This window comes from Oceanobacillus alkalisoli (assembly GCF_022213125.1).
In the GTDB taxonomy this organism is placed as follows: Bacteria; Bacillota; Bacilli; order Bacillales; family Amphibacillaceae; genus Oceanobacillus; species Oceanobacillus alkalisoli.
Window position 1 is genome coordinate 115,343 of the sequence record NZ_JAKNRA010000004.1, and the last position, 115,343, is coordinate 230,685.

At 40.5% G+C, this 115,343-nt stretch carries 112 protein-coding genes and 1 other annotated feature (2 of these 113 running past the window's edge); of the genes, 11 read left to right on the forward strand and 101 right to left on the reverse strand.

The window, feature by feature from the left end; all coding sequences use genetic code 11:
• From L3V42_RS07855 to smc, 14 genes are all read right to left on the reverse strand, one after another.
• Window positions 1-573 carry the 5' end (the start) of a TP0910 N-terminal domain-containing protein gene (locus tag L3V42_RS07855; RefSeq protein ID WP_238471721.1) on the reverse strand. The gene continues 738 nt to the left of window position 1, outside the view, so the window shows 573 of its 1,311 coding nt (coding positions 1-573); its start codon is at window positions 571-573; its stop codon lies off the left edge, out of view.
• Window positions 574-587: 14 nt separating this feature from the next.
• A complete protein-coding gene (rnhB, locus tag L3V42_RS07860; protein WP_235761581.1) occupies window positions 588-1,358 on the reverse strand; it encodes a ribonuclease HII in 771 nt (256 codons plus the stop codon).
• Window positions 1,359-1,383: 25 nt separating this feature from the next.
• The gene (gene ylqF / locus L3V42_RS07865; protein ID WP_235761582.1) at window positions 1,384-2,247 is read right to left on the reverse strand and encodes a ribosome biogenesis GTPase YlqF; all 864 of its coding nucleotides are present in this window, start codon (window positions 2,245-2,247) and stop codon (window positions 1,384-1,386) included.
• A 9-nt stretch (window positions 2,248-2,256) separates the two neighbouring features.
• Window positions 2,257-2,817, reverse strand: a complete 561-nt coding sequence (gene lepB, locus L3V42_RS07870; protein WP_238471722.1) for a signal peptidase I — start codon at window positions 2,815-2,817, stop codon at window positions 2,257-2,259.
• Window positions 2,818-3,177: 360 nt separating this feature from the next.
• Complete coding sequence (gene rplS, locus L3V42_RS07875; protein ID WP_235761584.1) at window positions 3,178-3,522, reverse strand: 50S ribosomal protein L19; 345 nt, start codon at window positions 3,520-3,522, stop codon at window positions 3,178-3,180.
• A 560-nt stretch (window positions 3,523-4,082) separates the two neighbouring features.
• Window positions 4,083-4,826, reverse strand: a complete 744-nt coding sequence (gene trmD, locus L3V42_RS07880; protein ID WP_238471723.1) for a tRNA (guanosine(37)-N1)-methyltransferase TrmD — start codon at window positions 4,824-4,826, stop codon at window positions 4,083-4,085.
• A complete protein-coding gene (gene rimM / locus L3V42_RS07885) occupies window positions 4,826-5,341 on the reverse strand; it encodes a ribosome maturation factor RimM (protein WP_235761586.1) in 516 nt (171 codons plus the stop codon). Before rimM ends, trmD begins: the two co-directional genes overlap by 1 nt.
• A gap of 13 nt (window positions 5,342-5,354) precedes the next feature.
• Window positions 5,355-5,744 carry a YlqD family protein gene (locus L3V42_RS07890; RefSeq protein ID WP_235761587.1) on the reverse strand — a complete coding sequence of 130 codons (390 nt, stop codon included), beginning with the start codon at window positions 5,742-5,744 and terminating at the stop codon, window positions 5,355-5,357.
• Window positions 5,745-5,877: 133 nt separating this feature from the next.
• Complete coding sequence (locus L3V42_RS07895) at window positions 5,878-6,105, reverse strand: KH domain-containing protein (RefSeq protein ID WP_235761588.1); 228 nt, start codon at window positions 6,103-6,105, stop codon at window positions 5,878-5,880.
• 9 nt (window positions 6,106-6,114) lie between these two features.
• Window positions 6,115-6,390, reverse strand: coding sequence for a 30S ribosomal protein S16 (gene rpsP / locus L3V42_RS07900; protein WP_235761589.1), 276 nt, complete (start codon window positions 6,388-6,390; stop codon window positions 6,115-6,117).
• A 104-nt stretch (window positions 6,391-6,494) separates the two neighbouring features.
• Complete coding sequence (gene ffh / locus L3V42_RS07905; RefSeq protein WP_238471724.1) at window positions 6,495-7,841, reverse strand: signal recognition particle protein; 1,347 nt, start codon at window positions 7,839-7,841, stop codon at window positions 6,495-6,497.
• A gap of 13 nt (window positions 7,842-7,854) precedes the next feature.
• On the reverse strand, window positions 7,855-8,172 hold the full coding sequence (locus tag L3V42_RS07910; protein WP_235761591.1) for a putative DNA-binding protein: 318 nt from the start codon (window positions 8,170-8,172) through the stop codon (window positions 7,855-7,857).
• A gap of 285 nt (window positions 8,173-8,457) precedes the next feature.
• The gene (gene ftsY / locus L3V42_RS07915; protein ID WP_235761592.1) at window positions 8,458-9,474 is read right to left on the reverse strand and encodes a signal recognition particle-docking protein FtsY; all 1,017 of its coding nucleotides are present in this window, start codon (window positions 9,472-9,474) and stop codon (window positions 8,458-8,460) included.
• A 15-nt stretch (window positions 9,475-9,489) separates the two neighbouring features.
• Complete coding sequence (gene smc / locus L3V42_RS07920) at window positions 9,490-13,056, reverse strand: chromosome segregation protein SMC (RefSeq protein WP_235761593.1); 3,567 nt, start codon at window positions 13,054-13,056, stop codon at window positions 9,490-9,492.
• A gap of 227 nt (window positions 13,057-13,283) precedes the next feature.
• Here smc and L3V42_RS07925 point away from each other — a divergent pair, with 227 nt between their 5' ends.
• On the forward strand, window positions 13,284-13,508 hold the full coding sequence (locus L3V42_RS07925) for a DUF1128 domain-containing protein (RefSeq protein WP_235761594.1): 225 nt from the start codon (window positions 13,284-13,286) through the stop codon (window positions 13,506-13,508).
• A 31-nt stretch (window positions 13,509-13,539) separates the two neighbouring features.
• On the opposite strand, the gene rnc is transcribed toward L3V42_RS07925, so the two are convergent.
• From rnc to L3V42_RS07980, 11 genes are all read right to left on the reverse strand, one after another.
• Window positions 13,540-14,223, reverse strand: coding sequence for a ribonuclease III (gene rnc / locus L3V42_RS07930; RefSeq protein ID WP_238471725.1), 684 nt, complete (start codon window positions 14,221-14,223; stop codon window positions 13,540-13,542).
• A gap of 83 nt (window positions 14,224-14,306) precedes the next feature.
• A complete protein-coding gene (gene acpP / locus L3V42_RS07935; RefSeq protein ID WP_235761596.1) occupies window positions 14,307-14,540 on the reverse strand; it encodes an acyl carrier protein in 234 nt (77 codons plus the stop codon).
• Window positions 14,541-14,755: 215 nt separating this feature from the next.
• The gene (gene fabG, locus L3V42_RS07940) at window positions 14,756-15,496 is read right to left on the reverse strand and encodes a 3-oxoacyl-[acyl-carrier-protein] reductase (RefSeq protein WP_235761597.1); all 741 of its coding nucleotides are present in this window, start codon (window positions 15,494-15,496) and stop codon (window positions 14,756-14,758) included.
• Window positions 15,497-16,435, reverse strand: coding sequence for an ACP S-malonyltransferase (gene fabD, locus L3V42_RS07945; RefSeq protein WP_238471726.1), 939 nt, complete (start codon window positions 16,433-16,435; stop codon window positions 15,497-15,499).
• A 5-nt stretch (window positions 16,436-16,440) separates the two neighbouring features.
• A complete protein-coding gene (gene plsX, locus L3V42_RS07950; RefSeq protein WP_238471727.1) occupies window positions 16,441-17,436 on the reverse strand; it encodes a phosphate acyltransferase PlsX in 996 nt (331 codons plus the stop codon).
• 1 nt (window position 17,437) lies between these two features.
• Window positions 17,438-18,013, reverse strand: a complete 576-nt coding sequence (gene fapR, locus L3V42_RS07955) for a transcription factor FapR (protein WP_235761600.1) — start codon at window positions 18,011-18,013, stop codon at window positions 17,438-17,440.
• A 95-nt stretch (window positions 18,014-18,108) separates the two neighbouring features.
• Complete coding sequence (gene recG / locus L3V42_RS07960; protein ID WP_238471728.1) at window positions 18,109-20,142, reverse strand: ATP-dependent DNA helicase RecG; 2,034 nt, start codon at window positions 20,140-20,142, stop codon at window positions 18,109-18,111.
• Window positions 20,143-20,156: 14 nt separating this feature from the next.
• A complete protein-coding gene (sdaAA, locus tag L3V42_RS07965; RefSeq protein ID WP_235761602.1) occupies window positions 20,157-21,032 on the reverse strand; it encodes an L-serine ammonia-lyase, iron-sulfur-dependent, subunit alpha in 876 nt (291 codons plus the stop codon).
• A 19-nt stretch (window positions 21,033-21,051) separates the two neighbouring features.
• Window positions 21,052-21,714 (reverse strand): L-serine ammonia-lyase, iron-sulfur-dependent subunit beta, encoded by a 663-nt coding sequence (gene sdaAB / locus L3V42_RS07970; RefSeq protein WP_235761603.1) that lies wholly within the window; start codon window positions 21,712-21,714, stop codon window positions 21,052-21,054.
• Window positions 21,715-21,845: 131 nt separating this feature from the next.
• On the reverse strand, window positions 21,846-23,510 hold the full coding sequence (locus L3V42_RS07975; RefSeq protein WP_238471729.1) for a DAK2 domain-containing protein: 1,665 nt from the start codon (window positions 23,508-23,510) through the stop codon (window positions 21,846-21,848).
• 131 nt (window positions 23,511-23,641) lie between these two features.
• A complete protein-coding gene (locus L3V42_RS07980; RefSeq protein ID WP_235761605.1) occupies window positions 23,642-24,004 on the reverse strand; it encodes an Asp23/Gls24 family envelope stress response protein in 363 nt (120 codons plus the stop codon).
• Between the two features lie 290 nt (window positions 24,005-24,294).
• Between L3V42_RS07980 and rpmB the strand changes: the two genes are divergently transcribed.
• Window positions 24,295-24,483 (forward strand): 50S ribosomal protein L28, encoded by a 189-nt coding sequence (gene rpmB / locus L3V42_RS07985; RefSeq protein WP_156855498.1) that lies wholly within the window; start codon window positions 24,295-24,297, stop codon window positions 24,481-24,483.
• Between the two features lie 206 nt (window positions 24,484-24,689).
• Here the strand turns inward: rpmB and spoVM are convergent, their stop codons facing one another.
• The 15 genes from spoVM to L3V42_RS08060 all read right to left on the reverse strand — a co-directional run bounded on the left by spoVM (window position 24,690) and on the right by L3V42_RS08060 (window position 42,038).
• Complete coding sequence (gene spoVM / locus L3V42_RS07990; RefSeq protein WP_235761606.1) at window positions 24,690-24,800, reverse strand: stage V sporulation protein SpoVM; 111 nt, start codon at window positions 24,798-24,800, stop codon at window positions 24,690-24,692.
• A 12-nt stretch (window positions 24,801-24,812) separates the two neighbouring features.
• The gene (locus tag L3V42_RS07995; protein WP_238471730.1) at window positions 24,813-25,466 is read right to left on the reverse strand and encodes a thiamine diphosphokinase; all 654 of its coding nucleotides are present in this window, start codon (window positions 25,464-25,466) and stop codon (window positions 24,813-24,815) included.
• A gap of 3 nt (window positions 25,467-25,469) precedes the next feature.
• On the reverse strand, window positions 25,470-26,129 hold the full coding sequence (gene rpe, locus L3V42_RS08000) for a ribulose-phosphate 3-epimerase (RefSeq protein ID WP_235761608.1): 660 nt from the start codon (window positions 26,127-26,129) through the stop codon (window positions 25,470-25,472).
• Between the two features lies 1 nt (window position 26,130).
• Window positions 26,131-27,015, reverse strand: a complete 885-nt coding sequence (rsgA, locus tag L3V42_RS08005; RefSeq protein WP_235761609.1) for a ribosome small subunit-dependent GTPase A — start codon at window positions 27,013-27,015, stop codon at window positions 26,131-26,133.
• Window positions 27,016-29,073, reverse strand: a complete 2,058-nt coding sequence (gene pknB, locus L3V42_RS08010) for a Stk1 family PASTA domain-containing Ser/Thr kinase (RefSeq protein WP_235761610.1) — start codon at window positions 29,071-29,073, stop codon at window positions 27,016-27,018.
• Window positions 29,070-29,828 carry a Stp1/IreP family PP2C-type Ser/Thr phosphatase gene (locus tag L3V42_RS08015; RefSeq protein ID WP_235761611.1) on the reverse strand — a complete coding sequence of 253 codons (759 nt, stop codon included), beginning with the start codon at window positions 29,826-29,828 and terminating at the stop codon, window positions 29,070-29,072. The genes pknB and L3V42_RS08015 overlap by 4 nt, the downstream gene beginning before the upstream one ends.
• Before the next feature lie 186 nt (window positions 29,829-30,014).
• A complete protein-coding gene (gene rsmB, locus L3V42_RS08020; RefSeq protein WP_238471731.1) occupies window positions 30,015-31,364 on the reverse strand; it encodes a 16S rRNA (cytosine(967)-C(5))-methyltransferase RsmB in 1,350 nt (449 codons plus the stop codon).
• A 1-nt stretch (window position 31,365) separates the two neighbouring features.
• On the reverse strand, window positions 31,366-32,307 hold the full coding sequence (gene fmt, locus L3V42_RS08025; protein WP_235761613.1) for a methionyl-tRNA formyltransferase: 942 nt from the start codon (window positions 32,305-32,307) through the stop codon (window positions 31,366-31,368).
• Between the two features lie 42 nt (window positions 32,308-32,349).
• A complete protein-coding gene (gene priA, locus L3V42_RS08030; protein ID WP_238471732.1) occupies window positions 32,350-34,758 on the reverse strand; it encodes a primosomal protein N' in 2,409 nt (802 codons plus the stop codon).
• Window positions 34,758-35,963, reverse strand: a complete 1,206-nt coding sequence (gene coaBC, locus L3V42_RS08035; RefSeq protein WP_235761615.1) for a bifunctional phosphopantothenoylcysteine decarboxylase/phosphopantothenate--cysteine ligase CoaBC — start codon at window positions 35,961-35,963, stop codon at window positions 34,758-34,760. The genes priA and coaBC overlap by 1 nt, the downstream gene beginning before the upstream one ends.
• 265 nt (window positions 35,964-36,228) lie before the next feature.
• Window positions 36,229-36,429, reverse strand: coding sequence for a DNA-directed RNA polymerase subunit omega (rpoZ, locus tag L3V42_RS08040; RefSeq protein ID WP_235761616.1), 201 nt, complete (start codon window positions 36,427-36,429; stop codon window positions 36,229-36,231).
• Between the two features lies 1 nt (window position 36,430).
• Complete coding sequence (gene gmk, locus L3V42_RS08045; RefSeq protein WP_235761617.1) at window positions 36,431-37,045, reverse strand: guanylate kinase; 615 nt, start codon at window positions 37,043-37,045, stop codon at window positions 36,431-36,433.
• 211 nt (window positions 37,046-37,256) lie between these two features.
• Window positions 37,257-37,520, reverse strand: coding sequence for an extracellular matrix/biofilm regulator RemA (remA, locus tag L3V42_RS08050; RefSeq protein ID WP_156855510.1), 264 nt, complete (start codon window positions 37,518-37,520; stop codon window positions 37,257-37,259).
• Window positions 37,521-37,651: 131 nt separating this feature from the next.
• On the reverse strand, window positions 37,652-38,533 hold the full coding sequence (locus L3V42_RS08055; RefSeq protein WP_235761618.1) for a YicC/YloC family endoribonuclease: 882 nt from the start codon (window positions 38,531-38,533) through the stop codon (window positions 37,652-37,654).
• A gap of 847 nt (window positions 38,534-39,380) precedes the next feature.
• On the reverse strand, window positions 39,381-42,038 hold the full coding sequence (locus tag L3V42_RS08060; RefSeq protein ID WP_235761619.1) for a cation-translocating P-type ATPase: 2,658 nt from the start codon (window positions 42,036-42,038) through the stop codon (window positions 39,381-39,383).
• Window positions 42,039-42,132: 94 nt separating this feature from the next.
• Between L3V42_RS08060 and L3V42_RS08065 the strand changes: the two genes are divergently transcribed.
• Window positions 42,133-43,839, forward strand: coding sequence for an Rqc2 family fibronectin-binding protein (locus L3V42_RS08065; protein ID WP_238471733.1), 1,707 nt, complete (start codon window positions 42,133-42,135; stop codon window positions 43,837-43,839).
• Between the two features lie 464 nt (window positions 43,840-44,303).
• On the opposite strand, the gene L3V42_RS08070 is transcribed toward L3V42_RS08065, so the two are convergent.
• The 37 genes from L3V42_RS08070 to L3V42_RS08250 all read right to left on the reverse strand — a co-directional run bounded on the left by L3V42_RS08070 (window position 44,304) and on the right by L3V42_RS08250 (window position 83,883).
• Window positions 44,304-44,726: an organic hydroperoxide resistance protein gene (locus L3V42_RS08070; RefSeq protein WP_235761621.1), complete on the reverse strand. Its 423-nt coding sequence runs from the start codon at window positions 44,724-44,726 to the stop codon at window positions 44,304-44,306.
• A gap of 204 nt (window positions 44,727-44,930) precedes the next feature.
• Entirely contained in the window at window positions 44,931-45,797 is an 867-nt protein-coding gene (locus tag L3V42_RS08075; RefSeq protein ID WP_235761622.1) for a LysR family transcriptional regulator, read from the reverse strand.
• Between the two features lie 229 nt (window positions 45,798-46,026).
• Window positions 46,027-46,644, reverse strand: coding sequence for an orotate phosphoribosyltransferase (pyrE, locus tag L3V42_RS08080; RefSeq protein WP_235761623.1), 618 nt, complete (start codon window positions 46,642-46,644; stop codon window positions 46,027-46,029).
• A complete protein-coding gene (gene pyrF, locus L3V42_RS08085; RefSeq protein ID WP_238471734.1) occupies window positions 46,634-47,341 on the reverse strand; it encodes an orotidine-5'-phosphate decarboxylase in 708 nt (235 codons plus the stop codon). Before pyrF ends, pyrE begins: the two co-directional genes overlap by 11 nt.
• Complete coding sequence (locus L3V42_RS08090; RefSeq protein ID WP_238471735.1) at window positions 47,338-48,252, reverse strand: dihydroorotate dehydrogenase; 915 nt, start codon at window positions 48,250-48,252, stop codon at window positions 47,338-47,340. Before L3V42_RS08090 ends, pyrF begins: the two co-directional genes overlap by 4 nt.
• Window positions 48,249-49,001, reverse strand: a complete 753-nt coding sequence (locus tag L3V42_RS08095) for a dihydroorotate dehydrogenase electron transfer subunit (RefSeq protein ID WP_235761626.1) — start codon at window positions 48,999-49,001, stop codon at window positions 48,249-48,251. Before L3V42_RS08095 ends, L3V42_RS08090 begins: the two co-directional genes overlap by 4 nt.
• A gap of 28 nt (window positions 49,002-49,029) precedes the next feature.
• Entirely contained in the window at window positions 49,030-50,316 is a 1,287-nt protein-coding gene (gene pyrC, locus L3V42_RS08100) for a dihydroorotase (RefSeq protein ID WP_238471736.1), read from the reverse strand.
• Complete coding sequence (locus tag L3V42_RS08105; protein WP_238471737.1) at window positions 50,279-51,196, reverse strand: aspartate carbamoyltransferase catalytic subunit; 918 nt, start codon at window positions 51,194-51,196, stop codon at window positions 50,279-50,281. Before L3V42_RS08105 ends, pyrC begins: the two co-directional genes overlap by 38 nt.
• Before the next feature lie 152 nt (window positions 51,197-51,348).
• A complete protein-coding gene (gene pyrR / locus L3V42_RS08110) occupies window positions 51,349-51,891 on the reverse strand; it encodes a bifunctional pyr operon transcriptional regulator/uracil phosphoribosyltransferase PyrR (RefSeq protein ID WP_235761629.1) in 543 nt (180 codons plus the stop codon).
• Window positions 51,892-52,056: 165 nt separating this feature from the next.
• The gene (locus L3V42_RS08115) at window positions 52,057-52,968 is read right to left on the reverse strand and encodes an RluA family pseudouridine synthase (protein ID WP_235761630.1); all 912 of its coding nucleotides are present in this window, start codon (window positions 52,966-52,968) and stop codon (window positions 52,057-52,059) included.
• Window positions 52,965-53,444: a signal peptidase II gene (gene lspA, locus L3V42_RS08120; RefSeq protein ID WP_235761631.1), complete on the reverse strand. Its 480-nt coding sequence runs from the start codon at window positions 53,442-53,444 to the stop codon at window positions 52,965-52,967. Before lspA ends, L3V42_RS08115 begins: the two co-directional genes overlap by 4 nt.
• A 536-nt stretch (window positions 53,445-53,980) precedes the next feature.
• Entirely contained in the window at window positions 53,981-56,731 is a 2,751-nt protein-coding gene (ileS, locus tag L3V42_RS08125; RefSeq protein WP_238471738.1) for an isoleucine--tRNA ligase, read from the reverse strand.
• A gap of 656 nt (window positions 56,732-57,387) precedes the next feature.
• Window positions 57,388-57,610 (reverse strand) — a binding site (T-box leader).
• Window positions 57,611-57,666: 56 nt separating this feature from the next.
• On the reverse strand, window positions 57,667-58,170 hold the full coding sequence (locus tag L3V42_RS08130; RefSeq protein ID WP_235761633.1) for a DivIVA domain-containing protein: 504 nt from the start codon (window positions 58,168-58,170) through the stop codon (window positions 57,667-57,669).
• A 103-nt stretch (window positions 58,171-58,273) separates the two neighbouring features.
• Complete coding sequence (locus tag L3V42_RS08135; RefSeq protein WP_235761634.1) at window positions 58,274-59,050, reverse strand: YlmH family RNA-binding protein; 777 nt, start codon at window positions 59,048-59,050, stop codon at window positions 58,274-58,276.
• A gap of 27 nt (window positions 59,051-59,077) precedes the next feature.
• A complete protein-coding gene (locus tag L3V42_RS08140) occupies window positions 59,078-59,341 on the reverse strand; it encodes a YggT family protein (RefSeq protein ID WP_235761635.1) in 264 nt (87 codons plus the stop codon).
• 18 nt (window positions 59,342-59,359) lie between these two features.
• On the reverse strand, window positions 59,360-59,776 hold the full coding sequence (locus L3V42_RS08145) for a cell division protein SepF (protein ID WP_235761636.1): 417 nt from the start codon (window positions 59,774-59,776) through the stop codon (window positions 59,360-59,362).
• A 28-nt stretch (window positions 59,777-59,804) separates the two neighbouring features.
• Window positions 59,805-60,476, reverse strand: coding sequence for a YggS family pyridoxal phosphate-dependent enzyme (locus tag L3V42_RS08150; protein WP_238471739.1), 672 nt, complete (start codon window positions 60,474-60,476; stop codon window positions 59,805-59,807).
• Between the two features lie 25 nt (window positions 60,477-60,501).
• Window positions 60,502-61,308 (reverse strand): peptidoglycan editing factor PgeF, encoded by an 807-nt coding sequence (gene pgeF / locus L3V42_RS08155; RefSeq protein ID WP_235761638.1) that lies wholly within the window; start codon window positions 61,306-61,308, stop codon window positions 60,502-60,504.
• Between the two features lie 78 nt (window positions 61,309-61,386).
• Complete coding sequence (locus tag L3V42_RS08160) at window positions 61,387-61,647, reverse strand: YlmC/YmxH family sporulation protein (protein ID WP_235761639.1); 261 nt, start codon at window positions 61,645-61,647, stop codon at window positions 61,387-61,389.
• Window positions 61,648-61,736: 89 nt separating this feature from the next.
• Window positions 61,737-62,519 carry an RNA polymerase sporulation sigma factor SigG gene (gene sigG / locus L3V42_RS08165; protein ID WP_235761640.1) on the reverse strand — a complete coding sequence of 261 codons (783 nt, stop codon included), beginning with the start codon at window positions 62,517-62,519 and terminating at the stop codon, window positions 61,737-61,739.
• A 124-nt stretch (window positions 62,520-62,643) separates the two neighbouring features.
• Window positions 62,644-63,363, reverse strand: a complete 720-nt coding sequence (gene sigE / locus L3V42_RS08170; RefSeq protein ID WP_235761641.1) for an RNA polymerase sporulation sigma factor SigE — start codon at window positions 63,361-63,363, stop codon at window positions 62,644-62,646.
• Window positions 63,364-63,375: 12 nt separating this feature from the next.
• Window positions 63,376-64,296 (reverse strand): sigma-E processing peptidase SpoIIGA, encoded by a 921-nt coding sequence (gene spoIIGA, locus L3V42_RS08175; protein WP_238471740.1) that lies wholly within the window; start codon window positions 64,294-64,296, stop codon window positions 63,376-63,378.
• Window positions 64,297-64,532: 236 nt separating this feature from the next.
• Window positions 64,533-65,672: a cell division protein FtsZ gene (gene ftsZ / locus L3V42_RS08180; RefSeq protein WP_235761643.1), complete on the reverse strand. Its 1,140-nt coding sequence runs from the start codon at window positions 65,670-65,672 to the stop codon at window positions 64,533-64,535.
• 65 nt (window positions 65,673-65,737) lie between these two features.
• Complete coding sequence (gene ftsA / locus L3V42_RS08185) at window positions 65,738-67,021, reverse strand: cell division protein FtsA (protein ID WP_235761644.1); 1,284 nt, start codon at window positions 67,019-67,021, stop codon at window positions 65,738-65,740.
• 217 nt (window positions 67,022-67,238) lie between these two features.
• Window positions 67,239-68,066: a cell division protein FtsQ/DivIB gene (locus tag L3V42_RS08190; RefSeq protein WP_238471741.1), complete on the reverse strand. Its 828-nt coding sequence runs from the start codon at window positions 68,064-68,066 to the stop codon at window positions 67,239-67,241.
• 578 nt (window positions 68,067-68,644) lie between these two features.
• Window positions 68,645-69,757, reverse strand: a complete 1,113-nt coding sequence (spoVE, locus tag L3V42_RS08195; protein ID WP_235761646.1) for a stage V sporulation protein E — start codon at window positions 69,755-69,757, stop codon at window positions 68,645-68,647.
• A gap of 72 nt (window positions 69,758-69,829) precedes the next feature.
• Window positions 69,830-71,179, reverse strand: a complete 1,350-nt coding sequence (murD, locus tag L3V42_RS08200) for a UDP-N-acetylmuramoyl-L-alanine--D-glutamate ligase (protein WP_238471742.1) — start codon at window positions 71,177-71,179, stop codon at window positions 69,830-69,832.
• Window positions 71,176-72,159: a phospho-N-acetylmuramoyl-pentapeptide-transferase gene (gene mraY, locus L3V42_RS08205; protein WP_238471743.1), complete on the reverse strand. Its 984-nt coding sequence runs from the start codon at window positions 72,157-72,159 to the stop codon at window positions 71,176-71,178. Before mraY ends, murD begins: the two co-directional genes overlap by 4 nt.
• A 17-nt stretch (window positions 72,160-72,176) precedes the next feature.
• A complete protein-coding gene (locus L3V42_RS08210) occupies window positions 72,177-73,562 on the reverse strand; it encodes a UDP-N-acetylmuramoyl-tripeptide--D-alanyl-D-alanine ligase (RefSeq protein ID WP_238471744.1) in 1,386 nt (461 codons plus the stop codon).
• Window positions 73,563-73,564: 2 nt separating this feature from the next.
• Window positions 73,565-75,037, reverse strand: coding sequence for a UDP-N-acetylmuramoyl-L-alanyl-D-glutamate--2,6-diaminopimelate ligase (locus L3V42_RS08215; RefSeq protein ID WP_235761650.1), 1,473 nt, complete (start codon window positions 75,035-75,037; stop codon window positions 73,565-73,567).
• A 62-nt stretch (window positions 75,038-75,099) separates the two neighbouring features.
• The gene (locus tag L3V42_RS08220; protein WP_238471745.1) at window positions 75,100-77,022 is read right to left on the reverse strand and encodes a stage V sporulation protein D; all 1,923 of its coding nucleotides are present in this window, start codon (window positions 77,020-77,022) and stop codon (window positions 75,100-75,102) included.
• An 81-nt stretch (window positions 77,023-77,103) separates the two neighbouring features.
• Window positions 77,104-79,377, reverse strand: a complete 2,274-nt coding sequence (locus tag L3V42_RS08225) for a penicillin-binding protein (RefSeq protein WP_235761652.1) — start codon at window positions 79,375-79,377, stop codon at window positions 77,104-77,106.
• A gap of 11 nt (window positions 79,378-79,388) precedes the next feature.
• Window positions 79,389-79,766, reverse strand: coding sequence for a cell division protein FtsL (gene ftsL / locus L3V42_RS08230; RefSeq protein WP_235761653.1), 378 nt, complete (start codon window positions 79,764-79,766; stop codon window positions 79,389-79,391).
• On the reverse strand, window positions 79,766-80,743 hold the full coding sequence (gene rsmH / locus L3V42_RS08235; protein WP_238471746.1) for a 16S rRNA (cytosine(1402)-N(4))-methyltransferase RsmH: 978 nt from the start codon (window positions 80,741-80,743) through the stop codon (window positions 79,766-79,768). Before rsmH ends, ftsL begins: the two co-directional genes overlap by 1 nt.
• Before the next feature lie 286 nt (window positions 80,744-81,029).
• Entirely contained in the window at window positions 81,030-81,461 is a 432-nt protein-coding gene (mraZ, locus tag L3V42_RS08240; protein ID WP_235761655.1) for a division/cell wall cluster transcriptional repressor MraZ, read from the reverse strand.
• Window positions 81,462-81,668: 207 nt separating this feature from the next.
• Window positions 81,669-83,285 carry a bacillithiol biosynthesis cysteine-adding enzyme BshC gene (gene bshC / locus L3V42_RS08245; RefSeq protein ID WP_238471747.1) on the reverse strand — a complete coding sequence of 539 codons (1,617 nt, stop codon included), beginning with the start codon at window positions 83,283-83,285 and terminating at the stop codon, window positions 81,669-81,671.
• Window positions 83,286-83,502: 217 nt separating this feature from the next.
• A complete protein-coding gene (locus L3V42_RS08250) occupies window positions 83,503-83,883 on the reverse strand; it encodes a DUF3397 domain-containing protein (RefSeq protein WP_238471748.1) in 381 nt (126 codons plus the stop codon).
• A gap of 823 nt (window positions 83,884-84,706) precedes the next feature.
• Here L3V42_RS08250 and L3V42_RS08255 point away from each other — a divergent pair.
• Entirely contained in the window at window positions 84,707-85,204 is a 498-nt protein-coding gene (locus L3V42_RS08255; RefSeq protein ID WP_235761658.1) for an N-acetyltransferase, read from the forward strand.
• Window positions 85,205-85,247: 43 nt separating this feature from the next.
• Here L3V42_RS08255 and L3V42_RS08260 read toward each other — a convergent pair whose 3' ends face one another.
• From L3V42_RS08260 to L3V42_RS08275, 4 genes are all read right to left on the reverse strand, one after another.
• The gene (locus tag L3V42_RS08260) at window positions 85,248-85,736 is read right to left on the reverse strand and encodes an RsfA family transcriptional regulator (RefSeq protein WP_238471749.1); all 489 of its coding nucleotides are present in this window, start codon (window positions 85,734-85,736) and stop codon (window positions 85,248-85,250) included.
• A 67-nt stretch (window positions 85,737-85,803) separates the two neighbouring features.
• Window positions 85,804-86,562, reverse strand: coding sequence for an enoyl-CoA hydratase/isomerase family protein (locus tag L3V42_RS08265; protein WP_235761660.1), 759 nt, complete (start codon window positions 86,560-86,562; stop codon window positions 85,804-85,806).
• A 261-nt stretch (window positions 86,563-86,823) separates the two neighbouring features.
• Window positions 86,824-86,997 carry a 50S ribosomal protein L32 gene (rpmF, locus tag L3V42_RS08270; RefSeq protein WP_188855635.1) on the reverse strand — a complete coding sequence of 58 codons (174 nt, stop codon included), beginning with the start codon at window positions 86,995-86,997 and terminating at the stop codon, window positions 86,824-86,826.
• A 30-nt stretch (window positions 86,998-87,027) separates the two neighbouring features.
• Window positions 87,028-87,573, reverse strand: a complete 546-nt coding sequence (locus L3V42_RS08275; protein WP_238471750.1) for a YceD family protein — start codon at window positions 87,571-87,573, stop codon at window positions 87,028-87,030.
• 166 nt (window positions 87,574-87,739) lie between these two features.
• Here L3V42_RS08275 and L3V42_RS08280 point away from each other — a divergent pair, with 166 nt between their 5' ends.
• Entirely contained in the window at window positions 87,740-88,960 is a 1,221-nt protein-coding gene (locus tag L3V42_RS08280) for a nucleotidyltransferase (protein ID WP_235761662.1), read from the forward strand.
• A 51-nt stretch (window positions 88,961-89,011) separates the two neighbouring features.
• On the opposite strand, the gene L3V42_RS08285 is transcribed toward L3V42_RS08280, so the two are convergent.
• On the reverse strand, window positions 89,012-90,034 hold the full coding sequence (locus L3V42_RS08285) for a SepM family pheromone-processing serine protease (protein WP_235761663.1): 1,023 nt from the start codon (window positions 90,032-90,034) through the stop codon (window positions 89,012-89,014).
• Between the two features lie 180 nt (window positions 90,035-90,214).
• Here L3V42_RS08285 and spoVV point away from each other — a divergent pair, with 180 nt between their 5' ends.
• On the forward strand, window positions 90,215-91,429 hold the full coding sequence (spoVV, locus tag L3V42_RS08290) for a dipicolinic acid transporter SpoVV (protein WP_238471751.1): 1,215 nt from the start codon (window positions 90,215-90,217) through the stop codon (window positions 91,427-91,429).
• A gap of 43 nt (window positions 91,430-91,472) precedes the next feature.
• On the opposite strand, the gene coaD is transcribed toward spoVV, so the two are convergent.
• The 7 genes from coaD to L3V42_RS08325 form a co-directional block, all read right to left on the reverse strand.
• A complete protein-coding gene (gene coaD, locus L3V42_RS08295; protein WP_238471752.1) occupies window positions 91,473-91,958 on the reverse strand; it encodes a pantetheine-phosphate adenylyltransferase in 486 nt (161 codons plus the stop codon).
• A 14-nt stretch (window positions 91,959-91,972) separates the two neighbouring features.
• On the reverse strand, window positions 91,973-92,527 hold the full coding sequence (gene rsmD, locus L3V42_RS08300; RefSeq protein WP_238471753.1) for a 16S rRNA (guanine(966)-N(2))-methyltransferase RsmD: 555 nt from the start codon (window positions 92,525-92,527) through the stop codon (window positions 91,973-91,975).
• Between the two features lie 901 nt (window positions 92,528-93,428).
• On the reverse strand, window positions 93,429-93,704 hold the full coding sequence (locus tag L3V42_RS08305; protein ID WP_235761667.1) for a YlbG family protein: 276 nt from the start codon (window positions 93,702-93,704) through the stop codon (window positions 93,429-93,431).
• A 196-nt stretch (window positions 93,705-93,900) separates the two neighbouring features.
• Window positions 93,901-94,344, reverse strand: coding sequence for a YlbF/YmcA family competence regulator (locus L3V42_RS08310; protein ID WP_235761668.1), 444 nt, complete (start codon window positions 94,342-94,344; stop codon window positions 93,901-93,903).
• Between the two features lie 57 nt (window positions 94,345-94,401).
• The gene (locus tag L3V42_RS08315) at window positions 94,402-94,638 is read right to left on the reverse strand and encodes a YlbE-like family protein (RefSeq protein ID WP_235761669.1); all 237 of its coding nucleotides are present in this window, start codon (window positions 94,636-94,638) and stop codon (window positions 94,402-94,404) included.
• Window positions 94,639-94,648: 10 nt separating this feature from the next.
• Complete coding sequence (gene ylbD, locus L3V42_RS08320) at window positions 94,649-95,059, reverse strand: spore coat protein YlbD (protein WP_235761670.1); 411 nt, start codon at window positions 95,057-95,059, stop codon at window positions 94,649-94,651.
• A gap of 690 nt (window positions 95,060-95,749) precedes the next feature.
• A complete protein-coding gene (locus L3V42_RS08325; RefSeq protein ID WP_235761671.1) occupies window positions 95,750-96,811 on the reverse strand; it encodes a CAP domain-containing protein in 1,062 nt (353 codons plus the stop codon).
• A 177-nt stretch (window positions 96,812-96,988) separates the two neighbouring features.
• Here L3V42_RS08325 and L3V42_RS08330 point away from each other — a divergent pair, with 177 nt between their 5' ends.
• On the forward strand, window positions 96,989-97,366 hold the full coding sequence (locus tag L3V42_RS08330; protein WP_235761672.1) for a YugN family protein: 378 nt from the start codon (window positions 96,989-96,991) through the stop codon (window positions 97,364-97,366).
• Between the two features lie 176 nt (window positions 97,367-97,542).
• Here the strand turns inward: L3V42_RS08330 and ctaG are convergent, their stop codons facing one another.
• The 6 genes from ctaG to cyoE all read right to left on the reverse strand — a co-directional run bounded on the left by ctaG (window position 97,543) and on the right by cyoE (window position 103,492).
• On the reverse strand, window positions 97,543-98,439 hold the full coding sequence (gene ctaG / locus L3V42_RS08335; protein WP_235761673.1) for a cytochrome c oxidase assembly factor CtaG: 897 nt from the start codon (window positions 98,437-98,439) through the stop codon (window positions 97,543-97,545).
• A gap of 119 nt (window positions 98,440-98,558) precedes the next feature.
• Complete coding sequence (locus L3V42_RS08340; protein ID WP_235761674.1) at window positions 98,559-98,882, reverse strand: cytochrome C oxidase subunit IV family protein; 324 nt, start codon at window positions 98,880-98,882, stop codon at window positions 98,559-98,561.
• Between the two features lies 1 nt (window position 98,883).
• Window positions 98,884-99,528, reverse strand: a complete 645-nt coding sequence (locus L3V42_RS08345) for a cytochrome c oxidase subunit 3 (protein ID WP_235761675.1) — start codon at window positions 99,526-99,528, stop codon at window positions 98,884-98,886.
• A gap of 1 nt (window position 99,529) precedes the next feature.
• On the reverse strand, window positions 99,530-101,326 hold the full coding sequence (gene ctaD, locus L3V42_RS08350; RefSeq protein ID WP_235761704.1) for a cytochrome c oxidase subunit I: 1,797 nt from the start codon (window positions 101,324-101,326) through the stop codon (window positions 99,530-99,532).
• Between the two features lie 100 nt (window positions 101,327-101,426).
• On the reverse strand, window positions 101,427-102,482 hold the full coding sequence (coxB, locus tag L3V42_RS08355; protein ID WP_238471754.1) for a cytochrome c oxidase subunit II: 1,056 nt from the start codon (window positions 102,480-102,482) through the stop codon (window positions 101,427-101,429).
• 65 nt (window positions 102,483-102,547) lie between these two features.
• Window positions 102,548-103,492, reverse strand: coding sequence for a heme o synthase (gene cyoE, locus L3V42_RS08360; protein WP_439651879.1), 945 nt, complete (start codon window positions 103,490-103,492; stop codon window positions 102,548-102,550).
• 460 nt (window positions 103,493-103,952) lie between these two features.
• On the opposite strand from cyoE, the gene L3V42_RS08365 reads away from it, so the two are divergent.
• Entirely contained in the window at window positions 103,953-104,903 is a 951-nt protein-coding gene (locus L3V42_RS08365) for a COX15/CtaA family protein (RefSeq protein WP_235761706.1), read from the forward strand.
• 372 nt (window positions 104,904-105,275) lie between these two features.
• Here the strand turns inward: L3V42_RS08365 and pyc are convergent, their stop codons facing one another.
• The 3 genes from pyc to L3V42_RS08380 form a co-directional block, all read right to left on the reverse strand.
• On the reverse strand, window positions 105,276-108,716 hold the full coding sequence (gene pyc / locus L3V42_RS08370) for a pyruvate carboxylase (protein ID WP_235761677.1): 3,441 nt from the start codon (window positions 108,714-108,716) through the stop codon (window positions 105,276-105,278).
• A complete protein-coding gene (gene ftsW, locus L3V42_RS08375) occupies window positions 108,694-109,887 on the reverse strand; it encodes a putative lipid II flippase FtsW (protein WP_235761678.1) in 1,194 nt (397 codons plus the stop codon). Before ftsW ends, pyc begins: the two co-directional genes overlap by 23 nt.
• 414 nt (window positions 109,888-110,301) lie before the next feature.
• Entirely contained in the window at window positions 110,302-110,586 is a 285-nt protein-coding gene (locus L3V42_RS08380; protein ID WP_235761679.1) for an Fpa/YlaN family protein, read from the reverse strand.
• 219 nt (window positions 110,587-110,805) lie between these two features.
• Here L3V42_RS08380 and L3V42_RS08385 point away from each other — a divergent pair, with 219 nt between their 5' ends.
• A complete protein-coding gene (locus L3V42_RS08385; RefSeq protein WP_238471755.1) occupies window positions 110,806-111,288 on the forward strand; it encodes a hypothetical protein in 483 nt (160 codons plus the stop codon).
• A gap of 435 nt (window positions 111,289-111,723) precedes the next feature.
• Window positions 111,724-112,317, forward strand: coding sequence for a YhcN/YlaJ family sporulation lipoprotein (locus L3V42_RS08390; RefSeq protein WP_235761681.1), 594 nt, complete (start codon window positions 111,724-111,726; stop codon window positions 112,315-112,317).
• 98 nt (window positions 112,318-112,415) lie between these two features.
• Here L3V42_RS08390 and L3V42_RS08395 read toward each other — a convergent pair whose 3' ends face one another.
• On the reverse strand, window positions 112,416-112,706 hold the full coding sequence (locus L3V42_RS08395; protein ID WP_235761682.1) for a YbyB family protein: 291 nt from the start codon (window positions 112,704-112,706) through the stop codon (window positions 112,416-112,418).
• A 145-nt stretch (window positions 112,707-112,851) separates the two neighbouring features.
• On the opposite strand from L3V42_RS08395, the gene L3V42_RS08400 reads away from it, so the two are divergent.
• Window positions 112,852-113,055: a YlaI family protein gene (locus tag L3V42_RS08400; protein WP_235761683.1), complete on the forward strand. Its 204-nt coding sequence runs from the start codon at window positions 112,852-112,854 to the stop codon at window positions 113,053-113,055.
• Between the two features lie 20 nt (window positions 113,056-113,075).
• Here the strand turns inward: L3V42_RS08400 and L3V42_RS08405 are convergent, their stop codons facing one another.
• Window positions 113,076-113,384: a YlaH-like family protein gene (locus tag L3V42_RS08405; RefSeq protein WP_238471756.1), complete on the reverse strand. Its 309-nt coding sequence runs from the start codon at window positions 113,382-113,384 to the stop codon at window positions 113,076-113,078.
• A gap of 149 nt (window positions 113,385-113,533) precedes the next feature.
• A protein-coding gene (thrS, locus tag L3V42_RS08410) for a threonine--tRNA ligase (RefSeq protein ID WP_235761685.1) crosses the window boundary here: on the reverse strand, window positions 113,534-115,343 show its 3' portion. Its footprint extends 134 nt past the window's final position; the window shows 1,810 of its 1,944 coding nt (coding positions 135-1,944); its start codon lies beyond the right edge, outside the window; the stop codon is at window positions 113,534-113,536.

Sequence of the window (115,343 nt, forward strand, 5' to 3'; positions counted from 1 at the left end):
AGATTGTAGTTGTGTTGAGTTTATGAGTTGTTGTATTACAGATGTCAATTGCTCTGACAGCGTAGTAGTCCTGACGGTAATCAAGGATTGTAGAACCATCTCGGTCATTGGCAATTTCTTCGCGAGCATTTCCACTAATGTACCTGCTGCTAAGCGTTTATTTTGTTCACCCTTTAAGAGCTGTAAAGCTTGCTTTAGTTCATTTTTATCAAAAGGAACCGAATAACGCGTGAGGAGCTGCAGCAATTGCAAATTATGCTTACTGGACTTCACACCCAGCTGCCTTAAAAGCTTCGACAAATCTACATTTTCATCTTTTTTCAGCTTTTCGCCGAGCACGCGCAGCTGAAGCGAATTAGCGGTGGAAGCAACCTGGAAATGGTAGCTTCCACCAAGTTCTAAACCTACTTGCAAGCTTGCGATAAAACGGTTTCCCCCAAGTTTTATTTCCGCCTTGTTTTCTGGGTAGAGCTTCACGACTTCCCCTTGAACAATCTGACCGGGACGAAGAGATTGCTGTCCAGTGCGGTTAAGCTTTAACGAATTTGTATTCAATAGTTGCGATAAATGCAATGGAAGACCTCCTTTTAACCGATATATTGGCGAATTGGTGCAAAGGATTTCCGGTGATAGGGAGATATGCCGTGCGACTGTAAACCTTCTAAGTGTTTTTTCGTCCCGTAACCCATATTTGAACTAAAGTCATACATCGGAAACTCTTGATGTATTTCTTTCATTAGGCGATCGCGTGTTACTTTAGCAAGAATACTTGCAGCTGCGATTGAAACGCTTCTTGCATCCCCTTTAACGATTGCCTCACTTGAAATTCCAAGCCGAGGCAGCGCGACAGCATCAATTAATACATGGTCTGGTTGCTGTTCTAAGCCTCGCACTGCTTCATACATAGCGAGCTTTGTCGCTTCCAGAATATTCACCTGATCGATTTTTTCGTTGGAGATAACTGCAATCTGGTAGCTAATCGCCTGTTCCTTAATAACCGTAAAAAAATAATCACGATCTTTTTCTGTAAGTTGTTTTGAGTCGTTTAAACCAAGAAGCATAAAATCTTGGGGTAAAATGACAGAAGCCGCAACGACCGGGCCGGCAAGCGGGCCTCTACCCGCTTCATCGACCCCTGCAATCAGTTTTCGGCCGCTTTTTCTCGCTTCATTTTCAAAATTGCACATTTCTTTGAAGGCAATTAATTGCTGCGCTTCCTTTTCTTGCATTCTTTCGTATTTACGAATGAGCGCTTGAACCCCTTTTCTATCATCTCGTTTCAATTGCTCGAAAATTCCCTCTGTAATTTCTTCATTTTCAAATAACTGTTTTATAACAGCAATTGATTTCTCTCTCATACGTACACCTTATTTCTCTCTATAATTATTCTGCTCCAAGTAAGTCAGCTGGTGCTTCCAAGGAAATTTTCCCTAACCTGCCACTACGGAGGTCCCGTAACACTATTTCAGATACCTTATCAAAGTCCACTTCTCCCCCACTTTCCAATGCGCCGCGTTTTTTACCGATTCGTTCAAATACTTCAAGCATATCATCAAGATCTGCTTCTATCTCATAACGGTCAAATAACAAATCAGGATATTTTCTTTGTAAAAATTCAATAACAAATACCGTAATATCCTGTAAGGAGATGACCTGATCTTTAATCGTACCGATCGAAGCAAGCCTATAGCCGACGATCTGGTCTTCAAATTTCGGCCATAAAATCCCAGGTGTATCCAATAGCTCAAAATCCTTCTTAATCTTTATCCAGAGCTGTTGTTTCGTAATACCAGGCCTATCACCTGTTTTAGCTGCTTTCCGGCTCGCAAGGCGGTTAATCAGCGTGGATTTTCCGACATTCGGAATACCTAATATCATGGCTCGATGCGGCCTTGGTTTCATACCTTTTGCCACAAGTTGGTCTATTTTCTTTTTTCCAAGCTGTTTTGCTAGTTGAACGACTTGTTTTATATCGTCTCTATTATTCGCATCTACTGCGACTGCTGGAATATTTCTCTCTTTATAATAAGTAAGCCATGCTGCTGTCATTTTAGGATCTGCAAGGTCCCGTTTCATAAGCACAATCATTTTATCCTTATTCTGCACAATCTGATGCAACATTGGATTTTCCGATGATAAAGGGGCTCTTGCATCAAGCAGCTCAATTACAAAGTCAACAAGCTTGAGATTTTGTTCCACTTCTCGTCTCGCCTTTGCCATATGGCCCGGAAACCATTGTACTTGCATTATTTTTCCCTACTCTCCTACAAAATGAATTCGTTCAAATGGCCAGTAAATCAAACTGGCTTTTCCTACAATTTGATCCGTTGAAATTAGTCCAATCATGCGACTGTCGGTGGAATTTCCACGATTATCTCCAAGCACTAAAACATGCCCTTCTGGTATGACATCATAGTTACCCGGTATTTCTTCCAAAGCGAAATCATTGCGGACAGAGTCGATGGTGTTCGCATCATTTTCATTCACCGGTAAAAAGTCCTGTTCGACAGGCTCCCCGTTAATATACAGTACATCATCATTCACTGCTACATGCTCTCCCGGAAGTCCTATCACTCTTTTAATAAAATCTTTCTGTGAGGATGCGTGAAATACAACGATATCAAACCGTTCCGGGTCATTGAAATAATAACTGAATTTATTTACGATCATCTGATCCCGGTCATGTAATGTTGGCAGCATCGATGGTCCATCTACAATTATCGGAGCGAATAAAAACATCCGCACAATAAAAGCGAGCCCAAGAGCAACCAATAAAGCTTTTGTCCATTCTATCCATTCATTCTTCTTCTTTGCCATCTGTTCTCCTCCGACACTCACATTTCCTTATCCTTCATAAGTTTTAACAATAAGTATGTTCATTATAACATTGAACGAGTAAGTAAAACATCAAAAAAGGAGCCTGAACATCTGCTCAAGCTCCTTTCTTTCATTTGATTCATAGGAAACTAAAAATAAAAATCCTGTGGATAATCTTAACTAATGGCGTTAGCCACGTCCAGCTCCAGCGCCCAGCAACTAGCAAACTTCACACTCCTCCAATCGATAAGTCAACATCGGCTCTCTACGTTCGCCGTGTTTCCTTTATCTCCCTTCTGGAGTGCTCCAGTTTGTACGTTGCTAACCGGGCGCTTTCGCCTTTGTTCATTATGTCTGTAATTAGCGGCGTTCTTTAATACGTGCTGCTTTACCACGTAGATTACGTAGATAGTATAGCTTAGCACGACGTACACTACCTTTACGGGTTACTTCAATCTTGTCAACGCGTGGTGAATGTACTGGGAATGTACGCTCAACACCTACACCGTAAGAAATTTTTCTTACTGTGAATGTTTCGCTGATACCACCGTTTTGACGTTTGATAACGACACCTTCGAAAATCTGGATACGCTCACGTGTACCTTCAACAACTTTAACGTGAACTTTCACGGTATCTCCCGCACGGAATTCCGGGCGATCTGTACGAAGCTGATCTTTTGTAATTTCTGCAATTAATTCTTGCATTTGCTTCACTCCTTCCAAACCAATGTTCATCATTCTCTAAAGGAACAGCGGAACATCGTTTATACGTGCATAAACACAACAACTAATATAGCACAAATTCGTATAGTATTCAACACATTTCTAAAAACATTTGGATTCACCTGTGAATTTGTTCTATTGGAGGTCCGCAGTCCCGATACCCCTCGCTTTCGTGGGCGGCTGGTGAGCCTCCTCGGGCTGAGCACGAAGTAGTCTCACCTAGGCCTGTCCTCCCACAGGGCTCTCGAGGTATCGGGCTGCCCCCGCCGGAGATATTTTAGTCAGAATTTCTGATCATAATAGATGGGAAAAAACAAATAATATGATATTCAATGGAATGAATTTCATAATTACCAAAGTCGGCTATTCCATCACCATATGTAGTTGGGAACGAACCAACTCAACTACATATGGTGATGGTGAAGCATTAAATACGTATTATGAAATTCATTAAATGAGCTAAAAATTTCTCTCGGAATAGCCCCTATACACCGATGGCTCCTCCGGGATGTGTAGCCTGCTCTGGGTAGTAAGCTGTCTTGTTACTCTTTTGCTTTATTTTGGTTGAGTTCGTCTAGTATCTGCTTTTCTTCTTCTGTGAAGGGGTAGTTCTCCAAGAGATCCGGGCGCCGTTCGAGAGTGCGGTTCAGGGATTCGGTTTTACGCCATTTTGCAATTTTTGCATGATCTCCAGATAGTAAAACATCTGGCACCGGCATATTCCGAAACATTGCTGGTCTTGTGTAATGCGGGTGCTCCAGTAAGCCGGTTGAGAATGAATCTTCTGCTGCAGAGGATTCGTTTCCAAGCACATCAGGCAAAAGACGAACGACACTATCAACAATAACCATTGCTCCAAGTTCACCGCCAGTCAACACATAATCCCCGATTGAGATTTCATCTGTCGCTAGTCCTGTGCGAATCCTTTCATCATAGCCTTCATAATGACCACAAATAAAGACGAGATGCTCCTCTTCCGCTAGTTCTTCTGCCTTCTGTTGCGTATAACGCTCACCCTGAGGGCAGAGCAGCACAATTCGGGGATCCGTAGCTTTGTCTTCTAAACATGCATTTACGGCATCAAATACTGGTTGAGGAGTAAGTACCATGCCAGCTCCTCCGCCATAAGGATAGTCATCCACTTTTCGATGTTTGTTCATTGTATAGTCTCTAAAATTAACAAGATTATATGTGAATTTATTTTTTTCCTGGGCTTTTTTCAATATCGATGATTGAAAAACTCCTTCCATCATCTCAGGGAATAACGTCAAAATATCAATATGCATTAATCAAGCAGTCCTTCCATCGGTTCAATCATAATTCGCTTTTCTTCGACATCTACTCTTTTCACAACAGATTCGATATAAGGAATGTAGGCATCTTTTTTACCTGCTCGCTGTAGTACCCAGACATCATTTGCGCCTGGTGCGAGAATTTCTTTAATCGTACCAAGTTCTTCATCAGCAGCAGTATAGACCTTACACCCAATAATTTCATGGTAATAATATTCATTTTCCTCAAGTTCTGCCTGCTGTTCTTCATGGATTTGTAAGTAAAGTCCTTTATATTTTTCCACATCATTTATATTATCCATACCTTCAAACGTAAGCAGATCAAATCCTTTATGTATCCGGTGATGGGCAATAATGAGTGGTATCGCCGTTTCCTCATTCTCCTTTATATAAACTGTCTCTCCAGCTTGGAATCTCTCTGCAAAATCGGTAATTCTTTTTATTTTTACTTCGCCGCGAACACCATGCGTATTGATGATTCTACCGATATTAAACATTTTTTCTGTCATCTCTTCCACCTGCCTACTCTTCTATACGTACAACAATATTATCTTGAATAACAATTGCTTGCTTCTTCATCAAATCTTCCCAATTTGTTCCAATACTTACTTCAACAAGAGATTCAACTTCCCCTTCAACAATTTCACTACCCATATTTAAAACTTCAAGCTGCTCTTCTTTAAATTCAATAAGTTCAATTTTTTCTTTTCTTTTTTCCACTTCATGATGAAACTTCCGCTCAATTTCTTGCTTGTGAACTCCTTTTTTATTAAGCATCTTTCGTTTTTCAAAAAGTAACTGTTGACACTCTTGTTCAAGTCGCATTTTTTGATCAAATAACTGGGCCTTTAATTTCTCTTTACTCTTTTCTGTAATGATTTGTCTCACTTCAACTCTTTTAATAATTTTCACTGTTCTCCCTCACTTTCAGGCTTTTTACCATATAGATTATGGATATTTTTTAAAAAAAGAGGGTTATTCCTGATAAATTATACAGCTAAAATGTGCAAAAGGGAAAGAAGAACCAGTGGCTCCTTTCCCTTTTTTACATGATATCCAAATAAATCCGCTTATTCTCATCCGTTTTTGCTGCGTAAACAACGGTTCGAATCGCTTTTGCAATACGTCCATTCTTGCCAATCACTTTGCCAACATCATCTTCATGAACTTTAAGATGATAAACGATCTTCGTTTCCTCTTCCCTTTCTGTTACGCTGATATCCTCTGGATAATCAACGAGAGAAGTGACAATAGTTTCGATTAGGGCTTTCATGGTATCACACTACTTTGCTTGATTTTTTTGCTCGTGGAATTTTTGCATGATGCCTTCTGTTGAAAACAGATTGCGGACTGTATCACTTGGTTTAGCACCGTTACCTAACCATTTAAGTGCCTTTTCTTCATCAATTTTAACTTCAACCGGGTTTACTACCGGGTTATATGTTCCGATTTGTTCGATTTGACGTCCATCACGTGGTGAACGAGAATCTGCTACAACAATACGGTAAAATGGATTTCTTTTTGAACCCATACGTTTCAAACGAATTTTAACAGCCATTACTTGCACCTCCAATAATAGTTATTCACAATTTTAAATTCTAACAGAAAATATATAGTCTGTAAAGGGTTTTTACATGACAAACTATAATATTTTTTATTTCATTACATAAATGGCAGTTTAAAACCGCCTTTACCCTTTTTCCCTTTTTGCATATTCGTCATTTGTTTCATCATCTTCTTCATTTCTTCAAATTGTTTGAGCAAGCGATTGACTTGGGATACAGTAGTTCCTGATCCTTTGGCAATTCTTTTTTTTCTGCTTGCATTGATGATATTCGGTTCCTGACGCTCTTTTTTCGTCATCGATCTAGCAATCGCCTCAACCTGGGCGAGTTGCCCTTCATCGACTTGAGCATTTTTTAACCCTTTCATCTTGCCGGCTCCCGGGAGCATACCTAAGAGTTCGTCAAGTGGTCCCATTTGTTTTACCTGGTCCATCTGTTCAAGGAAATCATCAAAGGTGAAGGACATCGAACGCATTTTTTCTTCTAGCTCTTTCGCTTGTTGCTCATCGACATTTGTTTGAGCTTTCTCGATCAATGATAAAACATCACCCATTCCAAGAATCCGGGATGCCATACGTTCCGGGTGGAAGGGTTCGAGCTGATCTAGCTTTTCTCCCATTCCAGCAAATTTAATCGGTTTATCCGTGACAGCTTTAATAGATAATGCAGCACCGCCTCGGGTATCCCCGTCGAGTTTCGTTAATACAACTCCGCTAATATCCAACTGATCGTTAAAGCTTTCAGCAACGTTCACCGCATCTTGACCAGTCATTGCATCAACGACGAGAAAGATTTCATCTGGTGTTGTAATATCTTTAATCTCTTGCAGTTCTGTCATTAATTCTGTGTCCACATGCAAGCGGCCTGCCGTATCGATAATGACATAATCATGATGCTCTTCTTTTGCTTTTTCAATTGCCTGTTTCGCGATATCAACAGGGTTTGCTTCCGTACCTAGGGAGAAAACAGGCATATCTAATTGACCGCCTAGTGTTTCTAATTGCTGAATCGCAGCTGGTCGATAAACGTCACATGCTACAAGCATCGGCTTGCGGTTATGTTTCTTCCGTAAGAGGTTTGCAAGCTTTCCTGTTGTTGTTGTTTTACCTGCACCTTGTAAACCTACCATCATGATAACGGTAGGCGGGCGGTCGGCTACAGTGATTCTAGTGTTTTCTCCACCCATTAATTCGGTGAGTTCGTCACGGACAATTTTAATGACTTGCTGTCCGGGTGTAAGACTTTCCATAACTTCCTGGCCAACTGCCCGTTCTTTGATACGATTGATTAGATCTTTAACAACTTTAAAGTTCACATCGGCCTCAAGGAGAGCGAGTCGGATTTCCCTGGACATCTCTTTAATATCCTGTTCCGAAATCTTACCCTTTCCTGTTATCTTTTTAATCGTACTTTGCAGGCGTTCGGCTAAGCCTTCAAATGCCATAGAAGGTATCCTCCTAATCTAATTCTTTTAGTTTGTTCACTAACTGTTTTATCTCTTCACTGGATGCTTTTTGCTCCAACTCATTGATAATTTTCGTTCGGCTGCTGAACTTTTCATATAAGTTCAGCTTTTCTTCATAGGATTCAAGCATTGCTTCCGTTCGTTTAATATTGTCATAAACCGCCTGGCGGGATACGGAAAACACTTCCGAAATCTCGCTAAGCGAAAGATCTTCCAAATAATATAGCTTCATATACTTTTTTTGTTTCGAAGTTAAAAGATCTTGGTAAAAATCAAACAAATAATTAACGCGCATTGTTTTTTCCAGCAATGGCAACGCCCCTTGTTAAGTAAGTGTTCAAAAGGAGGATAAAAAAGACCGAGGTCGGTTAAGAACGCAACGTCCTGTTGCAAAACCCACACTAGCACATCCTATGTGTCGAAGTTCGAGGCGGCGTAGCTTTTAGCACCGGAATGTAAGTAAACAGGTACACGAGGAGCGGAAAAGCAAGCCAACGAAGAAATTCGAAGTGTCTTTTTTACCGGACTTTTTAAACACCCTCTTGTTAAGTGAAATCTCTTTACAAGTAATCATAACGAATGGTTTGCTTTACTGTCAAGATTCGTCCTCGTCTTCCACACCTTCTTCTTCCAGCATATCGGCAAATAAGCCATAAACGAATAAAGAAGCATCAAATTCTTGTAAATCACCTATCTGCTCTCCGAGACCGATATATTTGACTGGTATGTTCAATTCATTGCGGATAGCAAGCACGATACCACCCTTTGCTGTACCATCGAGCTTCGTTAAAACGATTCCCGAAACGTCTGTCGCCTGGGAGAAAGTCTTCGCCTGATTTAAGGCGTTCTGTCCGGTTGTTGCGTCAAGAACTAATAATACTTCATGTGGCGCCCCGGGGATTTCTCTTTCAATGACACGCTTAATTTTCTCCAATTCATTCATTAAATTGACCTTATTTTGCAATCTGCCTGCTGTGTCACAAAGAAGTACATCTGCGTTACGCGATTTGGCTGCACGGATGCCATCATAGATTACAGCCGCAGGGTCACTTCCAGCGCTCTGCTTAATCACTTCGACACCAGCACGCTCGCCCCACTCTTCCAGTTGCTCAATTGCTCCGGCCCGAAATGTATCACCTGCTGCCATCATAACTTTCTTACCTTCTTCTTTCAATTGTTGGGCAAGCTTGCCAATGGATGTTGTTTTTCCAACACCATTCACACCAACGACAAGGATAACGGTCATTTCATTTTCCTGGATATTCAAATTCTCAATATCCTCATTATCTTCTCCGTAATAAATCTCTACTAATTTTTCCGAAATAACATCTTTGACTTCTTCGGTATCTTTAATGTTTTGGCGTTTTACTTCCATCTTCAGTTCATCAACTAAATCCATTACCGTTGTGACACCAACATCAGCAGAAATCAGAACTTCCTCCAACTCTTCGAAAAAATCCTCATCCACTTTACGGTAACGTGCTAGCAAATCATTTATTCTTCCGGAAAAAACGCCCCGGGTTTTCTTCATACCCTCTTTATATTTTTCTTGAACTTGCTCTGCACCGTCATCTTGTTTAAAACGTTTTTTCAGTTTATCAAAAAAACTCATGGCCCTTTTTCCTCCTTATGATTCGACTAAATCAGCCGTCTCTTCCAGCCTCACAGAAACGAGACGGGATACGCCCGACTCTTGCATCGTCACACCATATAATACATCTGCTTCTTCCATTGTACCTTTCCGGTGTGTAATGACAATGAATTGTGTCTGTTTACTGTAAAGTTTTACGTATTTCGCAAAACGGGTGACATTTGCTTCATCCAATGCCGCTTCCACTTCATCAAGAATGCAGAACGGAACAGGACGCACTCTTAGAATAGCAAATAATAATGCGATTGCTGTCAACGCCCGCTCTCCGCCTGAGAGCAGACCTAATTGTTGTAGTTTCTTTCCAGGTGGTTGTGCAATAATTTCCACACCGGTTTCTAGCATTTGATTCGGATTAGTTAGCTTCAGTTCTGCTTTCCCGCCTCCGAAAAGTTCTTTGAAGACTACACCGAATTCTTCTTTTATCGCTTTAAAAGTGACTTCAAAACGCTCAATCATTTCTACATCAAGCTCTGCGATGACTTTGTAGAGCGTGTTTTTTGCATCAACAAGATCGGTCTGTTGTTCTGTCAAAAAGGTATATCTTTCATGAATTCGTTCATATTCATCAATTGAACCAAGATTTACCGTACCTAAGTTAACAATCTGCTGTTTCAATTGTTCTACTTCCTTTTTTGACTGTTGAATGTCTGTTGTTTTCTCGTATGTTTGCTTTGCTTTATCAAAGGTTATCGTATATTCCGTCTCCAAATGTGTTAACCGATTCTCAAGCTCTACATCTAACCGATTCATCTTCACTTCTTGTTGTTGAATATTTGCAAGCATAGATTGACTGCGTTTATTTTCTTCCCGCAGCTCATTCTCTTCATCATTAATTGTTTGCGTCCGGTTTGCTCGTTCACTGCGCAACTCCTGAATTGATGTTGTTAATGTTTCTTTTGTTACTTTTTCTTCGGTTATAGAGGCATTAATCGATTCCTCTGTTTCTTTATTCTCAAGAATAGAATCGAGTTCGATTAATTTCTCGATATTTCCTTTCAATCTAGTTGCTGTCAAATCGATTTGTTTTTTTAAGTTTTTCACTTTGTCCGATTGGTTACGATAGCGTTCTTCTTGCTTTGCAAGCAACAGTTTTTGTTCATGATATTTTTCTTTCAACAATTCCCTGTTTTCTTTCACAGCAGACTCTTCTTTTGTCAGCTGTTCAATTTGTGTTTCCGCTTCTGCTAGCTTCCTTTTTAAATCTGCCAACTGCTCTTTTAATTCTTTTTTACGCTGATTCAGATACTCGGTATCTTCCTGATATTGCTTTTCTTCCTGATCATAAAGAGACAAGCTGTCATTTAAGGATTTTAATTGTAATTCTGCTTTATGGGAAGATGATTGCAAGGCCTGTAACTGCTGTTGATCAGCTATCAGATTTTGTTCCTTTCTTTTCAGTTCCTGTTCTCTTTCCGCCATGATCCTCTTTTGTTCTTCCACTTTCTCAGCAAAAGAAGCCGCTCGAGGTTCATAGCTCGTCAATTTATCCCGCAACTCTTCCAGTTCTTTTTCCCTGGTGAATAGGGACTGGTTCTTCTTCTGAGACGCACCACCTGTCATCGCTCCACCTGGGGCGACAACATCACCTTCGAGTGTTACAATACGATATTTCCTGCCAGTTAGCCCAGCAATTTCATTCGCATCTTTCAATGTTTCTGTAATAATGACATGACCCATCAAATGATTAACGGCACGCTGGTAATTCGGTGTTGTCTTTACTAATTCAGCAGCAGTACCGACATAACCCGGGTGGTCATTCATTCGCTCAACAAGTTGTCTTGGGATATATCTCTCTTGGATTGTTGTAAGTGGCAGAAATGTTGCTCTCCCATTATTCGTCTTTTTCAACCATGTAATTGCTGTTCGGGCGACTTGCTCATCTGGAACGACAATATGTTGTGCCTGTCCGCCAAGAACAGTTTCAATTGCAAGGATGTAAGACTTCGGAACTTCGATCAGCTCAATAACCGCTCCTTCAATTTGCTTTAGCTCACCTTTTTTCCTTGCTTTCAGTATCGCTTTTACACCGTGAAAGAACCCTTGGAAATCTTCCTTCATTTCTTCGAGCATTTCTTTTTTAGATTTTAACTTATCAATGTACTGGAAGCCTTGATACAGTTTGGTCTGCATGTCTTGAAATTGTCTACGGTTTGCTTCTACTTCAATTTTCAGTTGCTTAATCTTCTTTTCGCTTGCCTCGTAAATTTCTAGTTGCTCCAGTCGTTCTCTTTCCACTTTATCTCTTACTTGTTCAAGTTTCTCCCTTTCTTCGAGAGATGCTTTGAACCTTTCAGCTTGTCGTTGATTTTTATTATTGTATTGTTCGGATTGTCTTTCAATTGACTGCAGCTCATTTCGACTTGCTGCCTGTTCATTCAAGAGCTCGATATATTCGGATTTCAATTCTTCAATTTGTTCGGCAATCGTTTCTTCTGTACGGCTTAATGTAGTTTCCAGCTCTTTAATGGATTCTTTTATTGCTTCTATTTCTACTAGAAACGATTTCCGTTTCTCTTCTTCTTTTTTTAGTTCTTCCTCGGTCTTTTTCAGCTCGGATTCGGTCTGTTCCCGGTCATCCAGCAGCTTCTGTCTATTTTCCCCATGATGCTTGCTTCGTTCGGAAAGTAGTTGTTTTTTTCCTTCCAATTTTTCCAGTTGTTCTGTCGATAGAAGCAATTTCCCTTGCAGTTCTTCAATCTGTTCATCTAACTGCAAGTTCTTTTTTTTCTGTTCTTCAATCCATGCTTCTTTTTCTTGGTTCTCCGCTCTCAGGATAATATGTTTTTCATTTTCTGACTCGATTACTTGCTTCATTGTTTTCCACTGCTCATGCAGCGTTTCAATTTCAGCAATCAATAGGGAAATTTCTTTTTCTTTCAATCGATCTTTTAATGTCAAATACTGACTTGCAGTATTTTTTTGTTCTTCGAGCGGTCCTAGCTGGGACTCGATTTCATGCAGAATATCTTCTACTCTATTCAAGTTCTCCTGCGTTTCCGCCAGTTTATATTCTGATTTCTTTTTACGTTGTTTATATTTTAAAACACCTGCAGCCTCTTCAAAAATCGTTCTTCTCTCTTCCGCTTTCGAGCTAAGGATTTCTTCTACTTTCCCTTGACTGATGATGGAGAAAGCTTCTCTTCCTAAGCCGGAATCCATAAATAGATCAATAATATCTTTTAAACGGCAGGATTGTTTATTAATATAGAATTCACTTTCACCTGAGCGATAAACCCTTCTTGTTACACTAACCTCTTCATAATCGAGGGGCAAGGCTTTATCTTTGTTATCCAATACGAGGGTCACTTCCGCAACATTTAACGCTTTACGGGTATCACTTCCTTGAAATATGATATCTTCCATTTTCGAACCACGTAAAGATTTCACCGATTGCTCGCCTAACACCCAGCGTATCGCATCGGTTATATTACTTTTTCCACTACCGTTTGGTCCGACTACAGCCGTTACACCTGGAACGAATTCAATTGAAATTCGTTCCGCAAACGACTTGAAGCCGAGACTTTCCAATTTTTTTAAATACATATTCATACTCCTATTATTCATCACAAGCAGCACTTAGAAAACCGCTTGAATACACAAGGTTTTTCAACTTATTCATTTTATCATAATCCATCGTTCAAAAGAAGTCTGGCTCTTATTTTCCACTGAAATGCTCTCTGCAATTTGCAAGATTCGAAGGGAATTGATATATTAAAAAGGATATTTTTGATATATCATACGCTTCGGATCATTATTATGGGAGGGGTTTCATGTCATTCGATGAGGCTAATCAAGAGAATTTATCACAGATGCTCAATGAACTTGCTGATCATTTAAATGTTGCTAATCGTGGTCTATTTGATGCGGAAGACTATGATTTGAACAAATACAATGATTTAAAACTGTTACATCAGGTCATCATGAATAAAGAAAAGCTAAGCGCCCTTGAAACACAGGCATTTGTAGATGAACTTGCAACAATCCGTAAAAAATAAATCAGTGGACTCTTCCACTGATTTATTTTTTTCATTCATTCAATTTATCCAAGGCGACTTTTGCGGCTCGTTGTTCGGCTTCTTTCTTCGATTTTCCAAGCCCTTCTCCAATGATAGCTCCGTTGATGAATACATGAACAAGATATTGCCTGTCATGCGCAGGACCTTTTTCCTCGGCAACCTCATATGTCACCTTTTCATCTTTGTTCTGTTGTATCAATTCCTGAAGCTCGCTCTTATAATCCATCCCATGGGAAAAAGCGCCAGTTTTTATTTTCGGAAAAACATGTTCACCTAGAAATTCAATAACCTTTTCGTAGCCTTGATCAAGATAAAGCGCACCTAAGAATGCTTCAAATACATCTGCTAATATAGCAGGACGATCTCTTCCGCCTGTTTGCGCTTCTCCTCTGCCAAGCAATAAATACTTACCAAACTGTAAATCCCTCGCAAATTCTTCTAAAGACGGCTCGCGCACGATAGCTGCACGCAGCTTCGACAATTCGCCTTCTGGCATTTGTTGGTAAGTAGAATAGAGATATTGAGAAACACCTAATTCAAGAACAGCATCTCCTAAAAATTCAAGTCTTTCATTATCCGAAAACTCTTCCTGACCATGCTCATTCACATACGATGAATGGGTAAAAGCTTGATTCAACAAAGACTTTTCCTTAAAATCAATCTGTAGCTGGCGTTCTAATTCACTTACATCCATACAGTTCACCTCGTTGTGAATAGGTAAAGAGGCTGGGATAACGATTCTAGAAAAATAAAATCCCAGCCTCTTCTTTTTTATTATTAGGAAACACTGTTGATATAATTTACAGCGTCACCCACTGTATTAATTTTCTCAGCTTCTTCATCAGCAATTTCCATGTCGAATTCGTCTTCAAGTTCCATTACAAGCTCCACTACATCGAGGGAATCTGCGTCAAGGTCATCTTTGAATGACGCTTCTAACGTTACTTTTTCCTCTTCTACATCTAGACGATCAACAATGATTTCTTTTACACGATCAAACACATCTGCCACACCGTTCACCTCCCTTCAAAGTCGTAGTCACGTCCGGCTCCAGCGCCCAGCAACTAGCAGGTCTTTTGGTGGGACGAGCATTGCGCAGTCCCAAACTTCACCCTCCTCCAATCGATAAGTCAACATCAACTCACTGCGTCGCCTGAGTTTCCTTTATCTCCCCTCGGAGTGCTCCAGTTTGTACGTTGCTAAACGGGCGCTTACGCCTTTGTATATTACATTACCATTCCGCCATCGATATGTATCGTTTGTCCGGTAATATAGCTCGCATCATCGGAAGCTAAAAAGCGCACGACTTTCGCGACATCTTCAGGTTCACCAAAACGGTCTAATGGGATCACGGATAGCATGGCTTCCTTTTGTTCCTCATTTAGTGCCTCGGTCATATCGGTTGAAATAAAGCCTGGTGCTACTGCATTCACTAAAATATTTCTGGAAGCAAGTTCTTTTGCAGTTGTTTTCGTAAGTCCGATTACTCCTGCTTTTGCTGCTACGTAATTAGCTTGTCCTGGGTTCCCGCTCACTCCGACAATAGAAGCTACATTGACAATCCGACCGGCGCGCTGTTTCATCATTTGCCGGGTTACTGCTTTCGTACAAAGGAAAACGCCTTTTAAATTCGTGTTAATAACATCGTCAAATTCTTCTTCCTTCATACGCATCAATAAATTATCTCTCGTAACACCTGCATTATTCACAAGAATATCCAAGCTGCCGAACGCACCGATTACTTCTTTCACCATTGCTTTTACACTGTCTTCATGTGAAACGTTTGCTTGGATGGGAAAGGCTTGGACACCATAACTTTTAAGTTCCTCAGCAACTTCTTTTGCTTTTGCTTCACTTCCAGCATAGTTAACCGCAACATTCGCACCCTGTTTGGCAAATTCAATTGCGATTGTTCTGCCGATTCCCCTGGAAGCACCGGTTACTAATACACTTTTCCCCTTTAACATTTATGCATCCTCCTTATACCATTCCAAAAAGTCTTGTAGAGATTTCGCATCTTGTACCGCAAAAGTTTTCGTTTTTCGATCGATTTTCCGCAGCAGTCCAGAAAGTACTTTTCCATTTCCGATTTCAACAAATGCGTCGATTTCTTCCTCCATCATTGCCCGGATGGATGCTTCAAAACGGACAGGAGAATAGAGCTGCTTGATGAGCAAATCTTTAATTTCATCTTTTGCTGTAACCGGGGCAGCCGACACATTAGCATAGACTGGAATGCTTGCATTGTTAATCTCTATTCCGTCTAAGTAACTCGCAAATTCTTCGTTCGCCGTTTTCATTAATCTTGAATGGAACGGCCCGCTCACATTAAGCGGGAGTACTCGTTTCGCTCCTTTTTGTTTTAACAGCTCTGCAGCTAGTTTCACGCCTTTCACAGAACCAGAAATAACAATTTGTCCAGGACAATTCAAATTGGCAAGATCAACTACTTCCTCTTTAATACCCTGTAAAACTTCCGTGATCTCTGCTTCATCCAAGCCAAGAACAGCGGCCATAGTCCCTTGCCCTTTCGGAAATGCTTGCTCCATCAAACGGCCGCGTGTCGCAACGAGTGGAACAGCATCTTCAAAGGAAATAGAGCCAGAAGCTACCAATGCGCTGTATTCACCGAGGCTATGTCCGACCGTCATAATAGACTGAACCCCTTCTTTAAGCAAAACTTGCTCGATTGCAACACTTGTAAGCAAAAGTGCCGGTTGGGCATTTTCCGTTTCTGTGAGTGTATCTTGTGGTCCATTAAACATAATTTCTATTATATCTTTATTTAATAACTCATTCGCTTGATGAAAAAAATCTTTCACTTCCTGATAGGTATCATAAAAGTCTTTTCCCATTCCAACAGCTTGGGAACCTTGCCCAGGAAACATAAATGCTACTCGTTTCACGTCACTCACTCCTCTATATCCATTGATTTTATCGTTTCACCTATCATATCTGTTACATCATTATCAACCATATGCTTTGCTTGCCGGATTGCATTGACAATTGCTCGGCTTTTCGATGAACCATGTGCCTTAATGACTGGTGCTGCTAAACCAAAAAGTCCGGCGCCACCATATTCGGAGTAATCTAAACGATTTTTGAGAGCTCCTAAGTCATTTTTTACAATTCCCGCAGCAAGTTTCGTTTTCAAAGAGGATGTGAACGTTTCTTTTAGTAAGGCGAAAACAGTTTGTGCTGTCCCCTCAATTGTTTTTAACGCAACATTCCCGCTAAAACCATCCGTTACAACAACATCAGCCGCATGGTCGAATAAGTCACGAGCTTCGACATTTCCGATAAAATTAATTGGCGCTTGCTCCATTAATTCGAAGGCTTTCTTCGTTAGTCCATTGCCTTTGGCGTCTTCAGTCCCTACATTTAAGAGAGCTACAGTCGGATCCTTAATTCCTCTCACCTTTTCCGAGTAGATCGACCCCATAATACCATATTGAAGCAGATGACTTGCTTTAGCTTCTACATTCGCGCCGACATCAAGAAATAGAAAGCCTTGTCCATTGATGGTCGGCAGTGTCGGGCTTAATGCTGGACGAGAAATCCCTGGGATCCGTCCAACGATAAAGAGACCGGCACTCATTAAGGCACCAGTATTTCCAGCAGAAATACAAGCATCCGCTCTTCCTTCTTTAACTTCTTTAGCCATCAGTACGAGAGAGGCATCTTTTTTACGGCGTACAGCCCGTACTGGTTCATCCTCACTCGTAATAACTTCTTCTGTATGTATGATTGAAATATTTTTTGAGTTTGTTAAATAGGGTTTTATATTCGCTTCATCACCAATTAATGTAATCGATAAATCATCAAACTCACGAATCGCGTCCACTGCACCCTCAACGATTTCTTTTGGTGCATGGTCACCGCCCATTGCATCTATTGCTAATTTCATATTATTTGCCACCTGTTTCTTCATTGGATTGGAACATTTGGAAGTTACCTGTAAATACAACTTCCTGTTCTACATAACTTGTAACGTGAACAACAGTCAATCCTTTATCATTTTTGCCTTCCACCGTTGCCTTCGCAATCACCCGCTCACCTTCTTTTACTTGACGGGTAAACGTAATTTCCGATTTGGCAGTAAGTGCTAATTGCTCATTGATGACAGCTACTGCGAGTGAATTGGCTTGAGCAAATAAATGATGTCCTCTAGCAATCTTGTTTCGTGAAAAAACAAGATCCTTTGAGATATCCAATATGGAGATTGCCCGTTCATCCAGTTCCAGATCAATAATTTCGCCAATCACTTCTTCAATTTGCAAAGCACGGACCGTTTCATTCCATTGATCTTTCGCAACCGATTTAATCCGTTCACGCATTTCAGGAATGCCGAGTTCCATCCGGTCCAGACGGATTGTTTGAATGCTCACGTTAAATTCGTTAGCCAATTGTTCATCTGTTATAAAGGGAATTTCCTCGATTTTCTCTTTTAAAAGTTGCTGTCTTTCAGCTTTAGTTTTTTTCATTCTGCACCGTCCACTGTTTACCATACTTTATGACTTGGTACTAATAGTAATATATAATACGATATATAATTATGCAAGCCATTAACATGAAAAAATCAATCCAATTTCGTATGGAGATCTGGATCGGTTTCGAGTAACTCGCGCAGTTTTGCGTATTCACTATCATTCGTTAGCAATTCCTGGTTGACGATAAAGGTTGCATCATTTCTTGCTGTTTCAAGGGCACGATAATCATGTACCATGTCTGCCACCTTAAATTCCGGGATTCCACTTTGTTTTCTCCCGAAGAAATCTCCTGGCCCCCGCAGTTGCAAATCTCTTTCTGCTAATTCAAATCCATTATTTGTCTCGGTCATAATGCTCATTCTTTCTTTCCCTACTTCATTCTTCGGTTCAGCAATCAAGATACAATAACTTTGCTTGTCGCCTCTACCGACCCTTCCTCGCAATTGGTGAAGTTGTGCGAGCCCGAAGCGTTCGGCATCATAAATAACCATAATCGTCGCATTCGGTACGTTTACGCCAACTTCAACGACGGTTGTTGAGACAAGCACTTGTATCTTGTTTTCGGCGTAATCTTTCATAACTGCATCTTTTTCATCGGCTGGAAGACGACCATGCATTAAGCCAACCTTTATTTCCGGTGGGAAAAACTCAATCAACTGATGGTAAAGGTCGACGGCATTTTGGATATCCAATTTATCGGATTCTTCAATAAGTGGGCTGATCAGATATGCTTGTTCACCGCTTTGCACATGTTTGATTATAAAATTCAAGATCCGCTCAAACATATTCTCCTTCACCCAAAGCGTTTCCACTTCCTTTCTTCCAGCTGGCATCTCATTGATTTGGGACACATCCATATCACCAAAGGCAGTGATTGCTAGCGTACGGGGAATTGGTGTTGCTGTCATGAATAACACATCTGGATGAAGACCTTTATCCCTTAATGTCCGGCGTTGTTCCACTCCAAAGCGATGCTGTTCATCAACAATAACGAGACCGAGATCATGGAACAGGACATCATCTTGAATGAGCGCATGGGTACCGATGATTAGATCTATTTCCCCCGCTTCAAGTCCCGCCACTATCTCTCTACGCTCCTTCGCTTTAACCGACCCTGTAAGGAGACGGACATTCGCAAGCTCCCCGAACAATTCCTGCAATGATTGATAGTGCTGTTCTGCAAGTATTTCCGTTGGTACCATTAATGCTCCTTGCTTTCCAGCTGTCAAAGAAGCATAAAGACAGATCGCTGCGACTGCTGTTTTTCCCGAACCTACATCTCCTTGCAATAAGCGATTCATCCGGTATGAAGAACGCATGTCTAAAAGAATTTCTTCAAGTGATGCATTTTGCGCATTTGTTAATTTGAAAGGAAATCGTTCGATAAAGCTGTCCACTTTCTCCACATCATATTCCTGTGCATTTCCTTCCGTTGCTTCCCGGTGTTGCTTTCTTAAAAGCTGCATCTTCAACTGGAAAAGCAAAAATTCCTCATAAATATACCTTCTGCGTGAATGCTTCAATTGAACACGATTTTGCGGGAAATGGAGCATTTCTACTGCATCTTTCCGGGCTGGCAACTTATAATCTGTTAGGTAGGATACAGGAAGGATTTCTGTTATTTGATCACCATAATCTTTCAGCGCTTGAGAAATTACCTTTTTCAACCGGTAATTCGTTACATCCCCTTTCACCGAATACATCGGCTGGATTTCTGTGGAATCTTCCTGGGCACCTTTCCGGTAATTACTAACGGTAATCTGTAATCGGTGCGCATCCCATTTACCAGTAAGGGTGACAATGTCTCCTGCATTTAATTGTTTTTTCGCGAACGCTCGATTAAACATGACTGCCTTAATGGCAACATTCTCTACATCTACCGTCAATACTAAACGTGACTTTTTTCTTCCATAAAAATTCAGGGAAGGCTCATATAAAATCCTTCCCACAATGGTTACTTTATCTTCATGGATTAGCTCGCTTAGTGGTAAAATTTCTAATACATCATATTTATACGGTAAATAATGCAATAAATCTTCAACCGTATAAACATTCATCAGATTTAAATCTTCCGCGAATTTTTCTCCGATTCCTTTTACATTTTTTACTGATTCGTTAAGCACGTCTATCACTCTTTCTAAACCGAAACACCAAATATTTTTTCTTTTAAAAGTCTTCCCGTCGGCGTGTCCGCAAGTCCTCCTTCACCAGTCTCACGTAAGCTTGGCGGCATTTGCCTGCCAATTCTATACATCGCGCCAATCACTTCATCCGCCGGAATCCGGCTCGTTACCCCTGCTAAAGCAAGATCTGCTGAGACAATCGCCTGGGACGAACCTAGTGCATTACGTTTCACGCATGGTACTTCTACTAATCCAGCAACTGGGTCACAAACTAAGCCGAGCATGTTTTTTAATGTAATTGCAAAGGCATCAGCAGATTGCTGCGCTGTACCCCCTGCCATTTCGACAGTTGCCGCTGCGGCCATTGCACCTGCTGAACCGACTTCTGCTTGACATCCACCAGCAGCGCCTGATATAAACGCATTGTTCGCTACGACAAAACCGAATGCTCCTGCAGTGAATAAGAAACGAATCATTTGCTCACGCGTCGGATTCAGCTGATTCTTTACTGCGAAAAGCGTACCCGGTACACAACCAGCACTTCCAGCTGTTGGCGTAGCACAAATAATTCCCATTGCAGCATTTACTTCATTCGTCCCCATCGCTTTACTAACTGCATCAAGTAAAATTGGTCCGGATAATGGTCTTTTCTCCTGCATATACTTCTGCACAAGTACCGCATCTCCGCCCGTCAGTCCGGTTACAGACTGCACACCTTGTAATGCTCGCTCAATAGCATTTTCCATTACTTGCAAATTCTTTTCCATCTCGGTAAATATATCTTCGCGGCTCCGTTCTTTCACATCCATTTCCTGAAGAATCATCACTTCCGAAATTGGCATTTCCTTCGTCTCTGCCATTTCCACCAATTCAGCAATTGTCCGAAACATATGCATGCTCCTTTCGATTCTAACTTTCTATTTTCGAAATCTGGATAATATGTTCTCTGGATTGTAATTCTTCCAATATATCGTCACTGACATTTTGATCGACTTCGATAACCATCAACGCTTCTTTGCCAACATCTTTTCTATTCACTTCCATATGACCGATATTGATTTCATGTTTCGCTAATATTTCGGTAACGGATGCAATCGTTCCAAAGCGGTCGTTATGCATAATCAAAATCGCCGGATGATTTCCGGAAAGCCTTAACTGAAAACCGTTCAATTCAGTAATTTCTACTTTTCCACCGCCGATTGAAATTCCGGTCAGTTCTAACTTGTCATTACCATCACCGATGAGAATCCTCGCAGTATTCGGGTGATCTACCCGTGAGTTGTCTTCAATGAATTCAATTTCCAAACCATTTTCTTTGGCAATATCCAGCGCTTTGCTCATCCGTAGGTCATCTGTTGCAAATCCGAGTAATCCTCCTGCAAGTGCAAAATCTGTTCCATGGCCTTTGTACGTCTTTGCGAAAGATTCATAGAGATAGATTTTCGCCCATCTCGGCTGTTTTCCAAATAAATTCCGTGCAGCAAGTCCAATCCGCGCTGCTCCTGCCGTGTGTGAGCTTGATGGCCCAATCATGACCGGTCCAATAATATCGAATACGGAATTATATTTCATTTTAACACCGCCTTTTATCGACTACTCATTTCCTCTACAATTATAGCAAAAAAGATTAACAGGTGCATAACTCTCGTTAAAAAACCGCCTCATACCAAGTTGATTTGGTATGAGGCGGTTGGTGATTTTGTTTACTCGACAGCGAAGATATAGGAATAGATTGGCTGTTCGCCGTTATGAACCTCAATTTCTACGTCTGCGAAATATTCTTCAACATAAGTTTCGATCTCAGCGACTTCCTCTTCTGTAACATCTTCACCATAAAGGATGGTCAAGATTTCATCGTCCTCTGTAATAAGTTCGTTTAATAATGATTTTACAGTTTCCTGTTTATTTTCATTAGATGTGATAATTCTCCCATCTTCAATCCCCATAAAGTGATTTTTTTCAATCGTTATTCCGTCAATTTGCGTGTCACGGACAGCATACGTGATTTGGCCAGTTTTCACTTCTTTACTAGCCGCCTCCATCGCTTCCTTGTTCGCTGATAATTCAGCATCCGGATCAAAGACGAGCATGGCACTGATTCCTTGAGGGATTGTCCTTGTTGAAACGACAGCGACATTTTTGTCAGCGATATCCGCTGCCTGTTCAGCTGCCATTTGGATATTTTTATTGTTTGGCAGAACAAGTACATTTTTTGCATGAGCTTTCGTGATCGCTTCTGCAATGTCTTTCGTGCTCGGGTTCATTGTTTGTCCACCTTCAATTACAACCGTAACTCCAAGACTTTCAAATAATGCCTTGAGTCCAGCCCCCATTGTAACGGTGACAATACCGTATTCGGCTTTTTCTTTTGGCTTATCCGTTTTTACTCTATTTCCAATAATCGCACTGTGTTGCTCACGCATATTCTCTATCTTCATGTTGATTAAGCTACCGTAGCGCTGACCGAGTGTTAAACAGTCTCCGGGTTGTTCGGAGTGGACATGCACTTTTACAATTTCATCGTCTGAAACAACAAGTAAGGAATCCCCCATTGTACTTAACGTCTCGCGGAATTCTTCCTCATTATATGGATGGTTTTTTAATTTATCGTCTTCAAATTTAACCATAAACTCTGTACAATATCCATAAACAATTTCAGATGTGTCCATGAAATCTTGCGTTATTTTATGATGTTCCGCATTCACAAGGTCTTCCATTCCTACATCAATCGTCGTTTCTTTTGGAAGTTCTTCCCCTTTAAGTGCGGCTAAGAATCCTTCATAAATTGTTACTAAACCTTGTCCACCCGAATCGACAACGCCGACTTCCTTTAAAACGGGAAGTAAATCGGGTGTACGTTTTAATGATGCTTTTGCTTCCACCAGGATTTTCTCCATTAGAGCAATGATATCTGTTTCCGTTTTCGCAATTTCCACTGCCTGAATGGCTGCGTCCTTTGCAACAGTAAGAATTGTCCCTTCAACAGGCTTCATCACTGCTTTGTACGCTGTCGTCACTCCGGCTTCAAATGCTTGCGCAAAGTCTTCCGCTTCTAATGTTTCTTTATTGTCCATCCCTCTACCAAATCCGCGGAAAATTTGCGACAGGATAACACCCGAGTTTCCTCGTGCGCCCATTAATAAACCTTTTGCAAATGCATTCGCAACAACGGAAACATTGTCTGAATCCGTTTGCTTCACTTCATTTACACCTGAGGTCATAGATAAATTCATATTTGTTCCTGTATCCCCGTCTGGTACCGGAAACACGTTTAATGCATCAATTTTTTGTGCATTGTTTGATAGGTGATGTGCCCCGGAGAGGATCATCTGTGCTAACAGACTACCATCCAACTTATGTATAGTCACCATACTTCCTCCTTAAATAAACCATGCCTAACTCCTGTTAACTGCTCATTTAGGTTAAAACTGTTCTATACTTTGTACGAAAACAGCTTAGAGGAGTTTAACAGGCAGTAAGCAATTCCATGTAGTTTTCATTAATCGTTAGCCACTCGGACTCCTTGAATATATATATTTACTGAGTCAATGGATAGGCCTAAAGTTTGTTCCAGTGTATATTTCACTTGAGACTGCACATTGCTCGCAACCTCAGAAATTTTCGTGCCATAACTTACGATGATATATAAATCGATATGCAATTCTTCGTCTTCCTGACGAACTACGATTCCACGGGAATAATTCTCTTTCCTTAAAATTTCAGCGATCCCATCACGTATTTGACTTTTGGATGCCATTCCTACAATCCCGTAACATTCAACTGCTGTACCTCCCGCAATCGTTGCGATGACATCATTTGTGATTGTTACTTGACCATCGTTTGTGTGAAGTTCAATGGACATGAGGATCCTCCTTCATGATTTCTATTTCGTAAAAATAAAATAATAAATAAAGCCCTATCTTAATATTGATTTTATAAAGCATAAGGCTATTCTACTACAATCTATCCTTTTTTAAAAGTGAATGTGCGATTTACGAGCCGTTATTTTCTCTTCTTACAATGGCGGATTTTTTTCTATCTGTCAAGCGATTTTTCTTTGCAGCAAAAAATATTTCGTTGCATTATTGGTTAACTTGTGGTAAATTGTATAAGTATGAAATTCGACATTTGATATAGTAAGGAGGGAATGTCATGGCTAGAAAATGTGTTGTAACTGGACGTAAAACGAGCAGCGGAAATCTACGTTCTCATGCTATGAACTCCAACAGACGTAAATGGAAAGCAAATGTACAAAAAGTACGTATCATGGTAGATGGTAAACCTAAACGTGTATATGTATCTGCACGTGCTTTGAAATCAGGTAAAGTAGAGCGCGTATAGTCGCTCGAATTCCATGATGAATGGTATACATGTACAACCAAAAAAGTACTCTAATCCAAGAGTGCTTTTTTATTTTGTCCAAATTCTAAAATGGTAAACCAAGCTTTCTACCCAGCTCCGCAGACCTCAAGGAGAAGAAGGGTATGCTTGATCAAAGTAAGCAAAAAACACAGCTTCTGTCACGTGATGGACAAAAGCCGTGTTTTTTATTTATCTTTTTTAAATACACCCATGACCACTTTCACAAATCCACCAATAAACCTTGGGAGCTTAATCGTATAAAATTTAATTGGTTCCCCCTCCTTCGTACAAGCCAAGCTTCACGCCTCTTAAGAATCCCTACTCTTTATTAATAATAATATGCCTCGTCTGTACGAAAAATTCCCACTTTCGCGAGATAGTTCATTGGAGATGCAAAGGGTTGATCCCCAGGTGATTGTTTCGTTTTCCAGCGGATAATAAAAGCCTTTAAGTGTGATGCCTTCTACAATCTCGCTAAATGGAACAAAAGAAATGTACGGATAATCAGGATCTCTATTTATCGTATGTGTCCCAGGCTTTGTTAAGACCAATTGATTTTGTCTATCAATAATTTTTCCGTTTATCCCTTTTTCAAGAATTCGATATAATAGTTGAATGTTTATTAGTTCATGATCTTTTCTGCCAGCTGTCACTCCGAATAAAAGAATTGTTTCCGGGTGAAGCTCGAAAGCTTTGTTCAACGCTAGCTCCAGGTCTGTCTCATCTTTTTCACTTGGAAGTTTGTTAAAGTTATTTACTTTACACTGGATGCGTCTCATTTCTTCTGGTGCAACCGAATCAAAGTCCCCTACCGCTTCAAAGAGCTTTAAACCGGAATCGATAATATGAAGAGCGCCCCGGTCTGCTCCAATCCACAAATCTACCGTATCCTTGTACGTAGTAAGATTGGGTAAAGCTTTTTCCGGCCCACTTCCTACAATTCCGATTGTAAGATGGTTCATGGATTACTCATTCCTTGTTGCGTCAACAATTGCCTCAATTGCTTGTTTTCTATCAGGCTGACTGAAAATGGCACTGCCAGCAACGAGGACATCTGCTCCAGCATCTGTACAAATCTTTGCGGTATCCGTATTGACGCCGCCATCCACTTCAATCTCAAAGGAAAGACCTATTTCTTTCCGCCAATTATCAAGCTGTCGAATCTTCTGCACGCTTTCCTCAATAAACTTCTGACCGCCAAAACCTGGATTTACCGTCATCACAAGTACCATATCAATATCTTTCAAGATTGGTAACAGAAGCTCTGCAGGTGTCGCTGGGTTGATCACTACCCCGGGCTTTACTCCATTGTCTCGAATCAGTTGGATTGTCCGGTGTAAATGAACACAAGCTTCCTGATGAACCGTAATAATATCCGCACCAGCTTTTGCAAATTCAGGAATATACTGATCCGGATTTTCAATCATCAAATGAACGTCAAGCGGGAGTTTTGTTACGGGGCGTATAGCTTCGACAATCAACGGTCCAATTGTAATATTAGGAACGAAATGGCCGTCCATCACATCGACGTGAATATAGTCAGCCCCATATGTTTCTACCTCCTTTATTTCATTACCTAACGTTGCAAAATCAGCAGATAATATAGATGGTGCAATTTTTACCATATTAATACCTCGGCTTTCTTAATGTAATTTCTTCTAGGAATCGTACATAATTTTCGTAACGCAAAGCGGCTATTTCACCTGAAGAAACAGCTGCCTTTACCGCACATTTCGGTTCTTTTAGATGCATGCAGCCCCTGAATTTACAATCCCCCAACAGTTTGCGGAATTCAGGGAAACAATGAGACAGTTCATTTGCTTCCAATGTCTCAAATTCGAGGGAGCTAAATCCTGGTGTATCTGCAACAAGCCCATGGTACATTTCAAGCAATTCAACATGTCTTGTCGTATGCCTCCCTCTCCCAAGGCTCTCAGAGATCTCGCCTGTCTTTAAATCCAGAGAATCATCGAGCATATTAAGTATCGAAGATTTTCCAACACCAGACTGACCAGCTATAACCGTAATGTGATCCTTGAAATAAGCTTCCAGAACGTTAAACCCTTGTTCGTCCTTCATCGATAACAACTCCGTACGATAACCAATATCCTCATATAACTTACGATATACTTCCATTTTTTCCTTTTCTTCGGCAGAAGCTAAATCCATCTTTGTGATAAAAATAACCGGCTGGATGTTTCTCGACTCGATAAGTACTAAAAAGCGATCCAGTAAGGTCTGATTGAAATCAGGTGCTTTTGCGGAAGTAACAATAATAGCTTGTGTGATATTGGAAATTGGCGGCCGGACGAGTTCATTCGAACGAGGCATAATTTCCATGATATAGCCTTCATTCGGATTTTCATACTCGAATGTAACAAGGTCTCCGACAAGGGGGGTGATCTTTTGATTACGAAAGACCCCTCTGCCGCGGCACTGATAGATTGCTCCATCTTCTGTCTTCACATAATAGAAGCCACTTAACGCTTTAATAATTCTGCCTTTTGCCATTTAGTCACCCTCTTCGTAAGATACTACATCGTTCGTTACGATTTCATCGTCTCTCGTAATGATATATTCCGCCTCATCATTGTAAGCAATGAGCAGTGTGAAGGTTACTGGAGTATCTTCTGTAATGGTTAACTCTTCATAAACATCGGAAACATTGTTATTCACATCTCCAATATAGATTCGTACGGTCTGTTCTACCGGTTCTTCAGGTGTCTCTTCTTCAGGGTTCTCTTCCTCTGTTTCCTCATCTTCATTTATCCCTGTATAAGGAACAGTAAGAGTAATCCGATGAGAAGTCGGCGGTATTTCACGCGGTCCGGTGGATATATATACATCAACCGATGCTCCTTCCTCAAGTTCCGTGCCGGATTCAGGAGATTGCCGTATTACTTTGCCTTCCTCCACATTATCCGAATCCTCTTCACGTTTTTGAAATACAAGATTATTTCTATCTAAATAATCTTTTGCTTCTTCTTCTGTCATACCAGTTAAATTATTTAAACTGATTAACTCTGGACCAATACTGACTTCGAATATGACACGCGTTTCACTTGGGATAACCTCTGTATCTGGTGACGGTTGAAGCTGGTCTGTTATTTCTCCGGATGGTTGATCAGAATGTTTTTCTACGGTTAAAATATTCTCTGGATCAAATCCTTCACCCTCTAAAATCTGTATCACTTGATCAAGGTCTTGTCCAACATAATCCTCCATCGGGAATCGTTCTTTTCCTTCACTTACAGTTAATGTTACAGTTGATTCTTCTTTCACCGTACGTCCGGCAGTCGGATCCATAGAAACAACATGACCTTCTTCAACTTCATCAGAGAATGTAAGTTTTTGCTCGACAATCAGATTTAAATTCTCCAGCTGTTCTTTTGCATCCTCATATTCTTCTCCGACCACGTCAATAAGCTCAACATCTTTTGGTAACAGAATTCCTGGTACAAAAAATAACACAACGGCAGTAGCGGCAAGCAAGACGAAGAGAATACTCAAGATGAGCAACCACTTCTTCTTTCTGCTTTTTTTCTTCTTTTCTTTCGGTTTCTTGTCTTTCTTTTTCTTTCCTTCTCCATCTGCTTCTGGAGGGTAAGCTTTAGTTGTGCCATTTGGCTTACTTATAATTGTTTCCTCATTTTCAGACCCATGAAACTGATCATCGGTTATGATCGGTATCGCTCGTGTTTCTTCACCGACCTCTACAGGTGGTTCGTAAGGCGGTTCATTCAGCCGATCCGGATCTAACGCATGATTAATCGCATCTTCAAGCTCGTAGATGGATTGGTAACGGTGGAACGGGTCTTTTGCAGTTGCTTTCAGTACAATATTTTCCACACTTTGCGGAATATGTGGATTATATTGCCTAATAGATGGTGTTTTACTTTGTAAATGCTTCAATGCAATTGATACGGGTGATTGACCGGAAAAAGGTAATCGGCCGGTTAATAACTCGTAAAATAGAATACCGATTGAATAGATATCTGATTTCTTTGTTGCCATTCCGCCTCTGGCCTGTTCCGGTGACAAGTAATGAACCGAACCAAGAATGGAATTCGTTTGAGTCAGTGATGTGGCACTTAACGCAATCGCAATTCCAAAATCAGTAACCTTTGCTTGCCCGAAACTGTTCATGAGAATATTTTGCGGTTTAATATCACGGTGGACGATATCATTATCATGAGCGTGAGCAATGGCAGAGCTAATTTGCTTCACAATATCTACCGCTTCATTGACCTCAATTGGACCTTGCTGTTGTATGTATTCTTTCAATGTTAGACCATCAACATATTCCATGACCATGTAAAGAATGTCTTCTTCTTCCCCAACATCAAAGATATTTACAATATTTGGATGAGTTAGGCTTGTTGCAGCTTGGGCTTCCCTGTCAAAGCGGGTTATAAATTCCGTATCATTAATATATTCACTACGGAGTGCTTTAATTGCCACATCACGCTCTAAAATCGTATCACGCGCGAGGTACACTTCAGCCATACCGCCGCTACCAATCTTTTTAATGATTTTGTAGCGTTCATTTAATAGGTGGCCTTGTCTCATTCCATTTCACCCGCTCTCACTGTCTGTTCATGATGTATAAGTGCGATTGAGATATTGTCCTCTCCACCACGCTCGTTTGCAAGACCAATTAATTCTTCACCAGTTTCCTTAAGAACAGCTGGTTTAGACAGGTAATTTTCCAGTTCTGCATCTGTTAATTTATTGGTCAATCCATCGGAGCATAGTAACAGTTTATCTTCCACTTCCCAAACAATTGTTTGAATCTCACATTCTGTCATTACTTCCGTTCCAAGTGCACGTACTAAAACGTTTTTTCTTGGATGGTAGGCTGCATCATCAGGTGAAATTTGTCCGGCGCGAAGCAATTCATTTACTAAAGAATGATCCTCTGTAAGTTGTTTCAGCGCACCATTATTGTATAAATAACCGCGACTGTCGCCGATATGAGCAACTGTAATGAATTCATCTGTGCAGGCAGCAAGAACAACAGTAGTACCCATGCCTTCCAGCTCTTCCTGTTCTTTTGCTTTTTTAAAAATGATAGTATTTGCCTCTTGAATTGCTTCGTTTATCCATTTTTCGAGCTCGGTTGCTTGTTCGAAGCCTCTTTCCTTTTCCCATTTCTGTTGAAGCAGATTTGTTGCAAGTTCGCTCGCTACCTCCCCTCCAGAATGTCCTCCCATTCCATCAGCGACAATTGCGAGCACTTGTTTTGCTTGGTTATAAAAAATGCCACCTGAATCTTCATTCTGATTCCTGACCTTGCCGACATCAGTTAGAAAGTATGCTTCCATGTTGACCCCCCCTTAATCTAAGCTTCTTTGATAAAGTGAAACTTCACTCAGTTAGGGGCTTTTTTCCCCACGGAGTGTTAGTTGAACAGAATCGGGCGTTACCTCCCACCTAAACTTTCTCGAAGACCCTAAAGTTTAGGTGGGAGTTTTACGGACGATTACACCGGGATAAATTTTAAAATTGTTTCAAGTTCCTTTCCTTAAACGGGTTAGAAAGAAACCGTCAGTACCGAAACTTTGCGGGAAAAGTTGAAGACCATATTCGGTGACACCGATAGAAGACTGTAATTCTTCCGGTAGCTCCTTAAAGAAATCAGCATCGACGGTAAAGTCAGGATTTTCTTTAAGAAAACTTTTGATCACCTGTTCATTTTCCGTTTTTTCTATCGTACATGTACTATAAACGAATAAACCGTCATTCTTTAGTAAATCAGCAACATGATTGAGGATATCAAGTTGAATTGTGTGCAGCCTTTCAATATCCCGTTCCGACTTTTCATATTTAATTTCCGGTTTGCTGTTGATTACGCCTAGCCCTGAACAAGGGGCATCGACAAGAATCCGGTCAAAACTTGCTTCGGCATATTTCTCCTTTAATTTACGGGCGTCGTGGGCTGTTGCTTGAATGATAGATAGATCCAACGTTTTCTGTTTGTCTTCAATGAGCTTCACTTTCTTCTGATGCAGGTCATGAGCATAAACGACTCCTTCATCAAGCATTTTCTCAGCAATATGTGTTGCTTTTCCGCCCGGAGCACTGCATGAATCAAGGACATCCATTCCAGGTTCAGGTTTTAACACCTCAGCAACTAACATGGAACTTTCATCTTGAATCGTCAGCTTCCCTTGTTCAAATAATTTACTCGAGAGTACATTCCCTTTTTGAATTAAAATTCCTTGATTCGAAAACAGGGATGGTTTTACAGTAAACCCTTCTTGTCTCAGTTCTTCCATTGCTTCTTCGCGGGATATTTTTAATGGTTGAATACGTACAGACATTGGCTTCTGTTTTAAATTTGCTTGGCAGATCGCTTCTGTTGTTTGAAAACCGTATTGTTGAATCCAGCGGTTCACGAGCCATTCTGGGTGACTCGTCTCAATGGAAAGTCTTTTTACTGGATCTTTTATCTCACTTATTTCACGTACACCATTTCGCTGGATATTTCGCAAGACCCCATTAATAAAACCTTGAATGCCGCGATGCCCTTTTTTCTTCGCAATTTCAACTGCTTCATGAATGACGGCGTGGTCCGGAATCTTGTCCAAATAAACCATTTGATAAACAGACATCCGTAATAGCATTCTTACCCAGTCATCTATTTTTTTATTCGGGTCAACATACTTGAAAAGGTAATAATCGAGCGTCATTTTCCTTTCTAATGTTCCGTAGATAATCTGTGTCAAAAGAGCTTCATCTTTCGGGTTCAATTCTTTTTTCTTTATTTCTTGATTAATTAATAAATGACTGAAACCATGATCCTTTTCAATCCGTACTAATAATTCCAGTATTAAGTTTCTTAGTTTGGCTGTCTTCATCTCATTCTCCTAAACGTACACCGACTTGAATCCGGTCAACTGACCCTTGAAGGAAATCTTTCACATGCATTCTCGTTTTTCCTGCTGGCTGAATTTCTGTAACGCGAATTCCTTTTTTATCTCCGCAAACGACAACGAAATCAGCTTGATCGTTTTTGGCTACAATTACTCCTGGCTCACCATCATACGTTTTGTCATCGGTTTCTCCCCACCATATCTTCATCGTTTTCCCAAGATAAGTCGTATAAGCAACTGGCCATGGATGTAAGCCACGGATTTGATTGTAAATTTCTGCACTACTCTTATTCCAATCAATCCATTCATCTTCCCGTTTAATATTTGCAGCGAATGTCGCTTGCCCTTCTTCTTGAGTGATTGGTGTCAGCTGTTTGTTAAACAGTTCTGGTAAAGTTTCGATTAATAATCTCGCTCCAGCTTCTGATAATTTATCATGCAGGATGCCGACATGGTCGTCTGCAGCAATTGGTACTGTAACTTGTGTCAGTATATCTCCTGCATCAAGTTTCTCAACCATGTACATAATCGTAATCCCAGTTTCTTTTTTGCCCTGAACAATAGCATGATGAATCGGTGCACCGCCACGCAGATCTGGAAGTAAAGAAGCATGAACGTTAATACAGCCAAATGGCGGGGCTTCGAGCAGTTCATTCGGCAGTAATTGGCCGTAAGCGGCTGTTACTATTATATCCGGGTTTACATCAATAATTTTTTGGTAATCATTTCTCAACCGTTCAGGCTGGAACACCGGCAGTCCTAACTCTTCTGCAGCTTGTTTAACTGGAGATGGGGTAATAACCCGTTTTCTCCCCTTAGGTCTATCTGGCTGAGTTACGACTAAAACAATCTCGTACGCCTCCCTGGCTAGCGCTTGGAGAATTGGTACCGAAAAATCCGGTGTACCCATAAATACGATTTTTTTCATCGGTTATACCTACTTTCTATTCTTGACGATGATTGGATTAAATTACATCATCTGATAAGGTTGCATATCTACAATAATTTGTAAGTCATGTTTTTGAATCTGTTCCTTAAACTTGTTCGTAATTTCTTGAATAAAGGTGCGTAACTCTGGTTCGTGCTTGTATTTTACCATGCATTGGTAACGATATCTATCCTTAATACGCGGGATTGGCGAAGGTGTAGGACCAAGGATGATTGTTTCCGGGCCTACTTTCATCACCAACTCTTGGACAAACTGCTGTGTAGCCTGTACAACTTGTACATGGTTCTCGTGGGTAATGGTGATTAGCACCAAATAATAGTAAGGCGGGTAACGGAATGCTCTTCGTATCGTCATTTCTTTTTTATAAAAATCTTCAAAGTTATACTCACTTGCAAGTTCAATACTGTAATGGTCCGGTGTGTAAGTCTGGACGATTACTTCTCCAGGCAGCTCATGTCTTCCTGCACGTCCGCTCACCTGGGTAAGCAGCTGAAACGTCTTTTCAGATGAACGAAAATCAGGCAAGTGCAGCATAGAGTCGGCTGTGAGTACGCCAACCAATGTGACATTTTCAAAATCAAGTCCTTTTGCGATCATTTGCGTGCCTAAAAGTATATCTGCTTTATGTTCACTGAACTCGCGAAGCAGCTTTTCATGGGCGCCTTTTCTTCTTGTCGTATCTACATCCATCCGGATCACCCGGGCTTCAGGGATTAATTGGGTCAGTGATTCTTCCACTCGCTGTGTTCCAGTGCCGAAATAGCGGATTAAGTCACTGGAACACTCCGGGCAATTGTTTGGCACCGGTTCTTCATAGGAGCAGTAATGGCATTTCAGTAGATGACTATTCTTATGATAAGTTAAGGCGATATCACAGTGCGGACATTCTTTTACATGGCCACAATCGCGGCACATAATAAAGGTCGAGTATCCTCTTCTGTTTAAAAGCAAGACGATTTGTTCACCTTTTGCGATACAGTCTCTTATTTTTTCCATGAGCAAGCGGGAAAACATCGTCCGATTTCCTGCGTGGAGTTCACTCCGCATGTCGACGGTAAGCACTTCAGGAAGCGGCTTATCGTTCGTCCTTTTTGTGAGCGTTGCTAATTTATATACTCCTTTTGCAGCTCTAGCATAAGATTCAAGGGTTGGAGTAGCGCTCCCTAGAACAACTGGAAAGTTTTGATCCATCCCTCTTTTGATCGCAACGTCTCTTGCATGATAGCGGGGCTGATCTTCTTGCTTATAGCTAGTCTCATGTTCTTCATCAATAATGATAATCCCGAGGTTTTCAAATGGGGAAAAAATAGCGGAACGGGCTCCGACAACGACCTGCACTTCTTTACGTTGGATTTTCCGCCACTCATCAAACTTTTCACCTGCTGACAATGCACTATGCATGACAGCTACATTCCTGCCGAATCTTCCTTTGAATCGCTTTACCATCTGGGGGGTCAGGGAAATCTCAGGGACGAGTACAATCGCTTCTTTCCCTTTTTTGATCACTTCTTGAATCGCCTGCAAGTAGATTTCCGTTTTCCCGCTGCCGGTTACACCATGGACGAGAATCACTTCATGTTCATTATTTTCAATACTCGCTAGAATCGGTTCGATCGATTGCTGTTGTTCCGCTTTTAGCGGAAGCGGCACTGTCCGTTCGATTGCATCGTCATTATATGGATTCCGGTATGTTTCTTTTCGGTATGTATCGAGAAGTCCTTTCTCCACTAATGCTTTTACCGTATTTGTCGTCGTTCCAATCGTTTGCAGTAATGATTTTTGTTTTATCTCCTGCGGGTTCTCGATGAAAAATTCAATAATCGCACGTTGTTTCTTTGCTGATTTGGGTAAATCATGTAAATCTTCTTCCAATAAATGAATTTCTTTTTTTGGGAACACCATTGTTTCAAACTTCTTTGTGATTTTCGACTGGACGATATAATCAATTTGAACTTCTCCAGCCTCTATTGCTTTTTTCAAGATTTGATAGCTTAACGCAGAAGCTTCAAACTCTTCAAATGGAATGACACCCCGACCTTGGAATAAATCTTCCAGTTCTTCTGATAGTGTTTCTTCACTTAGGCGGCTAATTTCTTTCTTATATTTCGACTTCAGCACTTGAGGCAGCATGACTTGCAGCGCAACGATGGAAAGAGATAATGTATGGTGAGCCAGCCATTTACCCAGATCAAGCAATTCCTTTGTTAGAACGGGAACTACGTCTAACACTTCCTCAATTGGTTTTAGTTTCGTAAAGGATGAAGTATCGGTGATTTCTACAACAAAGCCCATAATCTTTCTCGGACCAAATGGAACAATAACACGCATACCTGGTGTCAGTACCTGCGTGTAGCGGTCTGGTATTTCATAATCAAAGGTTTGGTCGATGGCCGCAGAAGGCACATCGACGATTACTTTTGCTACATTCACTATAACTCATCCTTCATATCACGAATAATAAGCTTCCATAAATTTTCTGCGATTGCTTTTTTGGATGCTAACGGCAAACTTTCTTCTTCTAGTGCTCGATTTAAATAGGTAACGATGTTCGTATCTCCTGCAAAACCCGCTCCTTCAGAAGAAACATTGTTTATGACAATGGCATCAAGGTTTTTCTGTTCTAATTTACCTTTTCCGTATTCAAGCAGATTTTCTGTTTCTGCTGCAAAACCAACAAGAAACTGATGGTGTTTCTCTTCACCTAGAGACTGGAGTATGTCTTTCGTTCGCTCCATTTCAATAACGAGATCTTCTCCTGACTTTTTCATTTTTTCCTTAAATGTTTGTTTTGGGCGGTAATCTGATACGGCTGCTGCTTTTATCACGATATCACTTTCCGGGAAATATCGAAGAATCGCTTGATACATCTCTTCTGCAGAAACGACATCTATTCGCTTAATCATTGGATTTGCCATCTGATTATCTGTAGGTCCGGCTACTACAGTCACTTCCGCACCAAGTGCCGCTGCAGCTTCAGCTAAAGCAAAGCCCATTTTCCCTGACGAACGGTTGGATAAAAAACGAACGGGGTCAATAACTTCACGCGTTGGTCCAGCAGAAATTAAAACGCGTTTTCCTTTTAATGGCTCGTCCTTTTGTTGATGATTCTCGACTACTTCAATAATTGTTTCTGGTTCTTCGAGTCTGCCTTTGCCAACATAACCACATGCCAAATACCCGGCACCCGGTTCGATGAAATGGTATCCCCATTCATCCAATTGCCGCATATTTTCAATTACGGCAGGATTTGCATACATATGCACATTCATAGCAGGAGCAATATACACTTCCGCCCGTGTCGCAAGGAGTGTAGTAGACAGCATGTCATCTGCAAGCCCATTCGCCATTTTTCCAATAATATTCGCTGTTGCTGGAGCAATTATCGCAATCTCTGCCCAGTCAGCCAGATCAATATGAGCTATTTTTGCTGGATCCTTTTCATCAAATGTATCGATATATACAGGGTTTCTGGATAAGGCTTGGAAGGTGAGCGGCGAAACAAATTTCGTTGCATTTTCCGTCATCAAAACTTTTACATTTGCACCTTTTTGTGTCAGCTTACTCGTCAGCGCACAAGCCTTGTAAACAGCAATCCCACCTGAAATTCCCAACAAAATATTCTTTCCTCTAACCACAATCAAAAACCCCCTTCTCAACTCCCTTAAGTTTAACATATTTAACAACAAAAGCGGAAGCGTGCGCTTAGGGACGTACAAACTGGAATACTCCGTAATGAGATAAAGGAAACACGGTGAGGGACGAATCGATGTTGACTTATCGATTGGAGGAATATGAAGTTTGCTAGTCCCTGCACGCTGCAGCTAGACAACAACAAAAGCGGAAGCGTGCGCTTAGGACGTACAATTCAGAAAGAAAAAACCCCGCTATAAAGCGAGGTGTTTATTCTTCTTCTGCAATATACAATTTTCCATCCGCAATCTCTTCTAGTGCAACCCCAACAAAGGTGTGGGAAGTTGGCTCTTCAATCATTGATTTTTCATCTTCCGCCAGCTGTCTTGCTCGCCTTGCAGATAGTGTGACTAATTCATACTTTGAATAAATTTTTTCCTGTAACTGGTCAATGGATGGTTCTAGCATCATGTCAATCTACCTCCAGTATTTTTCTATATAGTTTTTCCACTCGTTCTCTTTTCAGATGCTCCGCTTTGATAATCGCTTTTACCCGGTCAACAGCCTGATCGACGTCATCATTTACAACAACATAATCATAAGCATGCATCATTTCAATTTCGTTACGGGCTTCTTTTAACCGGTTGATGACAAGTTCTTCCGTTTCTGTTCCACGGCTTACGATGCGATTTTTTAATTCATCAAGACTAGGAGGGAAGAGAAAAATAAAGACTCCTTGCGGGAAGTTATTTTTCACCTGTAAAGCTCCTTGAACTTCAATCTCGAGAAATACGTCTTTTCCTTTTGCTAATGTTTCTTCAACAAAAGCCCTTGGTGTCCCGTAATAGTTATTGACATATTTCGCGTACTCTAAAAGTTCGCTATTCGTAATCATTTGTTCGAATTTTTCCTTCGAACGATAAAAATAATCCACGCCTTCCACTTCGCCCGGTCGCATATTGCGCGTCGTCATGGAAATGGAGTATTGTAAATCCGTCTGTTCTTCAAAAAGTCTTTTTCGAACGGTTCCTTTACCAACACCAGATGGTCCTGAAAGGATAAATAAAATACCTGACTCATCCTTCAATTTCTCTTCCTCCTAATACAAACTTACTCTATAAAGAAATCATCTATTGTTTTAATGATTTATTACGCATTGACGGTCTGTAAATCCCACCTCTATACACGAGGAAAGCTCAAAATGTGAAGACAGGGGATAAACAGTCCGTAAATCCGATTCTGTTCAACTAACATTCAGTTAGGATGGTAAGGAAATCCCCGCTGAATGAAGTTTCACTTTAAGATTCCTCCGTCACTTCTTCATGGTTCATGACTCGTTGCCCGACCGTTTCCGGTTGGACTGCAGATAAAACGACATGATCGCTATCCGTAATAATAACTGCTCTCGTTCTTCTGCCGTATGTAGCATCAACTAACTTATTGTTATCTCTTGCAACCGAAATAATCCGTTTAATAGGAGCTGATTCCGGAGATACAATAGAAATAATTCGATTAGCTGAAACAACATTACCAAATCCAATATTTATTAACGTCAGATTCACTTACGTTCCCCCTTATCAGCTAAAACCGTCTAATAGTATGCATTCAAAAAGATATTTTTGAACAATACCTAATATATCTATTATACTTTAATCTAACAGATATTTATATTTATATCCAATCAAATCTTTAACTACTCGATATTTTGTATTTGTTCTTTTATTTTCTCTATTTCGGTTTTCAGGATGACATCAAGCTCATTGATTTCCGCTGCTGTTGCTTTTGATCCGATTGTATTTGCTTCCCGGTGCATTTCCTGACAGATGAAGTCCAGTTTTCTGCCGACACTTCCTTCTTCTTTTAACGTGCTTTTCATTTGATTGATATGACTATGCAGTCTCGTTAACTCCTCGGTAATATCGCCTTTTTCAGCTAATATGGCTACCTCTTGCATAATCCTTGCCTCATCAATTGTACTGTACGCAGCAAGGTGATCGGTAATTCTTTTATTGATTCTTTCGCGGTAGGTTTCAATTACTTTCGGACGAATGTGTTGCAGGCGGTTCATTGTCTCTTCTAATACCTGTAACCGTTCTTTTAAATCCTTCTCAAGGAAAGCCCCTTCCGCTCGTCTCATTTCCAAAAGCTTCTTGCATGATTGTTCCATCGCTTGTAACAGATTAATTGTTAATGTTTCGTCTTGTTTCTCTTCTTCCTCAACAATAAATATATCCTCTATATTCACCAACTGCTCGATATTCAGTTCACCTTTAATTGGATAATGTTGCTTGATTTCTTCCACGCGCTCAACATACTGTCCCAATAATTCCCAGTCCACATGTACATTTTTATGAATCGATCCTTCACCTTGTACTGATATATATACTTCAATTTTACCTCGTTTAAAATAGTTTTTAATTATTTTCTTGAATTTTTCTTCGAGATAGTAAAAGCTGCGCGGCATTTTTAATGTAATATCTAAGAAACGGTTATTAACAGAACGCATTTCCACCGTTACTCTGTGTTCCGTATGTTCAAGTACTTGTTTCCCATAACCTGTCATGCTCAAGAGCATTTTCATCACTACCTTTTCATGAACAGTATTCTTATGTACTCATCTTTCGCACCTAAAAACACAAAAATAAATCTTCTTTATCAAGCAGCCGAAACCTTTAAGGCATGTACTTAGAAACGATTTAATGAATTTCATAATAAGGATTTACCGCTCCTTCGCCACAACATGTAGTTGCGTAGAATCTTTCTTAACTACATGATGTGGCGAAGAAGCCGTTTTTGTTAATTATGAAATTCATTCGATTACTTAAATAAAAAAGTTCTCCAATCTAAACTGGTGCTCGCTTTCATTCAGCGTAAGTGTGCCTAACTCCGAAACTCCCTTCTGGAGGTCCGCAGTCCAGACACCTCTCGCACCAGCCTATCCTCCCGCAGGAATCTCGAGGTGTCTGGACTGCTACCAGGAAAGGCCGAATATAGACTACTGTTTAATATTCCAGGAGTTTAATCCTTATCGTGACGGAACAATTTCTATTCAGAGAATCATCTAACCAGTTCAGTTGCCCGGGGGACGGTGACTCCTGCGGGAACAGCACGAGCCTGGAGACCCCGCAGGACGAAAGCCCGAGGAGCTCTAGCAGTGCCCAAGGATGCGCATCCGTCCACCGGGCAACTGAACGACGATTAGAGAGCGAACCATGAGAACATGCAAAATACTTACGCTGAATGAATGGAATCGTGTTTATAACTATGATGCATTATCGGCTTTATTCATTATATCAAAGGCTAGCTAACTATTTCAGGCCGAGAAAGTTGAGTTATGTATACCTTACCACGATTTCCCTTTTCTGCGTAATAAAACATACCCGGATCCCCTTGCACAAGGCAGAAGGAATACCGGGCCTGTTTTATTTCTTTGTATAAGCGAATAGTACTGTCGGTAGTAGACTTAGCACAAGCACAATCAACCAATCTAATATTCCGAGTGCAGTAGTATGGAATATCGGTTGAAGTGGTGGCCAATATATGACAACAAGCAATAGCAGGACAGATGACAGGACAGCAAATAGTAAATATTTATTTTCAAAAGGGTTCCGAGCAAAAATGGACTTCTCACTTCGACATTCAAATACATGAATGAGCTGGGCCATAACAAGTGTTGTAAATGTCATCGTCCGAGCATAAGTGAGGTTCTCAGAATCATTATAATAAGCGAACAAGAAAGCAATTAAAGAAACGAGCCCGATCATAATTCCTCTACTGACAATTTTATAACCGAGTCCTCTTGCGAAAATCCCTTCCCGCGGATCTCGCGGTTTTCGTTTCATCACATTTTCTTCTGACGTATCCATTCCAAGTGCCATTGCAGGCAATCCATCCGTTACGAGATTAACCCAAAGGATTTGCACTGGAACAAGGGGTAATGGCATTTTCAGCATCACAGCAAATAACATAACAAGGATTTCCCCAACATTGGAAGCTAGTAAATAACGAATGAATTTCCGGATATTTTCATATATATTCCTTCCTTCATCAATCGCTGCTTTAATTGTTGCAAAGTTATCATCCATTAGAACGAGGGAGGAAGCTTCTTTTGTTACATCCGTCCCGCTTATCCCCATGCTAATGCCGATATCCGCAGCCTTGATGGAAGGGGCATCATTCACGCCGTCTCCTGTCATTGCGACAACATGGCCTCGGCTCTGGAAAGCTTTTACAATCCTTAACTTATGTTCTGGAGTGACTCTAGCAAATACATAAATATCTTCAATTTGTTTTTCCAATTCATGCTGGTTCATTTGATTTAACTCACTCCCTGAAACGACCCGGCCTGATGCAGGGAGTAATTCCAGTTCCTTCGCTATCGCCGTGGCAGTATTTGCATGATCCCCCGTAATCATCACCGTTTTAATCCCAGCTTGTCTACATGCAAGGATTGCTGGTTTTACTTCTTTGCGTGGAGGATCAATCATACCGTATAATCCGATAAACGTAATCTCCGTTTCCAGAAACGCAGCGTCATCAAGCAGTTCATCTTTCCGTAATGGCCGCATACCGATTCCGATAATTCGTAAAGCATCATTTGCCATAAGGTTGATTGCTTGATTAAATTTATCTTTCCCTGCAAAATCAAGAACTTTCCTGCCGTCTTTCGTCAAATGGAACGATGACCTTGGCAATAATACATCAGGCGCTCCCTTTACGATGAGGAAACGTCTGCTGTTTTCATCTTCCACAACGACGCTCATCCGCTTCCTTTCCGAATCAAAAGGAAATTCCTTTATTAACCGATATTCCGTTTTCAGTTCTTCACTTAATCCGAACTTCCGCGCTGCAACAAGCAAAGCCCCATCAACGGGATCGCCATCGATTGTATACTGCCTATCTTGTAACTTTAAATTTGCCTGATTGCAAAGCATGCCATATCGGAGCATCACATTCAAGTTCGGATGGCCTCCATCGACGATTTCGTTTCCATTCAAAATGTCTCCATTAATCTGGTAACCTTCTCCTGTTAAATGAAGGAATTCCCCGTTCAGATAGAGTCTTTTAACAGTCATCTGGTTCTCCGTCATCGTGCCCGTTTTATCGGAACAGATTACGGAAGCGGAGCCTAATGTTTCAACGGAAGAAAGCTTCCGGACAATCGCCTTCCGTCTAATCATTCTTTGTACACCGAGGGATAGAGCAACTGTTACAATTGCCGGTAAGCCTTCTGGAATGGCTGCCACCGCTAAAGAAACACCCGCAAGGACCATATGATAAAGTGGTCTGCCCTGTAAAATTCCCAGAACAACAACTAATGCAGTAAGAAGTAAAGCGACAACAATCAAAACTTTACCAAGTTCCGCTAATTTGCGTTCGAGCGGCGTCATCAGCTTTTTCGTTGTCATCATTAAGGATGCAATTTTCCCCATTTCTGTCTGCATCCCTATTCTTGTGACAATACCGGTACCTTGTCCCCTTGTTACTAATGTTCCCATGAACCCCATGTTCAGCTGATCCTGAGGACCTAAATCGGTCTGTGTCATCGCTTGTCCAATTTTTGCAACGGGTAAGGATTCACCGGTCAAGGCGGATTCCTCGATCTCTAGGCTGTTCGCTTCAACAATACGGATATCAGCCGGGATACGGTCACCGCTTTTTATTTTTATTACATCCCCTGCGACTAGTTCACGGGAATTTACTTTTTCCCATTTCCCATTTCTTTTCACATTGCTTATAGGTGCAGATAATTGCTTCATTTTCTCAAGCGAATCTTCTGCCTTTTGTTCTTGGAAATAGCCGATGCCCCCATTTACAAGTACGATGACCATAATCGCGATCGCATCGACATATTCACCGAGAAGACCGGCAATTAAAGTGGCACCTAATAACACAAGAACCATAAAATCTTGAAATTGTTTCAAGAATAATAGCCACCGGGATTGTTTTTTCTGTGCTTCCAGTTCATTTGCTCCAAACTTTTTTTTCCGTGCTTGTACTTTTTCTTCGGTCAATCCTTCTGGAATGGTGACTTGCAGTTGTTCCTCCACTTCTTTTATATCTAATTGATACCATTTCATCTGCATTCCTCCAAGCCTTTACTAATCCACTACTACCCCATCTATATGCCGTACTCGTGTAATTAATGCTATAATACTTAGAAGAGGTGATTATATGCCATTTGACGGTATCGTTACACGAGCGGTGACAAATGAATTACAAGACGCTCTGCTTCCAGGTAAAATTTCAAAAATTTATCAGCCTACTGCTCAAGAACTTATTTTTACGATTCGCAGTCAAGGAGTAAACCAAAACTTACTCTTTTCGATACATCCAACATATACGCGAATCCATCTAACAAAGAATAGTCTCGTTAATCCGAAAGAACCGCCAATGTTTTGTATGGTACTCAGAAAGCATCTTGGAGGGGCAACGATCAATTCGATTGAACAAGATCGCTTGGAGCGGGTCATAACCTTTTCTTTTTCAACAAGAAATGAAATCGGAGACCAAAGTGAAAAGCAGCTGATCATCGAGTTGATGGGAAGACATAGTAATGTCATTCTCGTTAATGAAGAAACTGGGAAAATCATTGACAGTATGAAACACATTTCCATGGCACAGAACCGCCATCGGACTATTCTGCCAGGACATGACTATTTGAAACCACCGGAGCAAGATAAGCTGAATCCATTGGAAATTGCTGGAGAGGACTTAATAAAACGGATTGATTTTAATGCTGGTAAAATAGACGGGCAGCTTGTCCAAAATCTTACAGGCTACTCCCCTTTCATCACGAAAGAAATAGTAAGAAGGGCTAAGCTTGGTGATATGGCTATTTATCAAGAGAAATTTGAGGAAGTCAATCACGACGTTGTTCAAAAAAACTTTAAACCAACAATTTACACTAACGGGCGCGAAGATTACCACGTCATAGAAATTACAGCAGAGAAATTAGAAAGACAGGAATTTGTTACGGTGAGTGACATGCTGGACAGTTTCTACTCCGGAAAAGCTGAAAGAGATAGAGTCAAACAGCAAGCAAAAGATCTTTCCCGATTTATCCGAAATGAAATAAACAAAAACGAACGGAAATTGAAAAAGCATTACCAGACATTGAAAAAGGCTGAAAAAGCTGATCGCTATCAAAAATACGGAGAGTTATTAACCGCTCATCTCCACCTGGTAAAGCCTGGTGACACAGTTGTTACAGCGACCGATTATTATGACCCGGAACAGAATAAAGTGGAAATCGAATTAAACCCGCAAATTTCACCGAGTGAAAATGCCCAGCGCTTTTTCAAGACTTATCAAAAGTTGAAAAACTCGAGGAAAATCGTTCAAATAGAGATTAAAAAAACAGAAGAAGAAATCGATTATTTTGATCGCCTTCTCCAGCAAATTGAAGTAGCAAGCGAAGATGATATTGATGAAATCCGCGAAGAACTTAGAGATGAAGGTTATTTAAGAAAACAACGGACAAAAGGTCGGAAGAACAAGGTGCAAAAACCTGTACCAGAAACATTTATCGCTTCGGACGGAACAGCGATTCTTGTTGGCAAGAATAATAAACAAAATGAGTATTTAACAATGAAGCTCGCACGCCGAGATGAAATTTGGCTGCATACAAAAGATATACCTGGGTCACATGTTGTTATTCGAAGTACGGAGCCGAGTGAAGAAACGTTACGTGAAGCGGCAAAACTTGCTGCTTATTTCAGTAAATCCCAACATTCTTCTTCAGTTCCGGTAGATTACACGCTAATTCGCCATGTAAAAAAACCAAACGGAGCGAAACCAGGCTATGTCATATACGACAACCAAAAAACCTTATTCGTTAACCCTTCCGCCAAGTTCGTGGAAGAACATAGACAGAAATAGTAAATCGACAGAACAAAGGCGCAAGCGCCCTTACAGGCTAAGTACGCGATCGTCTTCGCAATGCCTGTACTAGCACATTCTGTGCGTCGTAGCAACGTACAAACTGTGCCTTCTAGGATGGGGTGAACTTAATCGAACTTCCATTCTTCTCTTTGAGATAAAGGAAACTCGGGCAAAGATAGTGAGTTGATGTTGACTTTCACCACAAGGGTATAAGTGCGACTAAGCCTCACAAAGACCGAACGCCGAGTCTTCTTTATCGATTGGAGGAGTGGGAAGTTTGGGACTGCACACTGCTCGCCCCACCAAAAGATCTGCTAGTTGCTGGGCGCAGAGCCGACGTGGCTAGCCTTGGGTATCTAAGTTATCCACAGCATTTTTATTTTATAGTTTCCTATGCAATAAAAAAGTGCAATAAAAAAGGATTATTCCCTCTTCTCGGAATAATCCTTTTTTATTGACTTTTATTCTACTGCTTGGGGGATTAATTTAACGTCTACGTTTCCTCTTGTCGCTTTGGAATATGGACAAGCTTGATGAGCTGCTTCGACCAGTTCGTCGGCTTCTTCAGGACTAACACCGCCGATTTTAACCTTCAGCGTCACACCTATTTTATTGCCGCCGTCGCTTTCATCCTTCATAAAACTAACTTCAGCAGTTGTTTGCGAATCAATTTGTTTATCTTTTTTAGAAGCCATGAGGTTCAACGCTCCATCGAAACAAGCGGAATATCCAGCCGCAAATAATTGCTCTGGATTCGATCCTTTTCCATTCTTATCCTGCAACGGATTAACAAGTTCAAGATCCAGTATGCCGTCCGATGATTTCACATGACCTTCTCGTCCATTTTTGGCTGTTGCACTTGAAGTGAAGAGTACATCACTCATTAACTACCACTCCTTTTCTAATATAATATATATCTTCCACATTTACAGGAAGATAAAACATTATATAGAACGAAACTTCATTCAGTGGGCGACCTTACTTCTCCAGCTGTATATTAGTTGAACAGAATCAGCGATTTACGGAATGTTTACCCCACTTTCACATGTTGGGTTTCCCTCACTTAGAGATGGAGGTATTACAGACTGTTAATGCGTGAGAAATTTAGTAGAAGTCAAGGCCTCAATAAAACGATTCACTTGGGGAAGCTGGCGCGCATCCTCCTGGTAGCAAACCCATGTATCACGGGTAACACTTTCCCCGGCAAGCATCAGTGGCAAATGCGGATATTCTTCCATCATAGAATCCGACACACTCTTTGGCAGAACTGCCATTCCTATTCCCTGTTTCATGAATTGCTTACATGTTTCAATCTGATCTACCGTCATCGTCTTGAGCGGCTTAATTGATGCCTGCTGATAATAAAGCCAGTTATCAACTAATTCATGCATGCTATCATCGCTTTTAAAGGAAATCAATGGCCGTTCCTTCACACCATCTTCTGGAAATGGCTCAGTATCAAAAATATAAAGCGGGTCAGCAAATAGACGTACACAAGTGCTTTCCTTTAATTTATCGCCTCGGATAATGCAGACATCATAATTTTTATGATCAAGGCGAATATCTTCACTAATACCAGTTACAAGGTCGATTGCAACTTTTGGAAACTGATTGGTGTATGCACCGAGGATCTTTGGCAGAAAGCGTTGGCTGATAAGTGAAGAACAAGCAATCGACAAGGTACCCTGCACTTCTTTACTAGACTTCGCAAGTTTATTTAACACGTGTTCTTCCCTATCAATTACTTCTTTTGCGTGTTCTAAAATAATTTCACCTGCTGGGGTGAGTTTTAAACGCTTGGATGTTCTTAGAAATATTTGTACTCCGAAATATTCTTCTATGTATTTTAAGCGCTGAGTAACAGCCGGTTGCGAAATAAGGACAATTTTTGCAGTGCCGCGAATCGTACCTATTTCATTTAATTTGATCAACAGTTCATAATCCGTGATTTTCATGTTAACACCCTTATTTGATTTCGATATATCTATTATAAAGGAATCACGGCCAAGATTCAGTAAATCAGGACAGGGGAAAACTGACAGTTTCATGAATTTACATTTAACTATCGCAAAGTAGCAAAGCAAATCACACTTATCACCTTGCTGAATATAAATAACTAGCTGTCCAACTACGAAAATTGAGTTAACAAATAAACCGAATGAAAGGGTCTCCTTTCACTCGGTCTTAGTTTAATGTATTCCGCCAGTTTAATAGCTCGTGCATTTCCTCCTTACTTAATTCACCGCTGACCGTTAATGCTTCAAGTAGTTCATCAAAATTTGTCACGGTTTCGTGAATGAGGTTTGCTGCACGAAAGTTATCCTTTGCCTTTTCTAATCCGTAAGAAAAAATAGCTAATACACCAGCAACATCTGCCCCAGTAGCGGTAAGAGCTTTCGCAGATTGAATCGCTGAACCACCCGTCGAAATAAGATCTTCAATGACAACGACTCGCTGACCTGATTCAATGATTCCTTCAATTTGATTTCCTTTACCGTGGGCTTTCGGCTTGGAACGTACATAAACGAGTGGTAAATCAAGTGCAGTGCTTAACCATGCGGCATGAGGAATCCCTGCTGTAGCACAACCAGCAATTACATCCGGTTTCCAATTATTTGCTTCTAATAGTGAAATAAATCCTTCTGTAACTTTTTTGCGGATGGCCGGATATGACATAATCAACCGGTTATCACAATAGATGGGTGATTTTACACCGGAAGTCCAAGTGAAATAGTTCTTCGCATTAATCTGTACTGCACGAATATCGAGTAAGTCACGCACAAGTTCTTTTTCAATTACCATGTATAAAAGTCTCCTTTATCGCTTCCTGATAAGCTGCTTTCGGATCAGCTGCTCTTGTGATGCTTCTTCCCATCACAAGATGGTCGGCCCCTAGTCGACTTGCTTCAGCAGGAGTTGCAACCCTTTCCTGATCATCTTGAGAAGATGCTGCTAAACGGATCCCTGGTGTTACAGTCAAAAAGTCTTCTCCGCATAAGCGCTTTATTTCTTTTACCTCATGAACAGAACAGACAACACCGTCAGCCCCACTTGCTTCAGAAAGACTTGCCAATTTCGTTACCTGCTCATCTAATTTAAGCTGCAGCCCTAATTCCTGTTGCATCGACTGTTCACTCATCGATGTCAGTATCGTAACTGCAAGCAGCCTTGTTTGATCTGCCCCACCTGCAAGCAAGCCTTCTTTCGCCCGTTTCATCATATCGGAACCACCAAGGGCGTGCACATTGACAATATCAACATCCAATCTTGCTAAATTCTTCATGGCCCGTTCCACTGTTGTTGGAATATCGTGAAGTTTTAAATCAAGGAAAATCGAATGATTATCCGCCTTTAATTTTTCAATCATTGCTGGTCCTTCCCGGTAAAAAAGCTCCATCCCTACTTTTACCGGAACTCCTTGCAAATGATGACGAGTAAGGAATTGTTCCGTTTCCTGCCAATCCGGGAAATCTAACGCAAGATAAATTAAGTCTGTCATCCTGTTACCGCCTTTCCGATCGCTTCCTCAACCGAGCTGAAGCCATATTTCTGCAGTACTTTCGGTAACTCTGAAATTAGTTCTGGAAGGATAAGTGGGTTCTGGAAATTTGCTGTTCCGACTGCAACTGCACTTGCTCCAACGAGCAGGAATTCCAGCACATCTTCTGCCGTTTGAATTCCTCCCATGCCGATAATCGGAATGTTTACTGCTTGTTTCACTTCATAAATCATCCGGACTGCAATCGGCTTAATCGCCGGACCGGAAAGACCGCCTGTTTTATTTGCAATGAGCGGACGTTTCGATGGAAGATGCAGCTGCATGCCTGTTAATGTATTAATCATCGTGAGACCATCTGCTCCAGCTTCTTCTACTGCTTTTGCCATGGCAACAATATCCGATACATTCGGGGAAAGCTTCACATAAACTGGCTTATCACTTGCTTGCTTTACCTTTTCTGTTACATGTTTGGCCATTTCCGGATCTGTTCCAAACTGAATGCCGCCTTCCTTCACATTCGGGCAGGAAATATTTAATTCCAGCGCATGTACATTCCGTGTTAGATTAAATTTAGCTGCTACTTCTTCATATTCTTCAACCGTGCTTCCAGCAACATTCGCTATAATAGCTGTGTCATAGTTTGCAAGAAATGGTACTTCTTCGTTAATAATCCTGTCTACACCCGGATTCTGTAAACCGATGGCATTCAACATTCCACTGTTCGTTTCGGCAACTCTTGGTGTTGCGTTTCCTGGACGCTCTTCTCCAGTAGCGGCTTTCATTATGACAGCACCAAGTAAGCTCAAATCATAAAATTTACTGTACTCTTTTCCAAATCCAAAACAGCCAGAAGCAGGCATGAGAGGATTTTTTAATTTTAAGCCGGGTAATTCGACTTGTAAATGGGTCATAACATAACCTCCTCAGCAGCAAAGACCGGTCCATCATGACAGATCTTTTTATAGCTACCTTCTGTTGCTGTCGGGATTACACAAGCTGCACAAGCACCAACTGTACAGCCCATTCGTTCTTCCAATGAGATATACCCGGTTTTGTTTTTCATTTGTTCAGTTAACGCGCGCAGCATTCCGGTCGGCCCACATGCATAATAGGCATCAAAACCAGGAATGATGTTTACAGCATCCGTCACAAAGCCTTTCATCCCATAAGATCCGTCATCCGTTACAATAATCGTCTCTCCTAAGCTCTCAAATTTCTTTTCATAGAAAACATACTTTCCAGATTGAAAGCCAAGAATCGATTTGACTTCAATTCCTTGCTCCTCCAATCGTTTACCGAGATAATACAGTGGTGGAACCCCAATTCCCCCACCGATTAGTAATACTTTATCAACTTGGCCTGAATCTAGAGGAAAACCATTACCATTCGGCCCAAAACAATCGACTTCAGTTCCAGGAATGAATCCAGCAAGTGTATCTGTTCCTTTTCCCATAATTTTGAATAACAGTGTTATTTCCCCATTTTCTCGGTCAATATCTGCAATGGAAATCGGTCTAGGCAGCGTATGATTCGGTAAGGCAATGGAAATAAATTGACCTGGATTTGCTACTTTCGTTATATAATCATCTTCCAATTTCATTTCAATCGTATCTTTTGCAATTTCTCGTATTTGTAAGAGTCTCATTTTAATTTTACGCATGTTTATCCAGCCTCATTTTTGTATATTCTTATGTATGAACGATGTCTGCTTCGTCCTGGTATACGACTTTTCCCTCTGCGATTGTCAGTACTGGATTTCCAACTACGTTCCAACCATTAAATGGTGTGTTTTTACCTTTTGAATAAAACGTATCTTTATCGATTGTCCATTCCTCGGTTAAATCGACGAGAACGATATCTGCAAAACCAGCGACTTCGAGGCGACCATAAGGCAGCCCAAAAACTTCAGCTGGTTTAATCGTCAAGTAGTCAACGAGCTGCTTTAAGCTTAATTTTCCTGATTTTACTAAATGCGTGTAAAGCAGTGGAAAAGCAGTTTCGAGCCCCGTAATTCCAAAAGGCGCCTGCAAAAATCCGAGGTCTTTCTCATATTCAGCATGTGGTGCATGGTCTGTCGCTATAAAGTCGAGTGTACCATCGAGCAACCCTTCGAGTAACGCTTCTTGATCTTCTTTTGCCCGTAATGGCGGATTCATCTTAAAGTTTGCATCATCTGATAAAATAGCTTGTTCATTTAGTATTAAATGATGTGGTGTCACTTCAGCGGTTACATTAATCCCCGCTCGCTTTGCATCACGGATGACACGCACAGATTCTTTCGTACTGACGTGGCATACATGATAATGACACCCGGCCTTTTCAGCTAGTAGGACGTCTCTTGCAATTTGCACGGATTCACTGATTCCAGGTAGACCCGGCAAATGAAGTCGCTCACTCACTTCGCCGTCATGAACAACTCCGCCATAAACAATTGAATTATCCTCACAATGGGCCACAATCGCTTTACCAAGTTTCGCGGCACGCTTCATTGCTTGGAGCATAAGGTCTGCCGTCTGCACGCCTACACCATCATCCGTGTAGGCAAAAGCTTTCGTCAAGCTTTCTAAATCTGTAAGCTCTTTTCCTTCGAGACCTTTTGTTATGGATGCATAGGGTAGAACGCGGACAGCCGCGTCATCTTCAACCTTTGTTAGAACATTATCTAATCTTCCCTGGTCATCTGGGACTGGATTTGTGTTTGGCATAGCAGCAACTGTCGTAAAACCACCTCTTGCTGCCGCCTTTGTTCCCGTTTTAATCGTTTCTTTATGTTCTCCGCCGGGCTCTCTTAAATGGATATGGAGATCAATGAACCCTGGCAAGGCCAGCTTTCCTTTTCCGTCAATTACTTCATCTGTACCGATACTTAAACAGTCAGCAATTTCCGATATTTTATTACCATCAATCCGTATTTCTTTTTGAATTATTTCACCTGTTTCAGATAGCAGTTTGATATTTTTCAATAACTTTTTCATTTAAAATGCCCCACTCCTTCAATAGGTTGATGATGATTGCCATTCGCACGTAAACACCATTATTCATCTGTTTAAAGATTCGTGACCGTTCACATTCGACTAAGCATGAGTCAATTTCTACTCCGCGATTAATCGGTGCCGGGTGCATGATGATTGCATTATCTTTCATCCTGCTCTCCCTCTCCTTTGTTAATCCATATTGCTTTAGATAACCATACGTGTTCATTGAATGTTCATGACGCTCATGCTGAATCCGTAAGAGCATGACGACATCACATACTTCTACTGCTTCATCAATTGGAAGATAAGGAAATTCTAATGCGTCTCTTTCCATTCCTTGTGCTGCACTTAAATATACTTCGGCCCCAAGTTTCTGTAAGCAAGCAGCATTGGATCTTGCTACTCTGCTATGTTTGATATCTCCGGCTATCGCAATTTTTAAGCCCTTAAATGTTTTAAATTCTTGATAAATCGTTAGTAAGTCAAGCATGGTTTGAGTCGGATGCTCTTTCGCTCCCGCTCCGCCGTTTATTAATGGAATGGACATTTTTCCTTCTAATTCTTCATACCAATCATCATCTTCGTGACGGACGACTAAGAAGTCAGCTCCGATTGCTTCAAAAGTCTTCGCTGTATCGTAAAGTGATTCTCCCTTTAATACAGCTGAATTTTGCGCGTGAAAATCCAAGTTTTCTATCCCTAATTTTCTCTCTGCTACAACGAAGCTCATTTTCGTTCTTGTACTCGGTTCAAAAAATAAGTTTGCCGCAAATAATTGCTGTTCAAGTTTGTATTCATTGCTTCGAAGCTTTTCCGCACCCTCTAAAATGGAATGAATTTCCTCTGTTGTCAATTGGTCTACTGAAATAAAATGTCTCATCTTTCTCCCTCCATTTTTTCGAATAGATAATTTTGGCATAAAAAAATCTTCTCGCAAAAAGGCTGCAAGAAGATACACATGTCCGCATATGTGACATGTAAAATCGCAACCTTTTAAATCTCTCTGGATTTAGTTAAAAGTTGTTTCGTTATTCACTTTTCATAAATAGAAACATGGTTGTCTTGATCTACTTCATCTAAATGAACGACAATAATTTCTTTCTCTGATGTAGGGATATTTTTTCCTACATAATCTGCGCGTATCGGTAATTCACGATGTCCCCGGTCAATTAGTACACCAAGTTGGATTTGCGATGGTCTTCCGAGGTCAATTACAGCATCCATTGCTGCTCGGACTGTTCGACCTGTGTATAACACATCATCAACTAGTACAACGAGCTTTCCGGTAACATCAACGTTAATACTTGAAGATTTCAGTTCTGGTTCATCATTGCTTGTTACTTTTTCCAAGTCATCACGATATAATGTAATGTCTAATTCACCAGTGGGTACAGTAATATTTTCAATCTGTTTAATTTTTTGCTGGAGACGTTCTGCTAGTGGCACCCCGCGTGTTTTAATCCCGACAAGAATTAAATCATCTGCTCCTTTATTTCTTTCGAGTATTTCATGAGCCATCCGCGTTAGCGCCCGGTTCATTGCAGGTGCATCGAGAACAGTTGCCTTCTTCATCATTCGCTTGGTTTCCTCCTATGTTCTCCATATAAATAATCCCTTTTTCACATGAGGAAAAAGGGATTGATACAATGACAGCATTTTTGCCGATCCTTTTTAGCCTCACAGGACTATGATTAAAGGTCTTCTTATTTCTATACATTATTTCAAACTTTGATTAACATGTCAATACATTTTTTCAATTATTTTTAACGCATCTTGAAAATAAGTCGGTATCTCTGATTCAAATTGCATCCATTTGCCTGATATCGGATGGGTAAAGCCAACCTTCTTTGCATGCAGTGCCTGCCCGCCTAAATCAATCGTCTTTCTTGGACCGTATAGTGGATCTCCAACAAGCGGATAACCAATATATCTCATATGCACACGAATTTGATGGGTTCTCCCGGTCTCTAGCTCGCATTCAATAAAAGAATAATCCGGGAAGTGTTTCAGTACTTGAAAATTGGTTACAGCCGACTTGCCGTTATCAACGACTGCCATCCGCTGTCTATTCTTTGGATCTCTACCAATTGGAGCGTCAATGATTCCTGTTTCATGAGGGATTTCCCCGTGGACAAGTGCAATGTACTTTCTTTCCACTTCCCGATTAGCAAGCTGCTCAGATAAGCCGATATGCGCCTGATCATGCTTTGCAACGATTAAGAGCCCACTTGTATCTTTATCTATCCGGTGGACAATCCCCGGCCGTTCCACTCCATTAATGCCAGATAGGTCGTTACAGTGATAGAGTAAAGCATTCACTAAAGTTCCCGAACCGTGCCCTACTGACGGGTGAACAACCATACCACGCGGTTTATTGACTACGAGCAAATCACTGTCCTCATATATTACATCAAGCGGTATGTTTTCCGCTTCAATTTCAAGTGCTTTTACTTCAGGGATTTGCCACTCGATTATATCCCCTTCTTCGCATTTATAATTTGCTTTAACTTGTCTGTCATTCACCTTTACGTAACCTTCTGCAATCCACGTCTGGATTTGCGATCTGGAACGTTCCGGATTTACATCAGATAACAGCTTATCAATTCTTATTTTGTTTTGTTCAGGAGCTACCGTATGGTTATAAAAACTCATGCCTTTTTCTTTTCCTTCCTTTTTTCATTTCTTTCTTCTATAATTGTTACAATAATAATGAGGACAACACCAATTGTCAGTGCAGAATCTGCTACATTAAAAATAGGGAAATTATAATTAAAGATAGTAAAGTCTGCAAAGTCCACAACTTCTTGTCTGAACAACCGATCAATGAAATTACCAATCGCTCCTCCAATAATAATTCCTAAAGAGATTCCGAGCAATTTATTGTCCCTGGCGTATTTATGCAGATAGTAAACAGCAGCCCCGATAAAGATGAGGGTAATAATATAGAAGAAAATCATTTGTCCTTGTAAAATCCCCCAAGCTGCTCCACTATTACGGTGTGAAGTTAAATGAAAGAATCCATCAATGATAGGAATACTTTCTCCAAGTTCCATATTGATGATAACAAGCCACTTTGTAATTTGATCCAGCACAATAATCGCAAGTGCGATGAGATAATATGTCAGCATGCAGCAATCCTCCGAATAAATGCTTCGATTAAAATTTTTCCTTTATTTATCTTATACTCTCCAGACACGAAACACAAGATTAAGCATAGCTTACAGATTAAAAAGACTGCTCCTTCAAGTAGAAAGAGCAGTCTTGATATTAACTAACGTGGGGAACTATATAATAAATATGCAGTTGACAACTAAAGTTGCTAGCATTATCCACGTCGGCTCTGCGCCCAGCAACTAGCAGATCTTTTGGTGGGGCGAGCAGTGTGCAGTCCCAAACTTCCCACTCCTCCAATCGATAAGGAAGACTCGGCCGTTCGGTCTTTGTGAGGCTTAGTCGCACTTATACCCTTGTGGTGAAAGTCAACATCAACTCACTATCTTCGCCTGAGTTTCCTTTATCTCAAAGAGAAGAATGGAAGTTCGATTAAGTTCACCCCATCCTGGAAGGCACAGTTTGTACGTTGCTACGACGCACAGAATGTGCTAGTACAGGCATTGCGAAGACGATCGCGTACTTAGCCTGTAAGGGCGCTTCTGTCTTTGTTTTAACCTTCATAATGTTCTTTAACAACAGATGCACAGCGTGTGCAAAGTGTTGGGTGATCTTGGTCCTCTCCAACTGTTTCGGATGATACCCAGCAACGTTCACATTTTTCACCAGGATGTACTTCTACAAGTACATTTACATAGCGATATTCTTTCGCTTTTGGCTCTTCATCTTTGATTGTTGCTTCGGAAACGATCAAATATTGATGGAGGTATTCCATCGATTCCAATACTTTTTTCGTTTCTTCATCCCGTGGAATCAATGTCACTTTCGCTTCTAATGGTTTGCCAATTAGTTTGTCATTTCTTGCTTCTTCCAGTGCTTTCAAGACATCATCACGCACATTCATGAATTGATCCCATTTTGCTTTGTCTAAGCCTTTAATTTCTCTTGGTTCTGGAATATCAGTCAACTGGACATATTCCTCTTTGACTCCCGGCACATATTCCCAAACTTCTTCAGCTGTGTGCGGAATAATCGGTGTAAGCACCTTAACAAGTGTCGTTAAGATTTCATAGTAGGCTGTTTGAATACTGCGTCTACGCTTATCATCTGGTTTTTCGATATAAAGAATATCTTTTGCAAAGTCCAGATAGAAAGAACTTAAATCTACCGAACAGAAGTTATGGATTTCATGGAAGATCGGTGAGTACTCATACACCTCATAAGATTTGCGTGCATCCGCTAGTACTTCCTGCAGGCGAGTCAGCATGAATAGATCAATCTCTTCCATTTCAGATTCAGGTACCTTATCTGTTGCAGGGTCAAAATCAGCTAAGTTTGCCAGCATGAAACGGAATGTATTTCTGATCTTCCGGTATGCTTCTGATGTTTGTTTGAGAATATCATCTGAGATTCTAACGTCTGCCTGATAATCGACAGATGCAACCCAGAGACGTAAAATGTCTGCACCTAATTGCTTCAACACTTTTCCTGGAACGATGACGTTTCCTAATGATTTACTCATCTTCCTGCCATCACCATCAAGTACAAATCCATGGCTGACAATTGATTTATAAGGTGCTTTGCCAGTTACAGCAACAGCTGTTGAGATGGATGAGTTGAACCAACCACGATATTGGTCACTACCCTCTAAATAAATGTCTGCTGGTCGGCGGTGATCTTCACGATTCATCAAAACTCCTTCATGTGTTGAACCGGAGTCAAACCAAACGTCCATAATATCCGTTTCTTTCGTAAATTCCCCATTCGGACTATGCGGGGAAGTAAATCCTTCTGGCAGCAGATCTTTTGCTTCTTTTTCAAACCAAATATTGGAACCATGCTCTCTAAACAGCTCAGATACATGATTAATCGTTTCTTCCGTAATGATTGGTGTATGATCCTCCCCATAAAACACTGGAATTGGCACACCCCAAGTCCGCTGTCTTGAAATAACCCAATCTTCACGATCTCTTACCATATTATACAGACGAGTTTCTCCCCATTTCGGGAACCATTCGACATTTTTAATTTCTTCCAGAATATCTTGACGGAAATCTTTGATCGATGCAAACCATTGTGGTGTTGCACGGAAAATTGTCGGTTTCTTCGTCCGCCAATCATGAGGATAGGAGTGCGTAATAAAAGTAAGCTTTAATAATGCACCGACTTCCTCTAATTTTTCAGTAATTGCTTTATTCGCTTTATCATAGAACATTCCTTCAAAGCCTGGTGCTTCGTCTGTGAATACTCCGCGATCATCGATTGGAGATAATGCATCAAGTTCATAACGCTGAGCTACATAAAAGTCATCTTCCCCGTGGCCTGGTGCAGTATGAACACAACCAGTACCAGCTTCTGTCGTTACATGATCGCCAAGCATGACAAGTGAATCACGGTCATAGAATGGATGTTTTGCGACGACTTTATCAATTTCCTGCCCCTTAAACTGTTTAACGACTTGTGGATTATTCCACTCCAATTCTTCAGCAACCGCCTCAAGCAATGATTCTGCTACAACATATTTTTCGTTACCCACTTCTGCTACAACATATTCCAGGTCTGGGTGAACACTGATTCCAAGGTTGGCTGGTAGTGTCCATGGTGTCGTGGTCCAAATAACGATTTTTTCATCTTCATTTAACACCCCTTTTCCATCTTTCACTTCGAATGTGACATAAATGGATGGGGACCGCTTATCATAATATTCGATTTCCGCTTCTGCAAGTGCTGACTCAGAAGATGGAGACCAGTTGACTGGCTTTAACCCTTTATAAATGTAACCTTTTTTTGCCATTTCACCGAACACTTTAATTTGAGCAGCTTCAAAGTCTTTTGTGAGTGTAATATAAGGATTATCCCAATCACCACGAACTCCTAATGATTTAAATTGTGTGCGTTGGTTGTCAATTTGCTCTAAAGCATACTCTTCACAAAGCTTACGGAATTCTGGAATAGGGATTTCCTTCCGGTTAATCTTTTTCTTTTTTGTAAGTGCAGTTTCAATCGGCAAGCCATGCGTATCCCAACCAGGAATATATGGTGTATGGTAGCCGGTCATCGACTTGTAACGAACGATGAAGTCTTTTAAGATTTTATTCAAGGCATGCCCGATATGCAAGTCACCATTCGCATATGGTGGTCCATCGTGCAGAATAAATAAAGGTCGGCCTTTCGTACGTTCTTGTACTTTCTCATAGATATGATTTTCTTCCCATTGTTCGCGACGAACAGGTTCTTTATTTGGTAAGTTTCCGCGCATCGGAAACTTTGTTTTTGGCATCAATAATGTTTCTTTATAATCCATTATGTATTTCCTCCTTCAAATTCGCTTCAGCATAATTTATAAAACAGATCATCATAACCCAACTTTCACAGTTTGGAACAACAAGATATTCCCTTCATTCAGCGTGAGTGATTTGGCTCGTTCACTTATTCAGAGCGCCAATCCGCCGTTCAATTGCCCGGGGGACGGATGCGCATCCTTAGGCACTGCTAGAGCTCCTCGGGCTGCCGCCCTGCGGGGTCTCCAGGCTCGTGCTATTCCCGCAGGAGTCACCGTCCACCGGGCAACTGAACTGGTAGGGGTGATTATTATTAATCGCATATACTCCAGGGCTATACCACGATAAAAATTATATCTTTGGAATAATAAACAGTGATCTAAATTTGACCTTTCCTGGGAGCAGTCCAGACACCTCGAGACTCCTGCGGGAGGCCGGCTAAGAACTCACGTCCTGTGACCAACGCCGGCATTAGAACTTCCTGTTCGGAGGTAAGCTTGGTGAGACCCCGCAGCGGGCTTGCCTGCGTGGAGGCTCACCAGCCGCTCAGCAGGTGCGAGAGGTGTCTGGACTGCGGACCTCCAGTAGAAAGTTTCGGAGTTTGGCACACTTACGCTGACTGAAAGCAATTGTCTTTTGTATGAAAGTTGCGTGGTAATAAAAAAGTCCTCTCTATCCCAAAAGGGACGAGAAGACTCGCGGTACCACCCTTATAAATTTAAATAACATATTTAAATTCACTCAAGAATCTCTTAACGGTGATGAGCCGGCCACTATTACTGTCATTTCATAGTGGATACATCAGGAGTGATTTTCTAAAAGTTATCTGTATCAGGCTTGCACCGATCCCTGACTCGCTTATCAGACATTTGCTTTTATACTGTCTCCGTCATTGTATGTTTCACATAATGTTTACTTGTATGAATTATATGTAAAAATTCCGTTGACGTCAAGCCTGCTATGCGTTATTTTTCAACAATTCATCTTCATCGCTAATTTCAGCTTCGAACAGATCGTCCCAATCCTCTGTTTCAATCATATCCAGCTGTGCTTCCACGATCATTTTCAAGCGAGTGCGGAATACTTTCGCTTGTTTCTTTAGTTCTTCTACATCCATTGCAATTCGTCTTGATTTGCTTAGCGCTTCATTAATGATACGATCAGCATTCTTTTCAGCTTCTTTTATGATTAATTTCGATTCTTTTGTAGCATTGCCTTTCACTTCCTCGGCAGTTTCCTGGGCAACAAGGATCGATCTATTTAAAGTCTCCTCGATATTCGTGAAATGACCTAACTTTTCTTCAAGCTTGTCCACTTTCTCTTCTAAATTCTTCTTCTCTCTGATGACCATTTCGTAGTCTTTCACAACTTGGTCAAGAAATTCATTGACCTCATCTTCATCAAATCCACGAATTTTTCTAGAAAACTCTTTATTATGAATATCTAACGGTGTTAACGGCACTAAGGCCACCTCCTTAAGTATAAGAAATTCTATCCATTTATTTTAATATGATTCACTTTATAATTCGACAGAAAATAAAAAAATCCTGCTTAAAAAGATTATTTTATTCCAAAGTCGCAGTAGTGATCCGCCATTTTTCTTTCTTTGTCTGCCCTTCTATCCGTACTATTTTACTTCGCCCCTTGCCTCGAAACGACAATAAGTCGCCCGCTTCCAAAAGAAACTTCGTGTCCTGAACCACTTTATGGTTCACTTTCACTTGTTGTCGCTCGATTGCTTGCTGACTAGCACTACGCGATATGCGGTAAACTTCCTTCAACACGGCGTCCAGCCGGAGAGAGGATACTGTCTGACTAGATTCCACCCAATTTGGACGGGGTATACTGACATTTGCCAGTTCTTTTTCTGTCAGTTTTATTTTTGCGTTTTTTACCGATGTCAGATTCATTACGATATAGGGACTTATTTCAGCTGCAACAATAATTTGAAGGAGTCCATTTGCAACAAAAATGTCTCCAAGTTTTTCACGCTTCACACCTGATGATAAAAAAGCACCCATCGCATCCCGGTGTGTCAGTGAAACAAATTTCTCCTGATAGGTTGCCTCCAGAAGGATTAGCTGGTAACTCTCCTCGGTTATTTCTTCATAGAATGGTGCGATGATCATTCTTTTTCTTTCTGTATGCGGGGAACCACCGAATGCGGCGATTTGCAGTTCGTCGTTTCCCGCACCAATTATTGTTTCAACAATTTGCTGCTCACGTGGATCGAGAAAATCGGTAAGCTTCGAAATATAGCTCCGTTCCACTTGATCTTTCCAAGAGAGGACCTGGTCAATGAACGGGGCTTCATCTTTACGAAAGTGCTGATAAATATCCATTTCATACTTCCTTTAATTGCAATTACTTTAGAAAAACATCCGGAAGAAGGTATCTAATCCCATTCCGGCAAAACGCAGAACGATAATCGCTACGATTGGGGAGATATCGATCATTCCTAGCGGCGGAATGAAACGCCTGAATATTTCCAAGTACGGTTCTGCGATTCTTCCAATTAATTCTCCAAATGAAGATTCCCTGGCTCCCGGAAACCAAGACATTAAAATATAGATAATCAAAACCCAAGAATAAATATAGATTGCAAAACTAAAGAGACCTAAGAGTTGCTCCATCAAAAACTACCTTTCTTTTTAAATTTCGTCATCATACAAATAGGACTCAGAAATCGACCCTGTAACATCAACACTTTCAGGTGTACACAGAAATGTTTCTGCACCGAGTTTCTGAATGTCACCATTTAGTGCATAAACTGTTCCGCTTAAAAAATCGACAATCCGTTTTGCCTGGTGACCTTCCACCCTTTGCAAATTAATCACAACGGAACGCTTATTGACTATATTATCAGCGATTTCCTGTGCTTCATTATAGGACCTTGGCTCACAGAGGACAACTCTCTGAGCTGGTTGCTGAACACTTTGGAGGTTCACTACGTTCTGAGACTTTTGCTTCGGCGTTATTTTCTCCGGTACGCTGTCTTCTTCAATATACTCGTATTCATACTCATCGTCCATTGTAAAGTAGTTTTTAATCTTATTTTTAAAACTCATATTTTTCACCTCTTCTTAAAGGGTAGGCTTATTCACCGACTAATTTCGAACCGATGCGAATATGGGTTGCACCTTCTTCAATTGCAATCTCATAATCATTACTCATTCCCATGGATAAATAATCGCATGGTGCGTGGAGTAACTTTTTATCCCTTATTGTATCCCTTAATGTCGCAAGTTCACGGAAGACGCGACGAATTAATTCCTTATCTTCCACATATGGCGCCATTGTCATCAAGCCAACAATTCTTACCTTTTCATACTTTTCGATTTCCTGAATGAAGGTTTCTACTTCTTCAACTTTCAGACCGTGCTTTGTCTCTTCTTCACTCACATTAACTTGTACGAAACAATCGATAGGGTTAGATGCACGCTTATTTATTTCTTTAGCAAGTGATACCCGGTCAAGGGAATGAATCATATCAACTTTATCGATAATATCTTTTACCTTTCGAGACTGAAGTGTACCGATAAAATGCCAAGCTGCCTCTTCTCCAACTGCTTCGTATTTTTTCAAAAATCCTTCTGTACGATTTTCTCCAAAATTTTTAATCCCTGCTGCAACTAATTCTTTATTTCGTTCAATTGTAACATATTTCGTTACAGCAATTAATGAAATATCTTCCTTATTCCGATTACTGCGTTCACATGCTGCCGTAATATTATTTGTAATCTCCTCAAGATTCGTTGCTACTACCATTTTCTATACAAACTCCTTCATAACATTATTCCAGCATACCAATGAACCCGAGCATTCGACCTGTTCGTCCTTGGTCACGCCGATGGGAGAAAAATAAATCATGCTCCCGATACGTACAATAATTTGTCATATCTATATTATGCCTTAATATTCCACAATGTAAAAGGATTTCCCTGTTTAACTCTTTCAGATCCAATAAATAGTGATTGTCACTCTTTACAGTCAGAACCTTGTCTCGAACATCTTTCGTAATTTGGGATGCAACATACTCATCTACTTCATAATGATTCCAAGAGATGCCTGGTCCAATTGTAACGAGAATATTCTCCCGCACCGAGCCATTTGCTGCAAACTGAGCAACCATTTCTTTTGCTATTTCCTTTACCGTACCCTTCCAGCCGGCATGTGCAATCCCAATTATTTTTTCTTCCGGGTCGTAAAAGAACAATGGAATACAGTCTGCGAAAAATGCCGTAAGCATAATGCCTTTTTCCTTTGTCAATATGCCATCAACGTTCTTTAAAGCTGTAGCTGTCGATATAGCGCCTTTCCCTTTATCCGAAGCGGTTACAAGTTGCACTTTTTTCCCATGAACTTGTTCGCCGGCAACCCAGTTTTCTAAGGGGAAGCCCGTTAGGTCACTAAGGGTTCTTCGGTTGTCTAACACATTCTCTATTGAATCATGGACATGGAGGCCGCAATTAAAGCTTGAAAAATCTCCTTGACTGACACCGCCATTTTTTGTGGAAATTCCAGCAACTAAGTCTTGCGATAATTCTTTCCAATTAATAAGCCGCATTAACTGCTTTTCTTTGATAATAAAAGGTTCCATTCCCAAGCACGCCCCCTCTACTTTGTTTCATTTTATCATATTTTGTCTAGTAGATAACCCCTAAATCTACACTTCTTTTTAAGGAAGCATTAATGTACGCTGATCAGCCGATTCTTTCACTAATATAACGTCTGTCCCAATTCGTAAAATTTGCTTCCATAACACTTGAATCTCCTCCGCCTTTCCAAAAAAGCCGCCCTTCGTATCCCGGTCTGCGAGAATGAGCGAAATAATTCTACCCGTTCGCACATCAATTTCCAAGTCAATGATGAAGCCTAATCTTCTTCCGTCCACCACAGAAATAACTTCTTTCATCTGCAATTCAGATAGCCGTATCATGATCTCACCCCTCTTATTATACTATATGCTCGGTACAACCTATTTTAAGACAAAAGAAAAAAAGCAGGTGGATGCCTGCTTTTGATTAATTATTCAAACATTCGTTTATTCATTTGTTTAATTGCTGCTTTCTCAAGCCGCGATACTTGGGCTTGTGATATCCCGATTTCTTCAGCGACTTCCATTTGTGTTTTGCCCTGGAAAAATCGTTTATTAACAATCATTTTTTCTCGTTCATTTAATTGAACAATTCCTTCTTTCAGGGATATTTTATCATCCCAGTTCGTCGCCTTGTCTTTCTCATCACTTATTTGATCGACGACATAAATAGGGTCGCCTCCATCATTATATATCGGTTCGAATAAGGACACTGGTTCTTGAATCGCGTCAAGAGCGAAGACGATATCTTCTTCAGGAATTCCTGTTTCTTCCGCTATTTCTTTATGTGTCGGTTCTCTTGAGGTTTTACTCATCAAGAGTTCCCTTGCTTGCAGGGATTTATAAGCAATATCCCGAAGTGAACGGGATACACGTATTGGATTATTATCTCTGAGATAACGACGGATTTCACCGATAATCATCGGAACCGCATAAGTGGAGAAGCGCACATTATGTCCTAAGTCAAAGTTATCAATCGATTTCATTAAACCAATACAACCGACTTGAAATAAATCATCAACATATTCTCCGCGGTTGTTGAAGCGTTGAATGACGCTTAACACAAGTCGTAAATTTCCATTTACCAACTCTTCCCGCGCCGAGAGATCATCTTCTTGCTGAAGTCTTATAAATAATTTTTTCATTTCTTCATTCTTAAGTACAGGCAGTTTCGATGTATCTACACCACAAATCTCTACTTTATGTCTAGCCATATCTGCTCAACCCTCCCAGATGTCGATGCTGTCAAGGACAGTATCTCCCTCTAAAAGGATTTTTATGCAGGTTGATAAAAGTAAGAAACTGGAAAAACCTAACGAGGTCAGGTCCAATAAGTGGTTACATCATTTTATTAAATTCTTTTTGGAGCCTGCGGATAATTTTCTTTTCTAACCTTGAAATATAAGATTGCGAAATACCTAACATATCCGCTACATCTTTCTGTGTTTTCTCTTCTTGGCCTTGGAGTCCGAAGCGTAACATCATAATTTGTTGTTCCCGTTTATTAAGCTGCGATAAGGCGTCCCGTAATAAGTTTTTATCGACCGTAGACTCAAGATTCTTCGTAATAATGTCTTCCTCTGTTCCAAGTACGTCGGATAGCAATAATTCATTGCCGTCCCAATCAATGTTTAATGGTTCATCGAACGAGATTTCGGATTTCAATTTGTTTGTGCGTCGCAAGTACATTAAAATTTCATTTTCAATGCAGCGGGAAGCATATGTTGCTAGTTTTATCTTCTTTTCTGGTTTGAATGTATTTACTGCTTTAATCAAACCAATCGTTCCAATACTAATTAAATCTTCAATGTTGATACCTGTGTTTTCAAATTTTCGGGCAATATACACGACAAGGCGCAAGTTTCGTTCAATCAACACTGCTCTCGCTGATTGATCTCCCTTTGTTAATCGTTTTAGAAGTTCTGCTTCTTCTTCTTTATTGAGTGGAGGAGGCAGCGCTTCTTTCCCGCCGATATAGTAAATCTCACTTGATTTTATTTTTAATTTAAATAATAAGCGATACCACAACATCCGTAAACGCAACTTCCACATGTCCATCTACCCTTTCTATTATGCTGAATAATGAATAGCCGTTTTAATTAGTTCTGGCTGCAACAAGCAATGATAGCTCCCGTCTCCGGTTAAATTTCCAAATTGAATTCCAACGAGAAAATTCGTCGCATAAATTTCTTTTTTATCATAATAAATCGTAATTTCGTCAGGTATAATTGTGAATAAAAAACCATTCCCCCCTTCAACACCTTGATATGGAATAATTCGTAAACGATCAACCCACTCATCGGGAATCTTATCCATATCGAGCGCCTCATGAGCGATTTTTAACTTTCCCCAGTCCTCTTTGTCAAACCAATGAGCTAAAAATGTTTCATCACAAATGATGACAGGTTTTTTAGTAAATGGGTCGACAAGCTGATTACCGCTATCAATAAAACTTTTTGTGGAATGACTCACCCCATTCATTTTTAATGTCACTGGGATCGTCGCATCATAACGAATCTTTTCTTGTACGTGCTTGTCCATGCGCTGTTTCGTAAAAATCCAAACAAGCGGGAAACAAACCACGATGAACAACCAGCTTAACGGATCACCAAATCCTCTGTTATAGGTGATGAATCCATTTCCAGAAACCGTGATTGGCTGATGAATGAGAAAGTGAAGGGCAATCAACCCCCCACCTATAGCGAAACTCATCATGTAAAATAAAGTAAGCAATTTCACTAATCGATAAATTGTTTTATAACCGAAACTGCTCGTCATAATAAAAATGGAAAAGATGACTTTGCCGATTACACTCGTGAAAAAGGAATCTGGATAGTAAATCGATAGCGGTACAATAAGTGAGGCGACCAATGCGCCGAAAGCTAAACGGTAACGGCTTGTATGTAATTTTGCTAACTTATCTGTCAGTAACAGCAACATGTAATCCAGCAAAAAGTTGAGTAACCATACCGCATCAAGATAGATAGCCAATACACTCTCCCTTTCTCCTGGTTTGATTCGTGATGGGCTCATGCGTGGTGTAAATTGAAGTATAGCCTAGCTACTTAGAAAAGTCTGTCAGTTCTTGTCTGCGATAAACAACTTCTTTTCACTAAATTATTCGGGGTTTGTCGGAAGGAGGATACCGGGAAATTGGCCAGCAAAAAAAGCCGGAACAAAACTTGAAAATAAGTTTCGTTCCGGCTTTTTTAAATTCAATTGTTAGATTAACGATTACGGTTACGATTTCTTAAGAACGTTGGAATATCGAGTTCGTCTTCTTCTATTTTAGGGCGCGGATTATTCGGCTTTGTTTCTCGTTGTGGTTGTTCTTCCGGCGCACGGCTTGCTGCTTGCTGTCTTTCTGCAATAGAAGGTCGCGCATCCCTTTTCGGTTTATTCGACTTTTGCGCGTTTTCATCGAAACCTGTTGCAATTACCGTAACGACGATTTCATCGTTCAGACTTTCATTAATAACAGAACCGAAGATAACGTTCACTTCTTCATCCGCTGCATTCGTTACAAGGTCTGCTGCCTCTTGTACTTCATACAGACTCAAGCTCGTTCCACCGGTAATATTCATCAAAATACCGTGAGCACCATCAACCGATGTTTCAAGAAGCGGGCTGGAAATAGCTTTCTTCGCCGCTTCTGTCGCTCTTGTTTCTCCGGTTGCGATTCCGATTCCCATTAAAGCAGAACCTTTATCAAACATAATTGTTTTAACGTCGGCAAAGTCTACGTTGATCAGACCTGGCTTCGCAATTAAGTCGGAGATACCTTGTACCCCTTGTCTTAGAATGTTATCCGCTTCACGGAACGCTTCCAGCATTGGGGTGTTTTTATCGACAATTTCAAGCAGCCGATCATTTGGAATAACGATCAATGTATCTACATTACTCTTTAATGTCTCAATCCCGGAAATAGCCTGGTTTGCTCTGCGCCTGCCTTCAAAGGAGAATGGACGAGTCACAACACCAACGGTTAATGCTCCAAGTTCTTTCGCGATTTGTGCGATTACCGGTGCAGCACCTGTACCTGTCCCCCCACCCATTCCAGCAGTTACAAAAATCATATCAGCTCCGGAAAGTACTTCTTCTAATTGTTCTTTACTTTCCTCTGCTGCCTTCTTTCCAACTTCCGGGTTCGCGCCTGCTCCAAGACCACGAGTTAATTTCGCTCCGATCTGAACTTTAACTTCCGCTTTAGATAAATTTAAAGCTTGAGCGTCTGTGTTAACAGCGATAAATTCCACGCCTTCCACTCCGTGCTCAATCATACGGTTAACTGCGTTGTTCCCGCCACCCCCGGCGCCGACAACTTTTATTTTCGCTAGTTCCTCCATATTTGTATCAAATTCCAACATACTTCGTTCCTCCTAATATGCAAAATTACAGATGTTTAAGAAGCTGATTCATCTTAATCTTTGAATCAATCAAAGAAATATTTAAATAGATTAGCAATCCCAGATTCTTTCTTTTTCTTCTTCTCTTTTGGTTCTTTCAATTTGACTTGTTTTGGATTCCGTTTTGCTTTTGGTTCGTGCTCCACTTCGGTAACAGATGGATATAACTGTTTCCCTTGGATTTTCGCATTTCGATATGCAAATTGCAATATACCGACACCTGTTGTATAAAGCGGTTCCCTTACACCTATGTAATCCGGAATTGCAATACGGACATTTGAGTAGAATAAGTTTTGAGCAAGTTCTAAAACTCCGGGCATCGCCATGGTCCCGCCGGTTAAAACAAATCCGCCCGGTAATTCATGGAAGCCCATACGTCTAATTTCTCGATCAGCAAACTCAAATATTTCTTCTATTCTAGCCTCAATCATATCAGAAATCTGTAACTGATTATACGTTTGTCTCTTATCACTGCCAATTATGGAAACGTCAAATGTTTCTTCTTCGTTCGCTTCATCGTAATAGGCGTAACCGTGATTAAGCTTAATATCTTCTGCTTCCTCTGTTGATGTACGAAGGCCAATGGACAAATCTTTCGTAATATTGTCCCCGCCAAGGGCAATTGTACTTGTCGCAACGAGATAATCATTTTCAAAAATGGATACAGTCGTACAGCCGCCACCTACATCAATAAGGGCTACACCCATGTTTTTTTCATCATCAGACAGCGCTACAGAACCCGCAGCTAATGGTGACAGACAAATATCTGATACCTCAAGTCCTGCCCGTTCTACACATTTCAGTGTATTATGTAACACAGTTTTCGAACAGGTAATCAATGTCCCTTCCATTTCGAGACGAACACCAATCATTCCTCGCGGGTCAGTGATTCCATCCAAGCCATCTACAATAAATTGTTCCGGAACCACATCGATAATTTCCCTTTCTGGGGGAATTGAAACAACTTGCGCTCCGTCCAATACTCTTGTAACGTCCTCATCTGTGATTTCCCTGTCTTCACTTTGGACAGCTACTACACCATGACAAGCCTGCAGCCAAATATGATTTCCATTTACACCGACCACGACCCGGTTAATTTCCATACCAACCATTCTTTCTGCTTGCTCAACTGCATTCCGAATGGATTGTACCGTTTGGTCAATATCAACAATCGCACCTTTTTTCATACCTAGGGACTTGGCAGTGCCAACCCCGATTATATTCAATGAATCATTCAATACTTCTCCGATAATAACTTTAATTTTGGTTGTTCCAATATCTAAACTTACTAGAATTTCGCTATTATTCAAAGAAAAGGCACCCCCTCATTCAACATAACCGTTCAAAATCATGAACAGATTATTCTCTATTAAAGTTTGTATTTTTCTTAGTCTCATTAATTATTAATTCAACATGACAAAGATGATTTCCTTTAAAATAAGAAAATAAACTTGTCAACTCCTATACTTTTCGTGTAATTCATTCATTTGTTGACGTTTTTGCTGGATAATTAAACAGTCATCCGTTTTATTCTTCTGATTCTCCTGTTTCAGATTCACCCATCAATTCTTCATCATCCGCATTCACTTCTTCATCCTCTGCATCGAAAGCTTCAAAATAAACCCCAACTCCCATATGTATAACACCCTTTACTTCAGGATCGAGCTGGGAAACGACAGAAGGATAGATCGTCATACCATCTGCAAAATCTCGAATCGAGCTTTGTACAATAAAACCATCGTTCATATAAAATAATACATTATTTTTATTATCTTCTGTTGGTTGCCAGTACATCTCAGATATTAAGTCTAAAATATCTTTTGGCAATTTATTCAATTCATTTGCAGCCTTAGCGAGGTATTCTTGATCTGTAAATCCAATTAATAACGGAGCTTCACCCGTGAATGACTGATATTCAACCATTTCCAGCAGTTCGCCGCTTTCGAGCACCGGAAGATAGGTTCCTTCTTCCGTTTCAAGGATTCCGATAATTTCTTTCTCTTGTACTGTGATTACAACCGTACTTGGCAATTTCCTGTCTACCGTCACCGTATCTATTATCGGATTATTCTCCAACGTTTCTTCGACAGCTGCAAAATCAATTGCCCAAATGTTTTGCTTCTCAGATAGACCACTGATTTCCACAATCTCCTCATCTGGGACAAAAGCGTTATTCTGAACCGTTACTTGTTTTACCTCACTTAATGGTGATTGAAGGTAAATGATTATCGAGATAAGGAAGAAAAAGATCGTCATGTAAAAAACTAAACGCCGATTCGCTTTCTTCTTCCGGGCTTCTTTTAATTTTGGAATACGGTCCTCAATGGAAACAATATTCTTATTGTTTTTATTCATCTCCATTTCTTCCTTTGTCAGCATACTAAATCATATTATTTTCAATTTTTATTGCTGATAACAAACCTGTTTATAAATTCGACTTTGTTATCAGGTTATTAGAATTATATCATAGATTAGGATGTAATCGATAGTTTACTTGTCATAGATTTGAAAGTTTTTACTGGTAAAACAAATAAACCTACACTTTCACTAAAGTTGCTACTGCCTTGCATACTCATTTTCATGTTAATCGGAATTAATCTGAAGCAGATTTAGAGGAGATTCAGATGCTTCAACTGAAAATCCGCAATCTCTGGAGCATGTACCCGGGCATAACTATTAAAGTCTTTTTTTCAAAATGACTGTTGAACGCTCTCATTCAGCGTAAGTGTGCGTAACTCCGAAACTTTCTACTGGAAGTCCGCAGTCCAGACACCTCTCGCTTTCCGCAGGCGGCTTCAGAAGTGCCCGCGGAAAGCATCCGTCCACCGGGCAACTGAACGGCGATTAGAGAGTGAACCATGAGAACGTGCAAAATACTAACGCTGAATGAGAGTAAACAGTAAAAAACAGTTTTGCGCCGGTTGTCTCAAGTGCTATATTTTGGAATGGATGCTGATGTTCAGAAGGATGCCTACGGAGCAGAGGGTGAGTGTTAAGGATGAGCCCCCGTAGCTTAAGAATGGCAGAGTGATTCCTGTGACGGGTATGAGGCCGATAACGACGCTAATATTTATCATCACCTGTATAATTAACATCGCCACAATTCCTAAAGCTAAGTACCTCGCAAATGGATCAATGGACTCTAAAGCTATTTTAATTCCACGCCAAAGCAAGACGAAAAATAACAGAATCAATCCTACTCCGCCGATGAAACCTAGTTCTTCTGCAAGAATCGCAAAAATGAAATCAGTTTGCGGTTCCGGTAAGTAAAAGTATTTTTGTAAGCTATTGCCCATTCCAAGCCCCATCAGCCCTCCAGGCCCGATCGCATACAAGGATTGGATAATTTGAAAACCATCACCAAGAGGATCTTCCCAAGGGTTAAGAAAGGCAACAATCCGGCTGATCCGGTATGGTGCCGATATAATTAAAAAAGCAAATCCAATCAAACCGATTAAGCCTAAACCTACAAAATGGGAGATTCTTGCACCAGCAATAAAAAGCATGATGACGCAAGTGAGTACTAATACAAGACCAGTGCCTAAATCCGGTTGCAGCATGATTAAACCAAATGCTGTAAAGATAAGGAGTAAAGAAGGCAGAAAACCTTTCGTAAAAGAAGTGATATATTTTTGTTTCTCTGATAAAAGTGCAGCAAGAAAAATAATCAAGCCCAGTTTCATAAATTCAGAAGGCTGAATACTAAACGCACCAACACCTATCCAGCTGCGCGCCCCTCCTCGAACCATTCCAATTCCTGGTATGAGCACAAGGATAAGTAAAATAAAACAGCCAAGCAGAATAAAATTAGAGTACTTTTTCCATGTTGTATATGGGATAAGCATAAAAAAAAGCATCGCCACAAAACCAACTCCTGCAAACAAGAGCTGTCTTTTTAAATAATAGAACTCATCACCGAATTTATAAAGCGACCAAACATGTGAGGCACTGTACACCATCACGACCCCTACAATTAAAAGCACAGCAATAACAGTAAGCAGCAAGGCATCTGGTCGATTTTCAGCCTTCGTGAGATTCCTAAGCATGAAAAAACCCCTTTCTCAAAAGAATGGGGGCAATTCAAATCTATTATCACAAGCTTCATGTTGTCCAAGCCCCTACAATAGTTTATGCACGGCTTGAATAAACATGTCACCTCTTTCTTCAAATGTACGATATTGATCCCAACTCGCACAGGCTGGGGACAGTAAAATTACATCATTTTCTTCTGAAATTCCGTAACCTTTTTGAACAGCATCTTCCACATTTTCCGCTGTTAAAACAGTAGAAATCCCAGCTTCTCTTGCCACTTCTTTAAACTTTTCTTTCGTCTCTCCAAAGCTTACAAGGCCTTTTACATTTTTCAAATGAGGAATCAGCCCTTTTAGATCATCCCCACGATCCAGGCCGCCTGCAAGTAAAATCGTTGGCTGTTTAAAGGAAGCTAATGCTTTTTCCGTAGCGAGCATATTTGTCGCTTTTGAATCATTATAAAAGTATCGGCCCTTCAAATTTGTTACATATTGAAGACGGTGCTCTACACCTACAAAGGTTGTTAAAACTCTTTCAATCCCCTCATTCGTTGCACCTGCCAATTTCGCTGCACAAATCGCTGCCAGGATATTCTCTAAATGGTGCTCACCAACGAGAACAATTTTTTCCACGTCGATAATCTTCTCGTTTAGGAAATAAATCGCTTCGCCATCAGACCAGGCACCATTTTGAACTTCCTTTGCAGTAGAAAACGGAATTCGTCTTGCCTTTGTTCCAACTACTGCTGACGAGATATCCAGATCGTCAGCATTATAGATTAAATAGTCATCTTCTGTCTGGTTACGGAATATATTGTATTTCGCTTGCTTATAATTTTCGAGTGATTTGTGATAATCAAGATGTGCTTGATAGATGTTTAAGATGACTGCAATATTCGGTCGGAAATCTATTGTACCTTGAAGCTGGAAAGAAGACAGCTCTAAAACTAATGTTTCATCATCTGATAAACTTTCCGCAACCTCAGTAGCTACGATACCGATATTACCAGCTACTTTAACCTGTTGCTTGCTTTCCTTTAACATTTTAGATGCTAGGGTCGTGGTTGTTGTCTTTCCATTTGAACCAGTAATTCCGATTAATGTACCTGGAACAAGCTGATAAGCTATTTCTATTTCCGTTACGATTGGAATATTTCGCTTAACCGCTTCAACTAAGACAGGATTATCATAGGAAATACCCGGGTTTTTAACAACGACCTCAATTCCTTCCAAGACAGACAATGGATGGGAACCAAGAACCATTTCTGCACCGAGTGCTATAAGATCTTGCACCACTGTTGATTTAGTCGTCAATTGCTGGTCGTTTACCCTTACTTGTTTACCGTTTTTGAGTAATGTTTTTGCAGCTGCTGTTCCACTTCTCGCCAAGCCAAGAACAAGCACATGATGATATGGAAAAGCTTTTAGTTTTCTCAATTTAAGCCCACCTCAATAAAAATCCCTAATGCGGCAAACACGAGGCCAACTAGCCAGAACGTTGTTACAACCCGCCATTCCGACCATCCCATCAACTCATAATGATGGTGTAATGGGCTCATTTTAAAGACGCGTTTACCAGTCGTTTTAAAGGAAATCACTTGGATAATAACAGATAACGTCTCAATAACAAAGACACCACCGATAATAACAAGCAGTATTTCCATTTTTGTAAGAATTGCTACAGCGGCAATTGCTCCGCCAAGTGCAAGGGATCCTGTGTCACCCATAAACACTTTAGCAGGATGAGCATTGAACACAAGAAAGCCTAGCAGTGCTCCTGCTGCTGCCAATGAAAAGACCGCGATATCGTTCTGCGGCATCCCGTATAATGCTAAGATAGCAAAAGCACCAAATGCTATAGCTGCTGTTCCTGCAAGCAGTCCATCCAATCCGTCCGTCAAATTGACAGCGTTAGAAGAACCAACAAGCATAAAAATAACTAAAATGGCATAAAACCAGCCAAGTTCCCATTGGATGTTCGTCCCTGGGATTTGAATATAGGTTGAAAAATCATTTGCCTGTAAAACGAAAAAGAATAAAAGAGCAATCACAATTTGGCCGATTAATTTCTGTAGTGAGGTTAAGCCGAGATTCCGTTTCAGTGCGACTTTGATGAAATCATCCAGAAAACCTACGAGACCGTAACCGAATAGAACGAACAACAATAGCCACATTTCGTATCCGATTGCTCCGCTCACTTTCCAGATCATGATCAGTGAAGTAATAATAATGCTTAATACAATCATGATCCCACCCATCGTTGGTGTACCAGTCTTTTTTTGATGTGATTCTGGTCCTTCTTCGCGAATACTTTGTCCAAACTTTAATCTTCTTAAAAATGGAATGAAAAGCGGCGAAAAAAGAACAGTAATTAAAAATGATATCCCTATCGTCATTATTAAAGTAGTTATACTCATATCAAGTTCCTCCTCAATTACTGCTCCTTATCTTCTTGCTTCATCACGATAGTTTCAACCATTGTTTCAAACTGAAGGCCACGTGACGCTTTAAATAAAACAAGACTCATCTTTGTAAGGTGCTGGTTTAATTCGTTTATTAATGCTTCTTTTGTTTCGAAATGTTTACACTGAATTTCACTTTCCTGAACACTATCCGTAATTAATTTTGCTTTTTCTCCATATGTATACAAATGAGTGATTGGAGAAGTAATCACTTCGGCTACCGAACGGTGCAGTGCATCTGCATAATTTCCCAGCTCGAGTATATCTCCTAGTACAAGTATTTTCGTATCGAAGCCTTCCATCTGTTTAATTACTTCTATCGCTGCTTTCATCGATGTTGGAGAGGCGTTGTACGAATCATTCACAATGGTTGCCTGATTTTGTTTTGACTTTAATAATTCAAAACGCATGGCGGAATGTGCCAGCTCTTTTAGGCCTGCTTCCTGTTTCTCTTCAGATATATGCAGTAACTCGGCAATCTGAAGCGCGAACCCAGCATTTTTTGCGTGATGCTTACCAAAGAGAGGCACTTGGAAGCGGCGGCCGTGAGCATTTGTGAAAGATGTCCCATCCACTGTAATATCTACGTCATCCAAGCGGACCTCATTATCCGCATTAAAGCCACAGTTGATAACATCCACTGAATCGTCCGTATGTATAGCTTGTAAGAGAGGTTCATCACCATCAACAATCAACTTGCCGCCTTCTTTCAGCCCATTGATTATTTCAAGCTTGGCTTTGGCAATCCCTTCCCTTGAACCGAGGTATTCGATATGTGATTCCCCGATATTCGTAATAATTGCATAATCCGGCTTTGCAATTTTCGTCAATACATCAATTTCACCGTACCCGCTCATTCCAAGCTCGAGTACAAGCACTTCCGTATCGCGGGGCATACTAAGAATTGTCAATGGTAAGCCGATATGATTGTTCAAGTTTCCTAATGTAGCATGTGTATGGTAAGTTGTCTTCATAATCGCGGCTATCAGGTCCTTCGTAGTTGTCTTCCCATTAGATCCGGTAATCCCAATCACAACTGGATTAATCTTGTCTCTGTAATAGGCAGCAATTTTTTGCAGACCTTCTGTTGTGTCTTTTGTATAAAAGACAGGAAAATCAAGCGGGATGGAAGGGGGTAACTTCTCCAGCTCATCCCACAAGATTGCGACCGCACCATTTTCTATCGCTTGTTCGACATAATCGTGACCATTAAACTGATCACCGACAATCGGGATAAACAAAGAATGATCCACTTTCGACCGGCTGTCTGTTGTAATTCGGTCGATTGCAATTGAATCATCAAGTGATTTTCGATTGTTCGTAAATAGTTGCTTTAATTCTTTTACTGTAAATAACATCGTTAAAACTCCTTATTTAAAAACGCATTTTTAGCTACAACACGGTCATCGAATGGATACTTCCTGCCATTAATCTCCTGGTACGTTTCGTGACCTTTGCCTGCGATGACTACAAGGTCTCCAGCTTCTGCAGCGGACATTGCTTTTTCTATTGCCGTCAATCGATCGATGATGACTTCATAATTATGGACATGCCCATCGAAAATCTGGACCATGTCGTCAAGAATAGCTCGCGGGTCTTCCGTACGTGGATTATCAGAAGTAAAAATTGCATAATCTGCGTGCTTGATTGCTTCTTGCGCCATGAGTGGCCGTTTTTCCGGATCACGGTCACCCCCGCAACCAAGTACACAATAGAGCTTACCTGTTTTTATTTCTTTACATGTTTCAAGAATGTTTTTCACCGCATGAGGAGTATGCGCATAGTCCACAATAATACCAAATGGCTGCCCGAAATCAACCGTCTCGAACCTGCCTGGAATAGGTGGGACAACCTCGAACGTATCTTTAATAATATGCAAAGGAATCCCGTTAACCAATGCAGCAGATCCCGCTGCAAGCATATTATAAATGTTAAACTTCCCAGTAAGCCTACTCGTAATTTTAACCGTTCCGACCGGTGTTTTCAATTGAAATATTGTCCGGCCCGGTAAAAGCTCAATATCATAAGCCATTACATCTGCTTCACGCTCGATACCGTAAGTTACGATTGGAAAAGCACTTGTTTTTTTCAGCGTTTCCGCATAATGATCGTCTGCATTGATAACGGAAAACTTCCTTCTGCCGTCATAGGTATTCCCGAGACGTGAGAATAATTGACTTTTAGCAAAGAAGTAATTCTCTTCACTCTTATGATAATCCAAATGATCCTGCGTTAAATTGGTAAATATTACCGTGTCAAAATCACAGCCGTACACCCTTCCCAAATCAAGACCATGGGAAGACACTTCCATTATTACTTGTTCTACTCTTGAATTCTGCATATCATGAAAGAGTTGTTGGAGGATGAGCGCATCTGGAGTTGTATTACTTGTTGCACTGTATCGGTCACCTACTTTATTGTGAATGGTGCCAATCACACCGGTCTTTTTTCCAAAATGGTTATACAATGCATCGAGAAGGTAACTGACGGTTGTTTTTCCATTTGTTCCGGTTATCCCAATCAAGGGGAGCTTTGTCGAAGGATAATCATAAAATGTATTTACTATAATTGCAAGAGCCCGTACCGAATTATTTACATAAATGACTGGAACCGTGCTTTTCACTCTTTTCTCTGCAATTATGACCTTTGCTCCCTTTTCAATCGCATCTTGGACATAGAGATGTCCATCTGTCTGGAAACCTTCTATACAAGTGAATAGACTCCCTGGCGTTACACGACGCGAATCTGTATGAATAGCAGTAATCTCTATCTCCTCAGATTCTGTCGTTAAGCTTATAAATGGCAGCGCCTGAATCAATTCTCCTAATTTCATCGGTTCACCCTTCTCCTAAGAACTATACCGATGGGAAAAGGATGACAAATCTGCAGGCTTGATTAGTCACTTAAAAATATCCGCACTTTCGCTCCTTCCATCACTTTTTCACCTGGTTTTGGAGCTTGATCAATAATCTTTCCGCCACTTCCGCTAACATCCACAGATAAATTCAGCATAAACTCTGACAGTTCTTGTGGTGTTAGACCAATTAAATCCGGTACTTCAACAAGCGGTTCCTCTGGCCACTGATATTCTTTCTCCAGACCATCTGAACGCTTCTCAACATCCATAACCGGCAAACTATCACCGATAATCTTGCCGACAATTGGTGCTGCAACAACCCCTCCAAATTGAACTGTATTTTTCGGGTTATCAACAGCTACATAGACGACAATCTCCGGATCATCGGCTGGAGCAAACCCAATAAAAGAAACAATATAGTTATTTTGCATATAGCGACCGTCCGGACCTACTTTTTGTGCGGTTCCTGTCTTTCCTCCCACTCGGTACCCTTCAACATATGCAGGTCGGCCCGTCCCCTGTGCAACTACAGATTCAAGTGCATATCGCAGTTCTTCGGACGTTTCCTCCGCAATCACCTGATGCTTAATGGTCGGTTCAATTCTTTCGACAACTTCTTCTGTCACCGGATCAAGCCATTCAGAAGCTATATACGGCTCATATAAAAATCCGCCGTTAACAGCAGCTGCTACAGCCATGACCTGTTGAATCGGAGTTACAGACACACCTTGACCGAAAGCTGTCGTAGCAAGTTCAAGTGGGCCTACATTCTCAGGATTAAAGAGGATTCCATTTCCCTCTCCTTCCAAATCAATCCCTGTTTTCTTACCAAATCCAAATGCATCAATATAAGAAAACAATCTCTCCGTACCAAGCAGTTGCCCTAAATTCACAAATCCAGGGTTACAGGAATTCTGTACGACTTCAAGATAACTTTGGTGACCGTGTCCTCCTCTTTTCCAACAATGGATATGAGTTCCAGCAACATTAATATCTCCATCATCATCAAAATGATCTTCATGAAGATCAACTATCTTTTCTTCCAATGCAGCAGCAAGGGTAATGATTTTAAAAGTAGATCCCGGTTCATATGTGCTCCAGATTGGAAGATTTCGGTCAAACACTTCCGCATCTGCTTCCTGATAATATTCTGGATGAAAGTTAGGTCTTGTCGTCATTCCGAGAATACCACCAGTTTTCGGGTCGACTGCGATGGCCATAGCGCCGTCTGGATTATACTTTAGAGCAGCTAAGTCCATTTCCCGTTCTAAGATTGCTTGTACTTGGGAATGAATCGTCGTTTTTAAATGCAACCCATCCTTTGGTGGGGTATACACGTCCGCAAGTGTATCTAACCGGTTACCACGTGCATCGGAAAAGAATGATAAACTGCCCGCCGTCCCGTTTAATTTTTCATCATAATATTGCTCTAGACCCATTAATCCCTGGTTATCGATACCAGTAAAACCGAGCACATGGGAAAGGGAAGTTTCATAAGGGTAATGTCTTTTCGAATCTTTCGCCAAATAGACACCTGAGAGATTTAACGTACGAATTGCTTTCTCCTCTTCAGCCGAAATCTTAATCCCCTCCGGCCGGATTGTCACACTTGAAGCCTGTCGTGTAATCGTTTCATACACTTTATCAACTGAAGTGCGCAGCACTCCTGCTAACGCTTCTGCTGTCGATTCAGGATCTGTTACTTGCCGCGGAACAATTGTAACGGTTGGAGCCGTCACATTTTCAGCAAGAGGGGTTTCATTCATATCTAATATTTTCCCTCGTTCTGGAGCAAATTGGATATCCCTTGTCCAAAGTTCATTCGCTTCTTCAAACAATTCGTCACCCATTACAAATTGGACATAGGCCAACCTGAGTATGATGGTAATTAAGATAATTAAGGCAAAAAGAAAAACAGTAACGATTCGTTTTTTGACTGTAATCGTGGATACGCGTTTCATACTTGCACTCCTCTTTATAGATAGGCTTGTATCCACTATATGAGTTTCAAAAAACGAATAGAACACTGTTTTCCTTTGTCTTTATTCGTTTATTTCTTCTTGTTCCACTTGCTCTTCCTGTTCTCCGTCTGATGTTTCCTCTTGCTCTTCGTCACCTGGAATTTCTTCCCTTTCTTCCCCAGGTGGTAACAACTCGATGCCAAGATAAGCTCCTTTGCTTAACGCCGTTCCTGGTTCAACGCTTTGCATCACAACATACCCATTTCCAAAGCTTTCAAGTTGTAAATCCATCATGTCTGCCAACTCGACAACTTGACGTTTCGACCAGCCCATGATGTCTGGCATAGCCGGTTCATCTGTAATTAAGATAATATGTTTTGTTGGCAAGGTTTTTTCTCCTGCTGTCACATTCGCTTTCGTGACCTTTGTTCCACTACCAACCGTCGTTACGTTAAACCCTTTTTCTTCAAGTTGAGTGGTTAATTGTTCTGGATCTTTCCCATTCAGTTCAGGTATTTCAACCCGTTCAATTTCCTCTATATCTTCACCGTCCGGATCAATATTCAGGTAATGTAAACCATTTTCCATAACATTTTTTACGATAAAGGAAACGGGTTGGGATCCATATTCACCAGCCTCAAGATCTGGCTGCTGAACAGAGACAAACATGACTAATTCCGGGTCTTCAATCGGAGCCATTCCTAAAAACGAAAAAATCATATTTTCCCTGCCACTTAAATAACCGCCCCCATCCGGATTAGGGATTTGAGCTGTCCCGGTTTTCCCGCCTATAGTGTAGTCTTCCAGACGGAATTGTTTCCCTGTACCATTCTCCCCTTCAACAGCACGCTGTAATAATCCACGCACCTGTTCGGCAGTTTCAGGCGATATTGGTTCTGATGTAACTTCCGGTTCATTCCCGTCAATTACTTCGGATGTTGCGGGATCCACAATTTTATTGATGACATACGGTTTTAACATTTTGCCGTCATTTGCAATCGCTGTTGCTGCTTTCATCATTTGGATTGGCGTCACTGTACTACCTTGCCCGAAGGAGGTTGTCAGTTTTTCACGCGGCCAATTATATAAAATCTCGCCTGTTATTTCTCCTGGTAAGTCGATATCTGTCGGTTTATCAATATCAAATGCATGCAGATATTCTAAAAACTTTTCCGTGCCAAGCTTCTCCCAAACGAGCTTCGAAGCCGCAACGTTTGAAGAACGTTCAAATCCTTCATCAAACGAAATGGTTCCCCAACCCTTTCCTTCGTTCACATCTCGAATGGGGATGATTTTCTCGTTTACATTATATGTTCCGGATAGGTATTTTTCATCCCCGTTATAGACGCCCTCTTCAATGGCAGCAGCCCACGTGAACATCTTCACGGTTGAGCCTGGTTCAATTGGTGTCGAAATAACGTCATTATACCAATTCTGTACATCTGCCGGATTATTCGGGTTATAACTTGGTCGGCTGCTCATCGCAAGGACTTCGCCGGTTTTCGCATGCATGACGACGGCAGTCATCCGCTCCGGGCTATAAGAACTCTCTACAGTAGACATTGCCTCATCAACCAATGTTTGGATTTTTTGATCAAGCGTTAAGTATACATCGTTTCCGTCTTCCGGCTCTTTAATAACTTCATTTGGGTTTAGTAGTTTCGAATTATACAAGTCTCGTTGATAGGAGATATAGCCACTCTCACCTCGGAGCAGCTCATCCATTTGCTTTTCCATACCGGTAACGCCTGCAATTTCAGACCTTATCTCCCCGTCCTCATCCTCGAATTCTGATTCTCTAGCAAATCCAATGATGTGGGATGCGAACATACCGTTAGGATAAAAGCGCATCGCTTCCTCGTCAAAGTATATTCCTGGTAATTTAAGTTCCTCGATTTCTTCTTTTTTGTTTTGGCTAAGTTGTCTTCCAGCATTACCAAATTCCACTTGAAATCGTGGCGGGTCTGCATCAAGTCCTGCTTGTAAGGAATCGCGGATCATACTAGCATCCACCTCCAAGATTGGAGCAAGAGCTTCAGAAGTCTTGTCCACATCCACGACATGCCGTGGTTTTTCTGGGTTTTCCGAGTATGCTTCATCAAGAACAGCGAATACACGGTATGTCGGCCGGTCATAGGCGAGAATCATACCGTTTTTATCGAGGATTTTCCCTCGTTCTGCTGGAAGTGTATAAGAAGCAGTCCGTTTTTGATCCGCCCATTCTTCTAGTGAGATATTATTTACTTCTCCAGTCGCCTGGATATAAATAAACCTGCCCGTTAGAACGATAAAAATCGCCACAAAAAATATAATCAGTATTCCCGCCATCATATGTGTCGTCTTGTTTTTCCTCATACGATAACCTCTTACTCCTGTTCTACTGCTTGCGCTTGTTTTACCTCAGCATTTTGAATGGTTAACCCATGTGACTCAGCAATCGAGATAATACGTTCTGGACGGGATAGTTCTTTCACTTCGAAAGCAAGACCTTCATTTGCGATTTGTTGTTGCTGGACGGATTTTTCAAGCTCTTGCATTTCCCGATTTAAAGCGTCAGTCTGAGAAGATAAAGAAACCATAAATACACCGGCGATGATTAAGCCAGCTGCAATCATCGAATAAATGACTTTTTCTCCCTTCGTAATCCAACCTTGCTTTTTAACTTTAACGGCTACTTTTTTCGGTTCACGATTTGGATTAGGAGACGGATTCGTGTTCCAGCTCCTCGCTTGATTTGCACTCATTATTTTCTCCACCCTTCCTCGTATACAAATGCTTTATCCCATTTTTTTATTTTCTCTACGATTCTTAATTTAGCGGAACGTGATCTGCGATTTTCTTCAAGTTCACTTTCCCTCGCTACAATTGGTTTTCTTGTAATCAACCGAAACGGCGCTTCATGTTCTTTCGGTATAATTGGTAAATTCCGTGGTGTTTCTTTCGCTGTGCTCCATTTTTTGAATGCCTGTTTGCATAAACGGTCCTCCAGAGAATGGAAGGTAATGACAACAACTCTTCCGTCGATGCTTACGAGTTCTGCTGCCTGATGGAGTGCATCATTAAAAGCAACCAACTCATCATTTACTGCAATTCGTAATGCTTGGAATATCCGCTTTGCAGGGTGTCCCCCTTTTCTTCTTGCGGGGGCAGGAATTGCTTCTTTAATGATTTCTACAAGTTCAGAGGTTGTCTCAATCACAAAGGTCTTGCGGTAGTCTTCAATTTTTCTTGCGATTTGTTTAGAAAACTTCTCTTCACCATATTGGAAAAAGATGCCGACTAACTTTTCATAAGGCCACTCGTTTACGATTTCCTTGGCTGTCAGTTCACTCTCTTGATTCATCCTCATATCGAGTTCCGCATCCTGATGATAACTGAACCCTCTTTCCCCACGGTCTAACTGTGGGGATGAAACACCGAGATCAAATAAAATACCATCGATTCGTTCTCTATCAAGCTTTTCTAATTCCTTACTGATTTCGCGGAAATTTGCATGAATAAAGCGAATCCGATCCTCGTATGGTGCTAATCTTTTTTTTGCTGCTTCTAGTGCATCAAGGTCCTGATCAAAAGCGATAAGGAGCCCATCTTTGTTCAATCTTGATGCTATTTCTTCTGAGTGGCCTCCGCCACCAACTGTACAGTCTACGTATGTACCATTTGCCTTAATATTCAAGCCTTTAATTGTTTCCTGTTTCAATACACTATAATGTTCAAACAAGCGATCACCTGCTTCAATTACTTCTATCAGCGTCTAGCTCCAGCGCCCAGCGACTAGCGGACTTCCTGAACATCCGTGGGATAAAGAAGAGTTGCCAATTGGCTAAGACATGAGGCTTAGTCGCACTTATACCCTTGCGGTGAAAGTCAACATCAGCTCAAATCTAAAGGAGGGCCGACTAAGTACAGGCCAAGACCCAACTCACGTCTACCCCTAAAGAGGCATGCTTCCTATATCTCCCACTGTCCAGTCCGTACGTCGCTAAACGGTCGCTTGCGCTTTTGTTTTAAATATCAAAATCCAGTAGATTTTCAGCAATCTCAGAGAAGGATTCCTCCGATTCTTCCACGTATTCTTCCCATTTATCACCAGACCAAATCTCCACTCGTTCAGAGACCCCAATGACAACACATTCTTTTTCCAATGCGGCATATGTTCTCAATGTGGATGGAATATTTATTCTTCCCTGTTTATCCACTTCGCATTCAACTGCACCAGAAAAGAAGAAGCGGGTAAAGGCTCTGGCATCTTTTTTTGTTAGGGGGAGTTGTTTTAATTTCTCTTCAATAATCTTCCATTCGTTCATCGGGTAAGCGAACAAGCATTTATCAAGACCGCGGGTCACAACAAAAGTATCCCCGAGTTCTTCACGAAACTTGGCGGGTACAATCATTCTGCCCTTCGTATCAACGTTATGCTTGTATTCCCCCATGAACATATTCTTCTCCCCACTTTCGTAATATTATATTACCACAACCCTCCACTATCCTCCACTTCTTTTTCGTTAATTTTTAACTTTTTCGCTTAAGCTAAAAATAATTAGGGAAATAAAAAAAGAGAAAAGCTGTTATATCAATGTTTAACAGCTTTTCTCTTCTCTTTTTCAAAAGTGGTGGAAAGTGGTGGTAAATGATCCCAATGGGTATTATAAATAAACAACATAGTGTGAGTTTTGGAAAGAAAAGGAAGAACGGGTTACTTCCGAGATAAACGATACACCATATTCATTTAAAAACGGGAAAACATTCCACATCCGTTCTTGCAACCCTTCTTCCGGATGTGTCAATAATTGAATCTCATCAAATTGTGCAAGGTCTTTCGCATACTTCTCTTCCAAAGCAAGTTTCATACGGCGCTTTAGAAACTCAATTTCTCTTTGTACGTAATGAAGATTTTTCTCTGCAAGTGCCCCAACATCATCTCGGATTGATTCTGCCGTCTTTCGAAGCGGTTTATGGGCTTCTGCAATTGTATTCTGCAAATTCTTGGCTAAATCATCAATTGGCGGCTCTTGTTTCGTTAACAGCCATTGTTCCCTTTTCGCCGTGCTTCCCTCGTTAACTGCTTCCTCGACAGTTAAATCTGTGGCATATAAGGCTTTATTGATTGTTTCAGGAAGATAGGTAAATGAAAGTCTAGGCAATACAGGAGGCATTTTCAAATCCAATGCACGGAATGCTGGCTTAAGCAGGGCCCAGTAACTAATTTCTCCTGGTCCACCAATAAATGCAAGTGTGGGCAAGAGGAGTTCTTGCATCACCGGCCGCGTAACAACATTATTACTAAGCTTCTCTGGATTTGTTTCTGCAAGACTCAGTAACTCCTCTGTCGTCAGCTCGATTTCATCTTGCTTACCTTTCCATGTGCCTTGTTCTGTCCGGCTTAGTAAAATTCGTTCTCCATCTAAATGATAGAATAGATGACCATCTGCTGGTTCTAGTTCAAGTGCAGCTGTGTAGCCTTGCTCTTCCAGTTCCTTTGCAACCTCACAAACACCTTGACTGATTTTTGGCTGATTCTCAATCATGCGGACAAAATAATCCTGCTCAATATTTCGGATGCGTTTGTCTGCTGCATCTATCAAGATAATACCTTCTTCTTGAAAAAGCTTATGAATGATCCTGGCAAAGAAATCAGTGAAACTTACAGATTCCCGCAGCGTGTCCGTCACCATTTTATAAATATCTTTCGTATGTATTGTTTCCGGAAGTTTAGAAAAAAGTTCATCGACCCATTTTCCAGCAAGTTCCTGATCGAGTGTAATTTCTGTGACAGGAAGTTTTTTATAATGGGATTGCTTGAGTGGATACTTGTTCAGTTCTGTTCCTTCAGGGAAAAACACATGATTGACTTCCTCGTAATCATGATCTTCTCCAGCTATCCAGAAAACCGGTAATACAGGTACGTTTAAACTCTTTTCCTGTTCTCTTGCAAAATGCAGGATAGAGATTATTTTATTAATTGTATAGAGCGGACCTGTAAGCAGACCAGCTTGCTGCCCTCCCACAACGACAACACTTTCCGGGTTCCGCAGCTGTTCGATGGCTTTTAACGTTGTTTCTCCTGCGCCCCAGGCCGTGTTCCGCTCTGCAAGAATCGTCGCCAATTCTTCGCGTTTGAATGTTCGATTTCTTAACTCATTCATCCTTTCATCCATTGCTTCAAAAGGATGATAATCAAAAAATTGCATAACCGATCTATTGTTTCTATAATCAGTGATCAACTGACCTTGATTTCGTATATTTACCGCGTCGATTCGCATCTGATTCTACTCCTTTATCACGCATTAACGGTCTGCAATACCTCCACCCTTAGACAGGAGAAAAGCCCAAAGTATAAAGATGAAGGCTAAACAGTCCGTATATCCCTGATTCTGTTCAATTTATATTCAGCGGAGATAGCCCCCAATGAAGTTTCACTCTATGAATAAGTCCAAGTTGTATTGTATCTAATTCTGACAGTAATTTCATGTTTCTTGTTTACGTTGCCAAATATTTAATGATTCCTGCAATCATTAAGCAGCCGTAAAGAATAAAGAATAACAAAAATGAAATTCTCCATAATAATTTAGCGGCTTTTTTGAATTGGACATCCCGTCCCGTTCTCCACTGGATAAATATGATTAATGATAAAGAAATGAGCAGGAAAATCAAGACAACCCCAACAAAGCTCCGATCAAATATAATTCCGAGCATAATTGTTACTGCGATAATATATAAAATAGTCGTCCAATTCACTGCAGAATGAAACGCCTTTAACTTGTTCCGCTCCCGGATCATACTAATAATATAAACAAGAAAGCTTGCAAGCAGCGGGATTGTAATAAAAAAAGATAGGACATAAACGATAATATCTAGCATTCCGAAGTTACTCCTTATGTAATTTTTCAATATATAATCCAGTTCCACCACTCAAAACAGTGAATTACTTTCATACAGCGTAAGTGTGCCAAACTCCGAAACTTTCTACTGGAGGTCCGCAGTCCAGACACCTCTCACATCTGCTGAGCGGCCGGCAAGCCTCCTCGCGCTGAGCACTAAGGGGTCTCGCCAGGCTTACCTCCGAACAGGAAGTTCTAATGCCGGCGTTGGTCACAGGACGTGACCGTTCTTTGCCGGCCTTCCGCAGGAGTCTCGAGGTGTCTGGACTGCTACCAGGAAAAGCCAAATTGGAATCACTGTTTAATGTTCTAAAAAAGTATACTCCTTATCGTGGCCGAATAATTTCTATTTAAAATAACCATCTAACCAGTTCAGTTGCCCGGGGGATGGTGACTCCTACGGGAAAAGTACGTGTCCAGACCTGAGCAGGAAGCGGTTTTCTTCCGAGGCAGACTAAGAACGCCACGTCCTGCGGCAACGTCTGCATTAGCACGTCCTTTGCGTCGAGGCTGAGGCCGTGGAAAGCATCAGTCCCCCGGGCAACTGAACGGCGATTGAAGCTCTGAATGAGTGAAAGGGCCAAATCACTCGCGCTGTATGAATGTGTGTAGGATTGTGTATTTTTGATTGCACTATTTTGATTCTACTATATTCGAATTAAGAATGTTACACAACCTCAAGATTTAAAAAAACTATTAATTGATGTATAATTATAAAGACAGTGAATACATTCAATATACTATTGCAATCTAACGTTTCATGAATGAATGAATGGTTAAGATAAACAAAGGGGGATGTAAGCATGAACAAAGTGAAGGTCGAAAATTTATTAATCAACTACAAAACTCTTGAGAAATTTAAGCGATTCAAGGAATATGGCAACCAGGAGCTCTCTATGCTCGAGGATTTACAGAACAACTTTATTGAAAACAATAGTGAATCACCTTTTTATGGAATTTATATCGGAGAGAACTTAATAGCCAGAATGAGTTTATACAGAATCAAGGAAAAATATGATAACTATTTTGACCCGCCACAGGATTATTTAGCGCTTTGGAAACTGGAAGTATTGCCAGACTATCAAGGCCACGGATACGGCAAATTAATGGTGGACTATGCAAAAAGCTTTAATTTGCCAATTAAAACGAGTCCGCGGATCAATTCACAAGGATTCTGGGAGAAAATGAGCTTTCAAAAAGCACAATATGATTTGGAACGGGACCTCGGGGAAAATCCACTAATTTGGCTGCCTCAAGGTGTCCAGGAGAAAGAGGCACAACATAGTCAAGAGACAGAATAAAAATTACCACGTGAAGTTAGCAAATGAACTTCACGTGGTTTTTTTAGACATCCGGATTGCTTTCCATATTTCCATCCACCCAATTCCATAACTTCTCCATTTCATTCCAGGCATTTTTATATCGTTCAAGTTGTTGATTCAATTGTTCATTTTCTTGTTTAAGTCTTTCAATCAATTGTACTTGTTCATTATTTTCGGATTCAGGATTTTTACTTTTCAATTGTTCCAGGAGTTGAATGGCAGACTCAATTGCATTCCTTTCAAGAACCTCTTCACCAGCCTGGAGCGCACGTAATGCTTGGCTGCTCACCTTCTTCCTCTCTTCTTTTGCTTGACGAATAGCAGATTCATACTGTTTCCGAATTGTCGCATTCCAGCGAAAGCCACAGGCCGCTGGTGTTCTTACAAGCTTAGCGGCTACTTCTTTAAACGCTTCCAGCTGGGTATTACCATTCTTAATATATTGCAGGACAGTTTCCGCTAATAATACATCTTCTTCTTTCGTCCATGCATCCTGTCTAGTTTCTTTCATGGCTATCCTCCTCCACTACTTTGCTATCAATGTATGCGGAAACGAGGATTGATAGAATCATGTTTAGCTATTTCTTTTTAGAAAAGTTTTCAATTGCCTGTTTGTGAGTTTCGGATTCCCATAGACTAGCTGCGTTTTTCACTTCTACTTTCATAAGGCTAGGTAGTTCAGCAACATGCATATTAACTTTAAATTGTTCCTTTAATAGACGCATCTGTTCTACTGATCGAGCTATATACTTCTCTAAATACCTTCTAGCTTTCCAATCGGCCGAATCGATTATATCATGGAGCCAGCCTTTTTCCTTCAGTTCATGTGCAGTTAATACAGCTCCTGTTGCAATCCAGTCCAGCGCAAAATCAGGTTGCACTTTTTTATAAAGTAATGCTCCCCCGCCCCAACCAGGCAGGATTCCAATCGTCGTTTGAATAAAGCCGAATTTCGTATTCGCCTTAGCAATTCGGATATCACAGGCAGTCGCAAGTTCACATCCACCCCCTAAAGCGTCTCCATTCAACAATGCAATTACCGGCACTGGAAAATTAACTATTTTTTGAAGTACTTCCATCATCGTTTTTAGTTTAGCAAATGCTTCATTAGTTGATAATTCACCGTGCAATTCATTTAAATCCCCACCAGCAGAGAACATTCGATTTTCTACACCAGTAAGCAATAAAAAATTCAAGTCATCCGCTTCTGCTGCAGCCAGTTTAGCTTGTAACTGATCACCCATATGTAAAGAAATTGCATTTTGTTTCTCTGGTCTGTTCAAGCGAATAATTCCATACCCCTCGATTTTCTTTTCATAGTTAACTACTTCTCCCAAAATCTATCTCCCCTTTACACCATTTCTTTTAATCTCCCATTTATCCCGGTGTAACCGTCCGTAAAACTCCCACCTCAAAACTTTAGGATCTCCGAGAAAGTGTAGGTAGGAAACGTGAGCTAACACCCAAGATGCGTTCCACTAACAATCAGTCAGGGATGAAGCCCCCCCACCGATTGAACTTTCTCTTTATTATACAAGATGACAATAAAAAAAACAGACCACTAAATTGTGATCTGCTCCTCGCTGTTGTCTCCCCGATTAGTTGCTGACAACTTCTCTTCCATCATAATGTCCACATGCTTTACATACGTGGTGTGGCTTCGTTAATTCTCCACAATTTGAACACTCTACCATGCCAGGTACATGTAGTTTTTTATGAGTACGACGTTGGTTTTTTACTTTTTTAGATGTTTTACGCTTAGGTACTGCCATGACCTACACCTCCTTCAAATGAAAAGAACGTTATTCACTATTCATTTTCTTATCTTTATTTTCAAGTAAAGACGCCAATTTTTTTAAACGTGGATCAATGGTTTCTTCCTTTGGTTCTTCTTCTTGAACAAAACTCCAGCCGTCACCTTCTTTAGGTGCTGCGCCCTCTGGATTGGATTCTTCCGAGAACACCCGAAACGGTATACCCAACAGTATATTTTCCATGATATACGGCTTTAAGTCAAGCACTTCTCCTTCAACCGGATGGATTTCATTCTCTAAATCCTCTTCGGTTACATATGGGGAAGTGGAAAATACTTCATCAGCTGTAATTTCATACGGATAATGTACATCAACAAGTGTCCTTGCACATGGTAAAATCATCTCACCTTTAATGGTCATAGAGGCAAATATTTCTTCACTCTGATCCATTGTAAACAAAACTTTTACCTGCGCTGGTCCGATTCGGCGGATATCATTGTTCATCGTTTCCAATTCTGAAACATCAACTGTTTCTTCCACTTCAAAAGGTCCCTTAAAGTTCTCCCTTTGAATCTGTGAGACAGAAATTTTCATGTTCATCACCTCTAGGCAACAAGAGTTATTTTAAAAGAAAAATGATGTTTTGTCAACATCTTTTCTTTACAGCAAATAAATAAAAGTTTTCCAATGATTTATTAGCTGAAATTTTCTCCCTTTATTTGTTACAATGATAGCACATTAAAGCTGGGAGTTGAAATAAATGAAAGCTTGTGGTGTTGTTGTTGAATATAATCCCTTTCACAATGGTCATGCCTATCATGTCCAAAAAGCAAAAGAAGTATCACATGCCGAAACTGTAATTGCGGTAATGAGCGGTGATTTCCTGCAGCGAGGAGAGCCGGCAATTATCGATAAATTCCATCGAGCAAGAGCTGCCCTATTTTCTGGTGTCGACATCGTATTAGAATTACCATATGCATATGCCGTGCAAAATAGTGATTATTTTGCGAGAGGGGCTGTGCATGTGCTGCATGCAATCGGTGCTTCCAGTATTTGTTTCGGGAGTGAAGCCGGTAATGCGAGACCGTTTATAGCGGCTAATCTCGTACAGAAGGAACGGAAAGATGAATACGAAAAGGAATTAAAAGAACGATTACAACAAGGCCTGTCTTACCCGGAAGCAAGTATGCATGCATCTGCTGCAATTGGACTTGTAAATAACGAACTCGATCTTTCCCAGCCGAATAATATTCTCGGTATGGGGTATGTAAAAACAATTCTCGAACAGAATTTGCCTATGAATATACATACAATCAAACGAGTGAATAATCATTACCATGATCCGGAAATTACGGATTCGATTGCCAGTGCAACGAGTATTCGGAAAGAAATTATCGAGCAACAGAAGCTGACAGCGGAAGCACGTGCAGCACTTCCACTTATTACAGCTAAAGAGCTTAAACAATATAGACAAACCGCTTCCCTTTGGCATGACTGGGAACTTTATTTTCAATTTGTAAATTACCGGGTCCAAACGATGACACTGCAAGAGCTCCGCCAAATACACGGGGTAACAGAAGGGCTTGAATATCGCTTGAAAAGCACTGCTAAACAAGCAGAAAATATGGAGGAGTGGCTAAACCTGATCAAGACCAAACGCTATACATGGACGAGAATCCAGCGTCTTTTCACACATCTACTGACAAATACGAAAAAATATGAGCTGGAACCATTTTTGAGTGAAGAACGAGAACTGCCATATATCCGGATGCTTGGAATGACCGAGCAGGGACAAAAATATTTAAACCATGTGAAAAAGGCAATCGAAATTCCTATTTTATCGGGCTATCGTAAAAACATGGATCCTCTCATGCAATTGGAAGAAAAAGCAAGCCTTTCCTACTACAGCATCCTTAAACCCGCCACAAGAAAAAAATTATTTAAACAAGAGCTAGATGGGCCAATTCGAATTGATGGCTAAAAAAGCTTGCGACAGGTAATGTTACGACAACCAACCTGTTCGCAAGCTTTATTATTTTTCTGGAATTGATTCTAAATACTCTAATGCGTCTTGAAAGGTGTCCACTGGTACAATTTCCATCTCTGTCCCGATTTCTTCTGCCTTTTCTTTAGCAACAACATAGTTAGAATCTTCTCTCCCATCCTCATTTGGAGCGAAGAAAATATCAATCCCTTCTCTATCAGCAGAAACAACCTTTTTGTCTATTCCGCCAATCCGATATACATTTCCTTCATAATCAATTTCTCCTGTACCGGCAACCTCATACCCTTTCGTAACGTCTTCCTCGGTTAATTGATCATATATTTCTAAAGCAAACATTAAACCAGCACTCGGACCACCAATTTGGCCGCTGGAGAAGTTAACTTCCGGGTCAACGGTTACTTCCCGATCGGTTACTAAACTAATTCCCATGCCTACCCGTGTATCATCATCGGGAAAATGATCCAATGTTATTTCTTCCGTTAACTGCTCTCCTTCTCTCTGGAAATTAACTGTAATCCTGTCTCCCGCAGCTTTTTCTTCGACATAATTGATCAGGTCTGTTGATTCGGTAATCTCGACCCCATCAATCTGAGTAATCAAGTCTCCCATCTCCAGCTTTCCAATGGATGGCATATCTTCAACAACGCTAACGACATATACACCGGCATAATCAATCGTAATGTCCTGCTCCGCGGCCTCATAAGCCACTACAAGAGAAGCTTCTTGGGAACTTTCCATTACTTGAAGCTGGGCATGCATATAATCATCCGTCGTTATCCCTTCAGGTATTACTTCATGGAGAGGTTTAATCTCGTTATGTGGAAGAACTTTAGCTAGGAGGTAATGAAGTGGTGTAGCCTGCAGCCCGCTAACTGTCACTAAGTACATCTCCCCGTCACTCGTATATCCGTCAGCTACTTCTACAATTGGGTTTAAAGCTTCTGTATTCCCTGGTTTTTGAATATAGAATGGTAACTGATATGTAGCAAAAAAATATAAACCAATGAAGAAAATTAAATAAATAAGTATTTTTTTCTTTGAGAACCTCATCTTCCAGCCGACACCTTCCTTTCGACTAACTATATTCTTAAAGTTGCAGTCATATTCAAAGTCCTAAGCTGCGTATATTGATAGAGAATGTATAGCTTGTACGTAATACGAGCAATTATTCTAGTGTTTATATTTTACACCTTCTAAAATTAGTTGTACAGAAAATAGGGGGCTTTCAATTTGAATCCATTTCTGAAAACAATCGGATTAGCTGCAGTAACGATTTGTTTAACAATATTACTTATTTATTTCCCTGATGAAGCGCTGGCTGCTAGCTTACGTGGATTGAAAATGTGGGGGGAAGTAGTTTTCCCTTCTCTTCTGCCATTTTTTATTACGGCAGAATTATTACTGGCTTTTGGAGTCGTTAAATTTCTCGGCGTTTTATTTGAACCAATTATGCGCCCTCTCTTTAATGTACCAGGTGCTGGAAGTTTCGGTTGGATGATGGGAATGGCGAGTGGATATCCAACTGGTGCAAAAATAGCAGCGAGACTGCGTGAAGAAAAACAATTAACACAAATTGAAGCGGAAAGACTCGTATCCTTTACAAACAATTCAAGCCCATTATTTATTTTCGGTGCGATCTCTGTCGGTCTATTTCATAATGCAGCACTTGGTTTATTGCTTGCGGCAGTTCACTATGGCAGTAATATGATTGTCGGGGTATTCATGCGTTTTTATAAGATTCGAGAAGAAAAATCAGTGGAATATCAAGCAAAAACAAAAAATGGATCTATCTTAATTCAAGCATTGAAACAAATGCATGCGACACGCAGTAAAGATCCAAGGCCATTAGGTGAAATACTCGGAGACGCAGTCTTACAATCCATTAAAACCCTTGTCATGGTCGGTGGGTTTATTATTTTATTTTCCGTTATCGTTCAACTGCTTCACCTTGTACATTTTACCGTGCTTTTCAGCAAACTGTTCGAAGGAATATTCTTCCTGCTTGGGATTCCTATTTCGCTTGGTGTTCCCTTCTTCTCCGGGCTTTTTGAAATTACACTTGGAGCAACATTGATATCAGATATTTCAACGGATTCTTTACTTCCGAAAGTAATTCTTGTCAGCTTCATTCTCGGTTTTAACGGTTTTTCTATACAAGCTCAGGTGGCAAGTATACTTGCTAAAACGGATATCCGCTTCTTCCCCTATTTTTTTGCCCGAGTTTTACACGGAATCATTGCAAGCATCTTGACTGTTATACTTTACAAGCCACTTTATTTGAATCACGGAATAACCGGCAGTGAACTACCTGTAGCAACACAGCCCGCAGATTCCTTCTTTGCGAATGCATTCCAACAACTTACGAGTATTGGGCCATTCGTTACGATCATTTTCCTCTGGTTGGGGTTTCTATTGTTTTATAAAGCCAAAAAAACGGGGAGTTAGCATCCTTATTTATAAAGAACGCCAGCTCCCAGTCACTTTACTATTATGCAAAGTTAAACTTCTTTTTTAATGACTCTTCGACAATTTCCGGTACGAGTCCTGTAATATCACCATTATACTGAGCAACTTCTTTTATCATGCTCGAACTTAGAAAGGAAAATTGATTATTCGTCATTATAAAGAACGTTTCAATATCTTTATTTAATTTTCGGTTCATTGAGGTGATTTGCATTTCATATTCAAAATCACTTATCGCACGCAGTCCACGAATGACCGCATCTGCTTTTTTTTCAGTTGCATAGTGCATCAGCAAAAAACCGGAAGAATCCACGCTTACATTCGGCAAATGCTTTGTCGATTCTTTAATTAAATTCACTCGCTCCTCCACCGAGAATAACGGGGATTTTGCTTGATTATTAAAAACCGTCACAAGAATTTCATCAAATATTTTTGCCCCTCGCTCAACAATATCTAAATGTCCATTCGTAAATGGATCAAAACTGCCAGGAACAATAGCTAGCTTTGACATGATCTAACTCCTTCCTAATTTAAACGGTAAATGGTTACTGCAATTGTACTGCTGTAGACTTCCTGTTTTTGTATCGTCAAATTTACTGTGTCTTCTGGCAGTTCATCTTGTGGATCGTGCTCACAGTAGATCAAACCGCTTTGTTTGATAAGTTCATGTTCCGTAATTTCCTGAATAAGGGATGATAAATTCACTTTTCCGTACGGCGGGTCAAGCAAAATTAAGTCAAAGACAAGCCCCCTTTTTGCTGCTGCCTTTAAAGCGCGGAAAGCATCAGCCCGGAAGACTTCTGCTTGATCTGTCATTTTTACGGATTTTAAATTTTCTTTGATCGTATGTATTGCTTTCCCTTGCTTATCTACAAATATAGCTCGATCCATCCCGCGGCTAAGTGCTTCGATTCCGAGGGAGCCGCTGCCAGCAAATAAGTCCAATACAAGCCCCCCGTCAAAAAACGGGCCGATGGATTGGAAGATTGCTTCTTTGATTTTATCCGTTGTTGGTCTAGTTTCACTACCTGGAACAGCTTTTAATCCCTGCCCCTTTCGCTTTCCAGCTATCACTCTCATAGCGGTCACCCCAATTCGACGATTCGACATTATCCTACCACAAAACCAAAAATAATTAAACTTATCTTTACTAATAGTTTACAATTAGCATATTTGTTTCCTCCAGGTATAACATAACTTCTATCCAGGGTTTGCCGTTCTTTGAGTCTGTATCCGTTCAAAAAAATTCAAAAGAAACCGACACGATTACTTTCATTAGCGTTAAGTGTGCCAAACTCGGAAACTTTCTACCGGGGGGTCCGCAGTCCAGACACCTCTCGCTTTCCACGGGCGGTTGGTGAGCCTCTTCGCAGGCAAGCCTGCTGCGGGGTCTCACCAAGCCTATCCCCCTTGCAGGAGTCTCGAGGTGTCTGACTGCTACCAGGAAAGGTCAAATTTAGATCACTGTTTATTATTCCAAAGATATAATTTTGATCGTGATATAGCACTGGAATATATGCGATTAATAATAATCTTTCCTACCAGTTCAGTTGCCCGGTGGACGGTGACTCCTCCGGGAACAGCACGAGCCTGGAGACCCCGCAGGGCAGAAGCCCGAGGAGGCTCCAGCAGTGCCCGCGGAAAGCACCCGTCCACTGGGAAACTGAACGGCAATCAGAGAGCGAACCATGAGAACGCGCAAAATACTTACGCTGAATGAAAGTGATTGGCAGCTGATTGTTCCTGATAGCCGAGCTGGATAGAAAGATTGTTTTTTTCATATTGTATAATTTTTATTTGTTTGTGCATACTAGCATAATGATTCAACTAAACATTTGGTTGGTTGATTCAAACAGAGTATACTTATTCTTCCCCGTAGGTTTTACTCTGGTTTCTCCTCTCCCTTTGTCTTTTTGTTTTCGTCATGGAAACAAAAAGAGCCTGCAGATACTTGTTCTGCAGGTTTTTTTCTTGCTCTGGGTTATATCCCCATTTTATAATCATAATTTTTCGCTTCATCAAACTTCGTATTCTCGTAGTCTGTGCGGACAAAAGGTTTGTACGACCTCTCCACTTTAGATACGAAGGAATGACGGAGCAGCTTTTTCTCGACCATTTCGATATCCTCTTGATTAACATAAACTACTGCATATTTATGCTTCTTGGAGGCATGGATGAGATTACCATATCGTTTAATATGTTTCAGGTTTTTCATATGCTGGAACCATACGATCAACCCTTGTCGCTTTGTGATCAAGATTTTCACCTACCTCATAATAAAAAGAAAGACCACATTTATCATGCATAAACGTTCTCTAATACCCCCACTACTCATGAGGGAAGCCTACAATGTGAAGATGGGGGATATACAGTCCGTAAATCCCTGATTCTGTTCAACTAACACTCAGTGGGAATAGAAAGAAACTTCCATTTAGTGAAGTTTCGCTTTATGATTAAGATGCACAGCCACAAGCGCTGCCACCACTACCGCAGGAACTACAGCCACTATCAGTTAGAAGTGCCCCATCTTTCGGTACTTTTATTTGATTGCTGACGCTAAATGCGATCACTTCACTAATCTCATCTAATAAACTTTGCAGATTTCGTTCCGCAACCTTAAAAACAGCAACACTTTCATGCATATCCATCGCCCGTTTTGTTGAGCGAACTTTTTTCATGATCTCTTGATAATCAGGGTGATAACGCCCAAATCGCTGAATATCATCATAATGTTCTTTTATATCGTTAAAAGCTTTTATTAGCTTTTGCGCTTCTTCATCTTGCTCTAATGATGCTTTTTTCTCCAGGTAATCTTTCATAACATCAGAGTCAAAAACTACTTTTCCAAGCTCTTCAGCATCATCTAAAATCGTTACATATTCCATTGTTGCAATCATTTTTACACCTCCACCCTGATTCTAACACTTAATTGCATTTATGAAAATAAAACGACACTAATCTTTTAAAATGTTTGCAACATTAATCAGCATGGAAGCCATTTGCATTTGATCATTTACACGATTCAAACGGCCGGAGAACGTTTGACCATAGAATACTTTTGCTTCCTTCTCAAGCTCTGGAAGTCTTTTCGCTCCGTCCCTAAGTAAATACCGGTACCACCTTGGCTCCCGCCTCATAAATTCAAGCAATTTTGGCTGCTCACGTAAATAATGGTAAACTGCCTGTTCCATTCACTTCCTCCTAATCCCTAAACCAATCGAAAGGCTGCCCAGTTCTGTTTCCTTTAGTTTCCGGCTTTTGATACAAATTTACAATCTCTTGTACTGTCGCAATCGTTTTACTTAATTGCTGCACTTGTTCTTGAAGTTTATTCACATCCACTGTTTCTGTATATTTTAAAATTTGTTTTACAAAGTCAGGTTTTAAGTCCAGTTTAGAAAATGTTTCGTTTTTCTTTTCATCACTTTCAGCTGTTTCCCTTTTTTCTTCTTTATACTGTTCCCAGTGGATATCATCTTCACCGAGCAGGATCCACTGTTCATAGATCTCCTGCCAGCTCTTCCCATCTTTCCGAATCTTACGGATCAATTTCGGATGACGATTTATAAACGTTTTGAACCGATTCAGTTCTGGATTGGAATGCTCTTCCATATTACTCACCTCATTTGCAATTAGATGTCAGCTTATTACTAAAATATGCAAATGGGTATGAACTGTTCAAACGATTATAAAGCTCACGAACCGCTATAATTTATAGCAACAAATCACTCTCCTTCAGCCTAAGTGTCCGAAACTCACTTCTGGAGGTCCGCAGTCCAGACACCTCTCGCTTTCCGCGGGCGGCTGGTGAGCCTCCTCGGGCTACCGCCCTGTGGGGTCTCACCAAGCCTATCCTCCCGCAGGAGTATCGAGGTGTCTGGACTGCTACGAGGAAAGGTCAAATTTGAATCACTGTTTAATATTCCAGGAGTATAATCTTTATCGTGACGGAATAATTTCTATTTAGATTAATGAATTTCATAATAAGGATTTACCGCTTCTACGCCTCAACATGTAGTTGCGTAGAAGCTTTCTTAACTACATGCTGTGGCGAAGAAGCCGCTTTTGGTAATTATGAAATTCATTCAGATAAATCATTAATACCAGTTCAGTTGCCTGGCGGACAGTGACTCCTGTGGGAATAGCACGTGTCCGAAGACCCCGCAGGAAGCGTACTTCTTCCGAGGAGGCTGAGGCCGTGCCCACGGAAAGCATCTGTCCGCCAGGCAACTGAACGGCGATTAGAACTCCAAAAATAGTGAACTGCAAAACACTTACGCTGAATGAGGGTGATTAGCTGTGTTATATGGGATTTGCTAGAAAGTTCTGTGTATAGTAGAAGCGGTAGACTCCTACTCCTAAATGAGTATATTCTTCCTGAAGCAGTGCTTCTCGGTGTCCGTCACTATTAAGCCAACCTTCAACAGCTGCCGGGGCATCTGGATACTGTGCTGCAATGTTTTCCCCAGCAGATATATAAAATAATCCCGTGATAGCTAGTCGCTCCTTTAAGCCATCTCCATTCAGACTATAATGGGAAAAGTAATTATTATCATTCATATCTTTACTATGCTGATATGCAACATCACTCACATCTTCTTCCCACTCTAAGGCTGATTTGTCAAAGCGATTCCTAAGTACATTACTAATATTAAAAATCTGCTGCTCCATCCCTCTCTCCACTTGACTCCATTCATTCTCTGTAAGCTCTGGTTTGTCTGGAAGTGGTCCACGATAGACTACTTCATATGGTTGATGTCGTAATAAGATATCTGCATCCATGAGACGAACGGATGACAGTTCATTCGTAAATGTATCAAAATAAAATTGCAGGAATAAATCATCCGAAACTTTCACTAACGGGCGTTGAATCATATCTTCTTCTGTCATTCGAAATGTATAAGTTGCATATCCATCGGTATAGCTCACTTCTTTTTCAAAAGGAAATTCTTCCCTGATTGATTCGTAGGTTGTACCGATTTGAATTGGTTCTAATGATAAGCCCTCTCCAACAGCATAAATAGTTTGCACGGCGCCATCTTCGATTCCAAATTGGATATAATAATCTTTTTCATTCGTGTAAACCCACCATATATAGTCGTAAGCGCTCAAATCCTTACGTACAGGCTCACCCATCTCACTTGCAAGTTCTTCTGCCGTCTTTCCTATCCATTGATATAAATCGCTCCGTAGCACCTGCTTGCTAGCTGTATGGACAGGCGTTGATTTTGTTTGCAGCATAAGGTTCTTTTCAACTACTACCGAATCTACCTTCTCTTGTTCCTTCCATTCACTTTGTTCTACCCAATAAAATGCAGTGATAATAATAATTGTAAGTAGTACTAAACTTCGTAATATACGCATCGATACAGCCCCTCTATTATGATATATTACATTCTATGAAGAATTAGTATGATACATTCAGTGTTTTCCCTATTATTTTTAATATTAATCCTTTTTAGCCGAGTAGGTTTTTCGTTGCAAATTATTTCTATTCATACTATGATTAAAGAACGAGGATAATGATTAGGGGTGAATAAAATGAGAATTGAAAACACTGGAATTGATGATTTAGTAATTGATTTGAAACCGCTTGATAAGATTACTGGTCAACATGCATTTATTCGTGCTGGACAGTGGGACTATGAACGCGTAACATATGATTACAAGATTGGTTCCAATGAAAAAAATATTACATATTATATCCGTGTTCAGGGCTATGCAACAAGTGGAGATGTAGATCGCAGAGATGCAGTAATCAAACTGTTAACTCCATTACTAGGTAAGCATTATTATCCGCATGGAATCGAGTATGGTGAAGAAGAGAACTTCCCAGAGTCACTCGTAGAACGTGCGCAGACATTACTCACAAGCCTAGCAAATGAATTAAAACCACTTGCTCAAGAAAATGATAATTAAAAAAACAGGTCAGCTATCAAAAATAGTTGACCTGTTTTTTTAAAATCGCATTAATGAATTTCATAATACGTATTTAATGCTTCACCATCACCATATGTAGTTGAGTTGGTTCGTCCCCAACTACATATGGTGATGAAAAAGCCGACTTTGATAATGATGAAATTCATTCACATGATTTAATTAACTTCTACACTAACTGGGTCGACATCTCTTGATTTTTCCCGGAACCAACCGAAGAATACTCGCACCATTAATGTTAAATAAACCACTTCCTGGAGTGTTTTCATAATTACTCCACCGAATTGCTGATCGTTTATCGTACTTAATGGTGAAAACATTTCTGGACCGGACAACGTTATTTCAATTCCATCAAGCACATCTCCAGGCACACAGATTGCCAATGCTTGCAACCATGCCCCTCCCGCCAAATAAGCTTCATAAGCAGGTGTTTTCGTGAAGATGATTAATACACAAGCAGGAGTTATCAATACCCCATTGGCAAAGATATAGCCGACCTTCAATAAAGGTGTCATTGTATTTATTTCCTTAAATGGCAGTAGCAATGGAATAAATACGATGAAGGCAGCAATTAATAAAATACTATGAATAACGAAATGCCATGCTGGAGCAGACTTTGAAAAATCAAAAACAACTGGTATATGGTAGACAGAAAACAATCCATTAAATAGAAGCAAGGAAATAATCGGCTTCGTCAGTAACCGAATAATTGGACCTAAGGTTTTATTTCTTAGAGCTTTTTCCCAAATCCATAATGGAAGCCCTTTAATGACGAGGATTGGAAAGATAAGCAGGAATACTACCATCTGGATCATATGTGCAGTAAACATCATATGAGATAATAAATCAATTGGCGAACCTTTGACTACGTATAATAGAAATAAAGCTGTATACATCAATATATGCTGCTTAATCGTAGGTTTCTCTTTTCCGCCAAATTTATGGCGATAAGGTCCTGCTACTAAGTAATAAATAACTCCTAACGCTAGACAGAATGTGAAAAAGTATGGACTCCATAAAGCTCTAAAGCCAAATATTTGTAACTCTAACCACATATATAGTCACTCCATAGAATAAGTTTATCAATTTATTATATAACATATTTTCGAGTGAATCTGGTAAAAATGTGACAAATTCGCAAAAAAAGACCGGGAAAATCCCGATCTTTTTTATTTTACCACCAAGTAATAACTCCTAACGAAAGGATAACAGTAGTTGCAATAATCATCCCGCCGTATATCAATGCTGAAGCTGGCCCGTGCCCTTTATCTTTCAAATGCATGAAATATAAGAATTGGAACATAGCCTGCACGACTGCTAAGACAAACAATAATATACTTAAATAAGCACCGGTCATTAATTGCGTTCCAACAAGAGCAAATGCAATAATCGTAAATGCAATCATTGAAACAAAACTGATTACTTGAATTTTCATTTCATCTTTATTTTCTTGCTTACGGAAAGTATCGAGTCTGTTAGACGTAGTATTTTCTGTCATTTTAACCCACCATCCCCATTAGATATACGACTGTAAAGATGAACACCCATACAACGTCAATAAAGTGCCAGTACAACGCAAACGTGTTATACTTCGGTGCGTTATATGTGTCTAGTCCGCGTTTTGCGTTACGCATCATCAATACGATCAACCAGCTCAACCCAAAAATAACGTGACCTCCGTGGAAACCGACTAACGTATAGAATGCTGAACCAAACGCTGAAGAGCGGAAAGTAAAGCCGTAATCTGTAATATAATGAGCGAACTCATAGATTTCACAAGCTAAGAATGCGAGTCCTAGTAAACCAGTGATCCCCATCCATAGTTGCATTTTCTTAAAGTTGTTATTCTTCATATGGTAAATTGCATAAACACTTGTTAAAGAACTTGTAAGTAAAAGAAGTGTCATTAAGAATACAAGTTCAAGACCATATAAATCCTGTGTCGTTGGCCCGCCTGCAGTAGAGTTTTTAAGCGCAATATATGTTCCGAACAGACTAGCAAAAAGTACCGTTTCACTACCTAGAAAGATCCAGATACCTAGGTGCTTATATTTTCCTTCAGGAGTAGCTCTTGAAGGATCTATAGGAGCTTTATTCGGATTTATCTTATGTGCGCTTCTCCCAATTGTTTCTTGGTGACTCATCTTAATCATCCTCCTTTTCAAGTACTTCTTTGGGGATGTTATAACCATAGTCATCTTTCAGTGATCGAACAATCATACAACCGATGGCAAAGGCCATACCAATGTAAATTAAAATTCTTCCATGGGGTCCATCTAACTGGTAGATAAAACCAAATGATGCAATCGTAAATCCAAGACTCATCAGGAATGGAAGGATGGAACCATACGGCATATGAAGATCATGTAATGGCTCAGCCGGCTTAATCTTACCATCGCCTTCCATTTTCTCAATCCAAAGTGGATCTAATCCACGAGTTAATGGTGTGTGTTTAAAGTTATAGTAAGGCGTTGGGTTCGGCACGGCCCACTCTAACGTTCTACCATCCCATGGATCTCTTGGTGCTGGCTCTTTGAAATACGAAAGCACTACGTTAATTAATAATACAATCACTGCAATACCCATTAAGTAAGCACCTATCGTACTAATTAAGTTTCCTAAATCCAGCTCCTGGTTTTCTAAGAATACCCAGTAACGACGAGGCATACCCATTAGTCCTAAGAAATGCTGGATAAAGAATGTCAAATGGAAACCAGTAAAGAACAGCCAAAACTCAAGTTTCCCTAATTTTTCACTTAGCATTCGGTTAAACATTAGCGGCCACCAATAATGTACTGCCGCAAGTATACCAAATACCGATCCACCGATTATAACGTAGTGGAAGTGGGCAACTACGAAATACGTATCATGGAACTGATAGTCCGCAACTGTAGAACCAAGCATAACACCTGTCATTCCACCAATTGTGAAAGACGGAATAAATCCAAGTGCATAGAGCATCGGAGTAGTTATTTTAATACTGCCGCCCCACATTGTAAGGAGCCAGTTGAATATCTTGATTCCCGTCGGCACGGCGATCGCCATCGTACCAATTGCGAAAAGCGCGTTAGCTACCGGTCCTAGACCAACCGTGAACATGTGGTGCGCCCAAACCATAAATCCTAGAAATGCGATTAAGAATGTAGCAAACACCATCGCGGTATAACCAAATAGTCGTTTCTTCGAGAATGTCGGGATGACTTCACTAAATATCCCGAACGCAGGAAGAACTAAAATATAAACTTCGGGGTGTCCCATTATCCAGAATAAGTGTTGCCAGATAATCGAGTTACCACCTAAAGCAATATCAAAGAACGCTGTATCAAACATACGGTCAAACTGCATTAAGAATAATGCAATTGTGAATGCTGGGAATGCGAATAAAATAAGAATACTTGTTACAAGTGTTGTCCACGAGAATAATGGCATTCTCATATACGTCATTCCTGGACCACGCATCAATACAATGGTTGCGATAAAGTTAATTCCACTAATAATTGTACCTGCCCCAGCTAGCTGCAGACCCAATACATAGAAGTTTACACCATGTCCAGGTGATTGTGTAGAAAGTGGAGCGTAGTTCGTCCATCCTGCATCCGGAGCTCCTCCAAAGAACCAACTAGAGTTCATTAGAAGTCCACCGAAAATGAATAACCAGACTCCTACCCCGTTCAAGAAAGGAAACGCCAAATCACGAGCTCCAATTTGAAGGGGCATAACATAGTTCATTAGCCCAAAGAACAATGGCATTGCTGCAAGGAATAACATATTGGTTCCATGCATTGTAATCAATTCATTATATAAGCCCGCAGATACAAAATCATTTTCAGGCGTTATTAACTGAGTTCGAATCAATAATGCTTGAACACCCGCCATCAGGAAGAAAATCCCACCAAAAAGCAAGTACAATATACCGACCTTTTTATGGTCGACGGTGGTCATGTAATCCCATATTACGGTACCCAAGCCTCTTTTTTGAGTAGTAGTAGCACTCAAAGCTTTAACCTCCCTCTTGTGTCTTCCATCCCTTTATAAATATTAATTAGTCGATAATGCCCCCAGCACTTTCAGGGGTAACTTCAGAAGGTTTGAGCTGCATTAAATACTCTGCTATCTTATCAGCTTCTTCTTCTGTTACATCATACGTACCTGTCATCTTGTTGCCAGGCTTAAGTGTTTCTGGATCCATGATCCAATCAACAAGATTCTCTTTTGTTGGTTCAAGATATCCTACAAAATGAGTACGGTCACCGAAGTTAGTCAAGTTTGGTCCAACACCAGATGGCGCAGATCCAAGCGCGTGACATCCCATACAGTTGTTTTGGAATAAGTCTTGACCTTCCTGTGCAACTGCATCAGCAGGTACTTCTTCCGGATCAACGTTTTGCATATCTGTGATCCACTGTTCATATTCCTCTGGACTTACTGCAATTACTTTGAAGTCCATTAGTGAGTGGGATGATCCACAAAGTTCGGCACATTTACCCCAATAAACTCCTTCTTCATAAGCTTCAATGTACATCGTATTCACGTTTTCCGGGTTAACGTCCATTTTACCGGAAATTGTTGGTACCCAGAATGAGTGAATGACGTCTGAAGAAATCATATTCAAGTAAACTTTTTCTCCTGTCGGGATATACAAGTCCTGACTTGTTGAGACTTCTTCATCTTGATACTCAAAATGCCACCAGTACTGGTTACCTGTTACATCAACATTAATTGATGTACTTGCTTCTGATGTATCTGCTAGATCGAAGGTGTAGAAAATTGTAGGAATCAAGATAATGATAACGAGAATGATTGGAATGACTGTCCATACAATCTCCAATTTCGTGTTTCCTTCTACTTGTACTGGAATCTCATTCTCCTGACCTTTCTTTTCACGGTAACGGAGCAACACAATTGTGTAAATTACCATTACAACTACGAAAACACCAATCATGATGAATGTAATATAAAGAATCAGATTGAATGAAATTTCTGCCCCATAGCCCTTAGGATCAAGAGCGGTTAAATTTTCTTTTCCACACCCCGCTAATAGGATTGTTAAGAAAGTAAAAAGCATGAGTGCCTTAAATTTCCCCATCCATCTTTTCATGTGTCCATACCTCTCTTTCTTGTTGTTGTTTCCTTATATATTAAGTTTATATTTAAGGACAATAGTTAATTAAATATTGGTAGCGTTACAATAATCATCATTGGAAACAGGATGACGAGATAATTCAATGAATAAATAAATATTCTGTTTGCCCATTTCAAATCGTCTTTAATAAATAATCCCGTAACTGCAAGAATAAACCATCCAATATTTAATGCGGTAGCAATAACTACAAATGTCGTACCTAGTGATGAGAGCAAAAATGGCAACGGTAACAGACACGCAACATAAACAATGATTTGCCGCTTCGTCATATTGAATCCGTAAACGACAGGAAGCATTGGAACACCAGCTTCTTTATATTCGTCCGCTTTCTTCATAGCAAGAGCAAGGAAGTGCGGTGTCTGCCAGATAAACATGATTAAAAATAATCCGACCGGAACGACATGCAGCTCTGGATAAATCGCATACCAGCCAATTAATGGAGGCATGGCCCCAGAGAAACAGCCGACTATTGTATTTAATGTATACTTCCGTTTTGTCCACATCGTATAGAGCACAACATAAACAAACCAACCAATGAAGGCAAACAATGCAGCATAAACTGTTGTAAACAGAAGCAGCACTCCAAGACCAATAACAGTTGTTACGATTCCAGCTATCAGTACTGCCCGGAGCGAAAATAATCCTGTTACGGTCGGTCGTGACTTCGTTCGGCTCATCTTCGGATCAATATCGACATCATACCAGTTATTTAAAATTGCCCCGCCGGCTATTACTAAACCACTTCCAATCAAGGTCATGATTAATGTGCCGACATGTTCACTGAACGTGAGACCATATATGTAGATAGCTAACCAAAAACCGGCAATAACTGGTATTAAGTTCGAATTGACTATCCCGATTTTGATAAGCGCTTTAACACCTTGCATCAAGCTTTTTACGTCTCTTTTGGCAGGAATTGCTGTGTCACTTACTACATCTGTATACGGCGTTTCCACCTTGTTCATTCTTATTTCCCCCCTTTACCGAAAAAAGCCAAGTTTTTTCATTACCATAGCTAGTTTTACACATGACAAATATAGCCGATAATTACTTTTAATTGTATCATGGAATCATTTAAAATTCTAACTAACCAATAATTACTATTTAAATAAAGTAATTATTAATTGAATGAATTTGTATAATAAAAACAAATCATTATTTTAGAATTTCTTTCTTCCTGAAGCTTAACCCACTCGGCCCTCATACTATTTCTAGCAAACTACAGAGCACATTGCAAGTATTTTTCACTATTTGTACAGTGTTTATGACAATTACGTTAAATATTATTATAAAATCTTAGTACAAATTTGTGAAAAGTTTACGAATAAGAGCAGATTTCTTTGATATTGTTCCTATTTAATATTATTATAAATTTAACTGTTAAGAGTAATACATATTACTACCAAAATAAGTGAGGCTTAAAAAATCATGAAACAATTAAAATGGTTATCCGTTGTCGCGACAATCGGGATGATCTTTGTGCTTCTTGGTGGCGCGCTCGTTACGAAGACCGGATCCGAAGATGGTTGTGGAGATTCCTGGCCGCTTTGTGAAGGACAAGTTATACCTTCTGAGTTCACCTTCGAGATGGTAATCGAACTTAGTCACCGTTTAGTATCAGGTGCAATGGGATTTATCGTTCTATTATTAGCAATCTTAGCATGGAGAAGAATTGGTCATATCCGTGAAGTTAAGTTTCTTTCCATCAGTTCTGTTGTCTTTCTTGTTCTACAAGCCTTAATCGGGGCAGCAGCTGTTGTATGGGGACAATCCGACTTTGTACTTGCATTACATTTCGGAATTTCACTAATCTCATTTGCTACAATCTTTTTATTGATGTTACTCATTTTTGAGGCCGATAAAATGTGGGATTCGGAATCTCTTATTATTAAGAAAAAACATCGTATAGAATTTATCGCCCTGTCCATTTACACACTCGCAGTTGTCTATACGGGAGCACTCGTCCGACATACCGAATCTAGTCTCGTTTGTCCTGACTTTCCATTTTGTATCAATACAGAACCAGCTGGATTAGCGAGCTATAACTTCCAGCAATGGGTGCAAATGGGACACCGCTTTAGCGCAATCATCTTATTCATCTGGACGATTGTACTGTTTGTTAAAATAGTTAAAAACTATAAACACTCCAAAGTAATGATTGGTGGCTGGTCGATTGCACTTACGTTTATTGTACTGCAGGCTCTGTCCGGAGCATTAAGTGTCATAACAATGCTTAACTTGTATGTTGCGCTTGCACACGCTCTATTCATCTCCTGTTATTTCGGAATGCTGAGCTACTATCTGTTGCTATCTAACCGAAGTACGTACAAAGAAAAGCATGGCCTGCTAAATAAGTCGGATAAAGTTATTTCTTAAATAAAAAACATCGCTCAAACGAATTTGAGCGATGTTTTTTTATAGAAAACTGTAAAATATAGGTACTGTGGAATACTAAAGTTGCTAGCAATAGCCACGTCCGGCTAGAACGCCCAGCAACTATCAAACTTCACACTCCTTTAATCGATAAAGAAGACTTAGCCGTTTGGTCTTCGTGAGGCTTAGCCGCCCTTATATTCTTGCGGCGCAAGTCAACATCAACTCACTATCTTCACCTGAGTTTCCTTTATCTCAAAGAGAAGAATGGAAGTTCGATTAAGTTCACCCCGTCCTGGGACAACATCGAACTACCTCCCTTCCTGGGAGGCACAGTTTGTACGTTGCTAAACGGGCGCTTTCGCCTTTACTCTTTCATTCAAATTCTACTAAAATATCATCAACTTCTATAACGGAGCCATTCTTTACATATACATCTTTAATCACACCACCGAATGGTGCTTGGATGCTTGTTTCCATCTTCATTGCTTCAGTTGTAAGCAGAGGGTCACCTTTCTTCACTTCGTCACCCTTCTTACAGTTTACACCTAATACTGTACCAGGCATGGTTGCACCAATATGCTTCTCATTGCCCTTCTCTACTTTCGGTCTGAAAGCGACGGATGAGCGAATACTCTTATCTTTAATTTGAATTTCGCGTGTTTGTCCGTTTAATTCAAAGTAAATAACACGGGTGCCGTCTGGCTTGGGCTCAGAGATTGAGACTAGATTAATAATTAAAGTCTTCCCTTCTTCAATTGTCACATCGATTTCTTCTCCGAGTTTCATTCCATAGAAGAAAGTTGGTGTATCCAAAACAGACATGTCACCGTAAGTATCAGTGAAATTCTGATAATCCAAATATACTTTTGGATAGAGCGCATACGCAATAACATCGTGGTCCTCTACCTTTTGCTCGACTTTCTTCTCTAACTCCTCTTTCAATGCATCAAAATCAACGGGTTCTAGTAATTCACCAGGGCGGACGGCGATCGGTTCTTTATCCTTCAAAATCACTTTCTGAAGTTTTTCCGGGAACCCTTGATAAGGCTGGCCGATATACCCTGCTGCAAATTCAATTACCGATTCCGGGAAATCAATCTGATGCCCTTTATCATATACATCTTGTTCTGATAAATCGTTCTGTACCATAAATAATGCCATATCGCCAACCACTTTAGAAGATGGTGTTACTTTCACAATATCCCCAAACATGTCATTGACGAGACGGAACGTTTTCTTAACTTCATTCCAGCGATCCCCTAGGCCAACTGCTTTAGCCTGCTGCTGGAGATTACTATATTGTCCTCCTGGCATTTCATGATTATAAATTTCCGTATGAGGTGACTTCATACCACTTTCAAAATCACTGTAGTATTCTCTAATCCCTTCCCAGTAATGAGAAAGTTTTTCCACCTCGTCAATATTCATTTCAGGCTGACGCTCATGTCCTTCGAGTGCATGATAGAGCGTCTGTCCGCTTGGCTGTGATGTCATTCCTGCAAGGGGACCATTTGCAATATCTACAATATCTACACCAGCATCCACTGCTCTTGCGTACATATAAATACCATTGCCACTTGTATCATGCGTATGCAGGTGGATTGGTAACTCTGTCTCTTCTTTCAATGTGGAAATCAACTGATAGGCTGCCTCAGGCTTAAGTAGGCCTGCCATATCTTTAATCGCAAGAATATGTGCACCCGCATCTTCCAACTGTTTTGCTAGATTCACGTAGTAATCCAAGTCATATTTTGAACGACCTTTATCCAGCATATTACCGGTATAGCACATTGCAGCTTCTGCAATTTTATTGTTGTCTCTAACTGCTTCAATTGCAAGCTTCATTCCTTCAAACCAATTCAAGCTATCAAAGATCCGGAAGACATCGATCCCTTTCTCCGCACTTTTTTCGACGAAAGCATGGATAAGATTATCCGGATAATTTTTATAACCGACCGCATTGCTTGCACGCAGCAACATTTGGAATAGAACGTTCGGCATTTTTTCCCGTAATTGTTCAAGACGTGTCCATGGATCTTCCTTTAAGAATCGATAAGCGACATCAAAGGTCGCCCCTCCCCACATTTCCACTGAAAATAGATTCGATTGGATTCTTGCGGTCGGTTCGGCAATCTGCACGAGATCCTTCGTTCGAATACGAGTCGCTAGTAAGGACTGGTGAGCATCACGGAAAGTCGTGTCTGTCAGAAGAACCTCTTTCTGGTTCTTTACCCAGTCTGCTAATGCTTCCGGACCACTCTCATCTAATATTTGTTTTGTTCCATTTGGGATGACCGTATGTTGATCAATTCTCGGAATAAGAAGCTTAGAAAATTCCGGTTTTTCTACTTTTGCTGCTCCCTCTACTCCATTAATGGTTATATCCCCGATATAACTGAGCATTCTTGTAGCACGGTCTCTTGATTTAGGGAATTCAAACAACTCCGGCGTTTTATCGACAAAAGTCGTATCATAGTCACCTGTTATGAACTGTTCATGGTGCATTACTTTTTCTAAGAATTGCACATTCGTTTTTATTCCGCGAATTCGGAATTCTCTAAGGTTACGTACCATCTTCATAATAGCTTGTTTATAAGACTTCGCCCATGTCGACACTTTAACTAATAAAGAATCATAATGCGGGCTGATGATTGCCCCCGAAAAACCATTTCCTGCATCGAGTCTTACACCAAATCCGCCACCTGTCCGGTAAGCAAGGATTTTCCCAGTATCTGGCATAAAGTTATTTAATGGGTCTTCTGTCGTGACTCTTGACTGAATTGCATATCCATCCGTAATGATATCTTCTTGTTTGGGAACTTGAATTTCTTCTCCATGTAAACCGTAACCATCCGCGATTAAGATTTGCGTCTGGACAATATCAATACCAGTAATCATCTCCGTAATCGTATGCTCCACTTGAACACGCGGGTTTACTTCTATGAAATAGAACTCCCCTTCTGAAACAAGGAACTCAACGGTTCCAGCGTTAAGATAATCTACATTACGCATTAGACTCACTGCCGCCTCGCAAATCTCCTCGCGAAGTTCTTCCGATAAAGTAAGACTTGGAGCAACTTCAATCAGTTTCTGATGTCTGCGCTGGATCGAACAATCCCGTTCATAAAGATGGACGATATCGCCGTGGCTATCCCCAAGAATCTGAACTTCAATATGTTTTGGATTCGTTAACAACTTTTCTACATAAATCTCATCATCACCAAATGCTGTCTTCGCTTCAGATTTCGTGCGGTCATAGGCTTCGGAAACTTCTTCCGGGCTATTCACGACCCGCATTCCCCGACCGCCACCACCAAGGGTTGCTTTAATGATGATTGGATAACCATACTTTTCACCAAAAGTAAAAACTTCTTCTATGCTATGTACAGCACCGCTTCCTGGTATAACAGGAATATCTGCGTTTACTGCTTGTTCGCGAGCTTTTACCTTATCTCCAAACATGTCTAAATGCTTGCTTTTCGGTCCAATAAAGATAATGCCTTCTTCTTCACAGCGTTTAGCAAATTCGATGTTCTCAGACAAAAATCCGTAACCAGGGTGAATCGCATCGATATCTTTTTCTTTTGCAAGTTCGATAATGCCTTCGATATCAAGATATGCATCAATCGGTTTCTTGTCTTCCCCGATTAAGTAAGCTTCATCTGCTTTAAAACGGTGAAGTGAACTTAGATCCTCTTTTGAATAGACAGCAACCGTTCGGATTCCGAGCTCATTACATGCCCGGAATACCCTAATTGCAATTTCTCCTCTGTTTGCTACTAAAACTTTCTTAATATGCTTTAGATTTACCATATTTCCCACCTCTGTTTATTTGTTTTATTTTTCTATTTGTATTATCTTGTTGATTCCCTGTCTCATGTTCCCTTCTTCTCACATTCATTGCGATGTTATTGAGAATTCCCATGGAGATAAGTAATACTAACAATGAAGTTCCGCCATAACTAATAAATGGCAGCGTAACTCCAGTAATCGGTAGCAGACCACTTATAGAACCCAGGTTAATGAATGCTTGGATTCCAACCATCGAAGAAATACCGATGGCAAGCAGTGCGCCGAAGCTGTCTGTACATTTCCTTGAAATAAAGATACCCCTTAGTACAATGGCAGCAAGTAAACCAATTACGATAATTACACCAATAAATCCTAATTCTTCGGCAATGATGGCCATGATAAAATCAGTATGAGCCTGTGTTAAATAGCCTAGTTTCTGAACGCTTTGCCCTAATCCTTCTCCAGTTAAGCCACCAACCCCTATCGCTACATAGGATTGGATTAATTGGTAACCATCTGAGTCCGGTGTTTCAAAAGGTTGATATGCCCCAGTAAAACGTGAAATCCGCTCATCCGTCACCATGGACGGTGCAACGAGGAATAAAAGCCCGATGCCAAAAGCTATTAAAATAGTTAAATGCTTCCAACGGATACCTGAACTAACAATTACAGAACAGGCAATGATAAAGATGATGGAAGATGTACCGATATCCGGTTGAATAATGATCAACCCGATAAAAACACCGGTTAAAATTAACGGAGGGAGTACACCGGTCGTAAATTTATCAATATACGTCTGCTTCTTAGAATATACAGAAGCGAGATACATAATCAGCGCAATTTTGGCAAATTCAGCTGGTTGCAAACTCATTGGTCCGATTCGGAGCCAAGACTTGGCATTGTTTACATCTGTCCCAAATAAAATAACACCAACAAGCATCAGTAGAACACCTATAACAATAAACTTCATCAATTTCTGATAATACTGATAAGGAAACAGACACGTAAACAGAAATCCAATGAAGCCAACACCAAACCAAATCGCTTGCCGCTTTAAATAATATGTACTCTCCTGCCCCTCCACTACCGCAGTGACCATACTGGCGCTATAAACCATCACTAGGCCGAATGCAGTTAATAACAATGGTGTAATGATTAAGGTGTAATCAAAGTATTTTAATTTTTGTAACATCCTTCTTCTCCTCGAGTTGTAGATTTTAACGGAAGGATATCGAAAAACTTTTTATAAAGTATAACACATTTAAATAAATAGTACATACTATTTATAAAAAGTTTTTCTTTCACCCACATTTACTATTGAATTTATCTAAAACAAAGGCGAAAGCGCCCGTTTAGCAACGTACAAACTGGAGCACTCCGGAATGAGATAAAAGAAACACAACGAACGCAGTGAGTTGATGTTGACTTATCGATTGAAGGAGTGTGAAGTTTGATAGTTGCTGGACGCTGGAGCCGGACGTGGCTAGTGCTAGCAACTCTAGCTACCCACAGAATCTTTATTTTATAATTTCCTATATCTAAAACAAAAAAACCTTGCCAATTTCTTTCAGGCAAAGTTTTGCTGCAAAATCAATACACAAAACGTTCACAACGCATTTTGTGAAGCTTCATGCAAAATATTAAGCTTCTTCTCTAAATTTTCCAGAAGTGCTTTACCTTCATTCTCGCTGATTAAGTTCAAACGCACAGCAAAGTCAATCTCTTTAGAGAGACCAAACATTTGTGTATCTAACACCTCTTCGTAGACTGGGCACTGTGGCATTGTTAAATTCTCTATTTGAACTTCAATTAGTCGTAAAATTCTGTCAGCGTCAGCCTTCAGAAGGGCTTGGGCTTTTTCACGATGATTAACTGTCACCTCAGGAACCATAATAATCCCCTCCAGTAATAAAGACTCCTTCTTATATATTAGCGGTTGCCAAAAAAAAATGCAAACAAAATCGAAGGATATCCTATAAAAGAATTGCTTTTCTTAGATTATGTCTCGATTAAGTGAAAATATTGAAGCAGTTTGATAGAATTATAAGGAATCGATTACAAAGTGTTTCCGAGATTCATAAGGTAATTAAAAAAGATGGGGGCAAAAGAAATGATTATACCACTAAAAGGGAATGTAAAGTTTCCAATTACACTTGATCCAACTGTCTGGATTTTTGATGACAGAAGAATTAAATTTGCAGAAGCTTTTTCCGGTGAACATCATGCTAGAGAAGAACAAGAGCATCCATTCAGCTCTGAAGAACGTTTTAACCGGGAAGTAGTTCAAGCAACTAATGACAATAAACCGATTTCCCGTAAAGATGCGGATGAGATTTTAAAATCGACTTATGTGATACCCTTCAAACCATTTTATCAAAATGCAGAAGTGAACGACGGAGCAACCAATGCCACAATTGTCCAAGCAGACGGCAATGAAGTAAGCCTTGGGTTGGAAGAACTCGCGAATAGCTACCTGTTATTTTCCTTTGAAGGTAAGCCATTAAAAGACGATGGTCCTGTACATATTTATTTTAATGACGGCACAAATAAAGATGACCCGATTAAAGGAGTTAACGAGATTATCATTAACTAGCTCAAGTTCCACAATCAAAAACAGCGAATTACTTTCATTCAGCGTAAGTGTTTTGCACGTTCTCATGGGTTGCTCTCTAATCACCGTTCAGTTGCCCGACGGACGGATGCGCATCCTAAGGCACTGCTAGAGCTCCTCGGGCTGAGCACTAAGGGGTCTCCAGGCTCGTGCTGTTCCCGCAGGAGTCACCGTCCACCGGGCAACTGAACTGGTGAAGATGATTATGTTAAATAGAAATTATTCCATCATAACATCAGTGTGAAGATTACATTTATAGAATAATAAATAGTGTTCCAAATGAAGTTTTTCCTGGTAGCAGTCCAGACACCTCGAGACAGCTTTCGGACTAATTATTTTCATTTGACAAGAATTCCTGCGAATATTTTAATTTATTCTGCTAAAAATAAGTAAAGCTTTACTTAGGAGGTATGAATAATGGATATTCGTAAATGGGTCTTTCTTGCTTTTAGTCTTGTCACGCTTTTCGGATGTCAAAGTAATGACAATGCAGCACGAGATGATGACCAATCAACTAATCGTTTCATGCAAGTGGAAAATAGAAATGAAACTGAAAATACACAGTTAACGAACACAGAAATAGCGGAGCATCTTGCAGACGTCGCTAGCAATGTACCAGAAGTAAACGAAGCGTCAGCGGTTGTTGCTGGGCCATATACGATTGTCGCTATTGATGTGAACGAAGATATTGACCGCTCCCGGGTCGGAACAATTAAATATACCGTTTCTGAAGCGTTATATCATGACCCATGGGGTAAAACCGCTGTTGTTGTAGCTGACGCGGACCTTATGGCTCGAGTACGGGGAATGGGTGACCAAATCCAGGCTGGCTATCCTGTCCAAGGTATTGTCGAAGAACTTGCGGCGATTGTCGGGAGAGCGATACCTGAATTTCCAATTATGGACGATGTGCCAATAGAACAAGATGATAATAAAGAAATGCTTGATGAAAATGACAAGAATGAATTAGAGAAAATAGAAGATGAACAGTCACGTCACCGAAAAGAATAACGAGAAACGGAGGCATTCCTATATTATAAGGAGGCCTCCGCTTTATTAATTATCACACATGAACCGTCTGTAACACCCCGGCTAAATGAAGTTTCACTTTATTGGAGAGGCGTTTCTTCTTGCTTTTCATTATAGTACTGAACACCAAACTGTGAGCCTTCTGATACCATTTTAGCGTTTTCCAAATCCGCGGCGTCTTTCGCATCCATCTGATCTGGGTGACCGGCTTTTTCAAAAGTCGATTCTCCTGTATCCATTTGTTTATGGAGAAGATTATTTACGGATTCTTTTATTTTCGATTTTTGTGATTCATTCAGGAAAAAATAGCTTGCTGCACCTGCTCCGATAACACCTGCGCCAACTGCTGTAATTATATTACGCTTTTTCATCGATTTTCCCTTCCTTTCCAACACGAAGTTATATTTATATTCCCCTATAAAAAAGAATAAAACCTTTAATTGACGAAAAAGATTTTCCTAGCTTTTACCTAGTATGATATACTTATTTCATCATCAGGATGGATGAGGTGAAAGGATGCAAGTTAAATGTACAATATGCGAAAAAATCGATGAACTTCCTGACGACTCATTTAAAGCGAAACGACTAAGGAACCGCCGAACTTATATGTATTTATGCGATGAATGTTACGAGCGGATTGGAATAAAAACAAAAGCAAGACACGCAACAGGCAAATTCAGGCTTTATGAAGAGCATAAGGAAGAAGATGAATATATTTAATTTTAGCATTAAAAAACGCCCTACGAGGCGTTTTTTGCTTTTCTTTGCATATGAAGTCTTGTACGGTAAATTACAAGGACAATACAGATGATAACAAGACTTTCTGTCATCGGTAACCTCATGATGCTGAATATAGTCGTAATATAATTACCGAGAACGAGCATGAAGTAGACAAAAATGTTTTTCCCGACGGATAACTTTCTTGCAAATCCAAGCTTATAAGCGATTACTGAAAGTATAAGGTTGATGAAATACAGCGTCCAGAAAATATTGTCTATGCCAAAGTTGTCTACGATATAATCTAATACAAAGCTAAACGATCCTGTCATACCAATTAATCCCCCAATAACATTCGCTCATTCCATCATACTAAATCTTTTAAATTCATGCTAGACAAAAGGAAGAATAAATTATTACAATCTAGGGACAGGCAGCAAATCAGCTCCGAAAGCTTTCTCTCGGAGCTGTTGAATAACCTTTATTTATTCGATTTATTAGCAATCTCTTCTCTTAGCAACTCTTTAAATACATCGCTTGAGACAGTCGTTGTTGCTTTTTCACCGTAGCGACGGTACGTTACTGCATTTTCTTCAATTTCTTTGTCACCGAGTACGAGTGCAAATGGAACTTTTTCAGTTTGAGCTTGGCGAATTTTATAACCAATTTTCTCATCACGCTCATCCACTTCGACACGGATTCCTTCTCTTGTTAATGATTCAGCGACTTGTTTTGCATAATCGAAATGCACCTGCGGAGATACTGGAATTACTTTCACTTGTACTGGAGCTAACCATGTTGGAAATGCACCTTTGTATTCTTCGATTAAGAATGCAACGAAGCGTTCCATCGTTGACACGACGCCTCGGTGAATCACAACGGGACGGTGTTCTTTTCCGTCTTCTCCGATGTACGTTAAATCAAAGCGTTCCGGAAGCAACACATCAAGTTGTACGGTGGAGAGTGTTTCTTCTTTACCGAGGGCTGTCTTCACTTGAATGTCGAGCTTCGGTCCGTAGAAAGCTGCTTCTCCCTCTGCTTCCACGTAATCAAGTTCCAATTCTTCCATCGTTTCTTTCAATTGACGTTGTGTCATTTCCCACATTGCATCGTCATCAATATATTTTTCCTTATCTTCCGGATCACGGTAAGAAAGTCTAAAACTATAATCTTCAATTCCGAAATCTTTATAAACATGCTGGATTAACTCAACAACCCGCTTAAATTCATCTTTCAGCTGGTCTGGACGGGCAAAAATATGTGCATCATTCAACGTCATTCCGCGTACGCGCTGTAAACCTGCAAGTGCCCCGCTCATCTCATAACGATGCATTGTTCCAAGTTCAGCAATCCGGACCGGTAATTGACGATAACTCCATAATTGATTTTTAAAGACCATCATATGGTGTGGACAGTTCATTGGACGGAGTACTAATGTTTCGTTGTCCATCTCCATGGACGGGAACATATCTTCTTGATAATGATCCCAGTGACCACTTGTCTGATAAAGTTCTTTACTACCAAGAACAGGAGTATAAACATGGTCATAACCTAGCTTTTCTTCCAGGTCAACGATGTAGCGTTCAACGATTCTCCGGATTGTCGCACCTTTTGGTAACCACAGTGGTAATCCTTGACCGACTTTTTGAGAGACAGTGAATAAATCGAGTTCTTTACCGAGCTTGCGGTGGTCCCTTTCTTTTCTCTCTTCCAATATTTTTAGATATTCTTCAAGCTGAGATTTCTTTTCAAATGCTGTTCCGTAAATTCGCTGCAGCTGTTGATTATCGCTATCGCCTCTCCAGTAAGCACCAGATATACTAAGTAATTTAAAGACTTTTATTTTGCTTGTACTCGGCACATGCACACCGCGACATAGATCAAAAAATTCGCCCTGCTCATAAATCGTTACCGTTTCACCTTCTGGAATAGCATCAATTAATTCAAGCTTCAGGTTGTCACCGATTTCTGCAAAGCGTTTCTTCGCCTCGGCTCTTGAAACCTCAACCCGTTTAATTTCTAAGTTTTCGTCCACGATACGTTGCATTTCTTTTTCGATTTTCGGCAGGTCTTCCGGAGTAAGCGCATGCTCCATATCCATGTCATAGTAAAATCCTTCTTCAATGACTGGGCCTACTCCAAATTTCACGTCACCGTATAGCCGTTTGATTGCCTGAGCAAGCAAGTGTGCTGTTGAATGACGCAGGATATCAATTCCTTCATCATCTCGGTATGTTAAGATTTGGATCTCTCCGCCGTCTTCAATCGGGCGTCGTAAATCCCACGGTTCA

Bases quoted from the DNA above. Each gene is read 5' to 3' on its own strand.
- rnhB (WP_235761581.1), bottom strand. From the start codon at position 1,358: ATGAGAGAGAAATCAATTGCTGTTATAAAACAGTTATTTGAAAATGAA.
- ylqF (WP_235761582.1), bottom strand. From the start codon at position 2,247: ATGCAAGTACAATGGTTTCCGGGCCATATGGCAAAGGCGAGACGAGAA.
- lepB (WP_238471722.1), bottom strand. From the start codon at position 2,817: ATGGCAAAGAAGAAGAATGAATGGATAGAATGGACAAAAGCTTTATTG.
- rplS (WP_235761584.1), bottom strand. From the start codon at position 3,522: ATGCAAGAATTAATTGCAGAAATTACAAAAGATCAGCTTCGTACAGAT.
- trmD (WP_238471723.1), bottom strand. From the start codon at position 4,826: ATGCATATTGATATTTTGACGTTATTCCCTGAGATGATGGAAGGAGTT.
- rimM (WP_235761586.1), bottom strand. From the start codon at position 5,341: ATGACAGAAAAAATGTTTAATATCGGTAGAATCATCAATACGCATGGT.
- L3V42_RS07895 (WP_235761588.1), bottom strand. From the start codon at position 6,105: ATGAAAGCCCTAATCGAAACTATTGTCACTTCTCTCGTTGATTATCCA.
- rpsP (WP_235761589.1), bottom strand. From the start codon at position 6,390: ATGGCTGTTAAAATTCGTTTGAAACGTATGGGTTCAAAAAGAAATCCA.
- ffh (WP_238471724.1), bottom strand. From the start codon at position 7,841: ATGGCATTTGAAGGCTTAGCCGAACGCCTGCAAAGTACGATTAAAAAG.
- ftsY (WP_235761592.1), bottom strand. From the start codon at position 9,474: ATGAGTTTTTTTGATAAACTGAAAAAACGTTTTAAACAAGATGACGGT.
- smc (WP_235761593.1), bottom strand. From the start codon at position 13,056: ATGTATTTAAAAAAATTGGAAAGTCTCGGCTTCAAGTCGTTTGCGGAA.
- L3V42_RS07925 (WP_235761594.1), top strand. From the start codon at position 13,284: ATGTCATTCGATGAGGCTAATCAAGAGAATTTATCACAGATGCTCAAT.
- rnc (WP_238471725.1), bottom strand. From the start codon at position 14,223: ATGGATGTAAGTGAATTAGAACGCCAGCTACAGATTGATTTTAAGGAA.
- fabG (WP_235761597.1), bottom strand. From the start codon at position 15,496: ATGTTAAAGGGGAAAAGTGTATTAGTAACCGGTGCTTCCAGGGGAATC.
- plsX (WP_238471727.1), bottom strand. From the start codon at position 17,436: ATGAAATTAGCAATAGATGCAATGGGCGGTGACCATGCACCAAAAGAA.
- fapR (WP_235761600.1), bottom strand. From the start codon at position 18,013: ATGAAAAAAACTAAAGCTGAAAGACAGCAACTTTTAAAAGAGAAAATC.
- sdaAA (WP_235761602.1), bottom strand. From the start codon at position 21,032: ATGTTTCGGACAATTGCTGAATTGGTGGAAATGGCAGAGACGAAGGAA.
- sdaAB (WP_235761603.1), bottom strand. From the start codon at position 21,714: ATGAAATATAATTCCGTATTCGATATTATTGGACCGGTCATGATTGGG.
- L3V42_RS07980 (WP_235761605.1), bottom strand. From the start codon at position 24,004: ATGTCCATTGAACTTCACACAAACGATGGTCAAGTAACAATCACAAAT.
- rpmB (WP_156855498.1), top strand. From the start codon at position 24,295: ATGGCTAGAAAATGTGTTGTAACTGGACGTAAAACGAGCAGCGGAAAT.
- L3V42_RS07995 (WP_238471730.1), bottom strand. From the start codon at position 25,466: ATGAACCATCTTACAATCGGAATTGTAGGAAGTGGGCCGGAAAAAGCT.
- rpe (WP_235761608.1), bottom strand. From the start codon at position 26,129: ATGGTAAAAATTGCACCATCTATATTATCTGCTGATTTTGCAACGTTA.
- rsgA (WP_235761609.1), bottom strand. From the start codon at position 27,015: ATGGCAAAAGGCAGAATTATTAAAGCGTTAAGTGGCTTCTATTATGTG.
- pknB (WP_235761610.1), bottom strand. From the start codon at position 29,073: ATGAGACAAGGCCACCTATTAAATGAACGCTACAAAATCATTAAAAAG.
- L3V42_RS08015 (WP_235761611.1), bottom strand. From the start codon at position 29,828: ATGGAAGCATACTTTCTAACTGATGTCGGCAAGGTCAGGAATCAGAAT.
- rsmB (WP_238471731.1), bottom strand. From the start codon at position 31,364: ATGAAGACAGCCAAACTAAGAAACTTAATACTGGAATTATTAGTACGG.
- fmt (WP_235761613.1), bottom strand. From the start codon at position 32,307: ATGAAAAAAATCGTATTTATGGGTACACCGGATTTTTCGGTACCAATT.
- rpoZ (WP_235761616.1), bottom strand. From the start codon at position 36,429: ATGATGCTAGAACCATCCATTGACCAGTTACAGGAAAAAATTTATTCA.
- L3V42_RS08055 (WP_235761618.1), bottom strand. From the start codon at position 38,533: ATGCTCTTGAGCATGACAGGTTATGGGAAACAAGTACTTGAACATACG.
- L3V42_RS08060 (WP_235761619.1), bottom strand. From the start codon at position 42,038: ATGAAATGGTATCAATTAGATATAAAAGAAGTGGAGGAACAACTGCAA.
- L3V42_RS08065 (WP_238471733.1), top strand. From the start codon at position 42,133: ATGCCATTTGACGGTATCGTTACACGAGCGGTGACAAATGAATTACAA.
- L3V42_RS08070 (WP_235761621.1), bottom strand. From the start codon at position 44,726: ATGAGTGATGTACTCTTCACTTCAAGTGCAACAGCCAAAAATGGACGA.
- L3V42_RS08075 (WP_235761622.1), bottom strand. From the start codon at position 45,797: ATGAAAATCACGGATTATGAACTGTTGATCAAATTAAATGAAATAGGT.
- pyrE (WP_235761623.1), bottom strand. From the start codon at position 46,644: ATGGTAATTGAAAAAGAACTTGTGCGTGACTTACTCGATATTCGTGCA.
- pyrF (WP_238471734.1), bottom strand. From the start codon at position 47,341: ATGACAGACTTAATTTATCTTGCGTTAGATTTCCCGGATTGGCAGGAA.
- L3V42_RS08090 (WP_238471735.1), bottom strand. From the start codon at position 48,252: ATGACCCATTTACAAGTCGAATTACCCGGCTTAAAATTAAAAAATCCT.
- L3V42_RS08095 (WP_235761626.1), bottom strand. From the start codon at position 49,001: ATGCGTAAAATTAAAATGAGACTCTTACAAATACGAGAAATTGCAAAA.
- pyrC (WP_238471736.1), bottom strand. From the start codon at position 50,316: ATGAAAAAGTTATTGAAAAATATCAAACTGCTATCTGAAACAGGTGAA.
- L3V42_RS08105 (WP_238471737.1), bottom strand. From the start codon at position 51,196: ATGAGACATTTTATTTCAGTAGACCAATTGACAACAGAGGAAATTCAT.
- pyrR (WP_235761629.1), bottom strand. From the start codon at position 51,891: ATGATGAAGAAGGCAACTGTTCTCGATGCACCTGCAATGAACCGGGCG.
- L3V42_RS08115 (WP_235761630.1), bottom strand. From the start codon at position 52,968: ATGAGTTTTTATAACCATACGGTAGCTCCTGAACAAAACAAAATAAGA.
- lspA (WP_235761631.1), bottom strand. From the start codon at position 53,444: ATGCTGACATATTATCTCATCGCACTTGCGATTATTGTGCTGGATCAA.
- ileS (WP_238471738.1), bottom strand. From the start codon at position 56,731: ATGGATTATAAAGAAACATTATTGATGCCAAAAACAAAGTTTCCGATG.
- L3V42_RS08135 (WP_235761634.1), bottom strand. From the start codon at position 59,050: ATGGATATTTATCAGCACTTTCGTAAAGATGAAGCCCCGTTCATTGAC.
- L3V42_RS08140 (WP_235761635.1), bottom strand. From the start codon at position 59,341: ATGGAGCAACTCTTAGGTCTCTTTAGTTTTGCAATCTATATTTATTCT.
- L3V42_RS08145 (WP_235761636.1), bottom strand. From the start codon at position 59,776: ATGAGTTTTAAAAATAAGATTAAAAACTACTTTACAATGGACGATGAG.
- L3V42_RS08150 (WP_238471739.1), bottom strand. From the start codon at position 60,476: ATGGTAGTAGCAACGAATCTTGAGGAGATTACAAATAATATTACGGCA.
- pgeF (WP_235761638.1), bottom strand. From the start codon at position 61,308: ATGGAACCTTTTATTATCAAAGAAAAGCAGTTAATGCGGCTTATTAAT.
- L3V42_RS08160 (WP_235761639.1), bottom strand. From the start codon at position 61,647: ATGATACGGCTATCTGAATTGCAGATGAAAGAAGTTATTTCTGTGGTG.
- sigG (WP_235761640.1), bottom strand. From the start codon at position 62,519: ATGGCTAGACATAAAGTAGAGATTTGTGGTGTAGATACATCGAAACTG.
- sigE (WP_235761641.1), bottom strand. From the start codon at position 63,363: ATGGACATGTGGAAGTTGCGTTTACGGATGTTGTGGTATCGCTTATTA.
- ftsZ (WP_235761643.1), bottom strand. From the start codon at position 65,672: ATGTTGGAATTTGATACAAATATGGAGGAACTAGCGAAAATAAAAGTT.
- L3V42_RS08190 (WP_238471741.1), bottom strand. From the start codon at position 68,066: ATGAATAAAAACAATAAGAATATTGTTTCCATTGAGGACCGTATTCCA.
- spoVE (WP_235761646.1), bottom strand. From the start codon at position 69,757: ATGCTTAGGAATCTCACGAAGGCTGAAAATCGACCAGATGCCTTGCTG.
- mraY (WP_238471743.1), bottom strand. From the start codon at position 72,159: ATGAGTATAACTACTTTAATAATGACGATAGGGATATCATTTTTAATT.
- L3V42_RS08210 (WP_238471744.1), bottom strand. From the start codon at position 73,562: ATGTTATTTACAGTAAAAGAATTAAAGCAACTATTTACGAACAATCGA.
- L3V42_RS08215 (WP_235761650.1), bottom strand. From the start codon at position 75,037: ATGAAATTAGGAGAATTGATTCAGGCGCTGCCATTTATAAGCTTAACG.
- L3V42_RS08220 (WP_238471745.1), bottom strand. From the start codon at position 77,022: ATGAAACGCGTATCCACGATTACAGTCAAAAAACGAATCGTTACTGTT.
- L3V42_RS08225 (WP_235761652.1), bottom strand. From the start codon at position 79,377: ATGAGGAAAAACAAGACGACACATATGATGGCGGGAATACTGATTATA.
- ftsL (WP_235761653.1), bottom strand. From the start codon at position 79,766: ATGAGTGCAAATCAAGCGAGGAGCTGGAACACGAATCCGTCTCCTAAT.
- mraZ (WP_235761655.1), bottom strand. From the start codon at position 81,461: ATGTTCATGGGGGAATACAAGCATAACGTTGATACGAAGGGCAGAATG.
- bshC (WP_238471747.1), bottom strand. From the start codon at position 83,285: ATGCGAATCGACGCGGTAAATATACGAAATCAAGGTCAGTTGATCACT.
- L3V42_RS08250 (WP_238471748.1), bottom strand. From the start codon at position 83,883: ATGCTAGATATTATCGTTTATGTCCTATCTTTTTTTATTACAATCCCG.
- L3V42_RS08255 (WP_235761658.1), top strand. From the start codon at position 84,707: ATGAACAAAGTGAAGGTCGAAAATTTATTAATCAACTACAAAACTCTT.
- L3V42_RS08260 (WP_238471749.1), bottom strand. From the start codon at position 85,736: ATGAAAGAAACTAGACAGGATGCATGGACGAAAGAAGAAGATGTATTA.
- rpmF (WP_188855635.1), bottom strand. From the start codon at position 86,997: ATGGCAGTACCTAAGCGTAAAACATCTAAAAAAGTAAAAAACCAACGT.
- L3V42_RS08275 (WP_238471750.1), bottom strand. From the start codon at position 87,573: ATGAAAATTTCTGTCTCACAGATTCAAAGGGAGAACTTTAAGGGACCT.
- L3V42_RS08280 (WP_235761662.1), top strand. From the start codon at position 87,740: ATGAAAGCTTGTGGTGTTGTTGTTGAATATAATCCCTTTCACAATGGT.
- L3V42_RS08285 (WP_235761663.1), bottom strand. From the start codon at position 90,034: ATGAGGTTCTCAAAGAAAAAAATACTTATTTATTTAATTTTCTTCATT.
- coaD (WP_238471752.1), bottom strand. From the start codon at position 91,958: ATGTCAAAGCTAGCTATTGTTCCTGGCAGTTTTGATCCATTTACGAAT.
- rsmD (WP_238471753.1), bottom strand. From the start codon at position 92,527: ATGAGAGTGATAGCTGGAAAGCGAAAGGGGCAGGGATTAAAAGCTGTT.
- L3V42_RS08310 (WP_235761668.1), bottom strand. From the start codon at position 94,344: ATGATTGCAACAATGGAATATGTAACGATTTTAGATGATGCTGAAGAG.
- L3V42_RS08315 (WP_235761669.1), bottom strand. From the start codon at position 94,638: ATGGAACAGGCAGTTTACCATTATTTACGTGAGCAGCCAAAATTGCTT.
- ylbD (WP_235761670.1), bottom strand. From the start codon at position 95,059: ATGGAAGAGCATTCCAATCCAGAACTGAATCGGTTCAAAACGTTTATA.
- L3V42_RS08325 (WP_235761671.1), bottom strand. From the start codon at position 96,811: ATGCGTATATTACGAAGTTTAGTACTACTTACAATTATTATTATCACT.
- L3V42_RS08330 (WP_235761672.1), top strand. From the start codon at position 96,989: ATGAGAATTGAAAACACTGGAATTGATGATTTAGTAATTGATTTGAAA.
- ctaG (WP_235761673.1), bottom strand. From the start codon at position 98,439: ATGTGGTTAGAGTTACAAATATTTGGCTTTAGAGCTTTATGGAGTCCA.
- L3V42_RS08340 (WP_235761674.1), bottom strand. From the start codon at position 98,882: ATGACAGAAAATACTACGTCTAACAGACTCGATACTTTCCGTAAGCAA.
- L3V42_RS08345 (WP_235761675.1), bottom strand. From the start codon at position 99,528: ATGAGTCACCAAGAAACAATTGGGAGAAGCGCACATAAGATAAATCCG.
- ctaD (WP_235761704.1), bottom strand. From the start codon at position 101,326: ATGACCACCGTCGACCATAAAAAGGTCGGTATATTGTACTTGCTTTTT.
- coxB (WP_238471754.1), bottom strand. From the start codon at position 102,482: ATGAAAAGATGGATGGGGAAATTTAAGGCACTCATGCTTTTTACTTTC.
- cyoE (WP_439651879.1), bottom strand. From the start codon at position 103,492: ATGAACAAGGTGGAAACGCCGTATACAGATGTAGTAAGTGACACAGCA.
- pyc (WP_235761677.1), bottom strand. From the start codon at position 108,716: ATGGTAAATCTAAAGCATATTAAGAAAGTTTTAGTAGCAAACAGAGGA.
- ftsW (WP_235761678.1), bottom strand. From the start codon at position 109,887: ATGTTACAAAAATTAAAATACTTTGATTACACCTTAATCATTACACCA.
- L3V42_RS08380 (WP_235761679.1), bottom strand. From the start codon at position 110,586: ATGGTTCCTGAGGTGACAGTTAATCATCGTGAAAAAGCCCAAGCCCTT.
- L3V42_RS08385 (WP_238471755.1), top strand. From the start codon at position 110,806: ATGATTATACCACTAAAAGGGAATGTAAAGTTTCCAATTACACTTGAT.
- L3V42_RS08390 (WP_235761681.1), top strand. From the start codon at position 111,724: ATGGATATTCGTAAATGGGTCTTTCTTGCTTTTAGTCTTGTCACGCTT.
- L3V42_RS08395 (WP_235761682.1), bottom strand. From the start codon at position 112,706: ATGAAAAAGCGTAATATAATTACAGCAGTTGGCGCAGGTGTTATCGGA.
- L3V42_RS08400 (WP_235761683.1), top strand. From the start codon at position 112,852: ATGCAAGTTAAATGTACAATATGCGAAAAAATCGATGAACTTCCTGAC.
- L3V42_RS08405 (WP_238471756.1), bottom strand. From the start codon at position 113,384: ATGACAGGATCGTTTAGCTTTGTATTAGATTATATCGTAGACAACTTT.